At 53.7% G+C, this 115,343-nt stretch carries 76 protein-coding genes and 1 pseudogene (2 of these 77 running past the window's edge); 41 read left to right on the top strand and 36 right to left on the bottom strand.

Annotated elements, in window-relative coordinates:
* The 6 genes from AAC086_RS04960 to AAC086_RS04935 form a co-directional block, all read left to right on the top strand.
* Positions 1-846 carry the end of an LEPR-XLL domain-containing protein gene (locus tag AAC086_RS04960; RefSeq protein WP_339776014.1) on the top strand. 11,577 nt of this gene lie to the left of the window's left edge, so only the last 846 of its 12,423 coding nucleotides appear in the window; its start codon lies off the left edge, out of view; its stop codon occupies positions 844-846.
* A 56-nt stretch (positions 847-902) separates the two neighbouring features.
* On the top strand, positions 903-1,199 hold the full coding sequence (locus AAC086_RS04955) for a DUF3467 domain-containing protein (RefSeq protein ID WP_085585197.1): 297 nt from the start codon (positions 903-905) through the stop codon (positions 1,197-1,199).
* A gap of 78 nt (positions 1,200-1,277) precedes the next feature.
* Complete coding sequence (locus AAC086_RS04950) at positions 1,278-3,146, top strand: HlyD family efflux transporter periplasmic adaptor subunit (RefSeq protein WP_339776011.1); 1,869 nt, start codon at positions 1,278-1,280, stop codon at positions 3,144-3,146.
* Positions 3,143-5,335: a hypothetical protein gene (locus tag AAC086_RS04945; protein WP_339776009.1), complete on the top strand. Its 2,193-nt coding sequence runs from the start codon at positions 3,143-3,145 to the stop codon at positions 5,333-5,335. Before AAC086_RS04950 ends, AAC086_RS04945 begins: the two co-directional genes overlap by 4 nt.
* 32 nt (positions 5,336-5,367) lie before the next feature.
* Positions 5,368-6,255, top strand: coding sequence for an efflux RND transporter periplasmic adaptor subunit (locus tag AAC086_RS04940; RefSeq protein ID WP_339776006.1), 888 nt, complete (start codon positions 5,368-5,370; stop codon positions 6,253-6,255).
* Positions 6,256-6,282: 27 nt separating this feature from the next.
* Complete coding sequence (locus AAC086_RS04935; protein WP_339776004.1) at positions 6,283-7,701, top strand: TolC family protein; 1,419 nt, start codon at positions 6,283-6,285, stop codon at positions 7,699-7,701.
* Positions 7,702-7,774: 73 nt separating this feature from the next.
* Here the strand turns inward: AAC086_RS04935 and AAC086_RS04930 are convergent, their stop codons facing one another.
* The 6 genes from AAC086_RS04930 to AAC086_RS04905 form a co-directional block, all read right to left on the bottom strand.
* Positions 7,775-8,635: a DUF4434 domain-containing protein gene (locus AAC086_RS04930; RefSeq protein WP_339776002.1), complete on the bottom strand. Its 861-nt coding sequence runs from the start codon at positions 8,633-8,635 to the stop codon at positions 7,775-7,777.
* On the bottom strand, positions 8,635-12,861 hold the full coding sequence (locus tag AAC086_RS04925; protein ID WP_339776000.1) for a hypothetical protein: 4,227 nt from the start codon (positions 12,859-12,861) through the stop codon (positions 8,635-8,637). Before AAC086_RS04925 ends, AAC086_RS04930 begins: the two co-directional genes overlap by 1 nt.
* Positions 12,858-15,032, bottom strand: a complete 2,175-nt coding sequence (gene nrfB / locus AAC086_RS04920; protein WP_339775998.1) for a cyclic di-3',5'-guanylate-activated glycosyltransferase NrfB — start codon at positions 15,030-15,032, stop codon at positions 12,858-12,860. The genes AAC086_RS04925 and nrfB overlap by 4 nt, the downstream gene beginning before the upstream one ends.
* Positions 15,029-16,180, bottom strand: a complete 1,152-nt coding sequence (gene wecB / locus AAC086_RS04915) for a UDP-N-acetylglucosamine 2-epimerase (non-hydrolyzing) (protein ID WP_339775997.1) — start codon at positions 16,178-16,180, stop codon at positions 15,029-15,031. Before wecB ends, nrfB begins: the two co-directional genes overlap by 4 nt.
* A 558-nt stretch (positions 16,181-16,738) precedes the next feature.
* Positions 16,739-18,688, bottom strand: a complete 1,950-nt coding sequence (locus AAC086_RS04910; protein ID WP_339775995.1) for a 3-hydroxyacyl-CoA dehydrogenase NAD-binding domain-containing protein — start codon at positions 18,686-18,688, stop codon at positions 16,739-16,741.
* Between the two features lies 1 nt (position 18,689).
* A complete protein-coding gene (locus AAC086_RS04905; protein WP_339775994.1) occupies positions 18,690-19,541 on the bottom strand; it encodes an alpha/beta hydrolase in 852 nt (283 codons plus the stop codon).
* 217 nt (positions 19,542-19,758) lie between these two features.
* On the opposite strand from AAC086_RS04905, the gene AAC086_RS04900 reads away from it, so the two are divergent.
* Genes AAC086_RS04900 through AAC086_RS04855 form a run of 10 tightly spaced genes read left to right on the top strand, consistent with a single transcriptional unit; the run spans position 19,759 to position 29,819 of the window.
* Positions 19,759-22,053, top strand: a complete 2,295-nt coding sequence (locus AAC086_RS04900; protein WP_339775992.1) for a bifunctional salicylyl-CoA 5-hydroxylase/oxidoreductase — start codon at positions 19,759-19,761, stop codon at positions 22,051-22,053.
* A gap of 2 nt (positions 22,054-22,055) precedes the next feature.
* A complete protein-coding gene (locus tag AAC086_RS04895) occupies positions 22,056-22,817 on the top strand; it encodes an SDR family NAD(P)-dependent oxidoreductase (RefSeq protein WP_339775989.1) in 762 nt (253 codons plus the stop codon).
* Between the two features lie 2 nt (positions 22,818-22,819).
* Complete coding sequence (locus tag AAC086_RS04890; RefSeq protein ID WP_339775986.1) at positions 22,820-23,311, top strand: MarR family transcriptional regulator; 492 nt, start codon at positions 22,820-22,822, stop codon at positions 23,309-23,311.
* On the top strand, positions 23,304-24,116 hold the full coding sequence (locus tag AAC086_RS04885; RefSeq protein ID WP_339775983.1) for an enoyl-CoA hydratase family protein: 813 nt from the start codon (positions 23,304-23,306) through the stop codon (positions 24,114-24,116). The genes AAC086_RS04890 and AAC086_RS04885 overlap by 8 nt, the downstream gene beginning before the upstream one ends.
* A 2-nt stretch (positions 24,117-24,118) precedes the next feature.
* The gene (locus tag AAC086_RS04880) at positions 24,119-25,276 is read left to right on the top strand and encodes an acyl-CoA dehydrogenase family protein (protein WP_339775981.1); all 1,158 of its coding nucleotides are present in this window, start codon (positions 24,119-24,121) and stop codon (positions 25,274-25,276) included.
* Between the two features lie 15 nt (positions 25,277-25,291).
* A complete protein-coding gene (locus AAC086_RS04875) occupies positions 25,292-26,917 on the top strand; it encodes an AMP-binding protein (protein WP_339775978.1) in 1,626 nt (541 codons plus the stop codon).
* The gene (gene kynU, locus AAC086_RS04870) at positions 26,914-28,107 is read left to right on the top strand and encodes a kynureninase (protein WP_339775976.1); all 1,194 of its coding nucleotides are present in this window, start codon (positions 26,914-26,916) and stop codon (positions 28,105-28,107) included. Before AAC086_RS04875 ends, kynU begins: the two co-directional genes overlap by 4 nt.
* Positions 28,104-28,949: a tryptophan 2,3-dioxygenase gene (gene kynA / locus AAC086_RS04865; protein WP_339775974.1), complete on the top strand. Its 846-nt coding sequence runs from the start codon at positions 28,104-28,106 to the stop codon at positions 28,947-28,949. The genes kynU and kynA overlap by 4 nt, the downstream gene beginning before the upstream one ends.
* Positions 28,949-29,431, top strand: coding sequence for a thioesterase family protein (locus AAC086_RS04860; RefSeq protein WP_339775971.1), 483 nt, complete (start codon positions 28,949-28,951; stop codon positions 29,429-29,431). Before kynA ends, AAC086_RS04860 begins: the two co-directional genes overlap by 1 nt.
* Positions 29,421-29,819 carry a RidA family protein gene (locus AAC086_RS04855; protein ID WP_339775968.1) on the top strand — a complete coding sequence of 133 codons (399 nt, stop codon included), beginning with the start codon at positions 29,421-29,423 and terminating at the stop codon, positions 29,817-29,819. The genes AAC086_RS04860 and AAC086_RS04855 overlap by 11 nt, the downstream gene beginning before the upstream one ends.
* Positions 29,820-30,296: 477 nt before the next feature.
* Here the strand turns inward: AAC086_RS04855 and AAC086_RS04850 are convergent, their stop codons facing one another.
* A complete protein-coding gene (locus AAC086_RS04850) occupies positions 30,297-31,457 on the bottom strand; it encodes a hypothetical protein (RefSeq protein ID WP_339775967.1) in 1,161 nt (386 codons plus the stop codon).
* Here AAC086_RS04850 and AAC086_RS04845 point away from each other — a divergent pair.
* Positions 31,416-31,880: a hypothetical protein gene (locus AAC086_RS04845; RefSeq protein WP_339775964.1), complete on the top strand. Its 465-nt coding sequence runs from the start codon at positions 31,416-31,418 to the stop codon at positions 31,878-31,880. The two genes, AAC086_RS04850 and AAC086_RS04845, sit on opposite strands and share 42 nt — an antisense overlap.
* A 259-nt stretch (positions 31,881-32,139) precedes the next feature.
* On the opposite strand, the gene ugpC is transcribed toward AAC086_RS04845, so the two are convergent.
* From ugpC to AAC086_RS04805, 8 genes are all read right to left on the bottom strand, one after another.
* Complete coding sequence (ugpC, locus tag AAC086_RS04840) at positions 32,140-33,192, bottom strand: sn-glycerol-3-phosphate ABC transporter ATP-binding protein UgpC (RefSeq protein WP_339775961.1); 1,053 nt, start codon at positions 33,190-33,192, stop codon at positions 32,140-32,142.
* 1 nt (position 33,193) lies between these two features.
* Positions 33,194-34,495, bottom strand: a complete 1,302-nt coding sequence (locus tag AAC086_RS04835; protein ID WP_339775960.1) for a hypothetical protein — start codon at positions 34,493-34,495, stop codon at positions 33,194-33,196.
* A gap of 4 nt (positions 34,496-34,499) precedes the next feature.
* Positions 34,500-35,729 (bottom strand): carbohydrate ABC transporter permease, encoded by a 1,230-nt coding sequence (locus AAC086_RS04830; protein WP_339775956.1) that lies wholly within the window; start codon positions 35,727-35,729, stop codon positions 34,500-34,502.
* Between the two features lies 1 nt (position 35,730).
* Positions 35,731-37,047, bottom strand: coding sequence for a sugar ABC transporter permease (locus tag AAC086_RS04825; RefSeq protein WP_339775955.1), 1,317 nt, complete (start codon positions 37,045-37,047; stop codon positions 35,731-35,733).
* Positions 37,048-37,122: 75 nt separating this feature from the next.
* Positions 37,123-38,469 (bottom strand): extracellular solute-binding protein, encoded by a 1,347-nt coding sequence (locus AAC086_RS04820; protein ID WP_339775953.1) that lies wholly within the window; start codon positions 38,467-38,469, stop codon positions 37,123-37,125.
* 1 nt (position 38,470) lies between these two features.
* Positions 38,471-39,523 (bottom strand): LacI family DNA-binding transcriptional regulator, encoded by a 1,053-nt coding sequence (locus tag AAC086_RS04815; protein ID WP_339775951.1) that lies wholly within the window; start codon positions 39,521-39,523, stop codon positions 38,471-38,473.
* A 282-nt stretch (positions 39,524-39,805) separates the two neighbouring features.
* Positions 39,806-42,964, bottom strand: coding sequence for a multidrug efflux RND transporter permease subunit (locus AAC086_RS04810; RefSeq protein WP_339775948.1), 3,159 nt, complete (start codon positions 42,962-42,964; stop codon positions 39,806-39,808).
* A 13-nt stretch (positions 42,965-42,977) separates the two neighbouring features.
* Positions 42,978-44,138 (bottom strand): efflux RND transporter periplasmic adaptor subunit, encoded by a 1,161-nt coding sequence (locus AAC086_RS04805; protein WP_339775946.1) that lies wholly within the window; start codon positions 44,136-44,138, stop codon positions 42,978-42,980.
* Between the two features lie 444 nt (positions 44,139-44,582).
* Here AAC086_RS04805 and AAC086_RS04800 point away from each other — a divergent pair, with 444 nt between their 5' ends.
* From AAC086_RS04800 to AAC086_RS04790, 3 genes are read left to right on the top strand one after another with little or no spacing between them, the layout of a single operon-like run.
* Positions 44,583-45,770, top strand: a complete 1,188-nt coding sequence (locus AAC086_RS04800; RefSeq protein ID WP_339775944.1) for an efflux RND transporter periplasmic adaptor subunit — start codon at positions 44,583-44,585, stop codon at positions 45,768-45,770.
* Positions 45,767-47,713: a MacB family efflux pump subunit gene (locus tag AAC086_RS04795; protein ID WP_339775942.1), complete on the top strand. Its 1,947-nt coding sequence runs from the start codon at positions 45,767-45,769 to the stop codon at positions 47,711-47,713. The genes AAC086_RS04800 and AAC086_RS04795 overlap by 4 nt, the downstream gene beginning before the upstream one ends.
* 2 nt (positions 47,714-47,715) lie before the next feature.
* Complete coding sequence (locus AAC086_RS04790; RefSeq protein WP_339775939.1) at positions 47,716-49,116, top strand: TolC family protein; 1,401 nt, start codon at positions 47,716-47,718, stop codon at positions 49,114-49,116.
* A 112-nt stretch (positions 49,117-49,228) separates the two neighbouring features.
* On the opposite strand, the gene AAC086_RS04785 is transcribed toward AAC086_RS04790, so the two are convergent.
* Positions 49,229-49,465 (bottom strand): hypothetical protein, encoded by a 237-nt coding sequence (locus AAC086_RS04785; RefSeq protein WP_339775937.1) that lies wholly within the window; start codon positions 49,463-49,465, stop codon positions 49,229-49,231.
* Here AAC086_RS04785 and AAC086_RS04780 point away from each other — a divergent pair.
* Together AAC086_RS04780 and AAC086_RS04775 are read left to right on the top strand one after the other, a co-directional pair.
* Complete coding sequence (locus AAC086_RS04780; RefSeq protein ID WP_339775934.1) at positions 49,458-50,162, top strand: response regulator; 705 nt, start codon at positions 49,458-49,460, stop codon at positions 50,160-50,162. The two genes, AAC086_RS04785 and AAC086_RS04780, sit on opposite strands and share 8 nt — an antisense overlap.
* The gene (locus AAC086_RS04775; protein WP_339775931.1) at positions 50,152-51,219 is read left to right on the top strand and encodes an ATP-binding protein; all 1,068 of its coding nucleotides are present in this window, start codon (positions 50,152-50,154) and stop codon (positions 51,217-51,219) included. The genes AAC086_RS04780 and AAC086_RS04775 overlap by 11 nt, the downstream gene beginning before the upstream one ends.
* A 51-nt stretch (positions 51,220-51,270) precedes the next feature.
* On the opposite strand, the gene AAC086_RS04770 is transcribed toward AAC086_RS04775, so the two are convergent.
* Together AAC086_RS04770 and AAC086_RS04765 are read right to left on the bottom strand one after the other, a co-directional pair.
* Complete coding sequence (locus tag AAC086_RS04770) at positions 51,271-52,578, bottom strand: response regulator (protein ID WP_339775928.1); 1,308 nt, start codon at positions 52,576-52,578, stop codon at positions 51,271-51,273.
* Positions 52,579-52,580: 2 nt separating this feature from the next.
* The gene (locus AAC086_RS04765; RefSeq protein WP_339775925.1) at positions 52,581-53,780 is read right to left on the bottom strand and encodes an EAL domain-containing response regulator; all 1,200 of its coding nucleotides are present in this window, start codon (positions 53,778-53,780) and stop codon (positions 52,581-52,583) included.
* Between the two features lie 379 nt (positions 53,781-54,159).
* Between AAC086_RS04765 and AAC086_RS04760 the strand changes: the two genes are divergently transcribed.
* Both AAC086_RS04760 and AAC086_RS04755 read left to right on the top strand, forming a co-directional pair.
* Complete coding sequence (locus tag AAC086_RS04760) at positions 54,160-55,272, top strand: substrate-binding domain-containing protein (protein ID WP_339775922.1); 1,113 nt, start codon at positions 54,160-54,162, stop codon at positions 55,270-55,272.
* Complete coding sequence (locus AAC086_RS04755; protein ID WP_339775920.1) at positions 55,269-56,879, top strand: ATP-binding protein; 1,611 nt, start codon at positions 55,269-55,271, stop codon at positions 56,877-56,879. The genes AAC086_RS04760 and AAC086_RS04755 overlap by 4 nt, the downstream gene beginning before the upstream one ends.
* A 198-nt stretch (positions 56,880-57,077) precedes the next feature.
* On the opposite strand, the gene AAC086_RS04750 is transcribed toward AAC086_RS04755, so the two are convergent.
* The 5 genes from AAC086_RS04750 to kdpA all read right to left on the bottom strand — a co-directional run bounded on the left by AAC086_RS04750 (position 57,078) and on the right by kdpA (position 65,002).
* On the bottom strand, positions 57,078-57,770 hold the full coding sequence (locus AAC086_RS04750) for a response regulator (protein WP_339775917.1): 693 nt from the start codon (positions 57,768-57,770) through the stop codon (positions 57,078-57,080).
* Positions 57,760-60,498: a sensor histidine kinase KdpD gene (locus AAC086_RS04745; protein WP_339775914.1), complete on the bottom strand. Its 2,739-nt coding sequence runs from the start codon at positions 60,496-60,498 to the stop codon at positions 57,760-57,762. The genes AAC086_RS04750 and AAC086_RS04745 overlap by 11 nt, the downstream gene beginning before the upstream one ends.
* Positions 60,499-60,665: 167 nt before the next feature.
* A complete protein-coding gene (gene kdpC, locus AAC086_RS04740) occupies positions 60,666-61,232 on the bottom strand; it encodes a potassium-transporting ATPase subunit KdpC (RefSeq protein WP_339775911.1) in 567 nt (188 codons plus the stop codon).
* A gap of 13 nt (positions 61,233-61,245) precedes the next feature.
* A complete protein-coding gene (gene kdpB / locus AAC086_RS04735; protein WP_339775908.1) occupies positions 61,246-63,276 on the bottom strand; it encodes a potassium-transporting ATPase subunit KdpB in 2,031 nt (676 codons plus the stop codon).
* 16 nt (positions 63,277-63,292) lie between these two features.
* The gene (kdpA, locus tag AAC086_RS04730) at positions 63,293-65,002 is read right to left on the bottom strand and encodes a potassium-transporting ATPase subunit KdpA (protein ID WP_339775906.1); all 1,710 of its coding nucleotides are present in this window, start codon (positions 65,000-65,002) and stop codon (positions 63,293-63,295) included.
* Positions 65,003-65,765: 763 nt separating this feature from the next.
* On the opposite strand from kdpA, the gene AAC086_RS04725 reads away from it, so the two are divergent.
* The gene (locus tag AAC086_RS04725; protein ID WP_339775904.1) at positions 65,766-84,035 is read left to right on the top strand and encodes an amino acid adenylation domain-containing protein; all 18,270 of its coding nucleotides are present in this window, start codon (positions 65,766-65,768) and stop codon (positions 84,033-84,035) included.
* Positions 84,036-84,047: 12 nt separating this feature from the next.
* Complete coding sequence (locus tag AAC086_RS04720; RefSeq protein WP_339775902.1) at positions 84,048-87,581, top strand: AMP-binding protein; 3,534 nt, start codon at positions 84,048-84,050, stop codon at positions 87,579-87,581.
* On the opposite strand, the gene AAC086_RS04715 is transcribed toward AAC086_RS04720, so the two are convergent.
* The 4 genes from AAC086_RS04715 to AAC086_RS04700 all read right to left on the bottom strand — a co-directional run bounded on the left by AAC086_RS04715 (position 87,553) and on the right by AAC086_RS04700 (position 91,298).
* Positions 87,553-88,323, bottom strand: a complete 771-nt coding sequence (locus AAC086_RS04715) for a hypothetical protein (protein ID WP_339775899.1) — start codon at positions 88,321-88,323, stop codon at positions 87,553-87,555. The genes AAC086_RS04720 and AAC086_RS04715 overlap by 29 nt on opposite strands.
* Before the next feature lie 92 nt (positions 88,324-88,415).
* Positions 88,416-88,985, bottom strand: coding sequence for a DUF697 domain-containing protein (locus AAC086_RS04710; RefSeq protein ID WP_339775897.1), 570 nt, complete (start codon positions 88,983-88,985; stop codon positions 88,416-88,418).
* Positions 88,986-89,168: 183 nt separating this feature from the next.
* Positions 89,169-89,909, bottom strand: coding sequence for an alpha/beta fold hydrolase (locus AAC086_RS04705; RefSeq protein ID WP_339775895.1), 741 nt, complete (start codon positions 89,907-89,909; stop codon positions 89,169-89,171).
* A gap of 90 nt (positions 89,910-89,999) precedes the next feature.
* On the bottom strand, positions 90,000-91,298 hold the full coding sequence (locus AAC086_RS04700) for a prohibitin family protein (protein ID WP_339775892.1): 1,299 nt from the start codon (positions 91,296-91,298) through the stop codon (positions 90,000-90,002).
* Between the two features lie 155 nt (positions 91,299-91,453).
* Between AAC086_RS04700 and AAC086_RS04695 the strand changes: the two genes are divergently transcribed.
* Positions 91,454-91,621 (top strand): hypothetical protein, encoded by a 168-nt coding sequence (locus AAC086_RS04695; protein ID WP_339775891.1) that lies wholly within the window; start codon positions 91,454-91,456, stop codon positions 91,619-91,621.
* Positions 91,622-91,629: 8 nt separating this feature from the next.
* Here the strand turns inward: AAC086_RS04695 and AAC086_RS04690 are convergent, their stop codons facing one another.
* A complete protein-coding gene (locus AAC086_RS04690; RefSeq protein ID WP_339775889.1) occupies positions 91,630-92,139 on the bottom strand; it encodes a DUF697 domain-containing protein in 510 nt (169 codons plus the stop codon).
* Positions 92,140-92,363: 224 nt separating this feature from the next.
* Between AAC086_RS04690 and AAC086_RS04685 the strand changes: the two genes are divergently transcribed.
* The 4 genes from AAC086_RS04685 to AAC086_RS04670 are packed head-to-tail and all read left to right on the top strand — an operon-like array spanning position 92,364 to position 96,847.
* Complete coding sequence (locus AAC086_RS04685) at positions 92,364-93,173, top strand: hypothetical protein (RefSeq protein ID WP_339775886.1); 810 nt, start codon at positions 92,364-92,366, stop codon at positions 93,171-93,173.
* Positions 93,163-95,163: an MFS transporter gene (locus AAC086_RS04680; RefSeq protein ID WP_339775885.1), complete on the top strand. Its 2,001-nt coding sequence runs from the start codon at positions 93,163-93,165 to the stop codon at positions 95,161-95,163. Before AAC086_RS04685 ends, AAC086_RS04680 begins: the two co-directional genes overlap by 11 nt.
* Positions 95,160-96,182: an ABC transporter substrate-binding protein gene (locus tag AAC086_RS04675; protein ID WP_339775883.1), complete on the top strand. Its 1,023-nt coding sequence runs from the start codon at positions 95,160-95,162 to the stop codon at positions 96,180-96,182. Before AAC086_RS04680 ends, AAC086_RS04675 begins: the two co-directional genes overlap by 4 nt.
* The gene (locus tag AAC086_RS04670; protein WP_339775880.1) at positions 96,179-96,847 is read left to right on the top strand and encodes a hypothetical protein; all 669 of its coding nucleotides are present in this window, start codon (positions 96,179-96,181) and stop codon (positions 96,845-96,847) included. Before AAC086_RS04675 ends, AAC086_RS04670 begins: the two co-directional genes overlap by 4 nt.
* Here AAC086_RS04670 and AAC086_RS04665 read toward each other — a convergent pair whose 3' ends face one another.
* Positions 96,848-98,212: a TAXI family TRAP transporter solute-binding subunit gene (locus AAC086_RS04665; RefSeq protein WP_339775877.1), complete on the bottom strand. Its 1,365-nt coding sequence runs from the start codon at positions 98,210-98,212 to the stop codon at positions 96,848-96,850.
* A gap of 191 nt (positions 98,213-98,403) precedes the next feature.
* Here AAC086_RS04665 and AAC086_RS04660 point away from each other — a divergent pair, with 191 nt between their 5' ends.
* The 5 genes from AAC086_RS04660 to AAC086_RS04640 all read left to right on the top strand — a co-directional run bounded on the left by AAC086_RS04660 (position 98,404) and on the right by AAC086_RS04640 (position 103,653).
* Positions 98,404-99,540: a diaminopropionate ammonia-lyase gene (locus AAC086_RS04660; protein ID WP_339775876.1), complete on the top strand. Its 1,137-nt coding sequence runs from the start codon at positions 98,404-98,406 to the stop codon at positions 99,538-99,540.
* Between the two features lie 125 nt (positions 99,541-99,665).
* Positions 99,666-101,384 carry a cyclic peptide export ABC transporter gene (locus AAC086_RS04655; RefSeq protein WP_339775874.1) on the top strand — a complete coding sequence of 573 codons (1,719 nt, stop codon included), beginning with the start codon at positions 99,666-99,668 and terminating at the stop codon, positions 101,382-101,384.
* Positions 101,381-103,027: a cyclic peptide export ABC transporter gene (locus tag AAC086_RS04650; RefSeq protein WP_339775871.1), complete on the top strand. Its 1,647-nt coding sequence runs from the start codon at positions 101,381-101,383 to the stop codon at positions 103,025-103,027. Before AAC086_RS04655 ends, AAC086_RS04650 begins: the two co-directional genes overlap by 4 nt.
* 74 nt (positions 103,028-103,101) lie before the next feature.
* Positions 103,102-103,242, top strand: coding sequence for a DUF2274 domain-containing protein (locus tag AAC086_RS04645; RefSeq protein WP_339776236.1), 141 nt, complete (start codon positions 103,102-103,104; stop codon positions 103,240-103,242).
* A 75-nt stretch (positions 103,243-103,317) separates the two neighbouring features.
* Positions 103,318-103,653, top strand: coding sequence for a hypothetical protein (locus tag AAC086_RS04640; RefSeq protein WP_339775869.1), 336 nt, complete (start codon positions 103,318-103,320; stop codon positions 103,651-103,653).
* Positions 103,654-103,913: 260 nt separating this feature from the next.
* Here AAC086_RS04640 and AAC086_RS04635 read toward each other — a convergent pair whose 3' ends face one another.
* From AAC086_RS04635 to AAC086_RS04605, 7 genes and pseudogenes are all read right to left on the bottom strand, one after another.
* Positions 103,914-104,516, bottom strand: a complete 603-nt coding sequence (locus AAC086_RS04635; protein ID WP_339776233.1) for a zinc-binding dehydrogenase — start codon at positions 104,514-104,516, stop codon at positions 103,914-103,916.
* A gap of 30 nt (positions 104,517-104,546) precedes the next feature.
* Positions 104,547-104,903: pseudogene (locus AAC086_RS04630) on the bottom strand (alcohol dehydrogenase catalytic domain-containing protein); the annotation flags it as partial.
* Between the two features lie 60 nt (positions 104,904-104,963).
* Entirely contained in the window at positions 104,964-105,731 is a 768-nt protein-coding gene (locus tag AAC086_RS04625) for an SDR family oxidoreductase (protein WP_339775867.1), read from the bottom strand.
* Between the two features lie 24 nt (positions 105,732-105,755).
* Positions 105,756-106,955, bottom strand: coding sequence for a mandelate racemase/muconate lactonizing enzyme family protein (locus AAC086_RS04620; protein ID WP_339775865.1), 1,200 nt, complete (start codon positions 106,953-106,955; stop codon positions 105,756-105,758).
* A 20-nt stretch (positions 106,956-106,975) separates the two neighbouring features.
* Complete coding sequence (locus AAC086_RS04615; RefSeq protein ID WP_339775862.1) at positions 106,976-108,280, bottom strand: TRAP transporter large permease subunit; 1,305 nt, start codon at positions 108,278-108,280, stop codon at positions 106,976-106,978.
* The gene (locus AAC086_RS04610; RefSeq protein WP_339775860.1) at positions 108,270-108,797 is read right to left on the bottom strand and encodes a TRAP transporter small permease; all 528 of its coding nucleotides are present in this window, start codon (positions 108,795-108,797) and stop codon (positions 108,270-108,272) included. Before AAC086_RS04610 ends, AAC086_RS04615 begins: the two co-directional genes overlap by 11 nt.
* A gap of 62 nt (positions 108,798-108,859) precedes the next feature.
* Positions 108,860-109,885, bottom strand: a complete 1,026-nt coding sequence (locus AAC086_RS04605; protein ID WP_339775857.1) for a TRAP transporter substrate-binding protein — start codon at positions 109,883-109,885, stop codon at positions 108,860-108,862.
* A 171-nt stretch (positions 109,886-110,056) separates the two neighbouring features.
* On the opposite strand from AAC086_RS04605, the gene AAC086_RS04600 reads away from it, so the two are divergent.
* The 5 genes from AAC086_RS04600 to AAC086_RS04580 all read left to right on the top strand — a co-directional run.
* Positions 110,057-110,818 carry a GntR family transcriptional regulator gene (locus AAC086_RS04600; protein WP_339775855.1) on the top strand — a complete coding sequence of 254 codons (762 nt, stop codon included), beginning with the start codon at positions 110,057-110,059 and terminating at the stop codon, positions 110,816-110,818.
* Positions 110,819-110,931: 113 nt separating this feature from the next.
* Positions 110,932-111,903, top strand: coding sequence for a 2-hydroxyacid dehydrogenase (locus tag AAC086_RS04595; RefSeq protein WP_339775853.1), 972 nt, complete (start codon positions 110,932-110,934; stop codon positions 111,901-111,903).
* A gap of 276 nt (positions 111,904-112,179) precedes the next feature.
* The gene (locus AAC086_RS04590; protein WP_339775852.1) at positions 112,180-112,659 is read left to right on the top strand and encodes a sigma-70 family RNA polymerase sigma factor; all 480 of its coding nucleotides are present in this window, start codon (positions 112,180-112,182) and stop codon (positions 112,657-112,659) included.
* Between the two features lie 139 nt (positions 112,660-112,798).
* Entirely contained in the window at positions 112,799-113,857 is a 1,059-nt protein-coding gene (locus AAC086_RS04585; protein ID WP_339775849.1) for a FecR family protein, read from the top strand.
* A 330-nt stretch (positions 113,858-114,187) separates the two neighbouring features.
* Positions 114,188-115,343: the 5' portion of a TonB-dependent siderophore receptor gene (locus AAC086_RS04580; RefSeq protein WP_339775846.1), read on the top strand. It continues 1,082 nt past the right edge of the window; only the first 1,156 of its 2,238 coding nucleotides appear in the window; it begins with the start codon at positions 114,188-114,190; its stop codon lies beyond the right edge, outside the window.

The following is a 115,343-nucleotide window of genomic DNA, read 5'->3' as shown; positions in this document are numbered from 1 at the left end:
AACTTCATCGTTGCGGACCCGACCCTTGACCTGGTGCAGATTGAAAACGGTGAATTCCGTATTGAAGCAAACCGTAATTCCAAGACCGAATTCCCGGCCTTCCAGGGGGATCCGATCCTTCAGCCGCAGGCGGCCTATTTCAATAACATTGATGACCGTATCCCGACCCAGACCTTTACGACGGGCAATACGTCCTCGTTTGGTTCCGGTGTGTCACAGATTACACCTGTTACCACCGGCATTCCGGTTGGAAACACGGTTTCAAGTTCTATTGGTGGCAGCAACACCGTTCTGGGCGGTGTAGGTTCTGTGCATAAGTCAAATGACGGCAGTGTCGCCAGCTTCATTGAAGCCGCCACGATCCTGTCGACAAATGGCGACAATACCGGGTCGGCATCGTCCCGGACCGGAACAGGCAGCGGAATTGCAACGCCTTCCGTCTCGTTTGGGGCACAGCTTGGCACGCCAACCGGGGCAAATGACCAGCCGGCGGCCGCGGCGCGGCCCGCCAACCCTGCTGCATCGCAGGGTACAACAGGTAATGCCGCGCCGGATGCCACCGGTGCTGATGGTGCGGCCCCTGCCAATGTTCCGTCTCAAGGTGAAGACGGAAACGATACCACCGGGCAGGATGCTGAACCGCAGGATGGTGCTTTCTTGTGGCTTGATGAAAATGGCCGCTATTCGGATTTTGCCGCATTGGCACCGTCTGGCGGCACCAGCCTTGTGTTTGATGCGGACTCCGGTCTGTGGCTGAATGATGCCGTAACGGATCAAGGCCCTGTTTTTGTACCGGAGCTGTCCGATACGGCACCGGTCCTGTCGCTGGTAACCAAGGCCGCATAACTTTGGCCTGATTGCCTCGATACGTTTTTAAAGATGAATGTAAGGATTTACGAAGAATGGCTGAGAATACCAAACCGCAAACCGGTGTGACCACCGATACCGATCAGCGCAAGATCAATTGGGATGATGCCAATATGCGCAGCACTTATGCCAATGTTTCCAACGTTGCCAGCACCCGTGAAGAAGTGATGCTGTTGTTCGGGACCAGCCAGGTATGGAGCAGCTCGCAGGATGACGTGCGTGTGCAATTAAGCGACCGCATCATCATGAGCCCGTTTGCAGCCAAACGTTTGAAGAAAATTCTCGACCATACCTTGGCCGAATATGAACGTGTATATGGCAAACTTGGCTAAGGCCAGGTCTGTCTGACTCTGTTTTGAGGGGAATGGAGATGACTTGCGGGGGACTTGATATCGGGGTTTGGGGGCATTTTGACCAATCTACCCGGTAACCCGTCAGCAGGCGATATTTCGGGGTTTATATCCCCGGAACTGTGGCGGAAACTGTCGTCAGCCCGGTCGTTCGCGGACCTGGCTGATGGCTGGATTGATTTGTGCCGGGCAAACCTGGAACTGGTTCTGGGGGTGGTCCCCGTCGAAATCGTCGTTGCGTTCAACAGTGCTGAAGGTGCCAACCGGCATTTTCGGATCGCTGCCTATCGTGGTGTCGATGGCAAACCCGGTGCGACATTAACCCAGGTTGTTCAGCGCAGTCTGGTCGTGCGCAGCGGTGTCGCCACAACCAACCCCGATTTGGGTGTCGGCTATGTGTCCAATGTCATTTTCGTTGATGACGACCTGAAAGGTGCGGTTGGCGTTGTATTGCCAACCGCCGATACCCAGCGTTTGAATCTTGCGATGCGTGCTCTGCAATGGAATGCGGCCTGGCTGGCCGGGTTCTGGCGGGGGGAGCAATATCGCGATACCGCCGAAACCGTGGCATTGCGCTATGGCCAGCATGCCAGTGCTGCTCTTATGTCGTGCACCGATCTCGAAGCAGGGGCAACAAGCTGTGCCACAGTAATGGCCGACGACCTTGCTGCCAACCGTGTGACGATTGGTTTGGTCAAGGGGCGGCACGTGCGTGTGTTGGGGTCATCTCATACCGCAATGGTTACCCCCAAAAGCGATCGTGTGCATCTGATTGTCGATGCCATGCGCGAAGCGGTCTATCAAAAGGTCCCTGTCCATTTTTCGGGGGCGGGCAGCAGTTCGCAAACAGCCACCGAAAGCCATGCCAAACTGGTCGAAGGGCGAGAAAAGGCGTGGGTGGGTTCGTGGCCGGTTATTTTGCCCGACATTGCCGATGGCGTCATCGTTGTTCAGGTTGAATGCAACCTTGATCAATGTCTGCGGGTTCAGGCCCTTGGCGGCGTCCTCTCTGAACTGATCGCGCCGGCATTCGGGCTGCAAATGGCGGCTTCACGCAGTGGCTTTCACCGGCTTTACCGCCGCGCCAACCGCGCGATGGGCTGGGTCTTTGGCCTTCATCATACACGCATCAAGGCCATCTGCTTGCTGGTGGGGGCGGTTTTTGCTGCCAGCCTGCTAATTGATATTCCCTATCGTGTTACGGCAGAAACCGAGATTGAAGGACTGGTGCAGCGCGCTGTACCTGCGCCGTTCGACGGCTTTATCGCCGAAGGACTGGTCCGGGCGGGTGACGTTGTGCAAAAAGGCGACGTTTTGGGGCGGATGGAAACCCGCGAATTGCAGTTACATCGCTTTGAACTGCAAAGTTCCATCGTTGAAAGCCAGCGCAAAATTGAAGCGGCAACCGGCGAGCGCGATTTATCCGAAGCCCGTATTTTGCGGTCGCGGATGCAGCAGGCGATTTCCGAACTTGAACTGGTAAAAAACAATCTGGCACGAACTGAATTGCAGGCACCGTTTAGCGGGTTTGTGATTGATGGCGATTTGTCTCAGAAAATTGGCTCGCCGGTTAAGGAAGGGGATGTTCTTTTTGAACTTAGCCCGCTTAATCAGTATCGCCTGAAGTTGAAAGTGAACGAAAAAGACATTCGGCATATCGCGGTCGGCCAGAATGGCGTGTTGTTGCTTCATGCGCGGCCCAACAGTTTGAACGAAATAACCGTTGAACGGGTGTCTCCGATTTCCGAGGCCAGCGACGGCGAGAACTATTTCAACGTTGAGGCCCTGCTTGTTGAGTCCGCTCAGGACTTGCAGCCCGGTATGCGCGGTGTCGCCAAGGTTAAAACCGAACCACGTTCGATTTTCTGGATTTACACCCACCCTCTTTGGGATTGGGCCCGGTTATTGCTGTGGCGGGTCTCGCCATGAGCGATATGCTGGCGGGGGACCCCACGCGTGACATGATGCCATCGCCGATGGCGCCAGCCCAGCCTTCGCGCTGGGAAACATTGTCGGGTTTAAAACCGGTGGTGCGGTCGGATATTTCATTCTTTCGTCATGTCTATCATAACGTGGCGGCCTATGTTGCCCATGATCGTCTGTCAAACCGTTATCACCGGCTGACCACCGCCGCCCATGCCCTGCTGCGTCGCATGGATGGGGTCACGCCGCTGGCCGATATTCGTCGCGATCTGGAAAAAAAGGGCGAGATTGAAGGAGACGACACCGATTTTGCCCAGATCGTTGATCAGCTTAAATCACTGGAATTGATCCGCACCGGCGAGGCACCCAACCCGCGTGCGCTGGAACAGCGCATGGTCAAAACCCGTCGGGCCAAGGCCATTGCGCCGTTTAAAAACCCGCTTTATGTTCGTATTCCGTTAGCGGATCTGACCCGCGTGCTGGACTGGCTTGAACCCGCCATGCGCTGGGTCTTTAGCCCGATTACGGCTTTCTTGTTTATTGTTTTGCTGGGCTCGGCAATCACCATGGCGGGCGTCCACTGGGATGAACTGACCGAAGGCGGGGTTGACCGCTTTATCAGTGCTGAAAACCTTATGATCGTGTGGCTGGTGTACCCGGTTTTGAAACTGGTTCACGAGTTTGGTCACGCGGTTGTTGTTCGTCATTATGGCGGTAATGTGCGTGAACTGGGCCTGATGTTTCTGCTGTTTGTTCCGGTTCCCTATGTTGATGCATCATCAAGCATCACGTTTCGCAGCAAATGGCATCGCGCCTTTGTTGACGGGGCTGGCATCCTGGTTGAGCTGACAATGGCGTCGATTGCGATGTTTGTCTGGGTGGAGGCCGAACCGGGAACTGTGCGCGCGGTTGCCCATAACGTCATGCTGATCAGCGGGGTGTCGACCTTGCTGTTTAACGGCAATCCGTTACAGCGATTCGATAGTTATTATCTGCTGTGCGACCTGATTGAAATTCCCAATCTCGCACTTAAATCGACCAAGTATTATAGCTATCTGATCAAGCGATACATCATTGGCCTGGATCGTGAATATGAATTTGATGCGTTGCCGTCTGAACGGCGATGGTTTTTGTTTTATGCGCCATTTTCGTTTGCCTATCGCTCGATGGTGCTGGTCACCATCGCAATTCATTTGGCCGAGCGGTACTTTTTTGTGGGGGCGATGTTGGGGTGCTGGACTGTTTTTAACATGTTTGGCATGCCTGTCGTGAAAGGATCGGCATTTTTGCTGACCAGTCCCGGCCTGTCAGGCAAGCGGGGCCGGTCGATTTTTCGTGGCGTTCTGCTGGCGGCGGTTTTGGGTGCACTGGCCTTTATACCGGTGCCTGACCGTGTTGTGGCGCAGGGCGTTGTCTGGCTGCCAGATGACGCGGCTGTGCGCGCCCGCACCAGCGGGTTTATTTCCGAAATTCATCAGCAAAGCGGTGCACATGTTCGCAAGGGCGATCTTCTGGTCGTCCTTGCCAATGAAAAATTGCGCACCGAACGCCGCAAGGTCGAGGTCGAAATCGAAGCCTTGACCATGCAGCTTGCTGCCGATAATGCGACCGATCCGGTTGCTGCATCCATTACCCGGCAGCGCATGGCCAATGCGCAGGAACGCCTGGCGACAGCGAACCGTGATATCGATGCATTATCCATTCGTGCGTCGCATGACGGTGTTTACGAAGCCGGTATTGAGGGTGACCTGATTGGCCGGTTTTTACCACGTGGCGGCGAAGCCGGATATTTGATTGAACCCGGTATTGCGCCGGTGATCAAGGTTGCCGTCCCTGCTGTTGACGGCGACCTGGTGCGCGAGCGGGTACGCGGTGTTGAACTGCGCTTTGCCGGACATCTCGATGATATCGTGCCCGGCACCATAAAGTCCTGGTCCCCTACGGCTACCCTGCAATTGCCCAGTCCGGTTCTTTCGCTTGAGGGGGGCGGGCCTTTTGCCCTGAAACCTGAAGCCAATTCACGCCCTGAATTGTTGAACCCGGTTTTTATGGCAACTGTTTCGTGCTGCGAAGGGGCCGCCCCCGAAAATTACGGCGATCGTGTTCATGTCCGGTTTGATCTGGGATGGGAACCTGTTGCCGTGCTGGTTTACCGTGTTGTCCGGCGTAATTTCCTTAAGAGGTTCGAGGTTTGACGTTTTCGTATAGACATATTGCACTCTTTGCTATGGCGCTGTGTCTTGTTTGGGGGGCGACAGCCGTTCCCGCACAGGCGCAGGCCGATGCTGCGCCTGCCGATGATGCATTTGCGCAATTGCTGGAAAATGCGCGACAGGGGAACGAGGCGGGCGACCAGCAGGTTGGTGTTGAACAAAACGTCTGTCAGGTCAGTGCCAGTGAACTGGTTGAACTGGCAAGCCCGGTTGATGGTGTTATTCACGCCATGTATGCCAACCGGGGCCAACGGGTTAAAAAAGGCGAGCTTATCGCCGAATTGCAGGCCGAAGTTGAAAAGGCGCAGGTTAATTACGCAAAAGTCCGGTCGCAATCGCAAAGTTCGGTCGATGCGCGTAAACGCCAGCTCGAATTTACCGAACGCCGCATCAAGCGCACAGAAAAGTTGCGGGCGGCAAAGCTGATGACCCAGGAGGAAATCGATACCCTGGAAACCGACCGTGATAGTGCTCGCCTGGACTATGAAGCCGCGCGGGAAAACATCTCGGTTATGAAGGCAGAACTGGCCCTGTCAAAGGCTCAGTTGGCAGACCGTATGATCACAAGCCCGATTGACGGTGTCCTGATTGAAAAGTTGTTGTCGGTCGGAGAACAGGTTGATGGCAAGGCGATTGCCTTGATTGCGCAATTGGACCCGCTTTTTGTCGAAGTGTCCTTACCTGTTGCGCAATTTGGCAAATACCACAAAGGCGAAAAGGTTTCTGTCAATTTCGAAGGCCCGAACCTGCAAGCCCGCGATGCAGTGGTTTCATTGGTCGATCAGATTGTTGAACCCAAAAGCAAAACATTCGGCATGCGAATAGTCTTGCCAAATCCCGATTTGGCCATTCCCGCGGGAATTGGTTGTCATATTCAATTCCTGTCACCGAACAAGAAGTGACCAGGTCCTAATATTCGTCTGGAGAGCATGATGTTGAAAAATAAAATTTTAGTTTCGGCGTTCGTACTTGGGATCTCTGCTTCTGGCTTCTCAGATAAAGCAATCGCAGAAGATCTTTCGACCGTCTACCAAATGGCCATAACCGGGAACCCCAATATTTCGCTTGCGGAAGAACAGGTCAGCGAAGGTGTTGCCCGTCAGACGAATGCTTTTATGGGATATCTTCCCGAAGTTTCGGCGACATTTGATCGTGAATGGGTGAAACAGCGCATTGACCGGTCAGATAACACGGTGTTTGCCCTTGGCAAGGGCAACTTTGACAACCGCCGTCGAACGTTTCAGTTGCAGCAGCATATCTTCAACTTTGAAACGATCATGAATATTGTCAGTTCCGATATGGGGCGGATGCGCCTGAAAGAATCGCTTGAAACGGCAAAACAGGATGTCGGCTATCAGGCGATTGAGGCCTATCTCAGTACTCTGGCCGCAGCGGATGATGCACGGCTTGCCCGGATCGAACATGCATCGATGGCGGAACGTCAGGTTGATGTTTCTGCCCGGCAAAAGCAGGGGCTGGCAACATCATACGAGGCCGATCTGGTTGAAGCCCGCCTGGCCGAAACCGATGCCCGTGTGGTCGCCACGCGCACATCCTATCAGCGTTCTTTTGCCCAATTGCAACGGCGCGTTGGTAACCTGCCTGCATCACTTGCAACATTGGCGCGTGATGTCGCCTTGCCCAAACTTGATGACATCAATGTTGATGATTGGCTGGACGCGGCCCTGAAAACCAGCCCGCGCGTACGCGCTATGGACTATTCCATCGACGAACGCCGGGCGGCACTGGCTGCCGATGTCGGCCAGGCGATGCCGACTTTCGATTTCATCTTTACCGATACCCGACTGGATTCAGGCGGATCGCTTTTTGGGGGCGGCAGCCTGACCCACGAAGGTGTTGCGATGCTGCGCTTGAATGTGCCGCTGTTTAACCCGGGCGGCCGTGGTTACGAAGCATTGGAAACCAGAAGCCAGGTTGATCAGGCCCGGTATCAGCGGGCAATTTATTTACGTGAATTGCGCGAAACGGTTTCTGGCACCATTACCGAACTGGTCAATGGCCCGGACCGTATCAAAGCGCTGGTGAAGGGCGTTCAGACTCATCGCCGCATTGTCGATGCCGTGAAAATCAAGTTCGATGCCGGTCAGTCAACCGTGCTGGATGTCCTTGACGAAGATGAAGACCTGTTTGCCATGGAACGTCAGGCATTGGCAGCTATTTATAGCCATCTTTTGAACTATGCCCTGATCCATCAGGTGACCGGCACGTTGGGTCAGGAACAGGTTACCTCGATCAATCAGTTGTTAGATCCGACGTTGCCGATGATTACAGCAGGCACCGATTTTAGCCAGTATGGCCACGACACCATGCCAATTTCTGTTCAGTAACTGTTTTACCGATCATCTCTAAAGCAACACAGCCCCGTCAGGTTTTCCTGACGGGGCTGTGTTGCTTGGCAGATCAAGGTTGACGCAGCAAAGCGCCCCATGGCAGATAGCGCAGTTCAAACACGGAAACCGGATGGCATTGTGAATAGGACGGGTCCGGTGTTGCAGGGATTGCGCTAAATTTCCGGTTTGGCTTGCTGGTTTGCTTAAATGCCTCTAGCACAATGCCAATGTCGCAGGGCAGGGCTTCAAGATAAGCCTGGCGGGCGATGGGCGGCAGGGTTTGGGTGCCGGTGCCATCTTGGGCCCAAACGTGAATACCGCTTTTTCGCAGCGAGACAAGCCATTTTGCATAAGCATCCGGGGTCAGTTTGCCGCCGCTAAAACTGCTGACATGCAATGGCGCATCAAGGTGGCCCGCCAGATCGCGCAATTGTTGATCAATGATGTCGCGTCTGGTTTTTTGTTGAAAATTCAAGTCATCAAGTTCCAGCGGCAGATACCAGCCCTTGGCATCAAGGTGCCACTTGTTTCTGATAACATCCGCCTGATGCAACGATAGCCCCAACTGATTTTCCAGATAGGGCTGGGTCCCGGCCGTATCGATTTCAGACAGGCGCGCGTAATAATCAGGGTCCATATGCAGGCCGATAATCAGCGCCAGACCATTTTCACGGGCAAGGCGTAATGTTGTTGCCAGCCAGCCGTCTGTTCCGCCAAAATCATTACCGCCATGCGATGTCCATTGCACAATCACGGTTTTAACCCCGTGATCTGCGCTGTTGCGCCATATTTGTTGCCATTGGGACGGGGTGATGCTGCGATCCGTTTCCACGGGCTGGTAAAAAACGGTTTCGGGCATTGCTGCCTTTGCAGGATTTGCCAATGGCAAATTTGTGATCAGCATCAGGATGACGGTGACAAGAAATCGCATCAAAAATTCATCTCCAGCCCGAATAGCATACCGCTCGCACCCTCATACAGGTTACCACCCAATGACTTTTGAACTTCTATTCGTGCGTTAATCCGGGTGCGATAGGCATTGTATTTGTCGTCATCGCTGAATAATTGCCAGCGCACGCCCACCCCGGCGCGCAGATCCTGGCGCCAGGTATTATTCGGGTCTTGTGCGCCTGCTTCGATGAAGCCATAGGGCATGATGGTCTGGGGACTTTCTGTGGGGAGTTTAAAACTGTGTCCCTGCTGGAAACGCGACAAGGCCATGTGATTGCCCGATTTTGTCCACCATGACAGATCGATGCTTAAAAAGCGTTCGTTCCAGTCGTCATCATCAACGCGCCAGTCATTGCGGTATTCGTTCTGATCGAAAAAGGATGCCGTTGCCCGCAATATCAGGTCGTTGTCGCGCTTGTTGTTGTTTGCAGCATCGCTGATGCCATCCATCAATTTCGACAGGTCCAAAATATCGCCGGTTTTGATGCCAGGTGCACCGCTTTTGTCGCGTCGTGTCTGACTGTAAAGTTCGCTATACAGGTTCAGGTTATAATCGCCAAATGGCTTGTAACGCATACCAGCACCGGTTCCAACGGTTTGGCCATAGCGGCTATGGCCATTGCCACCAATCAGAACACGCCCATAAACCGATAAGGTGCTGCCATTGCGCACGGGTTCTTCGCCCAAAGCATGATCCCACATAAGTGTTTGCACGTTTTGCGATGCCGAACGCCGTTCGATGGTATTATTACCAAGTGGAAAGTCCGTTACGCCTGCAGGCGACCATGTGCTGGCCAATGTGACACTGTTGCGGCGTTCCAGCGTTTCGTGGGCGCGCCGTTGACGGTAACGGCGTGCGTCCAGGCTGCCATAATCATCGCCAAAGCTGACAGGATATTGTTCAAGGTCAATCGCCTGTTCGAGTTGCTGCCGTGCCGCAGCACTGTTTTCAACAGCGTTATACCGAGTGGCCAGCGTTTCATGCAGGCGATAGTCATGAGGATAATCGACCACGGCCTTTTCCAAATAGGGAATGGCTGTTTTTTGCATATCCGGTGTATCGAGGCTGGCCAGCCGCATTCCCAAATCGGCGTTGTAACGTGTGTTTTCGGGTTGCAACGCATTCGCCTTGCGCAGCCATGCTGTGCTTTGCGGCATATCGCCTGCTTTTTGCGCTGTTGCCGCCGCCGCATAGTAGTTTTCAGGCGACGGGTTGTTTCGCAGGGCCTGTTTCTGGCGTTGCAGGGCAAGCTGGGGCTGGTTTTTGGCCTCGGCAATGGTGGCACCCAAGGCCCAGTCATTTGCCCGGGTCAATTTTGGCAGCCGCAGCCAATAATCTTCGGCCTGATCGGGTTTTTCTGCCTCAAGGGCGCTGCGGGCTGCGGTTAGCAGGGCATTGTCCGACATTAACGTTGCCGGCACTTTTTGCCAGATTTTCAATGCCTGTTCCGGGCTGCCACCTGCTTCGAGCGCATAAGCCAGGGCAGGCAGGCTGTTGTCATCGCCCAGATCTGCGGCCTTTTGATAATAGATCGAGGCAACACCGGGCATTGTCTTCATGGCACATTGGCCCAGCGCGCCTAGGCCCGCAGGTTCGTTTGGCACATCGTGTGTTGTTTGCGCAACGATGCTGCAATAGTTGCCTTTGGCAAGCTGTGCAAGCAACAGGCCACGGGTTGTACCATCAATTTGCGTCATCAACTGTTTGACGCGTGGCAAATCGCGATCGGTAATGTTTTGGGCGTAAAATGCAGCCAGTCGGTGCAATAATGCGTCGGGAAGTTTGCCTTTACGCTGGTCATAGGCCTGCTCAAGCAGGGTTTTGGCATTTGTGTTGCGGTGGTCTTTTAACGCCAGGAAACTCGCCTGATCGAGTGCGTTAAAGTCGCCCGATTTGCGATATACCGCCAGCCAGTATTTTTCGGCGTCGGTATCGTTATTCTGGCTTTGTAATAATTCGGCCTGCAGTTTCAGGTTGTCCACGGTTTGGGGCTGGCTTTCAAGCCATGAAAGCGCTGCGTCCTGTGCGCCACGATCACGCAAGATACCGACCAGAATATTGCGGCGTTCGTCCTGCCACTTATCCGGTAAGGGTTGCGTTTTTAACAGCTCAATCGCATCAAGTCGCTGTGCAAGGATCAGCCATGTCGCCGGGTTGGTTTGGGCATCGCATTTTGCAAATTGTTGCAAAGCCAACACCTTGTCATTGCGCGATAACCATTCGGTTGTTTCCAGGCAGGGCCGATCCAGATTATTGCTGGTCGTAAGATACAAATGTGCATCCCCGCTTGCCTGTGCCAATTCCCACAGCTTTTGTTGCTGGGCGTGGCCGTTGCGAATGGCGGGGGGAAGAGCCTGCAACCAGTTTTTGGCAAGGGCAACATTGCCAAGGGCAATGGCGCGGCTTGCCATCGCCAGTCTTGCATCAATGGCCGCTTGCATGTCTGGTGCGGTTGCCAACAATGATGTCAGGCCGGGCTCATCTTGCAAATTGACATAGGCAGTTGCCAGTCGATGCCATGTTGTCGGTGACAGGGTATTGGTTTTGGCCATGGGGGCAAGTTCGGCCACAATGGTTTGCCATGCATCAAGTTTTTCCGCCCAGACAGCGCGTTCACGCCGCAAGGCGGTGATGTCGTGTTCGCCCTTAACTGTTTCAAGCCAGGCCAGCGCCTTTTTGTCGCCATCGGGTTGCCGCGACAAGGCCGTCGCATAGGCACGCCACAATTGTTCGCGATTTTTGGGATCAAGGGCGTTGTCCAGCCATTGATTAACCAGCGAAGCATCTGGTGCCGATGCTGCAATCCATTTGATGCGCAGTTCTTGCAGGATGGCTTGCTTTTGTGGGCCATCCCGCAGGTTGTTGGCATTCTCAACTGCCTTTTCAAACTGTCCTTGTCTTAGATACGCCTGTACCAGTGTGCGCCGTGCTTCATTATTATCAGGTGCCAGGCTTAACAAATGCGTCATGACGTCTTCGACGGCGGCATCGTTGTGCTGGTTTTGCAATATTTCCCCGCGCAGATTAAGGGTGCTTGCTGTCTGGGGTTGGCTTTCAAGCCAGGCCAGGGCTGTGTCCTGCTGCCCGCGATTGCGCCACATGCTGACAAGAACATTTTGGCGATCATCTTGAAATTGTTCTGGCAAGGGTTGGGTTTTTAACAAATCAATCGCGTCAAGCCGCTGTGCAAGTATCAGCCATTTGGCCGGATCGGCCCTGGCATCGCATTTTGCAAACTGTTGCAAGGCCAATGCCTTGTCGTTGCGCGACAGCCATTCGGCAATTTCCAGACAGGGGCGATCCAGATTATTGCTGGTCGTAAGATACAAATTTGTATCACCGCTTGCCTGTGCCAGTTCCCACAGGTTTTGCTGTTGGGCTTTATCGTCGCGCATGGCGGGGGGAAGAGCCTGTAACCAGTTTTTGGCAATTGCAACATTGCCAAGGGCAATGGCGCGGTTCGCCATCGCCAGTTTTGTATCAATGGCAGCCTGGGTGTCTGGTGCGGAGGGCAATAATGCCTTCAGGCCAGCTTCATCTTGCAAATTGACATAGGCCGTTGCCAGGCGGTTCCATGTCTTTGGTGAAATTCGATCTTGTTGCGCCAAAGGGGCAAGCTGGGCAATAATGGTGCGCCAGTCGTCAAGTTTTTCTGCCCATACCGCGCGTTCACGCCGCAAGGATGTTATGTCCTGCACGCCCTGAACACTTTCAAGCCATGCCAGCGCTTTTTGGTCGCCGTCTGGTCGTTGCGACAAGGCGTTGGCATAGGCGCGCCATAATTGTTCGCGGTCGCTGATTTTTATCGTGCTATCAAGCCATTCTTTCACCTGCGACGCATCCGGCGGCGATGCCGCAATCCATTTGATGCGCAGATCTTGCAGGGTCGATTGTTTCTGGGTGGCGTCCGTTAGCTGGTTGGCACTTTCAAGGGCTTGCTCATAGTGCCCCTGTTTTAACCGGGCCTGTATTTGCATACGCCGGGCTTCTTCATTTTCGGGGACAAGCCCCAATAAATGCGTCATCAGGCTGTCAACTTCGGGCCAGTTTTCTCTGCGGGCTTCGCGGTAAGCCTTGTCCAGATAGGGGTAACTGCGAAAATCAGCAAATTTGTCAAGCGATGCTGCATGTGACGTTGCAACAGGCCAAGCACTGGCAACAAGCAGTATTGCCAGCAACAGACGGGTTATGCAGCGGCGTATCACGCGGCCTCCGTCGCGAACTTGTATGCTTCGTATTGTTCCCGATGTTGATCTTGCAGGGCTTCTTCCAGCCTTTGTTGGGTAATGATGCCCCGTTTGATCAAATGCTGACCAAGTGAGTCTTTTTCCGGGTCATAATCGATCAAGGCCTGGTTGAACAAGGCTGCCGATACAATCCCTCTGACCTGTAAAAGATCGCCCAACATGACCTGATGCAGGCAAATGCGTTCAATCAGATCGGGATTGTTGTTGTTTGCGTTGGCAAATTCAAGGACATACCGGGTTTCTTTGTTCATGTGCCGGTCGCTATACCAGTTGCGCAGGGCGAGGGTGACGCGTCCTTGCGGTGCAAGCTGGCATTTTACCGGTTTCTTTAACTGGCGGCTGATGGCCCCAAGCGACACCTGACTGATCGGGCGTTCACATGCCAGCACAAGGGTGTCATCTTCCAGTGCTATCGGGACGACGGCATAGCGCAATGCCAGATGAGGCGGAAAATGCGAGATAATGGCCGGGTCAATGGTGAAAGGATTCAGGGTGCCCCACGGCATCGCGGCTTGCTCGGCAAGAACCTCGACCAGTTGCACACTGTTAATCAAACCGCGCATCAAAAGTTCTCGGCCCAGGCGGCGGCGCTCCGGGCTGGTAATGGCTGCTTCAAGCTGCTCGGGCGATAACAGGCCCTTTTGGATCAGGCGTTGGCCAATCGGAACGCGGGTTGCGGCACCGAGTGTTGGAAATTCGTGCGAGGTTTTGTCCCATGCCACACGGCGTGAATCACCGATTGCAACAACCTGGCGCAGGGCGCGTATATTGGCGCAAAAATTGATAATGTTGCTCCAGACCACGCGCGGAATGGAGAGCATCCCCTGATGGATGCCATAAAACCGGGTGACAAAAAAGCACCGCTGGAACAGGCGGTTCAAAAGCAGGATGCCATTGCACAAAAGTACGGTTTGTAAAAGGATATCGTCGCCAAGGATGGAGGGGAAGTGCCACGCATCGGGCACCAGTTTGGTTATCAGCCATGTAACAAGTGTTACAAGCAGCAGGATGTTAACCAGTAAGCCTAAAACGTTGGTCAGCAAACCGCGCCGGTCACGCCACAAAAAGTAATTGATGATGCCCGTTGGGCTCCATCCCAGATTGCTTGTCCCTTGAAACACAATGCCGGTAATCCAGCGCGATTTCTGTCGAACGGCGTGGGTAAATGAACGCGGAAAATGCTCGCGAACACATATGACCTGTGTTGTGACGGGGTCCATGCCCGGCACCCACCGGGTTTTAAGGGCCAGGTCGGGGTCGGACACCGAAAAGCGGGCAAAAATGCACACCATGCCCTTTTGTTTCAGGCGAAAGCCAATGTCGTAATCTTCGGTCAGACTTTGGACGTCAAAGGCAATGCCGTCACCGTCTTCCAGCAGGGCGGCGATGGCGCGGCGACTAAAACAAGTGCCAACACCGGCACTGGGGACCTGGCCGGAAAGGGCCTCGCGTACGATGACGTCCTTGCCGTGCATTTCGGCAAATTCATCGGCATAGTGACCTGCGGTAAAGCCCCACCATTCTGGCGGATAGGGGTAAACCGGAATTTGGATCAGGTCTTTTTTGGGCAGAAGAAAGTTAAACAGACGCAGTTCAAGCGGTGAAATCACATCTTCGGCGTCATGCAGAATAAACCCGGCAAACTGGATGCGGGCGGAGGCCTCGAAATGTAAAATCGCATCAATGATATTGTTCAGGCAGTCGGCCTTGCTGGTCGGGCCGGGACGAACGCATACGACTTTGTGGACATTTGGAAATTGCTGGCACACCGCGTCAACATCGCGCTGGGTATCGGGATCATTCGGGTAGGTGCCCACGAAAATCTGATAGTTTTCGTAATCCAGTGTTGCCGCGGCCAGTCGCGCCATTTCGCCCACGACGCCGACCTCTTTCCAGGCAGGCACCATAATGGCGAGGGGCTTTTCAGGCACACGGTAGAGGACCTTCTGGTCTGCGCGGGGATGTTTGTCATAGATACGGAGTTTTCGGTAGAGGCTTCGGGTCCAATAAACAACATCGATGAACAGATCATCTATGCCCAACAGAAAAATGGTGCCAGCAAGAACGATGACAACAAATTTCAGGGCATAAAATACGTAGATCAGGGCATCAACCAGTTCGAAGCTCATGCGCATTTATCCAGCGTTTGCATATGTTTCCATACGCATAAACGTTCAATAATCCGTTCGCAGGCATGGCCGTCGCCAAACGGGCTATGGGGTTTGCTAAAGCGGCTGTAATAGTCGGGATCATCGATCAGGCGGCTGGCTTGCCGGACAATTTTGTCCTTGTCGGTGCCAACCAGCATCGCCTGGTCATCGGGCTGTCCCGACGGGCGTTCTGTAACGTTGCGAAGAACAAGTACGGGCTTGCCCAGTGCCGGGGCTTCTTCCTGCACACCACCAGAATCGGTCAGGATCAAAAAGGCCCGGTTCATCAACCAGACAAAATGGCGATAGTCCTGGGGGGCAACAAGCAGGATATTGGCCTGCTTGCCCAGCATGTGATGCACGACATCATGAACCTGCGGATTAAGATGAACCGGATAAACAAACAAAATGTCGGGGTAGCGGGCGGCCAGATCGCAAAGGGCCAGACAAATCTGCTCAAACCCGTGCCCCAGGCTTTCACGGCGATGCCCGGTGATCAGCACCACTTTGCGGCCTTGATCTATTTGTGCAAGATCCGACCCTGCGGATGGTGACCAGTTTGTGTGTTTCAGGCTGTCTTTCATCCATAGCAAGGCATCAATGACTGTGTTGCCCGTTACAATAATATGATCGGGGGGTACACCTTCGTTTATCAGGTTCTGATGTGCCGCATCGGTTGGCGGAAAATGCAAATCGGCCAAAACACCCGTTAACCGCCGATTGGCTTCTTCGGGCCAGGGCGATTGCAGGTCGCCGGTGCGCAATCCTGCTTCAATATGGGCAACCGGGATGTGACGATGGAAGGCCGCGAAGCAGGCGATGAAGCTGGTTGTGGTGTCGCCATGAACCAGAACAATGTCGGGATTGTAGCGGGCATAAGCATCATCAAGTTTTTCCAGCAGATGCTGTGAAAGACTGTTCAGGGTCTGGTTTTTGGTCATTACATTCAGGTCTTCATTTACCTGAAGCCCGAAAGCATCGATGACAGAAGCCAGCATTTCGCGATGTTGACCTGTAGAACAAATGTGTAAATCAATATCGGGATGGTTAAGCATCAAGCGCGCCAAAGGGGCCATCTTGATTGCCTCTGGCCGCGTGCCAAAAACCATCATTACTTTTAAATTCATTTGGCTCTCAATTATTAATTGTGTTTTTGCGAAGTTTCGACCCGATCTATCGTCACGAGAAAATTCTCGTTCTTTAGTTAGATATGTCGCAATTACGGATAGTTGCAGATTGGCACTTTAAGTGTTTCAACCTGACGAACCGGAATCCTTTTCCACGGAACGCAAAAAGCGAAACATTTGGCAAAATCACCAAAATTTCTGGAAACATTAAATTTGAGGCATGTGATCGGGAATTATATAGCGCGTCAGAAAATGCGATGTCAAAAAATCAATTCTGACCAATTATTACAATGAGGTCGCGAAAGTTTGAGAATCAAGCATGCTTAAAATGTAAGGTTGGTTGATTGACCTTAAAAAGGGAGGGGATTTTTTCAATTGCTGATTTTGGAGGGTGTTATTTATAATTGCTGTTATTTGTTATTAACAAAACCACCTAAGGTTTAATTAAGATTGTGAAAAAATCCCTATTTGGTTTATTGGGGTGCCGACAGGAAGGTGCGCTATGGCGGACGCTTTTTTGATCGGTGAATAAAGGTGGTGAGGGGGCAATCTGGCGGGTTAACGGGCCATAAACATCGGGCCGCCGCGCCAACGTGGAAAGCCATAGCCATTGACCATGACAACATCAATCGCATCTGGTGTTTGGGCGATCCCTTCATTCACAATTTTTTGACCTTCTTGCTGCATCGTTGTCAGAATAGTGTGAATGATTTCGTCATACGAGAAAGGGCGCCGTGTGATGCCTTTACGTGCTGATTCCTGGTCGATTATGGCAGTAACGACCGGGTCCGGTTTTGGTGCGGCTTTGGCATTTTCATATAAAAACCAGCCCGCACCGGACTTACGGCCAAATCGCCCCTGCTCACACAGATAATCACCAAGGGCGACATAACGTTCATCGGGGTCGCGGGTTGCGGCTTGTCTTTTTCGGGTATTCCACGAAATTTCCAGCCCGGCCATGTCTTGCATGGCAAACAGCCCCATCGGAAAGCCGAAATCAGTCATGGCGGCGTCAATCTGTTCGGGGTAGGCGCCATCCTCGATCATGTATTCGCATTGCTTGCGATAGGCCGACATAATCCGGTTGCCAATAAAACCGTCACAAACCCCGGTGGGAACGGTAATTTTACCGAGATTACGGGCAAATGCCAGGGCGGTTGAAATGTTTTGCGCACTGGTATGGTTTGTACAAACAACTTCAAGCAGCTTCATAATATGGGCAGGCGAGAAAAAATGCAGGCCAACGACCCGTTCTGGCTGGCGCATCGATTCGGCTAGCGCATTAATATTAAGATATGATGTATTTGTTGCAATCAATGTATTTAGGGAGACGACATTTTCAACAGCGGTTAAAACTGCTGTTTTAATCGCGAAATCTTCAAAAACTGCCTCAATAACAAGGTGGCAGTTTGCCAGTGCATGATAATCGGTGCTGCCGGTAAAGGATTCCAGGTGTTGGTTATAAATTGCTTCGGATATTATTTTCCGATCCCGGCTGGTTTGTAGATGGTGGATAACAGTATGCGTGCCGTTTTCAAGGGTTTTGTCATCGCGTTCGATCATGGTGACTTTATAGCCCGCCAGCAGGCAGGCCGTTGCAATGCCGGCCCCCATCAAGCCGCCGCCAATAATGCCAACATGGTTAATGCGGGCAGGTGTTATTTCTTTAAGGCTGGCAAGTTTGCCAACACTGCGTTCTGCCATAAAAATATGGCGCAGGGCTTGGGACTGTTTGCTATCGCGTAATTCTAAAAATTGTTGGCGTTCAAGGGCGAGTGCCGTTGGTGCAGGTAAGGCAAGGCCCGCCCGGATGGTTTCAATCGCCACCACCGGCGCGTTTGCTCCCCGGGCCTTTTGCCGGGTTTTCTGGATCACTTGATCCCAATCGACGGCACCATCAGGAACGGGTCGGTCTGCCAGTGCCGCGGGAAGCGGCAGTTTGGCAACGGACTGTGCAAAGCGCTTGGCGGCCTGTTCGAGGTCCTGATCGGCAATCTTGTCAATCAAACCCCAATCGCGTGCCACGGCGGCCAAAACCGGTTTGCCTTCGGCAATCAATGTGCAGGCATGTTGTGGGCCAATCAGTCGGGGGGCACGCACAGTGCCACCGGCCCCGGGGATCAGGCCCAGATTAACCTCGGGAAAGCCAAGTTTGGCATCGGATGTGGCGATACGGTAATGGCACCCCAGGGCCACTTCCAGTCCGCCGCCCAGAACGGTGCCATGCAAGGCCGCGATGAGGGGAATTTTCAGTGTTTCCAGCCGTAAAATCACATCGGGCAACAAGGGGGCCTGGGGCGGCTGGTTAAATTCGGTAATGTCGGCACCGGCAATAAAGGTTTTGCCCGCACAGATTAAGATGGCTGCCGTAGCGGTCGTATTTTGCGCAATCTGATCAATCGCTTCCATCAGCCCGGCGCGCACAGCGTGGCTGGTGGCATTGATTGGCGGGTTATCAATGCGAATTACGGCAATGGATTGTGAAAATTCTACCGAAACGACAGCCATGTTATTCTCCATCTTCGATAATGCCGGTCAACAGGCAGCGGGTCATGTCTGATTGCGGGTCGCAAAGATCGTCAATCACATTGAAATGGTGTTTCGCGGGGGCGTGGATGCTTTGGGTGGCGGCACCCAGACCGGTCCAGATATTTGCCAGCAAGTCATTTTGGCGGATGAATTCGGGCCGCTCCTTTGCCCCGACCCAGCACGTTACCGATGCGGGTTTTCCATCCGGCATGGCGGGGTTTCGCAGGGCGGGACTTTCGCTTATGGCTTCGTCGGCATCAATATTGAGTGTGTTGTTCATTGTTGTGTTGCGCAACGGACGCAGGTCGTGCAGGCCGCTGATTGACATAACATGCCGGATGCTGGCCAGTGTGGTGGGGGATAGCGGGCTGTCGTCACACACCATGCGGCTGACCAGATGCCCCCCGGCAGAATGGCCGACCAAATGGAGGGGTTGCCCGGGCATTTTGCTCGCCATACGGTCGATGGCAGGCCCCATTTGCCGGGTTATCTCTGCAAGCCGTGCATCAGGTGCCAGGGTATAGTTTGGCATGAAAACAGCCCAGCCTTGTTGGAGCGGGCCCTTTGCCAGATGTGACCAATATGATTTGTCAAATGCCTTCCAGTAGCCACCATGAACAAAAACGACCAGGCCTTTGGCGCTGTCTTGAGGCAAAAACACGTCATATTTTTCACGATCCTTATAGCCATAGGAAACGTCAAATGTAGCTCTGCCATATGGCGGTATGTTATTGCGAAAATCTGCTGCCGCTGCGGCCCAGGTGACGGGGTAACTGGCGGCATTTTCAATATGGTCGCCGTTGGCGTATGCGTCGTCCCAATCCTTAATCATGGCAGGGTTTCCTTTTTCTGTTTTATTCACAAACACATACACTGGATTGATTGCCCAAGGCGTACAAGGAAACAGGCATTTATGAGATGTGTTTGAGCTAGCCTAACCAATCGCGCATTTGTTTTAAACATAAAATATTTATGCTTGAACTAATCGCAAAAAGGCGTACCGTCTTTTCATTCATCCCGACTCATCGCGACAATAAAAGGGGGATCAGGTGAGAATAGCGTGTCTTGGTGGCGGTCCGGCGGGGCTGTATTTTGCCATATCAATGAAACTACGTGATCCCGCGCACGAAATCGTCGTGTTTGAACGCAATCAACCCGACGATACCTTTGGCTGGGGGGTTGTTCTGTCGGACGAAACCCTGACCAATCTGTCGGAAAACGATGCAAAAAGTGCAGCCGCCATTCGGGAAAATTTTTCCTATTGGGATGACGTTGCTGTTCATTTTCGGGATCAGGCCATTGTTTCGACCGGGCACGGGTTTTGTGGTATTGGCCGCAAAAAACTGCTGATTCTGTTACAGCAACGCGCCCGTGATGTGGGGGTTGACCTGCGCTTTGGTGCCGAGGTTGAAAGTGCCCGTGTTCTTGCTGCGGAATATGACCTTGTGGTGGCGTGTGACGGCCTGAATTCGCGTACCCGCACCGAACTGGCCCCGCATTTCCAGCCCGACATTGATACCCGAAAATGCAAGTTTGTCTGGCTTGGCACCCATCAAAAATTCAACGATGCCTTTACCTTTATTTTCGAGCAAACCGATAAAGGCTGGGTGTGGGCGCACGCCTATCAGTTTGACGACGATACAGCGACCTTCATTGTTGAATGTTCCGAGGAAACCTGGGCGGCCTATGGCTTTGCCGGCATGAGCAAGGAACAATCCATTGCCACCTGCGAGGCAATTTTTGCCAAATATCTGGGTGGCAATGCGTTGATATCGAATGCCAACCATATTCGCGGGTCGGCATGGCTGAGTTTCCCGCGTGTTTTGTGCAAAAGCTGGTCGCATGACAATATTGTACTGATGGGCGATGCGGCGGCAACGGCGCATTTTTCCATCGGGTCTGGCACCAAACTGGCGCTGGAAAGTGCGATTGCACTGGCGCAATATGTGCATACAGAGCCTGATTTGCCTGCCGCCTTTGCCAAATATGAAGATGAAAGACGGCTGGAAGTTTTGCGCCTGCAATCGGCGGCCCGCAATTCGATGGAATGGTTCGAGGAAATCGAACGTTATTTCAGCCTTGATCCGGTGCAATTTACCTATTCGCTGCTCACCCGGTCCCAGCGCATCAGTCACGAAAATTTGCGCCTGCGCGACCCGGCATGGCTGGGGCAGGCCGAAAACTGGTTTCAGCATTCAGCAGGTATTGCCACGGTCGAAGCCCCGCGCCATCCGATGTTTGTGCCCTTCAAGCTGCGCGACATGATGCTTAAAAATCGCATTGTTGTCTCGCCCATGGCCCAATACAAGGCGGTCGATGGCACGCCGACCGACTGGCATCTGGTGCATTACGCAGAACGGGCCAAAGGCGGGGCCGGGCTGGTTTATACCGAAATGACCTGTGTATCGCCCGAAGGCCGTATCACACCGGGGTGCCCCGGCCTTTACGACCCCGCCCATGAAACCGCATGGGCCCGCATTGTTGATTTTGTTCACGCAGAAACCGATGCAAAGATATGCGCGCAAATCGGCCATTCCGGTGCCAAGGGGTCAACCCAACTGGGGTGGGAAGAAATGGACGCGCCGCTTTTAAGCGATAACTGGCCGATTATGGCCGCATCCGGCGTTGCGTGGTCGGCGCGTAATCAAACCCCGCGCGCCATGACCCGCGATGATATGGACCAGGTGCGTGATCAGTTTGTGGCATCGGCGCAAATGGCGGATCGCGCCGGGTTTGACATGATCGAAATTCATGCCGCCCATGGCTATTTACTGTCATCCTTTATAACGCCCGTCAGCAATCATCGTGATGATGCCTATGGCGGCAGCCTTGAAAACCGGATGCGCTATCCGCTGGAGGTTATCTTGGCGGTGCGGGCGGTCTGGCCCGATCATAAGCCGCTGGCAGTGCGCATTTCGGCTAATGACTGGGTGGGTGATGCCGGTATTACGCCTGAAGACGCGGTTGAAATTGCCAAAATTCTGAAAGCAAACGGCGTTGATATTTGCGATGTTTCCGCCGGGCAAACCACCACCGATGCCCGCCCGGTTTATGGCCGCATGTTCCAAACCCCGTTTTCCGACCGTATCCGCAATGAAGCCGACATTGCGACAATGGCGGTGGGGAATATTTATGAACCGGACCATGCCAATTCGATATTGATGGCCGGTCGTGCCGACCTTGTATGCCTTGCGCGCCCGCACCTTGCCGACCCGTATTGGACCTTGCACGCGGCCGCACAACTGGGCAACCGCACCGAAGAATGGCCCAAACCCTATCATCCGGGGCGCGACCAGATGTGGCGGCTGGCGGAACGCACCGATCAGATGACAGGGAAGGTTTAGCCATGCCCGAATTGGCCGTGAAAACAGCCCTGATAACAGGCGGTGGCAGTGGTGTGGGGGCTGAAATGGCCCAAATCCTGGCCGCACAGGGCATGCAGGTGGTGATTGCTGGGCGCAATAAAGATGCGCTTGGCAAAATTGCCGCCTTACATGATGCCATTATTCCGATGGTGGCCGATGTGACTGACCCGGCATCAATGGTAAACCTGTTTGAGGGCATGGTAAAACAGGTCGGCGCGCCCGATATGGTGGTTGCCAATGCCGGCATGGCGAAAAGTGCGCCTTTTGGCAAAACCACGCTTGAGAGCTGGCAGGAAACCATCGACGTTAACCTGACGGGAACGTTCCATAGCTTTCAGCAAGGCCTGCGGGTGATGGACAAAGCCAAACCGGGCCGGTTGATTGCCATTGCGTCAACAGCCGGGCTTAAGGGATATGGTTATGTTGCGCCCTATTGTGCCGCCAAGCATGGCGTTGTGGGGTTGGTGAAGGCATTGGCGGCCGAACTTGCGGGCAGTGCGATTACGGTTAACGCTGTTTGCCCCGGTTTTACCGATACGCCGATGTTGGCGCAATCGATTGCCAATATCGCGCAAAAAACCGGCATGAGCATCGACGACGCCCGTGCCAACCTGGCAAAAATCAACCCGCAGAACCGTTTTATTACCCCCCGCGAAATTGCCGAAACCGTGCTGTGGCTGTGCCAGCAGGGGGCCGGGGCGATCACCGGGCAGGCGATTTCGGTTTCGGGGGGGGAAATATGAAAATGGACGATCCGAACCTTTCGCGCCCGGAAACAGGTGAAGAAACCAGCGACCTTTCAAAGGCGCGCCTGCGGGCCTGGCTGCAGATATTGCGGGTTTCGCGTCAAACCGAAGGCGAACTGCGCGAAAAAATGCGGGTGGAATATGACAGCACCCTGCCGAGGTTTGATGTCATGGCCGCTCTTTACCGCGCCAAAGACGGCCTGCGCATGAGTGCGCTGTCAAAATCGCTGATGGTGTCGAACGGTAATGTCACGGGCATTGTCGAACGGCTGGTCAATGAAGGCATGGTGATGCGTGTGGCGGTGGAAAACGACCGTCGTGCCCTGATTGTGAAGCTGACCGACGAAGGCCGTGCCGATTTTGCCCGCCGCGCCCTGGTGCATGAAGGCTGGGTCAGTGATTTGTTTGACGGTATGAATGCCAAGGATGCCAGCGATTTGATTGCTATTTTACGGCGTGTACAAAGCCGAAAGGGACAGACCCATGACTGATATGACCCATTTTCAGCCCCTTCATTTTAAATGGCGGATGGAAGGTGATGTTGCGGTGGTATCGCTGGATCGGCCGGATCGTAAAAACCCGCTGACATTCGAAAGCTATGCCGAACTTCGCGACATGTTTCGCATGTTGCCGGAATGCGATGACATCAAAGCCGTTGTTTTTGCCTCGAACGGGGGCAATTTTTGTTCGGGTGGTGATGTTCACGATATTATCGGCCCGCTGATCGACAAGGATATGAAGGGTCTTTTGGCCTTTACCCGGCTCACCGGTGATCTGGTTAAATCGATGGTGGCGTGTGGCAAGCCGGTGATTGCGGCGGTGGACGGCGTGTGTGTGGGGGCGGGTGCCATTATCGCGATGGCGTCGGATCTGCGGCTGGCCACGGTCAATGCCAAAACCGCGTTTTTGTTTACCCGTGTCGGGCTGGCGGGCTGTGACATGGGTGCGTGCGCCATATTGCCGCGCATTGTCGGCCAGGGGCGGGCGGCGGAACTGCTGTATACCGGGCGATCCATGAGTGCCGAAGAAGGCGAAAAATGGGGCTTTTATAACCGGATTGTTGATGCCGACACGTTGGAAAGCGACGCCATTGCACTGGCACAGCGCATTGCCGCAGGCCCCAATTTTGGCCACATGATGACCAAAACCATGCTGGCACAGGAATGGAATATGGGCATTGAACAGGCAATAGAGGCCGAAGCCCAGGCGCAAGCCCTGTGTATGCAAACCGCCGATTTCAAACGTGCTTATGATGCCTTTGTCGCCCGCGAAAAGCCGGTTTTCAAGGGGGATTGATCATGGGCGACAGATCATGGCGCGACTGGCCGTTTTTTAACGATACCCACCGGGAACTGGCCGAAAGGCTGGATGACTGGGCAATTGAAAATCTGCAAGCGGTTGATCATGGCAATGTCGATGACAGTTGCCGCGCCCTTGTTGCCAAATTGGCCCAGGGCGGCTGGTTAACCTACGCCACAATAAACCCCGACGATGCACAATCGCGCCTTGATGTGCGCAGCCTGTGTATCATCCGCGAAACATTGGCCCGCCATGATGGTTTGGCCGATTTCGCCTTTGCCATGCAGGGATTGGGCAGCGGCGCGATTTCGCTGTTTGGCACAGATGCGCAAAAGGCCGAATGGCTGCCACAGGTGCGCAATGGCACGGCATTGGCGGCCTTCGCCCTGACCGAACCGCAATCGGGGTCGGACGTTGCAAATATAACCTTATCGGCCACCCGCGATGGCGACAGCTTTGTGTTGAATGGTGAAAAAACCTGGATTTCCAATGGCGGCATCGCCGGTTTTTATGTTGTTTTTGCCCGTACGGGCGAAGGGGACGGGGCCAAAGGGCTGTCGGCCTTTATCGTGCCGGGTGATACCCCGGGGCTTGAAATTGCCGAGCGACTGGAAACCATTGCCCCGCATCCGCTGGCGCGGTTGAAATTTACCGATTGCCGCATTCCGGCCAGCAACCGCATTGGCTCGGGCGGGCAGGGCTTTAAAATTGCCATGTCGGTGCTGGATGTTTTTCGCGCTACCGTGGCGGCGGCCGCCCTTGGCTTTGCGCGGCGTGCGCTGGATGAAACCATTGATCGTGTTCAAAATCGGCATTTGTTTGGTGCGCCCTTGTTTGATTTGCAAATGGTACAGGGGCACGTGGCCGATATGGCACTGGATGTCGATAGCAGCGCGCTTTTGGTGTATCGCGCCGCATGGTTAAAAGACAGCGGGGCTGCGCGCGTCAGCCGCGAAGCCGCGATGGCGAAACTTTTTTCAACCGATCATGCTCAAACCGTCATCGACAAGGCGGTGCAAATTCATGGGGGCGATGGTGTGCGATCAGGGCACATCATTGAACGCCTGTACCGGGAGATCCGTGCCCTTCGGATTTATGAAGGTGCATCTGACGTCCAAAGAATAATCATCGCACGGCAAACGCTGGCACAGACATAATTCAGGGGCTTCATCATGCTGGGACCAACCGCACATACAGATACCTTCACCCGCGATAATTTACCGCCAGAAAATACCTGGCCGGAATTTCTGCTGGATGGATTTGACTATCCTGACCATATCAATGTCGGGGTCGAATTGACAGACCGCATGGTGGATCGGGGATTTGGCGATAACACCGCCCTGATTGGCAATGGCCGCCAGCGCACCTATAAGGAATTATCGGACTGGACCAACCGTATTGCCCACGCCCTGGCCGAGGATTACGGGGTTGCGCCGGGGAACCGGGTGTTGATCCGCTCGGCCAATAATCCGGCGATGGTGGCGTGCTGGCTCGCGGCGACAAAAATTGGCGCGGTGGTGGTTAATACCATGCCGATGTTACGTGCAGGCGAACTTGGCAAAATTGTTGATAAGGCAGAAATTGCCTTTGCCCTGTGCGACACAAGGCTGATGGATGAAATGGTTGCCTGTGCCAAGGATAGCCGGTTTTTGCACAAGGTGATCGGCTTTGACGGCACCGCCAACCATGATGCCGAGCTTGACCGCGTTGCCCTGACCAAATCGGTGAAATTTAGCGCCGTGAAAACCGGGCGCGATGACGTGGCCCTGCTCGGGTTTACATCGGGCACTACGGGCGAGCCCAAGGCCACCATGCATTTTCATCGCGATCTTTTGATCATTGCCGATGCCTATGCCAAAGAAGTTTTGGCAGTAACGCCTGATGATGTGTTTGTCGGGTCGCCGCCCCTGGCCTTTACCTTTGGCTTGGGCGGGCTGGCGGTGTTTCCGTTGCGTTTTGGGGCAACCGCAACGCTTTTGGAAAAGGCATCGCCGCCCAACATGATCGAAATTATCGAAACTTATAAGGCAACCATTTGTTTTACAGCGCCTACGGCCTATCGGGCGATGTTGGCTGCGATGGAAGACGGGGCCGATTTATCGTCCTTGCGTGCCGCCGTTTCGGCGGGCGAAACCTTGCCCGCCCCGGTTTACAAGGCATGGATGGAAAAAACCGGTAAACCGATGCTCGACGGCATTGGGTCGACCGAGATGTTGCATATTTTTATTTCCAACCGGTTTGGCGATAGCCACCCGGCTTGCACCGGGCGACCGGTGACGGGTTTTCAGGCCCGCATTGTTGATGAGAATATGAACGATGTTGCGCTCGGGGCGGTGGGCCGCCTTGCGGTGCGGGGGCCAACCGGGTGTCGCTATTTGGCCGATGACCGGCAGGGCGATTATGTGCGCGATGGCTGGAATGTGACCGGGGATTCATTTCATTGTGATGAAGACGGTTATTTTCATTTTGCCGCGCGCAGCGACGATATGATTATTTCGGCGGGGTATAACATTGCCGGGCCAGAGGTTGAGGCCGCTTTGCTGGCCCATCCCGATGTGGCCGAATGTGCCGTTATTTCCGCTGCCGATACCGACCGCGGCCAAATTGTGCAGGCCCATGTGGTGTTAAATGCCGGGGCCAATCCGTCGCCGGAAATGGCAAAGCTGTTGCAGGATTATGTGAAGGCGACGATTGCGCCCTATAAATATCCCCGATCCATAATTTTCACCGATGCCCTGCCCAAAACGGCAACCGGCAAAATACAACGTTTCAGATTAAAACAGGAGCCCGCAGCATGACGGACTTTGCTGCCAGTAAGGCACTTTTTCATATGCCATCCGATGTGATTTATCTTGATGGCAATTCTCTTGGCCCGATGCCAAAGGCCGCGATTGAACGGGCGCGCGCCACCATTGCCGATCAGTGGGGCGAAATGCTTATTCGTGGCTGGAACGATGCCAACTGGATGGCTCTGCCGGGCCGGGTGGGCAACCGTATTGCCCGCCTGATTGGCGCACCCGATGGCAGTGTTGTTATGGGTGATACCCTGTCGATCAAGGTCTATCAGGCGCTGGCAAGTGCGCTGGAGCTTAACCCTGACCGCAAAGTGGTTTTATCTGACAATGGCAACTTCCCGACCGATCTTTATATGGCCCAGGGCCTGATCGACAGCTTAGAACAGGGCCATGTGTTAAAAACCGTCAATCCTGAAGATGTGCTAGCAACCTTAAGCAGCGATATTGCTGTTTTGATGCTCACCCAGGTCGATTATCGTACCGGGCGTATGCATGACATGGCGGCAATGACCCAAAAAGCCCATGAACTCGGCATTGTCGTGATCTGGGATCTGGCCCATTCCGCCGGGGCGGTGCCGGTGGATTTAACCGGTTGCAACGCCGAATTTGCCGTTGGCTGCACCTATAAATATTTCAATGGCGGCCCCGGTGCGCCTGCCTTTATTTATGTTCGGCCCGATCTGGTTGATCAGGTGCGCCCGGCCCTTTCGGGCTGGTTGGGGCACGCCGCCCCCTTTGCCTTTGACCGCAATTATAAACCGGCCCCGGGTATTGAACGGATGCGTGTGGGCACGCCGCCGGTTATACAACTGGCCATTCTCGATGCCGCACTGGATGTTTGGGACGATGTGGACATGGCCGACATTCGGGCCAAATCCATTGAATTATGCGAACAGTTTATTGCCGGTGTTGAAAGAAGCTGCCCGATGCTCGACCTGGTTAGTCCGCGAAATGCCGAATGTCGCGGGTCGCAGGTATCCTTCCGGTGTGATGATGGCTATGCGGTAATGCAGGCCCTGATCGCGCGGGGTGTGATTGGCGATTTTCGCGCGCCCGATGTGATACGTTTCGGGTTCACACCGCTTTATCTTGATGAAGCGGATGTGGAAGCCGGGATTAATATTTTGGCCGATATTATGGAAAACCGCCTGTGGGATGTTGCAGAATACAAAAAACGTCAGGCTGTGACATGAAAACCAAAAACACACCCTATGATCCGTCTTCCGAAGGGGCGGAAACCGAATTTGCCAGCAAAATGTCCTATGGCGATTATTTGTCGCTGGATGCGATTTTAACCGCGCAGCACCCCAAAAGTGACGCCCATGATGAAATGCTGTTTATTATTCAGCATCAGACGTCTGAATTGTGGATGAAACTGGCCATTCGCGAAATTGATGCCGCACGCACCGCCATGCGGGCCGGGCAATTACAACCGGCCTTTAAAATGCTGGCCCGGATATCGCGCATTTTTGAACAGCTTAATAACGCCTGGGATGTTTTGCGCACCATGACACCCAGCGATTACACCACCTTTCGCGATGCCCTGGGGCCGTCATCCGGGTTTCAGTCGTGGCAATACCGCATGGTTGAATTCATGCTGGGTAATCGCAACAAGGCGATGCTAAAACCCCATGCTCACCGGCCCGATATTTTGGCGATACTGGAAACTGAGCTGGCAAAACCCAGCCTGTATGACGAGGCATTGTGGCTGCTAGACCAGTCTGGCGTTGCGGTGCCCGAGCCTGTTTTGAAACGTGATGTGTCCGATGCTTATCAGCCTTCCGATGACGTGATTACGGCCTGGCAAAAGGTGTATCAGTCGCCGCAAGATCATTGGCAGCTATACGAACTGGCCGAAAAGCTGGTCGATTTCGAAGATTATTTTCGCCGCTGGCGGTTTAACCATGTCACCACGGTCGAAAGGGTGATTGGCTTTAAACGCGGCACCGGGGGGACTGGCGGGGTTAGTTATCTTAAACGCATGTTAGAGGTGGAATTGTTTCCCGAATTGTGGCGTGTTCGGACGGTGCTGTGATGGGGCGCAAAATAGAACCCGCATCCGCGCTGTTGTTACGGCCTGCCTTTTCCTGTCGCCACAAGGTAGGATTTGCGCATTGTGACCCGGCGGGAATTGTTTTTTATCCGCGTTATTTTGAAATGGTCAATGCCACGGTCGAAGAATGGTTTGAGACGGCATTGGGGTTCAGCTTTGCCAAAATCCATGGTGACATGGCCGCCGCAGTGCCAACAGTTGCTATCAATATCGATTTTCGGCATCCCAGCCGATTGGGCGACGTGCTGGAATTTCGGCTTTATGTGAAACGGGTGGGGCGCAGCAGCATTGATTTGCGCATCATGGCAATACCGGCCGATGACCCGGACGGAACGGATCGTTTTACCATGACATCGACGCTGGTTTTTACCCGCAAGGACATTGCCGGGTCTGTACCGTGGCCAGCCGACTTGCGCGCAGCGTTGCAACATCAAATCAACAAGCAGGACCATCATGATACATAAAATCGTGCAGCCCGAAGGCTGGACCGCGCCAAAAGGCTATGCCAATGGCGTGCTGGCAAGCGGCAAAACCCTGTTTGTCGGCGGGCAGATCGGCTGGAACGAAAATCAGGTGTTTGAAGCCCGTGATTTTGTCGGCCAAATGGAACAGGCGTTACGCAATATTCTGGCCGTGGTATTTGCCGCAGGCGGACAGGCCGAACATATTTGCCGTCTGACCTGGTATGTTACCGAAAAGCAGGATTATCTAAACCACCAGCGCGAAGTCGGCGAAGCCTATCGCCGGGTTCTGGGCAAGCATTTCCCGTCCATGACAATGGTCGTGGTGCGCGCTTTGGTTGAGGATGAAGCCCTGGTCGAGATTGAAGCAACGGCGGTTATCCCCGACTAACGCGTATGATATTGCGAAAACGCAAAGTGATACCGGCAACCGCAATACATGCTTTTGCCGGTATTTTTGTAATATTCTTGGGGTGGATATGAGAGTGGCAAATATGTTTGTTAGAATTTTATGAACGTCCTTAAATTAACATAAATCAGGGTGTTATCGATGAATAATTTTTATTAGGATGTTTTGAAACTATCTAAAAAGATCTTTTTCTCTTCAGGCTGTTGCGGCAAAACTAAACAACGTCATTTGTTGTTTTTTCATTTCGGAATTAAAATGAAAAGCGGTGTTTCACGATAGACTGCATTTGCGTCAATGCGTTTTCGTTGTGGAAAACAACGTTATACTTGTTGAGAATTGGGGACTGTTTCGATACCGATTTTATACGAAGTGCGGGTGCCAACCATTTTTCGCACACAGGCACCCCATTGACCGGGGCTGATTTTTTACGCCTGTGAAGATTGCGCACCAAAGCCCGGTTCAGGAGCCATCCGGCTTCGGGATCGTTATTGTAAACGTCGCCGATTTTCCGGTTGTATCGACCAGCATAAACGTTTGGGTTGTTTCTTCGCCGGTGCCCGCTTGGTTTAGTTTCAGGGTGATTGGCTGGTCAGGTATGGCGGTGCCATATGTGTAGTCAGGAAAAGTATTGTCCTGTTTTCTTTTCAAGCCAAAACCGGTTTTATCACCCTGATAAAAAAGGTAAAATGGCGGTGTGCCGCCGTTGTTGATGGTCAGTTTAAATTCATCGCCGTTTTTTTGGGTAAATTCTGTTTTAGCCAAGGCAAGGCCGGGTGATAACTTTAGCAACAGCACATTTCCCGCGCCATGATCATCAATGAACCGGATTTGATAGTCGCCATACTGGTTGCCTGATCCGTTCCAGCCAATGGCAAATTCTGTGTCGCCGTCGTCATTGAAACTGCGATCCAGGCTTAACCCGGCCGGGCGGCGTGCCATGGTCGCGCGAATGGGGCGTTGACCGCCAATGATGCTGACATGCGCGACAGTGCCAGCTTGTAGTGAAATTTCGCTTTCCGTGAGGATCAACTGCGTTTCAATGCCAAGATTATTGCAGTTGGCGAAATTAAAACTGTATGGCGTCAGCAGGGCTGTTTGCAGTTTCTTGTGCAGTTCTTCCATCTCGGCTTTTAAGGCATTAACTTCCACATGCAGATTGATAATTTTTTCCACTGTATTTAGATCGAGAGCGTCGTCCGGCATTGATTTTTCGCCGCCAGGTTGAGAGCTTAATGGTATAACGTTGGGCAACACTGTTTGCGGCAAATTTCCAACTCCCGGCAGCGAGACAGCGCGGGAGAGATAATTTGTGGTACTCCCCTGAACAGTTTCAAAGATCGTTGCCGGGTTGGGAAGAGTCTGGTCAAGAAGTTCGCGCAGTTTGTCATCAAGCTCGATCAGTGATTGGCTGATTTCCATGGCCGCTTTAGTGCCTTGGACACTGTGTTCATCAATCGCAATTTTATCTTGAACGATGGTTGTTTCAAGACTGGTCAGTTTCTGGTTAAGCGCGGCAAGCCTTGCGAGTAATTCTGAGTTTGAGGTGATGATGTCTGCGGCTTTGTTTTTAAGCTTGCTATGTTTGGTGACAATATCGGCCAGTTGTTGTTGATATTGCACAACCGGGTCCGCCAGCAACCCGTTCGCACGGCGCATGATGCAGGCGGCGGCTTTGGCCCCGGTGCGGTAAATTTCGCGTTTTTGTTCGGGGGCCAGGATACTGGAGCCGGAATACAGCACCGCCGTACCTATGCCCAGTCCGGCAATCAGATTGTTGGAGTTATCATCAATCGCTGCCCAGATGGTGCCTGCCGCAAGTCCGAGAATGCCCATATTAAGGATGGTTTCACTGGTCGTGATGTCGTCGGCAGCATCGCGATAGCGTTTCCAGGTGATCAGCGCGGAAGCAAAGGCAAGGCAGCCTTGCTGCGGGTACAGATCAGCAAGAATAATATTCCTGGCTTTGGTTGGTTGCTCGGCCCTTACACCGCACAATTTGCGTTCCCACAAAGTTTCTTTTTTGCCAATGCCAACATTATCTGAAATGGGGGTATCGACGTTGGAAATCATTGCGCAGCCCGAAACAAATAAAACTGCCAATGTAAAAGCACTGCTGCGCATAAGCCATGATCGCTGCATGACATCCCCCTGCAAGCCCCTCAACCATGAGGCGTATTGTTTCAGACTTTAATCCTTAAATAAACAAAAAATGGTTTGAAATATGTGTAAAATTCGAACCAATCAGGATCGGGACTGTTCGTGCAAATGGGCCTGAATCCATTATCCTGCCATGTGCAGTCCACTACAGGATGGCACGGGCATTGCTGTCAAACAGATGCAGATTGCCGGTGTCGAATGTCAGGCCGACGCAGGCCCCGGCTTGTAATTCCGAATGCCCAACAACCCGTACGGTGAACAGGCCCATATCGTTGATCTGAACATAGGCGAAGCTGTCGGAACCCAGATGTTCCATCACGTCGATCTGGCCGCGCAATATGCCTTTTTCCGGCTTGGTCAGGGTGATGTGTTCGGGGCGGATACCAAATTGGGTGGCGTTATCGGCAGTGCGGCCCGTGGCAACGCTATTGCCGTCGGAAAATGTAATAGCATCGCCTTTGCCCTGGCACCCCGCGACATTCATTTTAGGCGAGCCGATAAACTGCGCCACAAACAGGTTGGCCGGTTTGCGATAGAGGTCTAACGGGGTTCCCACCTGTTCGATCCGGCCTGCCTGCAACACCACAATCTTGCTGGCAAGGGTCATGGCTTCGACCTGATCATGGGTGACATAAACCATGGTCGCGGCCAGTTTCTTGTGCAGACGGGCAATTTCCAGCCGCATTTCAACGCGCAAGGCGGCATCAAGGTTTGAAAGCGGTTCATCAAACAAAAATGCCTTGGGTTCGCGCACGATGGCCCGGCCAATGGCAACGCGCTGGCGCTGCCCGCCCGAAAGTTCCTTTGGTTTGCGATCCAGCAACTGGTCAAGTTGCAAGGTGGCGGCGGCTTCGTCGACCTTGGCTTTGATGTCGGCCTTGGCCATATGGGATACTTCCAGGGCAAAGCCGACATTTTCGCGCACGGTTTTATGCGGATAAAGCGCATAAGACTGAAACACCATCGATAGTTCACGTTCTGCGGGCGGCTTGCCGGTCACATCGTCGCCGTCGATCATGATTTGCCCGTCGCTGGCTTCGATCAGACCGGCTATCAGGCGCAGCAGGGTTGATTTGCCGCAGCCCGACGGGCCAACAAAAATCATCAGTTCGCCTTCTTCAATTGTCAGGTCGATCCCCTTGATCACCTCAATATCGCGAAAGGATTTACGCACATTGCGAAGTTCAATCTGGCCCATGTTATTGTGTCTCCGTTTTTTGGCGGGCGCTCGGCGATGCCCAGTAAAGCCACATCGCGGCTGTCCATGAAAAATCCTTACCGCCGCCTCCCTTGCCGGTGACAGGGCTGAAATATTCGCGAAAGGCGGATTGGTCGATCAGGGCGGCGGTATCATCGGCCAGTTGGTCAGCCATGTCGGGGTGGCCATGTTCGGCAAGGCCGGTGGCGATCATCCAGTTGATCATGGCCCATACCGGGCCGCGCCAATAACGAATATCGTCAAAGGCCGGGTCGCCGGGGTCAAAGCTGGGCAGGGCAAAGCGAATTTGTTGCCGCCACCGGTCTAAGGTAGAAAAGTGTATTTCGGCCCGTTCTTCGTTTTCCGGCCCTCCGTATAGGGATAACCAACTCCCTGATGATAAACGATGTTCAAGTTTATTGTTTCGCAAATCAAGCGTGGTGTAGCCTTTCGCAATGTCGGACCATAACTGGTTAAAGCCGTGGTCAAGCCGGGCGAGGCGGTCGGTGGCGCAGGTGGCAATGTTGGGCAGGTTAAACTGCAATGCCAGGGCAACCAGATCGCGCTCTGCCCGGCGCAAAATGGCATTCATGCCCGGTTCTGCCACCCAGAACGGGCATTTTTCGGCAATGGTTTTAACATGCCATTGGCAGTTCCGGCCAAATTGCACCAGCGCCATATAGTGATCGTAATCGTGGTTACGCGGGCGTTCGGCCGCGTTTACCAATTGGGTGTCGCGGCGCAGGAAGGCACCCACATGTGACGTATCAATATGGGCCAGCGGTGCGTCCCAGTCTGGCAGGTTGTCGCGCCCGCTTTCCCACGGGTGCATAATGGCAACCACACCCTGCCCGTCGGGGTCGCGGGCATCGGCAAACCATTGATGCCAGCGGTCCAGTGCGTGCAGCATCGGTGTGACCCGTGCGCCATGATCACCGGGTAAAAAGTTTGCCAACTGGCGCACAATTGTGGCCGCCACGGGGGGCTGGGTAATGCCCGATGTGGGCGGGGTGCGCCCGCTTTGCCATTCGCCGGGGCCAGGGAAATAGCCTTCTTGGTGCTGCCAAAACACAATATGGGGGATCATGCCATTATCCCACTGCGCGAATAACAGCGTTTCAATTTCCTGCCATGCACGATCCGCATCAAAACAGGCAATGCCCAGCGCGGTAAGGGCTGAATCCCAGTTCCATTGAAAGGGATAAAGCCCCTTGGTGGGCACCGTATAGCCGCCCTTGTCGTTGGCGCGTAAAATCTGTTGTGCTTTGGTATCCAGCCTTGCCGTCGTTTCGGGATTGATCACGACATTATCCTTTCACGCTGCCAGATGTCAGGCCCTGAACCAGAAACCGTTCAAACCACAAAAAGATTACCAGAATCGGGATCGTGGCGACGACGGCCCCCGCCATCAGATGCTGGCGGGGGACTTCGGATGAATTAAGCGACACCACCCCGCGGGACAGGGTGAAAATGTTGGGATCGTCAAGGAACATGAAGGCAAACAGAAATTCGTTCCAGGCGATCATGAACACATAAAGCGACACCGACGCCAAAGCGGGCAGGGCCAGCGGCAGGGTAATTTTCCAGATCACGCCCAGTCGGCCCAAACCATCCATCAACCCGGCTTCTTCAAGCTCCACCGGAAGACCCCGGAAATAGCCCTGCAACATATAAAGGGCCACCGGCACCGTGGTGGCAGGATAAACAATCAGCAGGCCAACAATGGAATTGCGCAGGCCAAGCTGGCTGAAAACCGAATAAAGCGGAATGACCAGCACGATCATGGGGACCAGATAAATCAGCAACACCGATTTTGACAGCAGGTTTTGACCGGGAAAGCGCAAACGGGCAACGGCGTAGGCCCCGGGAATGGAAAATGCCAGCGTGATCAGAACGGTACAGACAGAAACAATGCTTGAAACCAGCAAAAACCGGCCAAAATTGAACTTGGTAAACAGTTCAACATAACTGTTAAACAGGCTGCCAGCGCCTTGCGACAGATCGACCGATAAATCCAGCGGGTTTTGAAACAGGCTTTGCTGGCTTTTCAGGCTGGTCATGACCATGACGTAAAATGGCAGAACGACAATGACGGTAAAAAAGACAAAGCCGAACCCGCGCAAAATGCGCACAATGACAACATCAAGGGTATAGCGTTTAAGCATGCCACTTTCGATGCCCTCCAGACAGGCGCGGTTGGTCAATGTGATGGCACCTGCAATAACGGCAATGCCAATCGCCTGTCCCACCGGGGCATGTGCGAATGGTTCGGTAAAAGGGGCGGCAAAAGATGCGGCCAGCATGGCAATGATCGCCCCGATAAAGGCCGCCAGATAAAGCCCGCTTGTGCGCAATTTGGGCGCACGCAGCATGATAATGGCGGCACTGACCGCGCCTGCAATCGCCCCGGCCGACAGCACGGGTGCCGATGGCAAGCCGGAAATGAGGGTTAGCGAGATGCCCGCAATGGCAATGGCGATCATTCCCCACAGCACCCCGGAAAGAATGGCCAGTAGAAAACCGGTTCCGATACGCATGTCAGGAATCCTCGCGGTGGACGAAACGGAAATAAACGATGGCAAAAACCAGCAGCATGAAGAAAATCACCACGGCCACAGCCGCCCCCGCACCCAGATTGGACAATGCAAAGCCCTGTTCATAGACATCGACCGTGAGGGTTCGTGTGCCTGCGGCCCCACCGGTCAGCAGGAAAATGTCGTCGAATTTATTAAACGTCCAGATAAAGCGCAGCAGGAACAGGGTCGATAAAATGCCAATCAGTTGCGGCATGGAAATGTGCCAGAATTGCTGAAGCGGCGTTGCCCCGTCGACCTCGGCGGCTTCGTACATGTCTGATGAAATGGACTGCATTCGCGCCAGAATGAATAGAAAGGACAGCGGGAAATAGCGCCATGCCTCGAACGCAATGACGGTCGCAAGGGCAAGGGGGAATTCAAAGGTCACGCCAAAAAACGTTATCGGAACCGACCGACTGCCAAAAAAGTTAATGCCTTCGTTGGTGATGTTCATTTTTTGCAGAACGGCATTAAACGTGCCGGAAAACGGATCTAGCAGGATCAGCCAGGTAAAGGCCACAGCAATGACAGGGGCAACATAGGGGAATAGAAACAACCCGCGCAAAATGGATCGCCCGGGGAATTTCTGATGAAGCAACTGTGCGGCAAACAGGCCCAGTATTAAAGCCCCGCCGGTGCCAAAAACGGTATAGGCAATGGTGACCCAGAAAACCGGCCAGAATTCGCGTGAATTGAACACGCCAATGAAATTGTCAAAGGTGAATTCAAAATTGGTCAGGATATTATCGGCGGTGCCGGTCAGCACAGGTTCGTTGTCTCGTGGTTTGACGGGATTGTCGATATAGGCCTGTTGCGCGGTGACCCCGATTGAAAAACGTTCGCGGCTGCCGCCTTCCCAATCGCCCAGCTCGCACATAATTTCGCGGCCTGTAACCCGGCAACGGGAATCCGGTTTGGTCAGGCTTAGCCCGGCGGGCAGGGTGTCGCTTAGGGTTACATTGCGGATTTCCTGGCTTTGTGACGAGTTACGAACCCGGTATTCGATCTGGGCTTCGTCGCCCGCCTTTTCCAGATCCCCGCGAAGCCGCTCGGAGGCAATGATGCGTGGTGGACGCAAATCCCCCAATGTGACCGGCTTTGCCGAGATCCAGAAATTGGCGATCAGTGGAAACAAAACGATGCCCAGCACAATGGCAAAGGTGGGCATCAGCAGGCTGTAAGCCAGCCGTGCTTCGCGGCGCTCCATCGGGCCGATGCCGCGCTTTTTTCGCTGTGGGGCGGGGGTTTGTGATGTGGTATCGGGTGTTGCCGTGGTCATGTTGGCCTGCCTGGTCAGACCGGCCAGGTGCATTTCCTGGCCGGTTGGTTGGCGCAAAACGGATCGGGGGATCGGCTACTGGATCTTGGCGATTTCTTCGTTGATCATGTCTGCGGTGGCGTCTGCATCGCGTTCGCCATCGATGAATTCACGCGTCAGGCGGTTGATCACTTGCGAATTGATAATGCGCGATGCCTCGGCCAGTTTGCCTTCCTTCACACCCCAACGATCCGCGTTATCCAAACCTTCCATAATGTTATTGATCACTTCTTTTGAATAGATGTCGGCCAGCGGTTTTTTCCGATCCACCCCGGCAGGCAGGGTCATCCATGCCGTGCGGAATTTTTCGGGGTCATCTTTGGTGCCGGGGCGCACGGGAAACTTGCCTTCGGGCGCAATCGACAGGGTTTGGGTATATCCCTTGTCGAGCGAGAATTTGACAAATTCCATTGCCGGGTCGGTGTCGGCATCGGCCGTTACCCCGAAATAGCGCACATCGCCCCACGCGGCCCCGGCTTTGTTCGACGGGCCAGACAGGCGGGTGATAATACCGGTTTTTTCAGCCAGTTCGGTTGATGTCGGGTCATCATTGATGGTGGGCGGGTTGCTGTTTCGCAGGCCTGCCAGTTCATCCAGGATAAACGGCGACCAAATGATCATGGCGGCTTTGCCGGCAAAATAAACCTGGCGGGATTGCTGCCAGTACAGGTCGCCAGGAGGGGATGCCTTGGCGAGGGTTTTGTAGAAATTAAGCGATTCAACCAGTTTCTTTTTATCAAAACCAATGCTGCCATCGGGTTTGATCGGGGTCGCACCATTGGCAAGGAAAACTTCTTCAAGCACCTGGCTCATGAAGTTTTCATCAACCTTGGTTGCGGCAACAAAGCCATACATATCGGGCGGGTTGTTCAGGGCCTTGATCGCAGCTTCGATATTGGCATAACTGTCGGGCGGAGCCAGGCCCTTTTCTTCAAACAGGTCCTTGCGATATAGCACCATCTGGGTCCAGCCATCCGATGGAACGGCGGCTGTTTCACCGTCAAAATCGGCCATTTCCAGGGCTTTGGCGGTGAAGGTTTCGGTGCCCAGTTCCTTGACGATTTCATCATTGGCCACGGTATCAAGGATGCCTGCTTCTGACCACGGCAACACATATTGCAATGTCAGGTAAATTACGTCGGGTAAATCACCGGCGGCAAAGGCCGCTGTGGCGCGTTTGCCAAGGTCGGTTTCTGTAACGGGAATAACCTCGACCGATGTTCCGGTTTCTTTTTCAAATTCCTTGGCCATATCCTGCTGTTTTGCCAGCCGGTCCGGTTGTTCTTCGGTGGTCCAGAACCGAAGCTGGGCGCTGGCGATGCTGGTCGTGGCCATCAGGCCGATGGCAGCAACCGCCAGAATGCGGGGAAATTTCAATGTCATTTTAGCCTCCCTGGTTTTGTTGGGCCGGGCTTGTGCCCGGCGGATTGACTGACGCACGCGGCGTCAGTTTGGCTTGCCATAAGGTTTGGAGGGGGGACGGGTTTGGCGTTGTGCTGGTACACAGGCCCAAAACCATTCGCCCGGCCTCACGGCCAATTTCGTAACTGTCCTGATGAAGGGTGGTCAGGGCGGGCTGCACTGCAAGCCCGATGGGCAAGCCGTCAAACCCCATGACCGACATATCCTGCCCTACCTTCAGGCCCGCAGCATTCAGGGCCTGCATTGCGCCAATGGCGACGGCATCGGTAACGCATAAAAGGGCGGTGGGACGGTCATTTCTGGTGATGGAAAGCAGGCGGTTTGTTGCGTCTATGGCGGAAACGGCGTCGGTGATGCCATCAATCAGATATCCCACACCAATATGGCCGTCTTGTTGCGCCATGGCGTGCACATAACCGTTGCGGCGCTGCCAGGCAAAATTCATGGTGGGGTCGCCGCCCAGACAGGCGATTTTTACGTGTCCCAAATGGCGCAAATAACTCACAGCATCGACAAACGCTTGTTCGTTATCAATATCAAGCCAGGAATAGTCCGATGGATCGTCGGTGCGTCCTTGCACCACAAAGGGCACGCCACTGTTGCGTAAATAATCAATTCTGGCATCGGATCGATGGGTGCGGGCAATGACAAACCCGCCCACCTTGCCCGATCCGACCAGCCGGTCAATGACATCAACTTCGTCATGTCCGTCTGGTACGGCTGTCACCAGAAGGTCCCAGTCATGCAGGGCCAGTTCGGTGGCAAGCCCGTTCAGGAGTTCGGCCAGAAACGGGTCGGAATGCTGGGTGCGGCAGGTGGGTAAAACAAAACCGATGGTTTCGATCACCCCGCGTGCCAGGCGACGTGCACTTGACGACGGGCGATATCCCAGTTCCCGGGCCGCCTTTTGCACGCGTTCGCGGGTTTTGTCAGCAATGTCGGGGTAATTGTTTAACGCACGTGAAATGGTTCCTTCCGACAGGCCCAGGTGGCGGGCCAGTCGGGCGATGGACATGGTTTCATTCCGGGGCGTTGAACGCGGCACGCAACCTCCTGATCGGAAGAAAGGCAATCGACATCTAAACGCGTATGAAATTTACGCTTGTTTCTAATAACGCGTATCACGCTACCGAAAGCGCTTTCGGAAGTCAAATAACGGTATTCTGCAAACAAGGCCCGGAAGGGGGTACCGGGATCGTTTGTTGCTTCTGCCTGACGCAGGATTGAAAGGATTTGTGCTTCGCCAAATCTGCTCATCTTCATCAAAATCTTTCCGTTTATTAGGTTCGAGAAAATTCTACTCTTGAAGCCCGTTATTTTCCGGGGGGATGACCCTCTGGTCAGATGGGATTATGTTTTTCTTCAAATTTTTCTCCCATGATTTCCGCGTGGCCAAGCGACTGACGGTCACGTAAAGCACCGGTACAAAGAAAACCGCCAACACTGTTGCGAATAACATCCCGCCAAACACGCCGGTTCCAATCGCATTCTGGATTTCAGAGCCTGCACCGCGTGCGATCATCAGCGGGACGACACCCAGAATGAAGGCCAGCGAGGTCATCAGGATAGGCCGAAGCCGTAACCGGGACGCCCGCAGCACCGCCCGATAGAGACTCATTCCGTCATGCCGCAAGTGTCGGGCGTACTCGACCAAGAGAATGGCGTTCTTGGCGGAAAGCCCGATTATGGTGATGAGGCCTACCTTGAAGAACACGTCATTCTCCATCCCGCGCGCCAGCACCGCCAGAACGGCGCCGAGCACACCCAGTGGCACGACCAACATGACCGCCAGCGGGATTGACCAGCTTTCGTAGAGAGCCGCGAGCACGAGGAATACAACCAGCATTGAGGCGGCCAGGAGCATCGGAGCCTGCGTCGCGGATTGTCTTTCCTGCAGGGATTGACCGGTCCATTCCAGTGCAAAGCCCTTTGGCAACTGTTGTGTCAAGCGCTCTATTTCGTCCATCGCCGCACCGCTAGATACTCCCGGTGCTGCCGAGCCCGAGATGCGTGCGGCTGGATAGCCGTTGTAACGTGCCAGTTGCAGAGGCGTGGTTTCCCATACAGGTTGGACGACTTCGGACAACTGAACCATCCCGCCGTTAATGTTGCGCACCTGGAGACGCAGTACATCTTCGATATGCATCCGGGCGGGTGCATCGGCCTGTACCACAACCTGCTGAAGTCGGCCTTCGTTAGGAAAATCGTTAACGTAGCTCGATCCGATTGCTGTCGAAATCATGTCGCTTATCGCCGAGAAGGAGACTCCAAGCGCCAGCGCCTTCTGACGGTCGATCCTGAGCGCGATGCTCTGCCCGTCGGGCAGGCCCTCTGTCATCACTCCGGTAAGCAACTTGCTTTCAGATGCCAGCGCAATCAGCTGGTTTTCGGCCACCTTCAGCGCAGCCGGACCGGCATTACCTCTGTCCTCAAGCCGTAGCGCAAAGCCTGACGTGGTGCCGAGCGATTCAATGGCGGGGGGCTTCATGATCATTGCGGTGCCTTCGGGGATGTCCGCCATCGCAGCCTCGGCTGCCGCGATCTCTTCGTTTACCGTCGTCTCGCGTTCGCTCCAGTCTTTCAGACTGGTGAATGCCTGCGCAGCATTGGGACCAGAGCCGGAAAACCCGAACCCCAGAATGACGATATTCTCGACAATATCGGGACGAGAAGCGGTATGTGCTTCATATGTTGCGACGATCTCGCGGGTCCGTTCGGCAGTGGCACCTGCCGGTAGCTCGAACATGGCCATGAAATTCCCCTGATCCTCTTCTGGTACGAACGACGTTGCAATCTGTGAATACCCAACGCCGAGGGCCACCAGCAGCAAGGTATAGATGACCAACATTCGCCCGCCGCGCCGCAGCACCCCGCCAACGACACCGGTGTAGCGAGCGGTTAGGGCATCGAACTTTTTGTTGAACCACGCAAAGAACCCGCTTTTGGCATGACCGCTCGCGGGCTTTAGGATCGTAGCACAGAGTGCAGGTGTGAGCGTCAGTGCGAGGAAGGCGGAAAACAGGATAGAAACTGACATCGATATGGTGAACTGGCGATAGATCGCGCCGACGGAACCGCCAGCCATGCCCATTGGAATGAAGACAGCAGCCAGAACCAGCGTGATACCGACGATGGCGCCTGAAATTTCGCGCATAGCCTGACGGGTGGCGTCCCTTGGCGACAGGCCCTGCCGGGTCATGATCCGTTCGACATTTTCGACAACGACAATCGCATCGTCAACGATGATGCCAATGGCCAGTACCATGCCGAACATGGTCAGCATGTTGATCGAATACCCCACGGCCATCATTACCGCGAAAGTACCCAGAAGCGCGATCGGCGCAACAATCGTCGGGATCAGCGTATAGCGTATATTCTGCAAGAACAGCAGAATTACCAGAAAGACCAGTACCATAGCCTCGATCAGCGTCTGGATGACCTTGGTGATCGACACCTTCACGAATGGCGCGGTGTTATAGGAGATTGAGACCGCCATATCCTTGGGCATCGCGGTTTGCAACTCGGCCAGGCGTTTTTCGATTGCGGCTGCGGTGCTTACGGCGTTGGCGCCGGGCGTCATCTGGATCGCGGCTGCTGCTGCGGGCTTGCCATTGCTGCTGACACTGAAAGCAAGTGTCTGCGCGCCGAGTTCCACCCGTGCCACATCCGATAAGAGAAGACGCGAGCCATCTGTCTGCGCCCGCAACGGTATTGCGGCAAACTCCTCTGGCGTATTTAACTGGCCATGAACAGTCAGCGGCGTCGAGATTTTCGTCCCTGGAACTGTTGGCTCATCTCCGACCCTGCCCGGCGAAACCTGAGCATTTTCACGTGTGATGGCACCAGTTACGTCGGCCATAGTGAGGTTGTAGGCAGCCAGTTTCGCCGGGTCCACCCAGACACGCATAGCGCGTTCGGAACCGAACTGCTGGACACGACCGACGCCCGGCACGCGCTTTAATTCTTCGCTGATGTTACGAGTCAGATAATCACCAAGGGCCAGTTCTTCGGTCTCGCCACGGCGCGACTTCAGTGTAATGACCATCAGAAAACCCGATTCAGCAGCTTCGACATTAACACCACTGCGCCGGACGACCTCGGGAAGGCGCGGTTCGGCGTTCTTGAGGCGATTTTGCACATCCATCTGTGCCAATTCCGGGTTGGTGCCGGGTTTGAATGTCACCATGATGTTGGCACTACCGGTTGAGTCGACAGTGGATTCGTAATAGAGCACGTTCTTGACGCTCGAGAGTTCCTTCTCAATCGGTGTAACCACACTGTCATTGACGGTTTGTACCGCCGCGCCGGTATATGTTGCAAAGATGCCGATGCTTGGTGGCGCAATGACAGGAAAACGCGCCACCGGAAGCTGCGGAATGGCTATAATGCCAGCCAAGGCGATGAAGATCGCAATGACCCAGGCAAAGACCGGGCGATCGATGAAGAATTGTGGCATGATAATCTGACCTTTAAAATTTGTCGGTCGCAAGCGCAGTATCTTGCGGGGCGGTAACCGGGTTCACGGATATCCCGTCCTGCACGCGGTCCTGTCCGCGAATAACGATGACCTCGCCTGCCTTTAGCCCCGACGTCACAACAAGGCGTCTCCCGATGGCGTCGCCCAGGATCACGTCACGCCGTTCTGCCCGCCCGTCTTTGGCCACGACCACGATCTGTGCTCCGCCAGTCCCGTTGCGAATGACGGCATCTTCCGGAACCAGCAGGGCATCGGGAAGAAGGCCACGTGGCAGTCTTGCACGAACGTACATTCCGGGCAGAAGCCGCAATCCGGGGTTCTCCACCTCAATCCGGACGGTCGCATTGCCGGTTTCTGTATCCACCGTCACGTCCGACAGCACCAGTGTGCCCGGGCGCGGGTGTGGTTTGCCCTCTGCGTCCAGTATCTCGACCGGCCCTAATCCTTGCGCGGCAGCAGACTGTAATCCATTGAGCTTTGTCGCCGGCAAGCGCAGATCCACATACACGCGATCCAGTTCCTGCACGACAGCAAGCTCTGTCTGACTTGAAATTGAGGCAAGAGCGCCTTCGTCGGCCAGTTTGCGTCCGACATAGCCTTTGATTGGTGATCTTATGGTGGCAAAATCAAGATCGAGTTGGCGGCGATGAAAAACCGCCCGGGCCTCGGCCAGATTAGCCTGTGCTGTGGCCAGTTCATTGCGGGCGTCTTCGTAATGCTTGCGGCTCATCGTGTTGCTGGCAACGAGGGCTTCTGCCCGTTTTAACCCTTGTTGCGCATGCGCCATCGCCCCTTCGGCCCGGGCCATCCCTGCCTTCGCAGTTTCGAGATCGACCAGAAGCAAGGCCGGATCGATTTTGAACAGGATTGCCCCGGCCTCAACCTGTGTCCCACCTTCCGCGAACCGCTTTTTAATTATACCGCCAACCTGAGGCCGTATCTCTACCCTTCGATAGGCAACAACGCGTCCAGGAAGCTCATCGATTAAAATGACGCGTTCGGGTGCAAGTGTGGCGGTGGTAACCTGCGTGGGATTGTGCCCATCAGAGGAACCAATGTCTGACTCCGAAGCCGCATCGCCTCCAAAAATCAGCAACACTGAAAGGATAGAGACGCAAACGAAAACGGCGAAGATCGAAACGCGATGTGACATAAGATGTGTCCAGATTGAGGAATTTATCTGCTTATTGACATGCGCCCTTTGATACCCAGTCGAGAAATGGTGGAGATTTGGTGGAGACGCCAACTGATTTTGGTGACCGCAATCAAAGTCGATAACAGGCCGTTGACGCGATCCGTATGGTCGCAGCGCAACCGGAAACCCATGTCCACACAACATCCACACAACCTGCACTCAATTTTCATTGCGGCGTGAAATGGTGCTTGAAGAAAGCAATCATGTTCGTGGGGAAATCTTCGGCTGTCGGTATCAACAACCTTTGTTTTCCTTCCTTTTTGAAAGCGCGCAAACGCTGATCATGGCTAATCATCTGGTCGGCGTCGCGGATATTTATCGTGATCAGTCGTCTCACAGCTAGTGCGAGGCGGTTAATGGCCGCGATCTCTCGGGAATAAACTTCGATTGGTAACCATCAGAATGAAACTGTCGAATAGCATTGTCCGGACTTTGATCATCGGAGGGATCATCGCCGTGGCGCTGGTCGCAATTGCGTCGGCCAGCGGTGTTCTCGAAGCAGAAACGCGGGCATCTGAGCTTACCGAGTTTGTTTCGCTTGGAGCAATCGAAGAAACGGTTCTTGCCAATGGCGAACTTGAACCCGTTCGTATCGTCAGTGTCGGTGCGCAGGTTTCTGGTCAATTGAAGGCTTTGCATGTCGAACTTGGCCAGAAAATCAGGGCCGGTGACCTGATTGCCGAGATCGATCCGACGGCACAAGAATATGCTGTTCGCATCGCCGAGGCAGCTCTGGCCAATGTCAAGGCACAACGTAAGGCACGCGGCTTCGAGCTTAGACGCGCTGAGAAAGCGTATAACAGACAGAAGAATATGGCCCGCCAGCGTGCGACGTCAGTTGCCGAACTTGAGGCGGCGGAGGCGGCTTTCAGAGCACTGGCGGCGGACGTCGAGGCGTTGGAAGCGCAGATCGCCCAAGCCGTCGTCGAGGCTGAGAACGCGAAAGCGAACCTTGGTTACACGAAGGTTCGCGCACCGATGGACGGCGTTGTGGTTGCGGTGGTGATCAAGGCCGGGCAAACACTGAACTCCAATCTGGCTGTACCGACGATCATTGTGCTGGCCCAGCTCGACGTTATGCAGGTTAAGGTGCGGATATCGGAGGCCGATATTACCCGTGTAAAACCTGGTCAGATCGTACGTTTCATGATCATGGGTGAAACCCGTGTGCCGACTGTTGGCAGATTGGAACAGATTGCGCCTGCGCCCGCATCGATCGCGGCGGAAGCGACGACGTCCTCCACAACGGGAGGGCAGGCCGCGCAGGCTGTTTATTTCAATGGAATATTTACGACGCCAAATCCCGATGGCCGATTGCGACCTATGATGACCGCTGTTGTGACCATTGTCGTGGGGCACGCCGAAGACGTACCGCTTATGCCCTGGTCTGCGTTGACCGAGCGCGATCAGAACGGTCGTTATCGGGTCGCTGTTCGCTCTCCTTCGGGCGAAATTTCAAAGCGCCTTGTCACAATAGGACTGACTGACCGGATCAAGGCGCAAGTGATTGACGGTCTGCAGGTCGGCGAGGAAGTCGTCATTCCGACCGATGGTCAAGCCTCGGACTCTAATGCTACGGAGATGATGTGACCGCTTTACTTGACATAGAGAACGTCTCACGGCTTTTTCAAACGGGCGAAGAGACGATCGCCGCACTCGCGGGGATCAATCTTCAGATCAACAGCGGTGAATTCGTCGCGATTGTGGGCGCAAGCGGATCGGGTAAGTCGACGCTCATGAATATTCTTGGCTGCCTTGATCAACCGACTGCAGGCGATTATCGTGTCGGAGGGCGCAGTGTTGCCGGTTTGAGTGCTGACGAACTGGCCGCGCTGCGAAGGGAGCATTTCGGGTTCATCTTCCAACGGTATCATTTGCTCGGTACGCTCAACTCGGTTGACAATGTGGCGATGCCCGCCGTTTATGCAGGTCTTGATGCCGCATCCCGGCGCGAGCGCGCAAGATCGCTTCTGGAGCGGCTCGGCCTTGGCGAGCGCTTCGATCATCGTCCTGGTCAGCTTTCCGGCGGTCAGCAGCAGCGGGTGTCCATTGCCCGGGCGCTTATGAATGGCGGGCGTATCATCCTTGCCGATGAGCCGACCGGCGCGCTTGACAGCAAAAGCGGTGAAACCGTCCTTGATATCCTTAAGGAGCTTCATCGGGACGGCCATACAGTCATTATCGTCACCCACGATATGGAGGTCGCCGCCCACGCCGACCGCATCATTGAAATCCGTGACGGTCTTGTTTTGTCAGACAGACTTTGCCGCGAACCTGTAGGTGTGGCTCCCTTTCGTTTTTTTGCAAACCCGGGGTCAGTTGGCGCGCTGGCAGGTTTCCAGCGACGGTTTTCCGAGGCCTTTCCGATGGCGTTGCGTTCAATGGCTGCTCATCGGGTCCGCACATTCCTTACCATGCTCGGGATCATCATTGGCATCGCTGCCGTTGTTGCCGTCGTCGGTCTGGGTGAGGGGATGCGCCAGAAGGTACTCGCCGAAATCAGCGAACTTGGTGCCAGTACACTCTCCATTTATCCTGGCCGGGGTTGGGACGACGAGCGCGCCGCCAGCATCACGACGCTGGTTGTTTCCGACGCCGAGGCTTTATCAGCGCAAAACTATATCGACAGCGTTACGCCGCTGGTGTCGGCGAGTGCGCGCATTCGGTTTGGTCACACCGCCATGTCCGCCAACGTTGATGGTGTCGGTCAGGAGTATTTCCGGGTAAACGGCCTTCATATCGTGCGAGGCACCGGCTTTTCGGCGGACAGCGTCGACGAGCGTCGCCAGCAGGCAGTGATAGATGACAGGGCGGCATCTGCGCTTTTTCCGGGCGGGGATTCACCGATTGGCAAGATCATTATGATCAACCGGCTTCCGGTGGTGATCATTGGCACGGTGACCCATCGTTCCGGCATGTCGGGTAAAACCCTGCAAATATATCTTCCCCATACTACTGTGGCCGGCAGGTTGCTTGGTGTGGCAACCAGCCTTGCCGGGCTGACCGTTCGCATCTCTGATAATGTTGACACGACTGTTGCCGAAAGCGCGATTGTCGGCCTGATGACCCGCCGTCATGGGACGCAGGACTTTTTTGTTTTCAACAGTGACCAGTTGCGCCGGATTATGGAGAAGACGTCTCGGAGGATGACGCTACTGATCTCTTCCGTCGCGGTTATTTCGCTGATCGTCGGCGGCATCGGCGTCATGAATATCATGCTGGTTTCTGTCACGGAGCGTACCCGCGAGATCGGCCTGCGCATGGCGGTTGGCGCCCGTCGCATAGACATTATGCTTCAGTTCCTGATCGAAGCCGTCACCATCTGCATTGGCGGTTCTTTCCTCGGCGTTGGGCTGGCTCTTGGCGCTGCTTCTGTGTTCGGCGGACAAAGCAGCCAGTTTCCGATGATCATTTCAATCGACGCCATCCTTTCAGCCTGTCTGGTAGCGCTTCTTATTGGCCTTGCCTTCGGTTTTCTGCCCGCCCGCAATGCCTCGCGCCTCGATCCGGTCGATGCGCTTTCCAGAGAGTAGTCATGGTTCTTGTCAGATTGATTGTCCCTTTCCTGTTTATTTTTCTTGCCGGTTGCACCAGCCAGTCAACATCCTATCGGCGCCCGGATCTACCGATGGGACCGACATGGGTTGCTTCTGTTTTAGCAGATACAGACCAGCTGAGCGCCGATCAGTGGTGGATTGCTTTCGGAGATCCGGGCCTCACCACGCTGATTAGGGAAGTCGTCGCCCGTAACAATGACATTTTCGCCGCTACCCTTCGTGCGCGCAGAGCGCACTTGCAAGCGGACCTTGCCGAGAATGCTCTGTTCCCAAAGTTGAGCGGGACTCTTAACAGTTCGCGGACCAGGCCTCTCGAAGGAAACACCAGTTCGACATTATCTTCGTCTTCGTCCGCATCAATCGGCCTTTCCTATGACGTCGATTTGTGGGGCAAACTGGCAGCACAGCGCGACAGCGCAAGCTTTGAGGCCGAGGCAACCGCCGAGGATTATGAGGCGGCGCGCCTGGCAATCATCGGCATGACGATAGAAACCTATTTCCGCATCGCCCATGCCAATGAGTCGATTGCATCGGCTGAAAACAGCCTTGATTATGTACAGCAAATACAGGACCTCATCCGAAAGCAGGCGGAAATCGGCGATGTTTCCGATCTTGAATTTCGAGAAAGCGAACAGGCCGTCGAGACACAGGCTGCGCGCTTATACCAGTTGCAGCAGGCACGCCTTGTTCTGCGCAATGTGCTTACGGTTCTTTTGAACGGCGCGCCCAACCCGGTTTCCGAACCTCATAGATTGCCGCGACGGAAGTTACCGGCAATCGCAGCAGGTTTGCCCGCCGATCTTCTTGCCCGTCGCCCCGATCTTCGCGCGGCGGAAGCACAGTTGCAGGGCACGTTGAAGGGCGTTGACGCGACGCGCACCAGCTTCTATCCGGGGATATCGCTTACAGGGGGGCTAGGGACCAGCAGCGATCAGCTCATATCTTTTATCTCCAACCCGGTCGCGACACTGGGCGGGGGCGCTGTTCTCTCATTCCTCAATCTGAAGGATATGGATCTGGCGGTCGCGGTTTCGCAGACACAATATGAAGAGGCCGTTGCTGCATTTCGCACCACTTTGCTCAACGCGTTTGCCGACGTCGCCAACGCGCTGGCGGCACGTGCCAATTATGCCGGGCAATCACGTCGGCTGTACAATGCCTATAAGGCCGCGCAGGACGTAGAGAAACTGACCGAGACACGTTATCGGGCTGGTGCCACCACCTTGCGCATCTGGCTCGATGCACAGGAACGCCGTCGTTCCGCCGAAGTGGCCCTTGCCGATGTTCGGCTCGCGCAATATGTCAACGCCTCAAATCTGTATCGGGCGCTCGGTGGCAGTACCTCAATTGCCGACGAGGGGGCTGCGGCAGCTCCATGAAGAAGTACAGTCCCGGATGCTGAAAAACTATCGAACCGACTATCGAACATCTCCACACAATCTTGACGAATTCTCAATCCGTCCTCCACGATGGCGTGCTAATCATGGACTGTTATCTTCGATCTGGACATGAACCAAATCGTGCTGCTGATGCTTGCATGCGGTTGACATCCAGAATGTTATCGGATTTGGCGTGTTTGGCGGGATATTGACCGCGACATTGCTGGCGGCTGCCTTCGTGATCGTACATGATGGCACTCTTAATCGATTGCCAATAACCTGAGGTGCAATAGGCCTCAATCAAATCAATTCTTGTCGGTGGCAAGTCAAAGATCGAAAACATGGTCATTAACAATGCTTTGATCCTTATTATAGAAGACGAACCCGAGATTGCTGAAATTATCGGGACCTATCTGTCGCGCGAGGGTTTCCGGGTTATCACCGCAGGTGATGGAACCGTCGGGCTTGCCCATCACCTGCGCTTGCGGCCCGACCTGGTGATACTGGACATAAAGCTACCGGGGCGGGACGGTTATGAGGTGTTGGCGGCGATCCGTCGCCGGGGCGATACGCCTGTTATTATGGTCACTGCGCTGGCAGAGGACCTCGACAAATTGCAGGCTTTGCGCATTGGTGCCGACGATTATGTCGTCAAGCCGTTTAACCCGCTTGAAATTGCGGCCCGCGCCAAGGCCGTCCTGCGCCGAACCTTGGGACGCGGTAGCGAGAAGATGCTGCGCGTTGGGTCGCTGACGATAGATCCGCAGGCTTACAGGGCGGAGGTCGAAAGCGCGGCAGGGCCGGTAATGGTCGACCTGACGCGGACCGAGTTTCGCATTCTGTCTCATATGGCTGCGGGGATAGGCAGAGTGTTCGAGCGTTCGGAACTGGTCGATGCGTGCCTGCCAGAGGGTGAGGCACTTAATCGGACAGTCGATAGCCATGTCAGCAATCTGCGCCGCAAACTTGCCGCAGCCGGAGCTGATGGATTGCTCGTCGGGGTCCGTGGTGTTGGCTACCGACTGGATAACATACATGGCCAGTAATCTGAATTCCCGCATCGTTCGCGCGATGATTGCGCTTACCCTGCTTGCTTTCGCCGTCGTTTACTTCGGGTTACTGGCATATTTCTTCTTCATTTATGAATGGCTCTATCCGGAATTCACCGACGACGATTTCTTGCGTACTGGCGATGTGGTAACGTTGGGCCTTCTGCTGGGGATTGGCATATCAACCGCCTCATTGTTGGGCTGGATGCTTGCACGGCGGATTGTGGATCCGTTGAAATCTGTTGCTGCGGCGGCGCGTAAGGTTGCGCAGGGAGATTTTTCGGCGCGCGCTTCTTTGAGCCGGGGCAATTTCGGTGAAGCGCGGGATCTCGTCGATGACTTTAACCAGATGGCACAGCGATTGCAGCGCGCAGAGGCCGAGTTAAAATACTCGAATTCCGCAGTTGCACATGAACTGCGAACGCCTCTGACCATTTTGCGCGGGCGTCTGCAGGGGCTGCTCGATGGCGCCTTCGCGCCCAGCCCCGAAATGTATGGTCGGCTGATTAACCATGTGGAGGACCTGTCGGCCATCGTAGAAGAGCTGCGTACGTTGGCGCTGAGCAACGCAGGTCAACTGGATTTGCAATATTCACGTTTTGATCTCGCGATGGAGGCAGAGGCGGCACTGACCTCGCTTGAGGATCATTTTGGCACGGCCGGGATGACGATAACGCGACAGTTGTCCAGCGCCGTCATAAGTGCTGACCGCTCGCGACTGAGACAGGCTTTCGTCGCGGTCCTTGAAAATTGCTGTCGTTACGCGCCGCAAAGTACGGTGCATGTCGAGACCGGTGTGGCAGAACACTATGTCTTCTTTCGATGCAGTGACACAGGCCCCGGCCTTCTCGAAGAAAGCCGCAAGCGTGCCTTCGAGCGGTTCTGGCGTGCGGACGACTCACGGGGACGTAGCGGTGGCGGCTCCGGCCTCGGCTTGTCGATTGTCAAGGCAATCGCCCAGGCCCATGGCGGCGATGCGCTGATATTCCCTTCCGAGAACCCCGGTCTTGCCATCGAAATCCGGCTGCCGCGCCGGGTGTTACCTGCCGTCTGATCGTATCAATGCGGCGTATATTGATGCTGATGGTACGCGATGCGGGCGCAATCACAGAATCTCTGCGTCATGGCGATCAGTTTTTTCCGAACGGGCAAGAACCGTCGCAACGATTTTTCGCCAGGCGGCGACCTTGTCAGATTTACCAATACTTTCCATATATGCCATATCCAGTGTTGTTGGCAGGTCATCCTCTCCCCCTTCGGCACCACTATCGTGCAGGGCAATTTCCCGGGCAAGATGCTGGGCAGCATAAAGTGCACTTAGCAGGGTCATAGAGCTAACTGGAAGAACTGGCGGCTGATGGTGCAAGGCAACCGTTTGCACGATCAACTCGGAAAATCCCCATAATCCCAGCAAATAAGCCCCTATTTCAGGATGTGCAGCACCAAACTGATCCTGTTCAGCCTCTATGATCGATATATTCTCTTGCTCAACACGTTGAATGACCTGAGCCATCTCCTTGTAATGATGCAAATACAAAACAAGGCTGCCGATATGACTAAGCATGCCGATGGATGGCAATTGCGCACATGTATTGCGATCAAACCCTTCATGTTCGGCAATCAGGGCGGCTGCTATGCCAATTTGCTGGGAACGCTGGCACAAAGTGATAATTTGCCGCCTGACAGATGCCGGACCATCGAAACTTTTAAACAAGCCAACAAAAAGCGTCAGCGATTTTAGCGTTTCTGTTCCAATCATGCGCACAGCATGGGAGATTGAGGTTACCTTGGCAGGCAAGGAAAAATAGGCTGAATTGGTCAGCTTCAATATTTCCGCCGTCAGCGCTATATCCGATGATACGATGGCGACAATTCGATCATTACCAGCTTTTGGGTCGTCTAACGCATCGACCAGGCGCGAATAGGTGTCGGGTGGCGACGATAAGGAATCGACATTCCCGATCAGGGTGTAAATTTCCGGCTTGGCAAGCAATTGCCGCATAGCAAGGATACGGTGGATTGTTTCGATCAGAATTTCATCATCACAGGGTTTGGCAAGATATTGATGCGCTGGCCCCACAGTGCGCAAAACCGCTTCTTTCTCGGAAAAACCCGACAGAATGATGCGAGCGGTATTCGGGCTGATCTTCTTGATTTTTTCCAGAAGCTCTGCACCATCCATCCCCGGCATTCTCATATTGGTAACAACGACGTCAAAGATCTTTTCGTCGCAAAAAGAAAGGGCTTCCCGTCCACTCGAGGCAAAACTAGTCTGCCAATCCGGGCGTGCAGAGCGCAAACGACGGCGCAAACCATTTAAAATATTTTTCTCATCATCCACAAATAAAATGCTGTTCATTATATTGTCTCTCTTATTTTTTGAATGGAATAGTATCTCCGCTGCAAAAAACAATGTTATCGGGAAAATGTTGTTCCAGGGTCCTTCTGGATATCAGACCCTTCAAGCAAAAGGGCACCGGGACGGCCAAAATAATAGCCCTGCAATTGATCAACACCGATATGCTGAAGAAATGTCGCAGAATCAAGAGTTTCAACCCCTTCGGCAATAACGGACATACCCAGTTGATGGGCAGCCTGGGTCACCCATTCAACAAACGAACTATCGATGGTATTATGATCGTCTAACCGCGCGATTAGCGATTTATCAAGCTTTAAACCTGAAAAATGCCCGCGACGTAACAAAGCTATCGAATTGTTTCCGGCCCCGAAATCATCAAGAAACACCTTGTATCCTGCGCTCAGAAGGCGAGGGAGATTATCCTGAAACTCGGCGGTAAACGCCATATTGCTTTGTTCTGTCACCTCAAATTCAAGCAAGGGAAGGCCTGGATGGGCACGCAGAAAATCAATCAGGGCATTTACAAAATTGATATCCGATATCGAATTGGGGGAGAGATTGACAGAAATCGGATGATTGCCATACTGCTTTGCGATGACGTCACGATGCTGATCAATAAATCCCAGCACCTTGAATGTCAGATCACCAATAACCGGGTGGTCCTCCGCGCCTGAAATAATTTCCTCCACGGTGAAGGTTTGCTGAAGCCCCGGAAAGCGGCTTAGCGCTTCCTGCCCTGCCACCGCGAAATCGTCGGCATTAACGCGCGGCTGAAAAAAAACCGTATGATTGGTCTTAAGGGCATCCTGCACGCGAAGGGCCATTTGCCGGGAAGGGCGAGATGCATCGCCTTGTCCCGTCGTCAGCCCTTGTACGGTTGATAGCATTACTTCTGGCGGCACCGGTTTGACGATCACGCGAGAAATTCCGGCTTTATTGATTGCCTCTTTTAATGCATTTTCCGACAAACTGCCCGATAACAACACCCGGGGAACGTCTGGCGCAATCTCTCGTGCGATTGTCAAAAATTCTACCCCGTCAATGCCGGGCATTCTCAAATCAGATATGATGATGTCGAAGCTGTCAGGGGATTGTCGTAAAAGCCGGATGGCTTCATGGGGGTCGCTACAGGTTTTCAGACTGCATTGTTTGCGCAATATCCGCCGGACCGAGGCCAACAATGCATCTTCGTCATCTACCAGCAAAACATTGGGATAACTTGATGTCGGTTGAAATTGCCCTTCTTGGAATTTCATCAGATACCCTCCCCTGTTCATGGCTTGTACATTTTATCCGTGCAGTGGATGTAATCTATGTCTGTGCCAGCTCCGTATTTCGTACGAGCTGACTGTACGCCACATGCATATTCAGTGCGACTTCGAATTATGTAATTCTTTATAAACAGACAAAGACATCGTCTACACTCCCTGTTTGGGGATGTTCATAACGGCGGGAAAAAAGAAAAATACATATGAAAACGAAGGGTCTGCTTTGCCAGACAGAAGGTCGGAGGGAAAGTCTGCCAGGGGATATACAAATCTGTTAACCCCCGGCGGCGTAAAATCATGATCCGATATTGGAGCAACCTTCTAGTACCTTCCTGCTCTGAAATACTCAAACTCGGAGGGTCGACATATGGATAAGTCTTACTTGCTCTTTTGTCAGGGACTGGTTGCTTTTTGCATTATTTTCGCGCCGATGGCGGCCTTCGCAAACACCTCTTTATCCTTCACCGACATGAAAGAGGCCGTCGCTACGGCAAGTCAGCCAAATCCTCCATGGAGCGGACCGACAACCGGTCCTGCCGCTCAAAAAGACAAACAGATTGCAATAATTGCCGAAGATCTTAAAAATGGCGGCATTCTTGGCGTTGCCCAGGGCGTGGCCGAAGCTGCCAGAATTCTGGACTGGCATCTTAAGGTCTTTGATGCCGGCGGTACCCAATCGGGTCGCGAAGATGCATTTCGCAAAATATCATCAGGTACTTTTGACGGTCTTGTTGTTATTGGATCTGACGCCGACGCCTCCAAATCCCGGTTACAAACAATAGCATCCCGAAATATTCCTATCGTCGGCTGGCATGTTAGCGCCACACCCGGCAAACTAACCAATTCGCCCTTGGCCGTTAATGTTTCCACTGATCCGCTAAAGGTTGCTCAAATTACAGCAATGTCTGCCGTTACCCAATCAACCGGGACGGCAGGGTTCGTAATTTTTACCGATTCCAATTTTAATATTGCCATATCCAAAAGCAATGCCATGGCCGATGTCATCCGGGCTTGCGCCCAATGTACATTGCTTGAAATTAAAGATGTCCCAATTTCGCAAAGCGGCGACCGGATTGGCGACATAACCCGGGAATTGCTGTTGAAATACGGCCCGCGCTGGACTTACGCGCTCGCTATTAACGATGTTTATTTTGACGATATGATGCCGGAACTGATCAAGGCTGGTCCGCAAGGTGCACATGTCAAACTGTTATCAGCTGGCGACGGCAGCGCAGCAGCGTTTCAGCGTATTATCACGCATAGTTTTCAATATGGCACAGTCGCCGAACCCTTGAATCTTCATGGCTGGCAATTGGCTGATGAGCTTAACCGCCTGCTCGCCGGGCAACCGGTGAACGGATTTGTTTTCCCTGTACATCTTGTAACACCTGACAATGTGTTTCTTGATGGGGGGCTGCGTTTTATCTTTGATCCGCAGAACAACTACCGGGAAATTTACAAGGGGATTTGGGCACCTTGAAACTGTTTCGCTTTTTGAAACCTAGCAGCCTGCGAGGCCAATTTAACCTTGCCCTGGCGTTGCTGACTTTCCTTTTTGTCACGAGCAGCGTCGTTGCTATCCAGTCTCTTGACGAAACAGCACGTGCGTCCAGCAAGCTTAGCAATGATCGATTGAAGCTGCTTGAAGACGCACAGGCGCTTGAACGTATCTCCGTTCAAATTGAAAAAGAAACCGGTGTGATGCAACATTCGCTATCGGGTCATGAAATGCTGCAAAGCTATAACCGGATCGTCAGCTATCTGCGCAAACAGGACGCGATTGTCAGCAATCTTGGTCAGGCGGGTAATACAGTCTCCGTTCTGACGTTTCAGCAAACCGCCCAACTTTTTCGCGGCACCATACATGTGCTCGCCAAATTGCATGAGCAGGTCCTGGAAGGCGATAGCGACGCAGCAGAAAGTTCGGTTTTAACGAGCAATCTTCAATTATTCAGCGCAAGCCTTGCCCTTCAGGGCGAAAAACTGTCGCTTGCCTCCGAGGAGCTTTCTAACGATTTCAATGCGACTTACCGCGAAGCCGTTCGCCAGCTAAGCCGCAAAGCGGAATTGCGACGCGTCGAAGTTTTGACATTTCTGGCCGTCGCGATGCTTTTTGCCTGGCTTGTTTCCAGTCGTTTTCTGGGGAAAGTCGTTATTTCTCGTTTACAGCGTGTTAGCGAATATTTGCGCAATTGCAACGAAGTAACCCCCACAGAACCTCATGTTCCGGTAACCGGAAATGACGAGATCGGCCAGATGGCACGTGCGGTCGAACATTATATGCGCGAACATCAACAGTTTTCAAAGATACGAGAACAAGCCGCCCAGAATGCCCGATTTATCGCTGTCGGACAATTGGCCGCCGGGATCGCTCACGAAATCAATACGCCAGCACAATATATTGGCAATAACCTCCATTTTATCGGCACAATCGCCGATCAGATGATCCAGGACACAACATGTGCTGCCTGGCGAGAAGACCTTTCAGAAGTTGTAGATGCTGTTGCCGAGTCTCGCGAAGGGATCAAGCATGTTTCTGCTATTGTCTTGTCCATGAAGGAATTTTCGCACCCGGGCACATCAGAACATGCCGAAGCCAATATAAATCGTGCGTTGGAAAATGCCCTGTCGGTAACCCAAAGCCAATGGAAACATGTTGCCACAATCAACCGGAATTTTGATCCTGATCTCCCGCTCGTTTCCTGCGACATCGGCAAGATAAACCAGGTTTTCCTTAATCTGATCGTAAATGCCGCCCAAGCCATCGAAGATTCCGATAAAGCTGTACCAGGCGAAATCAAGATTTCAACCAGCCAAACAGGCAGCCATGTTGAAATACGGATTTGCGACACAGGCATCGGCATTAACCAGGACATTCGCGAACGTATTTTCGACCCCTTTTTCACCACCAAAGATCCCGGTAAGGGAACCGGCCAGGGTCTTGCTATTTGCCACGACATCATCGTCCAGAAACATGGCGGTTCCATTGAAGTATCGGGCAATGAAGGCGCCGAATTCACTATCCGGCTGCCTCTTGGACGAGATGAAAACGAGGATGATTCTGGTGTTGACTTAAACTTAAACTAAATCATTCCAAATGGATCTAAATCGAAAAGACATGCCGCGCCGCCAAGTTCCAGTGTTCTGCACCGTAAAAACCGGATTGCTTATATTCGGAGGTTTCGTGCCAGGTTTTCTGGTTGTAAATAGAAGTGAAAGATATGAAAGCATCAAATTTTCCGAACTCTTTTAAAGACCGGAACGATCCATATGATATGGGTGCTTTTAGCAAATCATTTTAAATCTGTACCCTACCCCCGGTTCATTCTCGATGAATCGCGGGTTTAGCGGATCGTCGCCGAGTTTCTGACGCAAATGGCCGATATAAATGCGTAAATAGTGGGTTTCGTGAAGTTGTGCCGGCCCCCACACTTCCCCGAGGATTTGCTGATGGGTAACAATGCGGCCCGCATTGCGGGCAAGCAGGGATAACAGGGCAAATTCCTTTTTGGTCAGTTTAATCAACTGTCCCGCCAGCGACACACGATGAACCGCGAGATCAATATGCAGATCCCCGGCCACGATCTCGCTGGGCGAGGTTTCGCGGTCGGTGCGGTTACGCAGCATAACCCGGATTCGGGCCACCAGTTCCGCAATACCAAAGGGTTTGGTCACATAGTCGTTCGCACCGTTATCCAGCGCGGTTACTTTATCTTCCTCGTTGCGGCGTACTGACAGCACAATCACCGGAACATCGCTCCAGTCCCGAATGCGCCGGAGCACTTCCTGTCCATCCATATCGGGAAGACCAAGATCAAGAATGACAATATCGGGCGTATCAAGGGCACATTTTTCAATCCCTTCTTTCCCCGTTTCCGCTTCTTCAAGCTGATAGCCTTGCGCACCAAGGCTGATCCGCAGGAAGCGGCGAATTTGCGGTTCATCGTCAATGACCAGAATTTTTGCGCTACAGGTCATTTTTACCCCCAAAATCCTCGTCATCGTCGGTTTCATGTTTGGGTAAAGCGGGAATCTCGGCAATCGGCAAGGTAATTTCGATTCTGGCACCCAGTCCCTTTGGCCCGGCAAGTGCCTTGATTTGCCCTCCGTGCGCCTCGACAAATCCACGGCAGATCGATAATCCCAGCCCCGTTCCGGCTGTTTGACGATCACCGGCCTTAACCCGGTAAAACACATCGAAAACAGCTTCGCGGTCCTGTCCGGGAATACCGGGGCCATCATCGATGATGGCGATATTGACCTTGTGATCAAGCAGCTTTGCCACAATCGAAATATGTCCGTTTGCAGCAGTATGCTTTACTGCATTGTCCAACACATTAAAAACAACCTGTTCAAGCAAAACCGGATCAACAAAAAGGGGCTGGATCACCGGATCAATCTGCACGGAAATATCACGGTCTTGCGCATATTTGCACGCTTGCTGGACGGCTCTGCCAATGATTTCACGCACATCAGACCATTCTTTTTTGGGCTGTAACGCGCCATAGCCCAAACGGGTCATATCAAGAAGATTTTGCACGAACCGGTTCAGACGTTCGCTTTCTTCAAGAACGGTCTGTGTCAGTTGATGCCGATCATCGGGCGACATCATTTCGCCATAGCTGGCAAGGCTGGTGGCCGATCCGATAATCGAGACCAGCGGTGTGCGCAGATCATGTGAAACCGAAGAAAGCAAAGCAGAACGGAGTTGTTCCGTCTCGGTCAGCAAGCGGGCTTCCTCGATATCGGTGGCAAGATTGGTGCGTTCAACCGCGATTGCCACCTGGTCGACCAATGCTTCAAGCAACCGTCTTTGCGATGGGCCAAGGCTCCGTTGATCGGCCTTAAAGTGAACCCCCAGAACCCCGACAATCCCTTGCGGCGTTTTCATGGGCATAAACAGCCATTCCGCCGCAGGCAGGGTTTCTGATCGCCATCCGGCTGGTTTGCCGTTTTCCCCGCACCATTTCGCGGCACCCCAGTCTTTAAGGCCAAGCTGATCATCCGGGGGATAAGCTGCCGAAATTTGAAGATTGCCCTGATCGACAGGCAACAATACCATCGACTGGCAATCAAGCGTTGCCGCCACATGATGCACCGCTGCCCATAACACATCGTCAAGCGATGCCGCCGCGGCAATCTTGCGACTGAAATCATACAGGTTCGAGGTCCGTTTTGCGCTGGTGCGCATCGCCTCGACCTGAAGGCGCAATCGACCGGCAAGATTGCTGACGATGACCGAAACAATCAGGAAAAAAATAATCGTAATCAGTTGTTCGCGATGAAAAACCGAGAAGGAATAATAAGGAACGGTGAAAAAGAAATTATAGGACAGGAACGACAATACGCTGGCAAATATCGACGGCCACAAGCCGCAGCGAATGGCGCTAAGCAGGACAGCCAACAAATAAATCAGAGACAGGTTTGGCAGCGGCAGATATTTCCCGGTCAGCACGGCCAGTCCCGTCGCCGCAGTGACACTGCCGACAGTCCAGCAGATATTGTGCCAGGTCCAGCCATCAAAGCGCAGCACATCCGACGAGATCATCGATGATGTGGCACGGTCATCGTCCGGTGCAATAACAGTGACATCAAAATCGACCGACTTTTCCAGCAAGGTACGTGCAACATTTTCGCGAAAAAAGCCGGACCATCGACGGCGGCGCGGACGACCGATCAATAACCGGGTTACATTGCGTTTGGCCGCAAGCTGCATGATCTCGCGCGCAAGATGGGCTTCGGCTTGCAGGGTGACAACCTCGGCCCCCAATTGTTCTGCCAGCCGGACGGCTTGGGAAATATTGTCTTTTTCGCGGTCCGAAAGCCGGTCGTCCCGTGGCGTTTCGATATGAACGGCAATCCACGGCAGACGTTGCCGTTCGGCCATGCGCTTGGCCGAACGGATCAGTTTTTTGGCAACCGGGCTTTCATTGATACAGACAAGCAACCGTTCCTGCGTTGGCCACGGCCCGCTAACCGCATGGGTTCGCATATAATCAAGAACCTGCGCATCAATGCGTTCGGCCGCAATGCGCATGGCAAGTTCGCGAAGTGCTGTCAGGTTGCCTTTGCTAAAGAAATGTCGCAAGGCACGGCCAACCTGATCGATTATGTAAACCTTGCCATCGCGCAATCGCTGCAACAGATCGTCGGGCGGCAGGTCGATCAGTTCAATTTCGTGGGCTTTTTCCAGAAAACTGTCGGGCAGTGTTTCTCGGACCCGAACCCGCGAAATCCGGGCTACAATATCGTTCAGGCTTTCAAGATGCTGGATATTCAAGGTAGTATAGACATTTATGCCTGCATCAAGCAGTTCATCAATGTCCTGATACCGTTTGTCGTGGCGGCTGCCGGTAACATTGGTATGAGCCAGTTCATCAATGATCGCGATATCGGGTTTGCGCCACAGCAGGGCATCGATATCCATTTCGCCAAACACACGACCACGATGTAACAGGCGTTTGCGCGGTAAAACCTCCAGCCCGCGCAACAGGTTTTCCGTCTCGATGCGGCCATGTGTCTCAACAACACCAACAACCACGTCCCGGCCTTCTTTGCGCCGTTCCTGGGCCGCCTGCAACATGGCATAGGTTTTTCCCACACCGGGATAGGCGCCAAGAAAGATTTTCAGCTTGCCGCGTGCATCCTGCCTTGTTTGTTCGAGCAAGGCATCGGGTGACGGTCTTTTGTCATCTTGATTCGTCATTTCACGTCGATCAAAGCCTTTCATATTGATCCTGTTATGTCAAAAAATCGACGTATCCGGCGCACAAATCGACCCATGAACTGCCGGGTTTCCAACCAGGCATCAGGGCCGGACCCGAGCCGCCCAAGCGACCCGGACCCGGTATCAGACAAGAATTGTGCCTTGTATCAGGATGACAGTTGATCGAGTGCCAGATTCAAAAGCAACACATTCACCCTTGGTTCCCCGATAAAACCCAATACCGGTTTTTTGATTTGTTGACGGACAAGGGCGCGAATTTTGTCTTCGGGAAGATCGCGCGCCCGGGCCACCCGCGAAACCTGAAACAGCGCCCCCGACGGGGAAATATCAGGATCAAGGCCGCTGGCAGACGCCGTAACCAGATCTATTGGCACGGTATTGCCACCATTTTGCATCAACAATACTGACGCACGATGTTTAATCTCGTCAACCAGTTGCCGGTTGGTTGGACCAAGGTTCGATCCGCTTGAATTATCAGCGTCATAGCCATCACCGGCATAGGACGGGCGACCGTGAAAATATCGTTCTCCGGCAAAGTTCTGCCCGATCAGTTTTGACCCGATGACAGTCCCGTTCTTTTCAATCAGGCTGCCATTGGCCTGATCGGCAAACAGGGTTTGCGCAAGACCGGTCATGCCCAGCGGATAAGCGATACCGGTAATGACCGTCATGACAGCGGCCATGCCAATCGCGGGGCGTAATAAATGCAACATTACGATTTCTCCGTTACACAAGACCAAGAGAGGTAATGACCATGTCGATCAATTTGATGCCGACAAAAGGAACGATCAGTCCGCCAAGGCCGTAAATCAAAAGATTGCGACGCAACAGGGCTGCCGCACTGCCCGGCACAAACCGCACCCCGCGCAACGCCAGGGGAATGAGCGCAATAATGATCAGGGCATTAAATATCACCGCCGACAGGATAGCACTTTGCGGGCTTTGCAGCCCCATGATGTTAAGGGCGCCAAGCTGCGGATAGGTTGCGACAAACAAGGCGGGCAGAATGGCAAAATATTTTGCCACATCATTGGCAATCGAAAATGTGGTCAAAGAACCGCGACTGATCAGCAATTGTTTACCAACCCGGACAATCTCGATCAGTTTGGTCGGATCGCTATCAAGATCGACAAGGTTGGCGGCTTCACGTGCGGCCTGTGTGCCGTCATTCATCGCCACACCAACATCGGCCTGGGCCAGTGCCGGCGCGTCATTCGATCCATCGCCACACATCGCCACCAGACGTCCGCCTTCCTGTTCCTGACGGATCAGTTCCAGCTTCTTTTCCGGTGTTGCTTCGGCAAGGAAGTCATCTACCCCGGCTTCGGCGGCAATTGCCGCCGCTGTCAACGGGTTATCCCCGGTGACCATTACAGTACGGATGCCCATGGTGCGCAATTCGGCAAATCGTTCGCGAATACCGGGTTTGATGATGTCTTTTAGGTGTACAACACCCAGTATCTTGCGGTCCGCGGTCACGACCAGGGGTGTTCCGCCCGATTTGGCAATTCCTTCGACAATACGGGAAAGTTCCGGGGTTTGCCCGTTATTGCCGACATGGGCATACACCGCATCCGCCGCACCTTTGCGATATTCATGGCCGTCAATGTCGGCCCCGCTCATGCGGGTTTCGGCACTAAAGGCAATGAATTTGCTCAGATGTGATTTGTCGCCATGAATGTCAAACAGCCGGGTTGCCAGATCGACAATTGATTTGCCTTCGGGCGTTTCATCGGCAAGCGAGGCAATGGCGGCAGCCTCGGCCAGTTCGCGTTCGGAAACGCCTTTGACCGGGGCAAACGCATCGGCCATGCGGTTGCCAAAGGTAATGGTGCCGGTTTTATCAAGAAGCAAGGTATCGACGTCGCCCGATGCCTCGACCGCACGGCCCGATTTGGCAATAACGTTGGCTTTTACCAGCCGATCCATGCCCGCAATGCCGATTGCTGATAATAATCCGCCGATCGTTGTCGGGATCAGGGTAACCAAAAGCGCGATCAGAAACGCTATTGGAATGGATGTGCCCGAAAACAGCGCAAAGGGTTCCAGCGTAACGACGACAATCAGAAAGATAATCGACATTCCGATCAGAAGAATATTCAAAGCAATTTCATTCGGGGTTTTCTGACGTTGTGCCCCTTCCACCATTGCAATCATGCGGTCAAGAAAGCTTTCGCCCGGTTTGGCTGTAATCTTGATTTTCAGCCAATCGGAAACCACCCGCGTCCCGCCGGTAACACCGGACCGATCCCCGCCACTTTCGCGAATGACCGGTGCTGATTCCCCGGTGATTGCGGCTTCATCAACCGAGGCAATACCTTCGATCACATCACCATCAGCCGGAATAATCTCGCCTGTCGCAACCAGAACAACGTCGCCTGGCATCAGATGGCTGCTTGCGACCATTTCGATGTCCAAAATATCATCGCTGCGCAGTTTCTTTGCCTCGGTTTCCTTGTTGGTTGACCGCAGGCTGTCCGCCCGTGCCTTGCCGCGCCCTTCGGCAACGGCTTCGGCGAAATTGGCAAACAGCACAGTAAACCACAGCCACAGGGAAATCTGAGCAAGGGTGGCGATTTCGCCAGCGCCGACAAACAACGCATCAAAGGTAATCACGGACGCCACAACGGCACCGACTTCAACCATGAACATGACCGGGTTTCGGATCATAAAACGCGGATCAAGCTTGCGGAAGGCTTCGCCACTTGCGTGACGGATCAAAGCCCCGTCAAGCAAACGGGATGTATCTTTTTTCATTTTTCAGGTCCTCCGGTCAGTAGACGGTACCGGCCAGCATTGCGAAATGTTCCGCAATCGGGCCCAGTGCCAGTGCCGGGAAGAAGGTGAGACCGCCAACAATCAGAATGACGGCAATCAGAAGCGTAATGAAAAGCGGGCCGTGGGTCGGAAAGGTGCCACCCGAAACCGGCACCGTGTTTTTGGCCCCCAAAGACCCGGCAATTGCCAGAACCGGCACGATGAAGCCATACCGCCCCAGCAACATGGCTATCCCCTGCAGCGTGGTGTGAAACGGTGCAGACGCCCCGAACCCGGCAAAGGCCGATCCGTTATTGCCCGTGGCGGAACTATAGGCATACAGGATTTCCGACAGACCATGCGGGCCGGGGTCCTGCACGGCGGCCACGGCGGCCGGGATGGTTGCGGCAACAGCACCGAAAACCAGAATACCGATTGGCATGGTCAGGATCGCCAAAACTGCCAGCTTGATTTCGCGTGATTCAATTTTCTTGCCCAGATATTCCGGGGTACGACCCACCATCAATCCGGCAATAAAGACGGTCAGAACCACAAATAACAACATGCCGTAAAACCCGGCACCCACACCGCCGAAAACGATTTCGCCAAGTTGCATGTTCAACATTTCGATCATGCCGCCCAGCGGGGTAAAGCTGTCATGCATGGCATTGACCGACCCGTTTGACGCCACCGTTGTGGCATTGGCCCACAGGCTGGAATTGAGGATGCCAAACCGGACTTCCTTGCCCTCCATATTGCCCGAATGCGTGGCAATTGCGATATTGTGGTCAAGCAACGGGTTGCCTGCCTTTTCCGCGCTGTAAATACCGGCAAACCCGGCAACAAACAGAATCGCCATGACGGCAAAAATGGCATAACCCTGCTTTTTATCGCGCACCATCTGGCCAAACAGAAAGCAGAATGCCGCCGGAATCAGCAGGATATAAACCATCTCGACAAGATTGCTCAGCGCTGTCGGATTTTCGTAAGGATGGGCAGAATTGACATTGAAAAAGCCGCCCCCGTTCGTGCCCAGTTGTTTGATCGCAATCTGGGACGCGGCAGGGCCTTGTGCGATGACTTGCTTTGCCCCCTCAAGTGTATGGGCATCGACATAACCATGCAGGTTTTGTGGAACCCCCTGCCAGATCAGGAAGACCGCGGCTATGATTGACAGAGGCAGCAGGATGTAAAGCACCCCGCGGGTCATATCGACATAGAAATTGCCAATATCGCGCACCCGGCGCCCGGCAAACCCGCGAATGACAGCAACGGCAACAGCCATACCGGTGGCCGCACTGACAAAATTCTGCACGGTCAGACCGACCATCTGGCTGAAATATGACAGCGAGGTTTCGCCGCCATAGGCCTGCCAGTTGGTATTGGTAACAAAGCTGACGGCTGTATTGAATGCCATGGCCGATGTCATCGGTGGTAACCCGGCCGGGTTCCACGGCAGCAGGTTCTGAAGCCGCAGAATGGCAAACAGAATTACCCAACCCACGGCATTGAATGCCAATAAGGCGATGGCATAACGTGACCAGTGCTGGGACTGGTTGCTATCGACGCCGCAAATGCGATAAATCACAGTTTCGACCGGCGATAAAACGGGAGAGAACAACGTTTTCCGGCCATCGTAAACCCGGTGCATATAGGCACCCAAAAGTGGCGCACACGCCAGCAGGATCGCGCAATACAGCGCGAACTGGCCCATATCGGTTGTCATTGGAAACTCCGTTAGAATTTTTCGGCCCGGATCAGGGCCCATAACAGATAGATAAACAGTGCCGCTGCAATCGCGGCACCCAAGGCATAACCAATCATTGAATGCTCCTAGAGGCGTTCACAGCCGCGAACGGCAAGGGCAAACAAGCCGAACGCGCCAAGCGCCAATCCGGTGTAAATCAGGTCGAGCATGGAAATACTCCTGCAATGTTCATCGTAAACACGCAGAGCCTAAAGTTTATGGGCGTAAAAAAACGATGCTGAATACATGTGATCGGCATAAAAAAAGCGTAAAAAATGCATTTATACTCCGTCTGTCCTCAAACCTGAAAATTCTGGTATGGGACGATACGGAAGGCATCGGAGACCAGACTCCGCCACCGCGATGCATATGGCGCGCATGGTGATGGGCACGAAGGCCGCGAAGAGGACGATGACGGCTGATCTTGAGCGTCACAAAATTTCGATGCCATCATGGTTTATTTTGCTTTTTCATACCCCATATGAACAAGCTCTGACTCTCAAGGTCGAAGAAATGAAATATATATTTCAACAATATTTTTTCTACCCTCACTTGAAGATATGGCTAAAACAACGGCATACTATATTTTATGGGTTGGGTTTTCATCGAAAGACTTCAATGAAAAAATAACAAGTAATCCAAAGCGCTTGGGGTGAGCGGTTGGTAACGACGACAATGTTTGAGGGGGCCTACACTGAAAGATAAGCGGGTAAATTCGGGGTCGGGGAACGATCACTATCCTTTGACATCGCCACAGGCCGCAATCTGGCTGGATCAGGACAGGGGAAATGATCCTGCCAGATACAATATTTGCAATGTCATAAGGTTTGAAGGCAACCTTGATATTGCTGTGTTGCATCAGGCGATAATCCGGACGGAGCAGGAAAACGACGTTCTGCGTCTGCGGTTTGCCAGTAACGGGGGTGAAATTTCGCAATCGTTTGCGCAGGTCTGTTTGCCGACAGACTTCAGCGTGGTCGATTTGCGTTTTGCCGACGATATTGAGGCATCCGCAAATGAAGAAGTCACCTTCGCCCGTACCCGTCTGATTGGCCCGACAGCAGATACAAACTGCCGTCACCGGTTGTTGCGACTGGGCGATGACTATTACTGGTGGGTCCGGGTTTATCATCATCTGGTTTGCGACGGGTTTAGCGGCAATGTGATGGCGGACCGGGTTGCTGAAATATATCGTGCGGTGCAATCCGGTGTTGCCGTGCCCCAAACGGCCTTTGAATCCTATCTTGGCTTTATTTCGTCAGAGATGGCCTATCCTGCCAGCCCGTCTTATCAACGCGATATTGCTTATTGGACGGAACGGTTGGCGCTGGACAAACCGGCGACACGTTTTTCGTCACGTGCGGATCGTTATTCCCCCCGTCAGTTGCAGCTTGTGGAAAGGATGAGCCGGGAAAAGTTGGCGGTTCTTGAAGATGTTGCCAAACAATGTCGGACCTCGTCAACGGCGGTGATGATGGCGACCTTTATGATCCTGCTGGCCGAGGTCAGCGCAGATCGTCATCCCGTTATGACGGTGCCGCTGTTGAACCGGTTGGGCCGCAAGGAACGAAACATGCCCGGCACGTTTTCCTGTGTCGTGCCGTTTGACGTTAATCTTGATGAACATGCCAGTTTTGCCGAACTGGCCCAAAGCATCTTTGCACGTGTTCGCCGTGATGTCCGTCATATCCGGTTAAGCCCGGTGCGTATGCGGGCGGCCAATTTGGGGGGCAAAAGCCTTTCGGGCAGTGGTGCGTATTTTAACAGTCTTGGTTTATTGCCCCCGCTGGATTTTGGCGATGTTACAGCACGGCACAAGAATGTTTATAATGGCCCGGTTACAGATATTGGCCTGGTCTATCTGATCGAGACCGTGGGCGGTGATGATCAGGAAGCGGAACTGGTTTGGCAATATAATGCTGCGCGGATTGATCACGAAACGGTTGGACTGATTTCAAAGCGGTTTCATGAGCTGCTAGATGCCATTTTGGCAGATACCGGCAAACAACCGGTGGCATTCATGACAAAAATCGGCCGCGATGCTTATCGGGGTTTGTGTGATGACGTTACGGAAGCTGCCCGGGAAGACGTCGGGGTGGGGGATGCTCTCCCAACCGAAGATCTGGAACTGGTTACAGAAATTGGCCGTATCTGGCAGGGCCTGATCCAGATCGACGAGATCGCGCCAGATGATAATCTGTTTGAAATTGGCGCGCATTCGTTGCTGGTGCCCCGTGCACAATATGCGCTGTCAAAACTTGCCGGGCGACAGATTGCGTCGGTCGAGATTTTTGAACATCCAACCGTTCGCTCATTTGCGCGACATATTGGTGCCGGGCAACGGGCAAACGGACCCGTTGTTAACGGGGATGAACACGTGGCGGCGCAACCGCATCAAACCCGGTCGTCGCAACAAGTACAGGCAGTTTCGTCTGTTGCGTCTGCGATGCCCTTTGTCCTGAAACTGTCGGCGAAGACACCGGCCGCACTGGACGATGAAATTGCCAGTTTGCGCAACCGGGTTGCCGATATTGCGGGTGCCGGGAACCTGATAAATCTGCATGATCTGACGGCGCATCTTTCACACAAGCGCCCCTGTTCTGTGCGAACCGCCATTATTGCGACAGACCGTGAGGCTGTCATTTCGGCATTGGCCGATGAAAAATCACCGGCCCGCATTTCGGGAAGGGTGCCCGATGTGCCACCATCCGTTATTTTGCTGTTTCCGGGGCAGGGGTCGCAGCGACCTGGCATGGCCCGCACCTTGTATGATGCCGATACGACGTCGGCGGAACTGATTGACCGGGCCTGTGCCATGGTGTCCCGTCTTTCCGGCCCCGATGATTTGCGGGACCTGTTATTGTCCGCTAGCCAAAACGCCGATGACAGTGAACGCCTTGCCAGGACCGGGCGGACCCAGCCCGCCCTGTTCATTTTTGAATATGCCCTGGCCGATTATTTGGTCCGAAGGGGTGTGTCGCCTGCGGCGCTGGCCGGGCACAGCATTGGCGAATATGTTGCGGCCTGTCTTGCCGGTGTGATGTCGTTTGATGACGCCTTGCGGTTGGTTGTTCTGCGCGGACGGCTGATGGCATCAACCGAACCTGGCGCGATGTATGGCGTTTCGATGGTCGCGGCCGATATGGCTGATTTACAGGCGGTGTTTGGGCCTGAATTGTCTATTGCATCGGTAAACGGCCCGCGCCAGTATGTTGTTGCCGGATCAATCGACTGTATTGACAGGCTTGAGATATATCTGCGTGCGAAGGGAAAACCCGGGCAGAGATTGGCTGTTTCCCAGGCGTTTCATTCCTCAATGATGGATCCGATCCTTGATGAATTTCGCCAAATCGTTGCCTTAGTCGAACTTTCGGCACCAAAAATTCCCATCCAGTCGAACCTGACGGGGCAGTGGTTGTCCGATGCTGATGCGATGGACCCTGATTATTGGGTAAGCCATTTGCGCAATACGGTCCGCTTTGCCGATAACATAAAGGGGCTGGCGGCGGCGTTGCCCGATGCGTTCATGGTTGACTGCGGGTTTGGCAATACAGCCAGCAGGCTGGCGGCGGTTAATGGCGTTAACACCAAGCAGTGCATTCCCCTGCAACCGGCATCAAAACCCGAAACGGGCATAGACCCTGACGACGCGGGTTTACTGGCTTTGACACGCGCCCTGGCAAAAATGTGGGTACTGGGTGTTGCGGTTGATTTTGATGTCACAAAGCATGTGTCTGAAAACGGGCATTATCCGGTTGTGGCATCGTTTAGCGCGCATCCGGCGATAGAGGGCCAATGGCTTGCCCGGCGCGACCTGCCGCCGGATGACAGCTATCACATTATCACCAGCTTGCGTTTGCCCGATGGAACCGAATTTTCGCAATTGCAGTCGGTGCTGGAACGGATCATTGCCCGGCACGAAACGTTGCGTTCAACCTTTGTCGAGAATGAAGGTGAACTGGTTCAGCGGGTTCATGCCCATATGTCGATCCCCTGTGTGCGCCTTGATCAGTTCGAGGATATTCGCACCGGCCTGTTTGATCTGGAAAAAGGGCCGCTTGCCCGTTTTGGATATTTGGACCAAACACAGGCGCGGCCACCCCTGCTGGCGATTGCGATTGACCATTTGTGTTTTGACGGCCAGTCGCTGGCATTGCTTCAGGCCGACATATCGGCCGAGCTATTGGGCGGTGTGCCTGTGCCATCCTGCCCGGCACAGATCCTTGCCGAACGGGCCAGACAGGGCCTGACAGGCGCACGTGGCCAAAATGCGCGGGCATTCTGGCGGACGCGGGCCGAAACTCTGCTGGCAGAGCGGTTACCGGCTGATCCATTAACGGGGCAGGGCACGGATGACGGGGGTAGTGGGAAACGCCTGTTTATTCGGCTGTCACCGCAGCAAACAGTCGCGCTTGAAACCTTGTCGCGGCATGTCAGCAGGTCGACCCGAACGGCCCTTTGGTCCGCCCTTGTGATAGCTGTTCTTGCGCGTCACAAAGAAAGCGGATCAGCGGTTCTGGGGCTTCCCTTTGCCGGGCGGGTGGACCAGGATAGCCGACAGGCACTGGGTTGTTTTGCCAATGTTTTACCGATTGCCATTGCGCCTGATATGACGCGGGGACTGGCGGATCTTGTTCAACAGGTTGGTCGCGAAATCCTGTTAATGATGGATGTGCAGGATTATCCGCTGTCGCGCTTGAGCATGGATCTTTCTGCAATGGCGCACGGCCCTGTCGGCCTTCCGTTTGACGCGGTAAGTGTCATTGAAATCAATGAAGATATTGACGATATTGACGACATTGATTTTGGTGCGGGAAAATTCCCCCTGATGGTTGCCCTGGTCAAATGCGGGTCAGGCACCCATTTGGCGATTGAATATCAAACATCAATTTATGGCACCCGCTGGGCCGAACGATTTGCCGATCATTTTTTGACATTTGTCTGTTCCTGCGCTGTAAACCCCTTGCATCCGTTAGGCGGGGTCGGGTTATTGCCCGCGCATGACAAACAGCTTCTTTTAACGGCCTGGAATGATACCGGGTCGGATTATCCGCGCAATTGTGGTTTGGGCGAATTGCTTGCCAGGCGTATTGGCGACCCGGCATGTGCGGGCCGAATTGCCATTGATGATGGCAAAAACACAATGACCTATCGCGACATGGGGCCAAGGCTTGCGGCGATTTCGTCTGCATTGGATGATATTGGCGTTCTGCCGGGCGATATTGTTGGCCTGGCCGCGGCACGCGGTTTTGAAAGCATCCTGACCCTTTTGGGTATTGCCTGGCATGGCGCGGCCTATTTGCCAATTGACAAGGCACTGCCGCCCCGGGCCGTGGGTGACCTTATGTCTGAATGTGGCGCAAGGACGCTGCTGTGTGATGCGGGCGAATATCAACGCCTGTCAGACCTGCAACAGAAATTCCAGTTGGCAGGGTTGCCCGACGGGGTCGGGCAAAATGGCTTTTTGGGTAAGCCTTTCGGTGAAAGAACCGGTAATGACCTTGCCTATGTCATGTTTACATCGGGGTCCACGGGAACACCAAAAGGGGTATTGGTACCAAACCGCGCTGTTGCCCGGCTGGTTCTCCACAATAAAAGTTTGTCCTTTGATGAAAATGACGTGATCGCACAGGCCGCCCCGTTGGGTTTTGATGCGTCAACACTGGAAATTTGGGCCGCCCTTTTAAATGGCGGACGCCTGTGCATTATTGAAGATGACGCCCTGTTTGACCCCGATACGCTTCGCGATGCCCTTGGGCGCGGTGCGGTGTCAACCATGTGGTTGACCGCCAGCCTGTTTAACCGCATCGCCGATGAGGCACCAGCGACTTTCGCGGCGTTAAAACGCTTGCTAAGCGGGGGCGAAGTCTTAAGCCCGGCGCATGTTGCGATGGTCAGGGCGGCCTGCCCGGATCTGATCCTGATCAATGGTTATGGGCCGACTGAAAATACAACATTTACCTGTACGCACGTCATTGGCGATGACGATATTTTATCGGGCAACATCCCTGTTGGGACGCCGGTTGGCAACAGCCGGGTTTATATTCTTGATGCACACGGGGAGGTTGCCCCGATCAATGTTTGGGGTGAATTATATGCGGCGGGGGATGGGTTGGCACTGGGTTATAGTGGTGCCCCGGAGCGGACCAGCAAGGCATTTGTTCAGCTAAAGTGTCTGGGGGACGAGCGGTTATATAAAACCGGTGATCGCGCCCGGTGGCGTGCCGATGGTGTGATCGAATTTGGCGGGCGCAACGATGGCCAGGTTAAAATTCGCGGGCACCGGATTGAGCTTGGCGCCGTCGAAAGAAAGCTGTCCATCCTTGACGGCATTCGTACGGCCTGCGTGATGCCAATTGGCAGCGGTGCCGACGCCGTTTTGGGTGCTGCGATCGCGGCGGATAATGATATGCGTGATGTTTGGACGGGCGCGCTTGCCAGGGATCTGCCGGGCTATATGGTTCCCGAACGCATCGTTGTTCTTAAACATTTACCAGTTACGGCAAATGGCAAGGTGGATCGTAACAAACTGCACAAGATCCTGTTGGCACAAGACGCACCCGTTGCGATGCAATCAACGGTAAATGGCGATGACGCACAACTTGTTATCGACCAGTTTGGCGTGTTATTTGCCGGGCAGGAAATTACACCCGCATCGGATTTTTTCGCACTTGGCGGGCATAGCTTAACGGCCATGCGCCTCGCCGGCATGATCGAAAAACAGACCGGTTTTCGGCCCAGGTTACAGGACATTTTTAGCGCGCGAACGGTCGCCAGTCTGGCGCAACTGATTGCACGCAATCAGCAGGTTGCGGTTAAAAACACATTGCCCCGGGCGCAGGGCGACAGTTTTCCGTTATCAAGCGGTCAGGCACGGTTGTGGGTTTTGCAACGCTTGCAGCCCGACCTGGCGGTTTATTCTGTTCCGGCAACGTTGGAGATTGCGGGGGCCATTGATGTGGCCGCATTGCAACGCGCCCTTTATGCGCTGCAAGAACGCCAGCACGTCTTGCGATTGCGTTTCCGAACCGATATGGGGCACCCCGATGGGGTAAGCCAGTATCTGGCACCCGGTGGCGACTGGACCTTGCGCCATCATCACATGGATGAAGAAACGGCGCGCCGTTTCATTGAACAGGAAATAGCCCGCCCCTTTATTCTTGATGATGCGCCAATGGCACGCGCAGACTTGCTGACACTTGATCCCGACCGTCACTGGTTGATGATTTCGTTGCATCACGCCATTTGCGATGGCTGGTCAATGCCCATCCTTTTGCGCGAACTTTCGGCATTTTACGGGGCCGAAACCGGCGGAGCTGCGCCTTGTTTGCCAAATATTGAACGGCATTATGAAGATTTCGCAAGCTGGCAACATGACTTTTTGAAAAACAGCGCGGGCAAGGCCGCCATCGGGCGCTGGAAAGAACGGTTGTTGCCGCTTTGCGAGCCGCTGGCCCTGCCGACGGACCATCCACGCCCGGCAGAGCGGCGCTTTTGTGGCGATTTTCTTGATTTTGACATCGATGCCGACAATCAAGGTTTAATTGACGCGGCCGCAACGCGGTATGGCACCACAGCCTTTAACATTCTGACGGCTCTGGTGCAGGTTCTGCTTTATCGCCACTGTGGTCAAACCGATATTCCCCTGGGGATGCTGGTGGCCGGGCGAGAGCACGCAACCCTTGATGATACCATTGGATTTTTCGTCAATACCGTGCCCTTGCGCCAAAATATCGACCCGGAAGCCCGGTTTGCGCAACATCTTGCCCAAACCGGCAAAACCATCTCGGATGCACTCTTTGATCAGGCGGTGCCGTTTGAAGGCATCGTGAATGCGGTAAATGCACCACGTGATCTGTCGCGCAATCCGTTATTTGATGTTCTTGTGGCCTGGCAGGATGCCATGCCCGAGATGGGCCATTTGGGCGATGCAAGGCTTTCATTGGTCGAGACCAGGTTTCCCTATGCCAAATTTGATTTAGGCTTTTATTTCTGGCGTGCAAATGGTGCTGTGCGGGGGCAGGTTGAATTTGACACCGATCTGTTTGATCCTGCCACGATCAACGGCTTTGTCACCCGCCTGAACATCCTGTGCCGGGCGGCATTGAGCGCGGGCGAAACCACGCCCATTGCGCATCTTGCCATGATGCCAGCGGGCGAACGGGCGCTGATTGATCAGTTTAATGCCACGGCGTACGATATGCCGGTTGAACGCTGTATTTCAGCCCCCTTCCTTGATCAGGTTACGGATACACCCGATGCGATTGCCGTTATGGATGAGGACGGCGCGCTGACCTATGCACAGTTTGCGCGCCGCGCGGCGGGCATTGCGGCCAGATTGCGTGCGGCATCTGTTGGCTCTGGCGATGTGGTGGGCATTGCGGTTCGGCGGTCGATCAATATGCTGGCCGCGGTTCATGGCACCTTGCTTGCCGGGGCGGCGTATAGTCCGCTCGACCCGGACCATCCTGCGCAACGCCGCTGCGATATGCTTGAAGATCTTGGCGCGGCATCGGTGGTGGTAACAACGGCAGACTGTGCCGGTTTGTTTGACGGCACCAAAACCATCCTGATTGACGGGGACGAAGACGGGGATATTCCCGCCCTTGCAAGCAGGGCCGATGATCTGGCCTATGTGCTGTTTACCTCGGGTTCTACGGGGCGACCCAAAGGGGTTGAAATTGTTCATCGTGGCGTTCTGAACCGTATCTTATGGATGCAGGATGCGTTTCCGATTGGGCCGGGCGATGTGATTTTGCAAAAAACGCCGATCACGTTCGATGTGTCCGTGTGGGAGCTTTTCTGGTGGTCATGGACCGGGGCAAAGGTTGTTTTGCCTGCTCCCGGTGCCGAAAAAGACCCGCAGAAGATCGCGACCGAGATTGACCGCCATCAGGTTACAACGATTCATTTCGTGCCGTCGATGCTGTCAACTTTTCTGTTCGCGATTGAAAGCGGCATGGTTGATATTGCCAAATTGTCCAGTCTGCGTCGGGTATTTGCCAGTGGCGAGGCACTTGATGGGGCGACGGTGCGGCGATTTAACGATATTTTGTATCAATCGTTTGGGACCGAACTGCACAATCTTTATGGCCCGACCGAGGCCACCGTCGATGTAACCTGGCAATCCTGTTCGCCCCATAAAACCGGTTCGATTGTTCCCATTGGGAAACCTATTGCCAATACCACGGTGCAGATCCTTGGCCGCGAAATGGATGTGCTGCCCATTGGTGTTATCGGCGAAATCGTTCTGGGTGGGTCACAAATTGCGTTGGGCTATCGCAATCGACCGGACCTGAGCGCCGAGAAATTCCCTCAAGACCCGCAAAACCCCGGCGGGCGGCTGTATCGCACAGGGGATCTTGGCCGTTGGCGTCGTGATGGATCGGTGGAATATCTGGGGCGCATTGATCATCAGGTTAAAATTCGCGGGTTCCGAATTGAATGCGGCGAGGTCGAAACCGCCCTTGAAAGCCATCCGGCGATTGAGCGCGCCCCGGTCAAGGCCGTCAAGGTTGGCGAGCTTGATGAACTTCATGCGTTTGTTCTGGGTTCGGATGATCTGACGGTTGCGGAGGTGCGCGAACATTTGCGCCATCACCTGCCCGAATACATGATCCCGGCGCGGTTCTTTGCGATTGACCATTTACCCCAAACCAGCAGCGGCAAGGTGGATCGCAACGCTCTTTCCGGTCGATTGATGCGTACGGTTAAAAGTGGTGATGGCCTTTCTGTGACCCCGCAGGAAACGGCTGCCAAAACCGATATGCAGGTTTCGGCGCTGGAAGAAAAACTGCGTCGTGTGTGGCAGGACGTTTTGCCCGGTGTTGAGCCAACGCGCGATGACGGATTTTTTGAAATCGGCGGCAATTCGTTGTTGCTGTTACGCTTGTTTGAAAAAATAAACGGTATCTGGCCGGGCAAGATCGGCATTGCCGATTTGTTTGCCAACCCGTCAATCGCGCGTCAGGCCGAATATCTGTCGGGGCAGGATGCACATTTTGTAACCGGGCCGCAGTCGATGATTGCCGGGAACAGGTTTACCAGCAACGAACCCATCGCCGTTATCGGCATCGGTATTCGGGTTGCCGATGCCGAGGATCTGGAGCGTTTCTGGCAGAATATTGCGTCGGGCCGGGATCATGTTCGTGCCTTGCCCATATCGCGGGATGAGGAAACCCGCGATCTTCTGGCCGTTATGGGCCGGGCTGTTCCGATAAAGTTTCGTGAAGCCGCCTATCTTGACAACATTTTTGATTTTGATGCGGCCCGGTTTCGCATGGCCCCTGTTGATGCCGGGTTGCTGGACCCTGAACAACGTTTGTTTATCGAAACAGCGTTAAGGGCGATGGAAGATGCCGGATATGGCGGCAATGCATTGCGCGGCCAGAAAGTGGGCGTTTTTGCGGGCGGCGGTGCCAACCCGGTATGGCGGGTTGCCATGGACCATGTGGCACAAAGCAAGGCGGAACAGGTTTTCGCCCTGAATGTACCCTCCAATATTGTTACGCGGCTGTCATTTTTGAAAGACTGGCGTGGTCCGGCCCAGGTGGTCGATACCGCATGTTCATCGTCGCTGGTGGCCGTACATCAGGCTTGTCAGAACCTGCGCGACGGCACATGTACGATTGCCGTTGCCGGTGGGGCAAAAGTATTGCCCAGCCCGCCCGATGCCGCCAGCGGATTTAGCATTGATTCCTCTACCGCCCGCACACGGGCCTTTGATGCAAATGCCGATGGCACTGGCATGGGCGAAGGCAGTGTTATTTTTGTTTTAAAGCCGTTAAGTGCGGCCTTGCAGGATGGCGATAACATTCATGCCGTTATTCGCGGCAGCGCGGTTAATCAGGATGGATCATCAAGCGGGGCAGCCGCCCCCAACCCGGTAATGCAGGCCGAGGTTGTTCGCCAGGCCGCGCAGGCGGGCGATATTGATTTGGCAAGCATATCGTATTTCGAAGCCCACGGGACGGGAACGGCGCTGGGCGACCCGATTGAAATTGACGGCCTGACGCGGGCCTTTGCCGATGTTGCACCAAATGCCGATCGGGCCTTTATCGGATCGGGCAAGGGCAATTACGGCCATCTTGATGGTGCCGCCGGGGCACTGGGCCTTGCACGTGCCATTATGGCATTGCGTCATGATCAGGTGCCACCACAGCCGTTTTACGAAAGGCCAAACCCCAAAATCGATTTTGCCCGTGCCCCGGTCCGGGTTGCCGCCCGGCTTGAAAAACTTCCTGATCGTGGTGTTCCACGCCTGGCGGGGATTAGTTCGTTCGGGTTAAGCGGCATTAACGCCCATATCGTGATCGAGGCTGCTCCGGTTCGCTCGCCAATTACACGCATTGGCGATGATGATGAAGGTTACTTTGTTGTTGCATTGTCGGCCAGCAACCCCGATGCGCTGCGCGATTATGGCAAGAACCTGTTACGCAGGTTGCAAAATGACCCGGACCTGAAGGTCCGCGATATTGCGTTTACGCTTGCAACCGGGCGCGATAGCCTGAAGTATCGGTTTGCGGTTGCCGTTCGCGACAGCGATGCGTTGCAAAATTATTTGCAACAGCTTGCTGCCGGAACGGGCGATTTCAGCGCCACGGCAAATGCCGACCAAAATCGCAAGGTAAATGCTGTTGCCCGCGACAAAGCCGCCGCGCAAGTGCAAATTGCCGCCTATCTTGACGGTGCGGTTCTGGTCTGGCCTGAAAAATCAAAGGCGCGGCGGGTTTCCTTGCCGCCGTCGCCCTATGTTCGAAAAACCTGCAAACCGGTATTCGAGGTTAAAACAAGCGGTGCTGTGTCGCTGCTTCAGGGGCCGATTGAAACGGCAGCAGGGCGCAGTTTTGCCATTGCGGTTAATGATCCTGCATTTTGGCCGACAAACGAACACAGATTGAACGGCCAGCCAACCCTTGTTGGCATGGCGGTTCCGGCCTTAATGGCACAAGCTATTCGGCAATTGGGGGATGGGGCGCAACCGGCAACGGTTTCCGATCTGGTTTGGCATCAGGCATTGGTTGCCAGCGCCCTACCGAACGGTAACGTAACCCTGACATTTGCCAATGATGGCCAGGTGGAACTGGGCGGACGGCTGAAAAATGGTCAATGGCGCGTTTTTGCCAGCGCGCATTGGGACCAGAACGTCGTACCCGCATACGATAGCCCAATGTCGTTGGATGCAGTGCGGGCCAAAGCGAATATTTTTGTGCCAATTGCGACCTTTAACGAGAATTTCGGTTCAATATCGACCAGCCCGCGCTGGGATTGTGTCGTGTCGTTGCATTGTGATGAGCAAAAGACGACCGCGATTAAACATCTGCGTTTGCGGTCTGATTATCATGCCGATCTTCAAAATTGGCTGTATCATCCGGCCCTTGCCGATGCCGCTTGTAGCATGGCGTTAAATGATGCTGACAGGGGATCGGTGCCCGTTGGCATTGATCAGGTTATCGTCTATGGCGTGCCAAGTGCCGAGGTTTTTGCCTGTGGCGAAATGCAACCCTCGGGCCGTCTCAACGTAACGTTGTTTGATGTAATAAGCGGTGATCCCGTCCTGGCTGTAAACGGTATCCGCTTTGCCAAGGCGGGGCAAAATAGCCAAAACGGGCATCCTGAATTACTTAAAACATACTGGAAACCGGCAAATCTGAAACCACAGGCCGTTGTTGCGGGCTGTTTGTTTATTACGGATGGCGATTTTTGGCCGGTATCGGGCGATCATCGTTCTGTTCATCCCCAAACGCTGGATAAAGCAACTTTTGTTGATATTTCCAACGTGGTTGTGGCCCTGCAATCCGGGCCGGATGCGGCCTTTCGAACGGCAAGTGTCCTTCGGAATGTTTTGCGCAATATGGCCGGAAAGTTGCGGTTGGTTGTGGTTGGGTGTGGGGCGTTCGAGGTGGGCAATGATGTTGCCATCGACCCCGATCAGTCCGCTGCAGCAGGTGTTGTTATTGGCGTTGCGCATGAAGAACCCAAATTGGTCCTTAGCTATGCCGATATAACGCCCGATGCGGTTTTGGAACATATTGGATCAGAACTGGCCTTTATGCCCTTGCGTGATCCGGTTGCCCTTTATCGCGATGGTCAACGGTTTGTGCGCGATTTGCGCGGCCTTGCAGCCGCAGATACCGCTAAAAAATCAATCTGGCCCGATGATGGGGTCTGTGTGGTTACAGGCGGGGCCGGTGGATTTGGCTTGGTACTGGCCGAAGAAATGGCGCTTAACGGCAAGGTGCGCCTGGCATTTGTCGGCCGCCGTGCCGAAGATGATCTTGATGCGGACACGCAAAAACAGGTTGCCGTTTTGCGTGGCAAAGGCATCGATATTTCATTGTTTTCCTGTGATGTGTCGGACCGCAAATCTCTTGATGAAACGCTGGGACATATCAGAACCGCTTTAGGCCCGATTACGGCGGTGGCCCATGCCGCAGGCATTGCCGATGGCGGTTTTCTGGCCTTGCGCGATATGGATAAATTTGACGGTATTTTATCGGCAAAAATTGACGGCGCGCGCAACCTCGATCAATTGACGATAAACGACCCGGTTCAGGCCTTTGTCATGTTTGGCAGCCTGACGGCGATTACAGGCGCGGCCGGCCAATCGGCTTATTGTGCCGCCAATGCCTTTTTGGATGGGTTTGCATTTTATCGCCGCTCCAAGGGCCTTCCGGCAATGGTGATAGACTGGTGTACGCTGTCTGATCAGGGCATGGCAGCGCGCAATAACGTTGTTCTTCACGCTGGCGCGTGGATGACGCCCGCACAGGCGGTCTCGATATGGTGCAATGCCCTGTGCTGCAATCTTGCACAGGTTACCATCCTTGATCCCGCTGTTCTGGAAAGCCAGAATGTGCCTGAACTTGTCGCAAATACAAATAGTGCGGCCAGCATTGTGCCTGTCATATCGCCGCAAAACGGAACGTCACGCATTGCAGCGATCTGGGCGGAAACGCTTGGGTATGACAATGTTGATACGGGCGAAGATTTCTTTGCCCTTGGCGGAGATTCGATTACCGGGATGCAAATTGTTGACCGGATGAATGCCGAACTATCGCTATCACTGACAATTTCCGATTTGTTTTCAGCATCGACAGTATCGGCGATCGCAGAACTGGCTGGGGTCAACACGCCTGAACCGGCTGTTATGGCATCGCCTGTGAATGCTGAATTGCAAAAGGCAGACCCGTTAAGCGCAATCAGTAAAATCTGGGCCGAGACGCTGGGTTATGATGCGGTTGATCCGGCGGAAGACTTTTATGCGCTGGGCGGGGATTCCATCACCGGTATGCAGATCGTTGATCGCATCAATGGTGAACTTGGTTCTTCGATTAATCTGGTTGATCTGTTTGAGCATTCGACGGTTGTTGCCCTGGGCAGGAAACTGTTTGATCTGTGGCCGGAGCCGCGCCGGGCCGATGATGGCGAATTGGTGATCAATGGATTTAGCGATGCGCCAGCGGCTTATCTGGCGTCGCCAAACCACGATAGCGCGGGTCATTCGGCCCCGCATCGGCATGATGTGGCGAAATATCCGGTCGCGCCCGAACAATTGTCGGTGTTGAATGCCGGGCAAAAGGGAAATATGGGAACGGCGTTTAATTTGCCCCATGCCTTTTTGCTAGACGATAGCATTAACCTTGCTCAATTGTGTGACGCCATCGGGCAACTGGTTGCCCGTCATGAAATTCTTCGTACCCGCATATCCCAGCAGGATGATGTGTGGCAGATGGAGGTTCTGGACTCGGTTGACGCACGACCCGACCTGACACCTGTTCTGATCGAAGATCAACTCGAAGACGCCTGTGCCGGGTTGGTAACATCGTTTGATCTTGACCGGGAAATACCGGTTCGCTGGAAAATTCTTGCCGATCCGTCCGGGCGAAATGCGTTGTTTTTCGATATTCACCATGTGCTGGCAGACGGATTTACCACCGAACTTTTGTTTGCCGATTTGTTTGACTTATATCGCGGCACTACACTGCCGCCCCTTAAACGTCAGTTGCATGATTACGCGGTGTGGAGCCAGTCGGCGGAAAATCAGGCGCGATTGGACGATGCCAAAAATTATTGGCAATCACTTTATCGCGGTGCGTTGCCAAAATTCGATCTGCCCTCAGATCGGCGCAGGCCTGCTTTTCATACATTTACCGGGGACATTACTTCGTTCGAGGTTGATGCTTCGTTGCTGGCCGATGCCCGTAAATTCGCCGCCGGGCAGCGCGTTACAATGTTTACCCTGATCCTGTCGACATGGTTTACCGTTTTGTCGCGATTGGCCGAAACCGACGATATGGTGATCAGTGTTCCTGTCGATTCCCGTGATGCAAGCGGGTTCAGGGGCGTGCCGGGCATGATGGTGTCGCTGTTGCCGTTACGCATGCAGATCAATGACGGCGACACAGTCAAAGCCTTTGTGGAGAAAATGCAAAGGCATCATGTTGATGCCATGCGTCATCGCGCCTATTTTCTTGATCGGTTGCTAGATGACCTGTGCCCCCCGGCGGCACCGGACCGGACGCTGTTATCCGAAGTGACGCTTTCTTATATGAACTATCAGGCTGCGCCGAATGATGCGAATACGCATATTCCGCCGATCGGCTTGATGCGCCATCATTGCAAGAACGATCTTGCAATTTTTGTCCGCGATGTTCCGGGACGAATGACGATTTCCTTTGATTATTACGTCGACCTGTTTGACCGGGCGCGGATGGAGGATTTGGGACGCATTTTCGTAACAACATTGCGCCAGTTGATTACAAACGACAGTCAGCATCTTGACGCGATCAGTTTGTTGCCAGGCGATCAGGCGGCACAGCTTGCCGATTGGGAAAATGGTCCTGATGTTGCGATACCTGCACAGGATGGGCTGTTTGCGCAGTTTGCCAAACAGGCGGCCTTGTCGCCAGATCATTGCGCGGTGCGGGATGCAACCGGTGCCTGGAGCTATGCCCGGCTTATGGCACGGGCAGGGGGCATTGCCCGTTACCTTGAAAACAGCGGAATCGGGCAGGGCGATCTTGTCGCGCTGCATATTGACCGGGGTCGCGACGCGGTGGCGGCGATGCTGGGGATTGTCGCCCTTGGCGCGGGTTATGTGCCGCTTGATTCCGCCTATCCGGCAGAACGCAATCATTTCATTCTGGGCGACAGCGCCGCACGATTGGTTCTGGTTGATGATGCGGGCAAGGCATCGCTGGGCGATCTTTCATCCCAGGGTGTTGACATGTGCCATGTTGGCAATATTCCCGATGCCGGAAGTGATTTTGTGCTCCCCGTGCTTGAGACCCCGCAAGGTGCCCCGGCTTATCTGATGTATACCTCGGGTTCGACCGGAACGCCCAAAGGTGTGTTGATTGAACAGGGTGCTGTGCTGCGTTTGGCCCTGGGGGCGGACTATGCCGGGCTTTTTGCCGGTGCGGTTATGGCACAGGCGGGACCGCTGGCATTTGACGCGGCGACTTTGGAAATTTGGGCACCTTTGCTCCATGGCGCTGAAATTGCCGTGATCGGGCGCGATACCGTGCTGGACCCGGTGCAGTTTGGTGCTGCACTTGACGGGTTCGGTGTGACCACGATGTATCTAAGCGTCGGGCTGTTTAATCGACAGGTTGATGTCGATGCCGAAAGTCTTGCCCGCCTTTCTGTTCTTATGATCGGCGGGGAAAGCATTAGCAAATCGCATGTTCGCAAATTTATGGAAAAATGCCCTGATACCCGGCTGTTTAACGGCTATGGGCCGACGGAAAGCACCACATTTGCCGCGATAACCGCCATTCTTGCATCCGATGTGTGCAACGATAGCGATTTTACAATCATCGGGCGGCCGATTGCCCATACAAGAACGCTGATCCAAGATGCCAACGGGTTGCGGGTGCCGGTGGGTGCCTGGGGCGAATTAATGATTGGCGGCGACCGGTTGGCCCGCGAATATTGGCAACGCCCCGACCTGACCGCCGAGAAATTTATCGCCGACCCGGATCGTCCGGCAGGGCGCCTTTATCGTACCGGCGATATTGCCCGGTGGACCCGCGACGGGCGGATCGAGTTTGGCGGACGGCGCGATAACCAGATCAAACTGCGCGGTTTTCGCATTGAACTTGATGAAATAGAGCACCAGTTACAGCAAGCGCCATTCCTTCAGAATGCGGTGGTTCTGTTTAATCAGGACGGTGTCAATGGCGGCGAGATTATAGCCTGCATTCAGGCATCGGCAGCGCAAGAGCCAGTATCGTCCGATACCCGCATTGCCGAGTTGCAGGCCTGGCTGGGCAAGCGCCTGCCAGGATACATGATCCCGGCTAAGTGGTATTGGGTGGATGATATTCCGGTTACCGCCAATGGCAAGGTTGATCGTGCCGAACTGCTGGATCAGGTCCGCACGCAATCACCCGCCGGAACACAAGCTGGCATTGTTGATACTGTTTTGTTGCCCGAAGAACAGGTCATTGCCGATATTTTCAGCGATGTTTTCCAGGTGCCGGTTCAAGACCGAAATACCGGGTTTGCCGCACTTGGCGGCCATAGCTTGATGGCGATCCGGATTGTTAATCGCATTGCAGATCGTACTGGCAACCGTATTAGCATGGCCGATTTCTTTGCCAGCCCCACGATTGCGGCCTTGGCCCGTCATATTCATGACATTGGCGTGTCCGACGGTAACCTGCGGGCAGGCGGCATTTTGCCTGCCCCGGAAATGGCGCATTACCCGGCCAGCCACGCGCAAAAGCGGCTTTATCTTCTTTCCCGGATGGATCGCACCGGCAGCGCCTATGGGATGGTGTTTGTCTTGCGTTGCAATGGGGCGTTGCGTGTCGACATTTTACAAGAAGCCTTACGGTTGCTGATCGAACGCCACGAAACCTTGCGCACATGTTTTCAGGAATATGATGGCGTCATCACCCAACAGATCAGTCCGGTGTCGGCCCCGGACGTGGTTGTTAATGACGTTTCCGACCATGTTGATCCGGCGCGTGAAGCCCTGCGCCTGACCCGGCAAGAGGCCGCAACACCGGTTGAACTTGATAAACCGCCCTTGATCCGTGGGCGTGTCATCACGGTTGGTACAGACGAATGCCTTGTGGTTCTGACCACGCATCATATTGTCGGCGATGGCTGGTCGTCGAAAATTCTGGTACAGGAACTAGGCATTTTGTATCAGGCGGTGCTGGGTAAAACCGCGTCGGCCTTGGCGCCGCTTCCGATTACCTACAAGGATTATGCCTGGTGGCAGGCGGGGCAGGACTGGTCGGATGCCGCAGCCTATTGGCAGGAAAAACTAAAAGGTGCCCCGGGCCAGATCGCCCTGCCGACAGACCGCGCGGCACCCGATATGCAGTCCTATCGCGGGGCACATCGGCATCTGGAAATTGAAGCCGGGGTTCTTGCTGGTTTGCACAAACTGGCGCGGGCTCATAACACCACCTTGTCGGCGGTTGGTTTGGCCCTGTTTTCGGCCATGCTTTATCGTTTGACGCGCCAGCAAGACATGGTGATTGGTATGGGGGTTGCCGGGCGGGAACGTACCGAAACCGAAGGTCTGATCGGTTTCTTTGTAAATGTGTTGCCGATCCGGGTGCAGCTTGACGATGAAACAAATCTTGGCACCCTGATTGATGATTTGCATGGCAACATCACGGCAGCACTGGATCGGCAGGATTATCCGTTTGACGAACTGGTGCGCGCGGTGGCACCGAAACGTAATGCCAACCGCCAGCCGCTTGTGAATGTGGTTTTTGAATATCAACGGTTTGGGGATATTTCCAATCAGGATGAAAAAGGCGGCTTGCCGCTGGCAAGGCAGGGGCAGGCAGGAATCTTGCCCGATAATCTGGATGCGTTTGTCGACAATATGACGGCAAAGCATGACGTTATTCTTTTCCTGGTCGAAGAAGCCGGTCAGGCCCGTTTCACACTGGAATATGATACCGACCTGTTCGACGCGGAAACCATGCAGCGCTGGCTTGCCTTTTTGGGGAAATTTGCCCGTGCTGCCGTGCAGGATATCTAAGGGGACAAATACATGAAAATCGCCGATTTTGATTTTGACACGATAGAAACGTCCCACAACGCGGAAACCGACAAACCCGGCGCAACAACCGGCAGTATTGTCGAACGGTTTGAAACGATGGCCCGGTCCTGCCCCGAGCGTATTGCCATTCAGGACGAAGATGGCTGTTTGACTTACGGCGCGCTTGATCGCAATAGTAACCGTATCGCGCGGTTTATTGATGGTCTTGGCCTGGCTAAAACAGCCCCGATCGGGGTGATGACCGGGCGAAACCACCATTACGTGACAGCGATTTTGGGTGTTTTGAAAGCAGGGCATGCGTTTGTGCCGCTTGATCCTGCGATCCCGCTGATCCGGCGTGTTACCATGGTGGAAATGGCTGATATTGCGCTGGTGATGGCCGATCAGGCCCATGTCGGTGATTTGCACCAGTTGCAATGGCGATGCCGTGGATTAAGGCATGTTTTGTGTCTGGATCATGCTGAAATTGATGTTCTTTCGGAAATGCCCGGGTCCTTGATGTCGGTTGAATTGTGGGATCATCTGGCGGGGGATGATGCCGATAATATTCTTGCCGGGGGCTGGAAAAGTGCCTTTACCGGGATGCCCATTGCCCAAAGTGCGATGGATGCATTCGGGGCCAATGCGCGCAACAAAATCCGTGATCTTGTTTCCAAAGATGCACAGGTTCTGGAAATTGGTTGTGCGTCGGGCTTTACCATGCAGCATGTGGCCCCGCTTGTCGGGCGCTATGTTGCCACCGATCTGTCGCGGCGCAATGTCGAAAGAACCGAGGCACTGGCGATACAATCGGGAATGTCCCACGTTAGGGGGCGTCAACTGGGCGCGCATGATATTGATGTTTACGAACCCGGATCGTTTGATTTGATCATTCTTAACAGTGTGATCGAAAACTTTCCCGGCTTTGGGTATCTGCGTCAGGTGCTTGCCAAGGCCGCCCGACTTCTTACCCCCAATGGGGCGATCTATCTGGGCAATGTGTGGGATGCCGACCGGCGCGCGGATTACCTTGCCGATCTGGCGACATTTGCCCGCGATAATGTCGGCCAGGGTTACGATACGCGCCTTGATTTTCTCGAAGACCTGTTTGTTCCCGAAGGTTTTCTTAAAGACTGGATTACAGAACAGGGCGGGTTCAAGGCAACGCGAACCGCAATTAATGCCCCCGGCTTTGATCCTGCCCCTTATACCTTTGATTGCGTTATAACACGTGATCATTTGGCAAAACCTGCCTTGGGGCAGAAACAGCGTTACGACAGCCGGCAATTGGCCGTTTTGGCCGATGACGCGGTTTTTGCGGCAACGGATGCGAACGATCTTGCCTATATTCTGTTTACCAGTGGCACAACAGGCGCGCCCAAAGGGGTGATGGTTGAACATGGGTCGGTGGTTAATCTGGCCCAATCGGTGTTTGATACCCAGCTTAACCTGATTGGCAACGATAACCCGCAACGCCCCCTTAACCTAAGCTGCGTTGCGCCATTCGCCTTTGATGGATCCATCGTGCAGATATTTGCCGCCATTCTGAATGGGCAAAGCTTGCATGTGCCGGGCCTGGACACGCGGACCAACCCCGAAGCTCTGCATCGTTTTATCATTGATCATTCGATTGATCAGTTTGATGCAACGCCAAGCCTGTTTTGCCTGTTGCTGGATTATTGGCAGGAAAATCAGTTACGATGTGCGGCCCGGATGGTTGTTTTGGGGGGCGAGGTTGTTTCGACGGATCTGGTTGAACGGTTTTTTGCCTTTGCCGAACATGGCGGTTGCAAGCTGATCAATGCCTATGGCCCGACTGAATGTTGCGTGTGTGCGGCGCAATATGTGATGACGGCACATGATTACCGCCAAATCCTGCCACCGCCAATTGGCCAGGCCATTTCGGGCGTTATCATTGATATTTGTGACGATCACGGGCGGTCCTTGCCTGCTGGTGTGCCTGGTGAAATTCGCATTGGCGGGGCAGGTGTCGCACGCGGTTATTTGAATGATGCCGCGCAGACACAGCAAAAATTCATCGCCATCGCAGATGGCAGCCGTTGGTATTGCAGTGGTGATATCGGTCGGCGTCGCAGTGATGGCCAAATCATCTTTGCCGGACGCGAAGATGGTCAGGTCAAGATAAGGGGTAATCGTCTTGAACTGGGTGAAGTTGAAAATGCCCTGTGTCGCCATCCGTTGGTGCGTCGGGCAAAGGTTGTTTTGCGGGGTGGCTTAAATGGGCAAGGTGCGGATATTGTTGCCTATCTGGTCGTTGATCGCGGCTTTGAAACTGTATCTTGCCGCGCCCAGCTTGAACAAAGCCTGCCTGCTTATATGGTGCCGGGGCACTTGATTTGTGTTGATGACATTCCGCTGACCATAAATGGCAAAGCCGATCTTTCCAAATTGCCCGCCCCCGAAACTGTGTCAGAAACCCGACCTGCCGGACCGGTAAAACCGTTGGCGACACATTTGGAACGCACTGTGGCCGATTTGATGTCTGGTATTCTCGATTGCACAATTGAGGATGCCGGGGCTGATTTTTTCGAATTGGGCGGGCACAGCGTTTTGGCGGTGCAGTTTTTGTCAAAAATCAACCATGTGACCGATGTCAAAATACCGCTAAGCGATTTGTTTAGTTGCTCCAGTGTCGCAAAACTTGCGGCCCGAATTGTCGAACGGCAAAAGGCACAATACGCAAAAAGCCCGGTTGTTGCCGTCAATGCCGAGGGATTAGCCGTGCCGATGGTTTGTTTCCATCCGGTCGGGGGTAATATTTTATGTTATCAAAACCTTGCCCGGGAACTTGGCCCGCAACAGCCGATTTATATGGTCGAAGCGCAAGGCCTGGAAGAAGGGCAGAACCTGTATCCCTCGGTTGAAGAAATGGTCGCCGCCTATTTGCCACATATTCGCAAGGTGCTGCCGCAAGGACCGGTTTTTATTGCAGGATGGAGTTTTGGTGGCTTGCTTGCCTTTGAGGCCGCCTATCGGCTGCAACAGGCCGGGATTGATGTTCGGGGTGTTTCTTTGCTTGATGCTGTTGCCATACCGGACTCGGTACGGGCAATTCTGCGTAAGGATGAAGCAGAATATCTTGCTGATATGTTTTCAGAACTGGGCATTCTTGATGCGGATCAGCTTCGTGTCATGACACCCGAGCAACGAATTGATTATCTGCTGGCGCAAGGTAAAAGTTCAGACCTTTTGCCACAAAATGCTGATCGGAGTGTCATCCGTCGCTTGTTGGCGGTGTTTCAAAACAATGCGTTGGCGGCCATCCACTATGTTCCGCCCAGACTCGATGATGTGGATGTGTTGCTGGTGCGCCCCACAACGGCCAGTCGGGCGGCACCCGGTATTGATGGCGACCCGTATAGTGGCTGGGAAAAGTTTGTTGGCGGGACTATTAGCCTGCAGTGGGTGCCAGGAACCCACGGATCGATGATGATGGCCCCGGACATTGTGGGCGTTGCCAATTGTATTCGCCAGCAAATTGGTTGCAGGGGGCTGTTTAGTCCCAGTGAAAACTTAACGGGTTAAAGGTTGTCTCTCTTGGCAGGGTAAGGCCGAGCCAGCCTTTGGCACCGGGCCACAGAAGTGTTTGATATTGTGAAAAATTTTCATAATGCACGACAAAGAAACCATTCTGCATTTTGATGGCGGACGGGGCATAGATGGACAAGGGTGTCATCATTCCGGTGGTCAGGGTTTTACCCAGGCTTTCGCGTGCGACCCACATCAATGAAGCCGCCGCCTGGTCTGCCAGCGCCAGGTCAGCAAGCATATCTGCGACGGCAGGGGTTAAGTCGGGCAAAAGCAATTTTGCATCGTCCAAAGAAGGTCGGTCGACGTCAATTCCCATCGGGTGGCCCCGGTGGAATACCAATGCAACGGCATAATGTTCGGAATGTGAAACCGAGATGCCGAGGTCGTTCATCCCCCCGGTTTTTGCGCTGACAAGCGGCTGATCAAACACACCATTTTCAATCCGTGCCTGTCGCGGGTCAAAACTGTTGCAATGGGTTTGCAGTGCCAGCTTGGCTGCCAGTCTGCCGCCGGTGAAACTTTGCTGGCGCTTGACATGTTTGAACATATTGATGCGGGTAATTTCGGTTTCGTCTAACAGGGTCGAAATTAATTCATTTCTGCACAAAGGTGTCAGATGATCAAGGTCGATAATCGCCAGAGTAGCCCGTAAGGCGTCTTTGGCCAGAAAACTGCCGGTTCCTTTGGTCCGCGTTAAAGCCAGCGCATGAATTTTTACGGCATCGAAATCAGCCAATTTACGATCCTGCCTTGCCATTAGTCAAAAAGAATGCCCAAAGCAATATACTTTGGGCATTCAGAAGATTATTCATCGATGAAGGCTGAAAATCAAGCCTTGGCGGTTGCTGCGGCACCGGTTGGTTTGGCAGACGTTGTTTTGCTGCCACCCTTGACGAAATCGGTTGCTTTGCGTTTGCCTTCGGCGAACTCGCTTTGGAAACGGTCTTTCATTTCTTCGGCGTCAAAATCGTTAACCGTGCCGCCTTTGGCAAAGTGCCAGGAAAATACCCGGCCCAGCGCATAGGTGCATGCCGCGGCAAAGGTTGGCATGGCGACAAGACCAAAGAACGTCCCGGCTACCGGAATACGGCGCATAAAGGTTGCTGCCGCATAGCTAACGCCGGAAACCGGCAGGACCGTTGCAACAAGGGTGGCAACCGAACTTTTAATAGCGTTTTCCGAGAAGGGCACGCCGTAAATATCACACAGCTTTGCGATCATCCGTAACTGGATGGTGCTGCTTGTTGCCATTTCAAGGAAAGGAATTGGAACCAGACCACCCACCGCAGCATAAGCGCTGTGGCGATGGATGCAGTCCCGGGACTGAGCGCGGAGCTCGTCAGCTTCTGCTACGGCAACTTCTTCTTCAGTCTCGTCGATAGTTTCTGCTTCACTCATGATCGCCTCTTTGTAAATATTTGCTGGTCGGTGGATAGCCCGGATAATCAGTGAAAATATTTCCTTGTTACTCTACCTCAACTTGCTCCCAATCGCAACGCGCAGAAGTAATGATCGTTCCAGGAACGTTTCATCACAGGTTGGGCAGCCTTTTTCCCCCGATAGATGTGCCATACAGGGTGTTTATTGCGCCAGAGCCGATGCAATGACGCGCAGCAACGCGTTTTCATGGGCCTTTACAAAAAAATGCCCGCCTTGATAGGTGTTTATTTCCACTGGCCGATTCGTTGCATGGCGCCAACCGTCAAGTTCTTCTGGCCGTGGGCTGGTGTCTGTTGTGCCCCCGAAAACAGTAATTGGACAATCGAGTGGTTTCAGATGCCCCGATAACGTTGTTTCCGCCAAACGAAAATCCGCCCGCAATGAGGGTTCCAGCAGGGATCGAAATTCGTCGCTTTCCAGTATTTCCTGCGGGGTGCCACCATATTTGGCAATTTCCTGCCATAATTTGTCGGACGGCAGAGAATGAAAAGGGGACCGGCATAATGGCAGGTCCGGGCTGCGCAGGGCTGCAATAAACACATGTGCAGGTGACGGGCTTCCGTCATGGGCAAGCTGGCATGCCAGATGATGGGCAATAATCGCCCCCATGGAATAGCCAAAAAATGCATAGGGAATGTCGAGCAAGGGCAGGATCGCATTTTTCAGGGTCGTAATCATGTGTTCGATCGTGTCGATTGCGGGTTCTCCCAGCCGCTGTTCACGGCCGGGAAGGCAGACTGGTACCACCTCGATTTCCGAGGACAGCGTCGATTGCCAGGTCCGATAAAAAGACGCCCCGCCACCCGCGCATGGCAGGCAGAACAGACGTATGCGTGCGGTTTGTGGTCGTATCGACTTTATGAACCAGGGATTATTTGCCATGTATAGATATTCTCGAATGCAAAAGGTGCCACGAAGATTTTGATGTGTTTGCGCTTACACGCCAATCGATACGCAACATTTATGACGTGGCTACTTTCCGGTGTCGCTATTTGTACCAGCTGTTTCGGGCGTGCCTGCCTGTTCAGCCTGGACCGTGGGCAGGGCCTCGCCGTCTGGTCCGGTTGCGTCGGTTGGCGGGTCGCCCGGGTTGTCTTTTAGTATGCCACCGGCAGCGGCGGCGGCAGGGGCGTTGGTGGCGGCCATGCCGGGCGAAATGGCATTTTGTGGTGCAACATCGGGTATGCGGGCGTTAAACTGTTGTCCCGATGGCAGCGAGCCCATTGTATCGCCGGTTCGTTCGGCGGTGGCGTCATCGTTTTCGGCTGCACCTCCGCTGCTCCTATCGCTGGAGATGTTGGAATCAGCCGTATTGAGGATGACCGGCAGGCCATCCCGGCCACCGATGATAATCGTTTTGCTGTTTTTCGAGGTCGCCAGAGCCATGGTTGCCTCGATCCCGCGCAGGCGCAGATATTCGGGCGTGATCGTTTTGGCGACGATATCCTGAAATTCACGAATACCTTCGGCTTCAATTTTTTTGCGCTGCTTTTCCTTTTCCTCCCGCGCAATGCGGAAGTCGTATTCCAGCATCGCCTGGTATTGTTCGGCCTTGCGTTCAATTGCGGCAGCAATGCTTTGCGGCAATGTTACCGAACGGATCAGGACGTCCTCGACGATCACCAGTTTCCCCTGGAAACTTTGATTGACCAGCGACGATCCTAACTGATTGACCATGCGTTCAAGGATTTCGGCCTGAATGAACGCGCGGGTTTCGGTGTAAAGTTGTTCCGGGGTATAGCGCGAAATCAGTTCGCGGGCGTGTGAGCCGATTTCAGGATAAACCAGCACCTCGGGATAACGCGGGCCAACAAGTTTGTGAAGTGTTCCGGCATTGTCGCGGTTAATACGATAACGCACCGCAATGTCGACCTTCATCGCCAGGCCGTTTGACGAGATCGTATCATAAACGCGGGACTGGTTTTGCAGGCGGGCATCATATAAATACATTTCGTCCCAGGGGAAGATCATGTGAATGCCTTCCCCATAGGTATGATCGGTCACCGTGCCACCAAAGAAACGATACCACAGCACCCCGACATGACCCGATGGAACGGTAATGAATATCTGTGGTGCGAGCGCAATCATCCCGATTACGAAAAACAGCAACATAACCAGAATTGACGTGCGGTATCTGTTAAGCCATGCGGCTAACCGGTCAAGATATCTGTTGATCACGGCACGAAGTCCGCGTTTGTGGTGCGCGCTGCTTTTTGGTGTGCCCATGTCGATATCGGGGGATGCAGGTGCCGTATCGGCGCTATCAACCATTCAATGTCTCGTTCAAACCAGGAAATGCCAGAAACAGCATCTGCATGCTATTCGATGTCATATTCTTTCATTCTCCTGCGCATCTCGCGCGATGGGCGCGCCACGATTTGTACAAGAAAATCGCCAATCGGGGTGATTATAAGCGCAAGGATGAAATGTCCCAGGAACCCGAACGCTGTGCGTTTTCCAAGCATCCCGCATATCACGGCTGCAATGATGTAAAGAACGAGAACGACAAACGGCATTTTTCCCCCTATGGACCCGGTATCCTGCCCCAATATTCTGATACCACATTTTTCGATCATATCGTGATCGTCGTTTGACTTATAGATCAGGCGGCGGCTTTTTGGCGCGCCACAAATTCTTTGCCTTCTTCAAATTTTTCGCGGAAATGCCGTTCTGTCTTTTTCGGATCAAAGGTCAGAAAGGTTCCCCCGGCAGAAAAATGTTGTTGAAAAATCTTGCCTAACGCATAGGTCGCCGCCCCGTTAAAACCGGGCATGGTCAGAACCGTAAGTCCATAGCCGACCACGGGCATCGATTTTACCATCGTTCCGAATATGCCGGTCGCAAGCAGGGATTTCCCCAATGTGCCACTGCTTAAACTGCAAATCAGGGCCGAAATCGTCGCCTTCCCGCTATTGCGGTCAAACGGTATGTCGTAAACGTTACTCAGTTCCGCCAGCATTTTAAGCTGCACGGCCACAATTGCGGCGGTATCAACCACCGGTATCGGAATGAAACTACCGCCAATCGCCCACATCGTGTTCCTGCGAACGGCGGCACCCGCCTCGCGATGTTGCTTTAACTGTTTCAATTCCGCACGTTTTTGGTCATTCATCACGGACAAACCTTTGATCGCGGCGGGAAGGCAGATCATACCGGCTAACGACAGCGACTGCAAACCTAATCAAGTTACGATAGAACAGCAGCGCATTTTTGTGCTGCGTGCTTGACGTTGGGTCGTGCAAGGGCAAAATGCATCTGTGGGGGAACATATTTTATGCATTTTAATGTCACGGTCCAGGACGACGCCAACAGCGCCAGTAATGCTGGAGCACGATTATGAGTTTGGGTCTTAAGATCGGACTTGCGTTGTTTTTTGTTTTTGGCGCGGCAATTGCCATGACCACAGGGTTGAATTATTTACGCTTTGATCAGACCCTGCAGCATCTTTTGTCACAGCGTCTCACGGTGGTGCTTTCGGAAACCCGGCGCGATATTGTATCAGGCCTTGATCTTGGCCTGCGTATCGAGAACATGGAAAATCTTGAGGCGGTGCTTGGCAGGCGCATGGGTATGTCAGACGGCATTCGAAACATTCAGGTATTTGCCTGTGATGGATCGCTGGTTGAATCTCAAACCGCTGCTGCCGATACCGATCAGGGCAATGCCCCGCCGTTTGCCCTGCCGCAAACGGATCAGTGGCAAAGTTTTCAATATAATCGGGCGATTACCGGAACAGTGTTGCACGACAGTGTCGGGCAGTGTGCAGGATATGTTCGCATCATCGCCGATATTTCAGATGCAAAAGCCGAACTGGCACAGGTTTTTAACCGGATGTGGCAGGCTGCTGTGCTGGGCATGACGGCAATCATCCCGGTTTTGCTTGTTTTGATTGTCCTGATGCGCCGTCGCCATCGTGTTTTCGTCGAATTGAACGATGATTTGCAATGTGCATTGGATGGGCAGGCACCGCGCGTTCCCGCCCATGATGGCGATGTGTTAACCAGCGGGGAAATGCGCATGATTTCGCTGTATCGGCAATTGCGCGATCAGTTACCAATGGCCGACACGAACGACAGTAAAAAGCGAAACAAGCGTTCGTCTGTTTGCAACGAACCGGCCAGGGACGGGGAAAAGCATGATGCATGAACGTGCCCGCCCGCGCACAGGCCTTATTCCCAAAGGGACCATCTGGGTGTTGTTGCTTGTCAGTGTGGTGGCATTGGGTATCGCACTGGTTGGTATTTCGTGGCGTGCCGCCAACCTGGCGCAAGACGATTTGCGCGGTGAAACGATAAAAAAGGCAACAATCGAGGCCCAGGTTGTGGCCGAGAAAATCGAACGTGCGATTAATCTGGGCATTCCGCTAGATCAAATCGTCGGGTTTGGCGATCTGATTGTCGGCATGCAGGATGGCGACCCCGATTTGATGTTTGGTGCTATCCTGTCACCCGATGGCAAGGTTCTTTTCAGCGGCGGACTGGCGGAAACGGCGTTTCGCCAAAGCCTGTCATTGTCCCCGAAGGAGGAACAAAACAGCCGGTTTATTCTGACGCGCTTGCCGCTTGAATTGGCAAATACGGCACGGGGCAACCCGGCAATGTCCCCCAGCCTTGTGATCGGACATGATCGCAGGGCATTGATGCGCCCCTTGATCGATAATCTTTTTGATATTGGGGTTATTTTATTGATCGCGCTTGCACTGTCATTCGAGCTGATGTTGCTGGTTCTGACCGTCAATGTCGCCATGCCGGTTAAAGTGGCGTGTCGGGTGCTGGCCAATATTCGCGCGCGCAAATTTACGCTGTTATACGGGCAAAGCATACGCGACGATATCGGCCAGTTTATGGGGCCGATGAATGCCCTTGTGGCTCATCGCGCCCAAAAGACCGGGGCCGCCCCACATTCGACCCGGGAAGTTCGGCTGGTTGGGGTGCGGTTGCTGGCTTTTATGTTCGTTTTGGCCGAAGAACTGGCCCGGCCGATTATGCCGACCTATTTTAGCGAACTGGCGGCACCCACCATGGGCGGGCAACTGGGTGCCGGCATCGTTATGGCTGTGCATTTGTTAATGGTGGCGATTGCCATGCCCTTATGCAGCCTTTTACAAGGCAAAACCGGGTCGTTACGGATGTACCTGATGGGGGCGTTTTTGGCGACGGTGGGGCTTTTGGGGGCTGCCAGTGCGGTTGGTTTCTGGGACCTTGTGGTATGGCGCGCTTTGTCCGGGCTGGGTTATGCAACAACCTTTGTTGCCTGCCAAAGCTATGTTCTTGATGCCACCAACGAGCGCAACCGGACACAAGGCACTGCGATGATGGTGAGCGGCATTATGCTGGCCGATATTTGCGGGCCTGCGATTGGCGGGATCATTGCAGGGTATTTTGGGGCATCCCTGACCTTCTTTATGGGCGGTTGTGTTGCTGTGGCGGCGGTTGGTCTTGCCTTTTTCCTGATGGACAGCAAGGTCACGCTTCGGGGCGAAAAAGTGCTGCCGCTGCCGACCTGGGCGGCGTTTCGCGCTTTGTTAAAAAATCGCCGTTTGCAGGTGCTGATGGTGTTTGCCGCCATTCCTGCCAAGCTGATTTTAAGTGCTTTTTTATATTATCTTGTCCCGGTTTTGCTGTTGCAGGGCGACGCCACGATTGCCGAAATTGGCCGGGTTATCATGTTGTATGGTGTGGTTGCCTTGCTGTCGGGCTGGGGCGCTGCGCGCTGGACTGATCGCAAGAAAAAGGAAATACGGGCTGTGGGTATCGGCGGCGCGCTGACGGCCATTGGCCTTGTCATTGCAGGATTTTTTCCCGTTATGCTGGTCGTGGCGATTGCTGTTGGTATGCTGGGGTTGGCCCAGGCAACGTCAATCCCGGCGCAGGTTTCGTTAAGTCTTAAGCTGAGCCGCACTTTTACCGAAAAGCATGGCACCGGCCCTGTTCTGGCTGTTTTGCGGATGGCAGAGCGATTTGGCGGTGCTACTGGCCCATTGGTTGCCGCAACACTGGTGCATTTTTTCGGGCCGGGAAACGCGATCCTTTATCTTGGCGGGGGGGCGGTTGTTTGCATTTTATGCTTTGAAATTCTGATCGGAAGGATGCCGGTTGAACAAAATGTAGCGGGCCAGCCGGGGGCACAAAAATGATCCGTATTCTTGCTCTGATCCTGTTTCTGTGCACTTCGTTGCCGGTTGCGGGGGCTGGCAGTGCCGTTGCGCAAACCCCGGACGGGGGGGCAACGCCCGGTAAACCTTTTCAGATCGCCATGATCCTGTGGCGGGGTGAAACCAAGGTCGAGGAAGGCTTTCGCGCCTATTTTGTCAGCCGTAATATTGCGGTTGATTTTCAGGTCTATAATATCAATCGCAATATCGACGCCATTCCCGGTGTCATCGACAAAATTCGTAAAAACCCGCCCGACCTCGTTTATACATGGGGAACGGGCGTAACAATGGCGGTCGCCGGGCGATATGACGCTGTTGATCCCGGGCGCAACATTACGGACTTGCCTGTTGTGTTTGTGATGGTTTCGGCCCCCTGGAAAACCGGCATAGCAGCCCCGAAAGGGCAGACCCGCCGCAACGTTACCGGGGCCAGCCATATTGCGCCACTGGCAGCACAGATCAATGCCATTCGGGCGTATCGCCCGATGAAAAGCCTTGGTGTGGTTTACAATGTTCAGGAAAGCAATTCGGTATCAAACATTGCCGATCTTCGGGCGTTGGGCAAAGAAATGTCGTTTGATGTGCTTGTTGAACCGCTAGGGGAAAAGGGTGATCCCGACCCGGCGCGTATTCCTGGTGCCGTAGCGGATCTGGCGAAAAAGGGCGCGGATTTTTTATATATTGGCCCGGATAATTTCATCGGAACCTATCGGGATGCCCTGACCAATGCCGGGTTCGCCAATGGACTTGGAACTTTTAGTGCCACAGAACTTGAAGTGCGCGAAGGGCACGCACTGTTCGGGTTGGTCAGCCGGTATGAACTGGTTGGGCGACTGGCCGCAAGCAAGGCTGCTGCCATTTTGGTTGAGGGCGTCCTTCCTGGCGATTTGCCCATCGAGACGTTGAACCGTTTTTCCTATTTGATCCGGTTATCGGCGGCAAAAAAGTTGCAACTTTATCCACCGTTGCCGCTGCTTGATTATGCGGAAATCGTGCAATGATGCCCATCATTCAGCTTGGCCCCGAACATTTGCCCGCCGTGATCGCCCTTCATCACAAGGTTCTAAAGCTGTTGCCAGCAAACCTTGCGGCACATGAAAGCGATATGTTCTTTGCCGATCATATGGCGAATTGCGGGCATATTTACGGTGTGTTTCAACGTGGCGAACTGATGGTTTATAGCGTGTTGGGGTTGCCACGCCCGAATGATCCGAATTTTGGTTGCGATCATAACCTGTCAGCGCAGGAATTGGCGGATGTTGCCCATATTGATGGTGTGGCCGTTACCCCTGTCTTGCGCGGGCAAGGATGGCAGCGTAAAATGATTGATCACCGGTTGGCTGCCGCATTGGCGGCAGGCCGCCCTATTGCGCTTTCGACCGTGGCGCCGGGTAATTTGGCCAGCTTGCGCAGTTTGCTGTCGTGCGGCCTGACCATACGCGGAATTGCCGAAAAATTTGGTGGCGTTCGGTATCTGGTTCGGCGTGACCTGTTGGCGGGCGCGATTTCGCGACCGGCTATTTCGGATTATGAAACAACAAGCGGGGTTTGGTGGATTGACCTTGTTGATCTGGCCACGCAAAGCACGGTTCTGTCGCGTGGTTATATCGGGGCGGGGTGGCGCGTGCGCGGCGGAGAAATCCAGATCGGTTATATTGCCGAATAATCAGTTGGTGTCCTGATATTTGGGGTCTTTCCGGTTTGTCGGTTTAACCAGTCCCGGGGCCTCTGCGTTCTCTGCATTTTCTGCATTATGGGCGACATAGGTGTTCTGCCAGTCGCAGGCATGAGGATCTGTTTCCCAGTAACAGGCGGCACCTTTGTGAAACGGCAAAAAGTTTCCTTTTTCGTACATGTCATCGGCGTTAACGCCGCGAAATACCGGCAGCATTTCGCGCAACTGGTCAAGATGTTGATGTACGATGCGGGTCAGCCAATAAATGACATAGGGATTGGCCGGTTCATACGCGATCAGGGATGCCTTGAAGCCAAAAGATTTAATCTGTTTGTCCTGCCCTTCATAGGTATTGGCAGGCAGGGTCTGGTTGAAAAAATAGTTGTTGTCATGCACCAGTTCTTCGGTTGGTCCCCCGCCCATACCGACCACAGTTGCGTCGCAGCCTAATGTATCTTGTATTGGCTCCGCCGGGTGCCCGATCCAAAGGCCGTAGGCATCGATATAATTGTCACAAATACCGATCCTGCTGTAATCCTGTGCAACACCATAAACCTTGGCCAGATCCTTTAGCTCGATATCGTATTTTTTCAGAAGTTGTATCCACAAGGCCCGCGATGCGGAATCTTCCGGGCCGACATTAAGCCGTTTGTTTCGCAAATCATTGATCGAATGAATATTGGCATCCTTGCGGACCACCAAAAGTCCCATTTCATCATGCAATGACATTACTGATCGCGCACCCGGGATCGGTCGAATGCCGTTTTGGGCTTCCCAATTTGTGTTCGACTGGACGATAGCAACCTGAACGCGGCCTTCTTTCATCAGTTCAACATTGCTGCCCACCCCTTGCGAGCGCAGCGGAACGCAATGTACCCGATGTTCGGCATAGGTTTTACGGATCAGTTCACAAATTTTCGAGGCGACCTTAAAATAGACACCGTTCGTGCTCCCGCTATAGATCGCAAGGTAATAGGACGGGCGTTTGTCACCGGTTTCGGAAATTTGCTGGGTAAGGCCACCCATACCTTTATAATCATGACGATATTGCGTAAGGGGGATGGCATCTGGCTTGTAGATCAGCCCGTCAATCATTTCCGGGCTTTTGGGTGTTTGTTTGGAAAGCTGATTGTCGAACTGGTCGATATTGGTTCTCACACCCTCTTTGGGGACAAGCCGCATTGATGTGTCGGCTGCCTTTTGCAACGGCGTAACGATATCTGACGTTGTGCCATTTTGTCGCGGGCCGGGCAGGTCATTGCCTTGTGCGGATGCTGCGGAAAATGGGCCGACACATACCAATACAATCAGGCTGGCGACAAGGCTGATTTTTAAAGGCCAGAACATATTTTCCATTGCTACCCGTTGCATTGGTCGACTTGAAAGCCCCCGATTGCAGGGGAACCGGCATGGATCGCGACATACCTTGATCACGAACGAAGATGCGCTATTGCTGTTCGCCTGTCAATTTCGCGACTTGTCATCCCAGGATAACCTTTCATTTTCACTGTATCGCCCAATATACCAACAATGATATCAGAAGTTGAATGGCAGAACATTTCTGTTTTTGGAGCATAATGCAATTGGTGGAGCTATCGTTGCCAGGGTGTGATTTTCTTACACCCGGGCGTGAAGAAATTTATCGTGCACTGAATCTTATGTCGGACTGGGCGGAATATCACCCGAGTCCGCTGTTGTTCGCACCAGGTCTGGCACGGCTTCTCGATGTCGGGTCGGTATGGATCAAGGATGAAAGCAAACGCTTTGGCCTGGGCGGTGTCAAGGCGCTCGGCGCGCCCTATGGCTTAAAGCAGCAATTGCGAGATCATGGTTTTATACCTGGCAGTGATGATTGTGCCCGCTTTACCGCCGTTGCGGCCACGGATGGCAATCACGGCCTTGCGCTTGCATGGGCGGCGGCAAAATTTGGCTGCCATGCGCGGATATTTGTAGGCGAAGACGTGAATACCGGCAGGGTGCAGCGTATGCGCGACATCGGGGCCGAAATCGTTATGATTGGGGGCACCTATGACGATGCCGTTCTTGCCGCAGAGGGTGCAGCCCGGGACCCCGACATACTTTTGATTACCGATACCGACTATCACGGGGGCCTTAAGGTAACCCGTGACATCATGGCGGGATATGCCGTGATGGGCATTGAATGTGCCACTCAACTGGCGCAAGCCCGCCAGTCGCCCAGCCATGTTTTTTTGCAGTGCGGCGTTGGGGGTATGGCGGCAGGTTGTGCGCTGGGTTTGTGGCATGAAAGCGGCCAACAGCCGCATGTCATAACCGTTGAAGCGCAGAACGCGGCCTGCGTGAAAGAAAGCCTGGCACGCGGCACCCCGGTTTCGGTTGCGGGGCGGTTGCGCACGCGGATGGTCGGGTTGTCGTGCGGGCGGCCAAGTCTTCCGGCTTTTGATGTATTGCGCAGGGTTGCGCGGGGAAGCATCGCAATTGACGATGCAATCGCCCTTCATGTCCAAACGGAACTGGGACGCGGGGTCGGCGGGGATGCGCCACTTGATTGCTGGGATACGGGCATTGCCGGCATTGCCGGGCTTTGGCATGTTGCACAGGATCCTGTCTTGCGTGCGCAGTTTAACCTTGATCAGCACAGTACGGTTCTGGTTGTGAATAGCGAAGGGGCGATGCCGCCCCTTTATGCAAAATCAGAATATTGAAACTGCCGGGGCTGTTTCAACCCGCACGATCACTGGACAGCAACAGGAGCGGTCGTTACACTGCGGGCGATTATCCGGCCCAAGACACAACATCTTAATGGTCGGACCAGGGGGACTGCAAACCAATGAAGTTGCTTGATCTGTTGTCGTCCGGGGATAACAGGCTATTGACCCGTCTGACAGTTGCTGGCGGTATAGCGGGCGGCGGCAGCGCACTGTTGCTTGTGATCGTCAATGCCGCTGCCGAGCAGATTGAAGAAAACGCGGTTGACGAGGTCAACTGGTTTCTGGCCGGCGCTTTCATCGCCATGTCGGTGGTCTATTTTTTGTCGGAAATTTATCTGGTTGCGCATATTGGTGCCCAGATTGAAAGTGGCATTCACCGCGTGCGTGCCCGGCTGCTTGATGGCCTGGTCAATGCCGATTTCGCCCGGATCGAACGTTTTGGGCGCACGCGCCTTTATGAAAGCATCACCCAAAGCAGCCAGATCATTTCGCAAAATTCACAACTACTGGCGCATGCGTTTCGATCTTTGCTGCTGATTGTGGCGGTGATGTTGTATGTTTTGTGGCTGTCACCTTTGGCTTTTTTCCTGATTGTTGTTGTGATCGGGGCGGGCACAATGATTTATTTGCGCATGGGGCGCGAATTATCGGCCTGTTATCATCGTTTGGCCGGGGTCGAAAATAGCCTGTTTGAACGTGTTGCCGACCTGTTTTACGGGATCAAGGAAGTGCGGATGTCGTCGACGCGCAGTGATGCGTTAAACGCCGCATTTATTGAAACCTCTGCCCATAAGGAGGAAACCGCCGTTCAGGCTCTCGACCTTACGTTTCGCCAGCATGTCGCGGGTCTGACGGCGTTTTATATCCTGCTTGCTGTGATCGTGTTTATTGTCCCGGTTTATTCCCCCGGTTTTTCGGGCACCGTGATGAAGGTCAGCACGGCTGTATTGTTTATGATCGGACCGATCAGTGCCGTGGTACAAAGCTGGACGGTGCTGGGGGCGGCTGAACATGCCGCAAGCCGTATGATTGCACTTGATGCCGATCTGGCCGCGATGGCCGAACCCCTGGCCGAGGGCAGCGATGCGGTTGTTGCTCGCGATTTTGCCCGCATCGGGTTTCATAACGCCACATTTCGCTATGCCCATCGCGATCAGAACCACGGTTTTCAATTGGGACCGGTCACGCTTGATATTGCGCGCGGCGAACTGATTTTTATTACCGGCGGTAATGGATCGGGAAAATCAACCCTGATCAAGTTGCTTACAGCACTTTATTATCCGACCGACGGGCATATCGAAATTGATGGCATCCGCCTTGGCCCGCAAAGCATCGGGTCCTATCGCAATTTGATTTCAACGGTGTTTTCCGATTTTCATTTGTTTTCGCGCCTCTATGGCCAGGGCGGGATTGACCGCGAGGAAGCAGCTTTTTGGCTGCATCTTTTTGAACTTGATCATATTACCGGCATTCACATTCCCGATATCGAAGAGACATTCGAAGACGGCGCGGTGGTGCCGGTTGAACAACCCCGATTTGTGCGTCAGGACTTGTCACAGGGGCAACGCAAACGCCTGGCCTTGATTTCGGCGATCCTTGAACATCGGCCGATCCTGGTGCTTGACGAATGGGCGGCGGACCAGGACCCGCATTTTCGCAAGAAATTCTATCGCGAGATATTGCCCGAATTGCGAAAACGCGGCCTGACGGTTGTCGCCGTGACCCATGATGATCATTATTTCGATGCCGCCGATCGCTGTATGCATCTTGAAGAGGGGCAATTGCGCGATGTGGTGGTCGAAAAAGTTGCCCATCACGACGGAGGGGCCAAAACATGATTTTGGTCAACCTGATCCGTCAAAGAACAAGGGTTAGCCTGCGCGGGGTTGCCATGTTAACTGCCCTGTCGGGCATTGCCACTACCATGATTTTGATGGTGGTGAATATGGCGGCTGAACAGGCGTCACAAGGGCAGGTCAGTTTGCGGCTGCTTGCATTGATGGGGGTGTCGCTTTTGGCATTTGGCTGGTCGCAACGGCAGTCCGATGTCATTGTTGCCCGCGAAGCTGAACATATATTGCATGATATGCGGCTGCGGTTGTTTGACAATGTGCGAAAGGCCGGTCCCGACACCCTTAATGATATAGGCCAGGGGCCGCTGCAAACTGCCCTGACCCAGGAAATGCAAACGATTTCCTCTACCTTGCCCATGATGCTGACCGGGATGCAGCAAATGGTCTTGCTGGTGTTTGTCAGTCTCTATATGGCGTGGCTGTCGATCCCGGCTTTTATTATGGTCATGGGGTTTAGCGTGATTGCCGCGGCTGTGCATTTGCACCGTGCCCGCAAGGTCATGGACGCGACCCGCAAGGCCATTGCCGAAGAAAACAAATTGTTCGACGGTCTGACAGACCTTTTGCAAGGTTTTAAGGAAGTCCGCATGAACCGGGCACGTCGCGATGCCCTGATGGTGCAATTATATGATCTTTCGGATCGCACGCGCCTGGGCAAGACGGCGATCAAACGCCAATGGGGGCGCGAATTTGCGTTAATCCAGATGGCGTTTTACGTGATGATGGGCCTGATGGTGTTTGTGGTGCCCATATTCACCACCGACTATCACGAGGTCGCAACCCAGACCACAACCGCTGCATTGTTTATGATCGGGCCGATTGGATCGTTGCTGTTTGCCATTCCGTCCTTTGGTAATGCCGAGGCCTCGCTCACCCTGATTTCCCGTTTGGATCAGGCACTGATTGAGGCGGCTTCGGGGTCGGCTGTGCGTGGCGATTTGTCAGAAAAGCCGGAACCTGTCGATCATGGATTGGATGAGGCTGTTTACGAAGTTGCACTTCGTGATTTAAGTTTTGCCTATCGCGACGGGATGGAAGGGCGCGGTTTTGCGCTGGGGCCGTTGAATGCCACCTTCAAACGGGGCGAAATCAGCTTTATCACCGGGGGCAACGGGGCCGGGAAATCAACCATGATTTCCCTTTTAACCGGCCTGCGCGTTGCCGATAGCGGTGATATTCTGGTTAATGGTGAACCATTGGTACGCGAACAATTGCAGACCTATCGGGATAAATTCGCCACCGTTTTTACCGATTACCATCTGTTTCGGGAACTGTTCGGGATTGATCCGGTTGACCCGGCGCGCGCCAAGGCCCTGCTTGAGAAGATGGAAATCGATGACAAGGTTGAACTGATCGGCAACAGTTTTTCCACAACCGACCTGTCCCAGGGGCAGCGCAAGCGCCTGATGCTGGTAACGGCAATGCTGGAAGACAAGCCGATCCTGGTGCTTGATGAATGGGCCGCTGACCAGGACCCCTATTTCCGGAAGGTCTTTTATGAAAAACTGCTGCCTGAATTGCGCGATCAGGGCAAGATCATTATCTGTGTTACCCACGATGATCGCTGGTTCAACGTCGCCGACCGGATCTATTATCTTAGAGATGGCTGTTTAATTTCGGTTGTTTAGTCACGTATTTCCGTGCCGTCTGTCTTTGCTAAACAGGGTTGAACTGCCCGCACAGTTCGACCGCCTATGTAGAGATGCTGTGCGCGAGACCGGCCAGCCCGCCGCCGATCCCGGCCGATCCCGTCAGGTTCATCGTGGCGATGCTGGAACCCTTCATCGCCACGGATCTCGGGTTCGCAAAGGCGCGGCGGAAAGGAAATGCATTTCCTGGCTGAGGGGCAGCCATGCGGACGATGTTGAATTTCACCTCAATATGTTTCAGACTGCTTCAAGATGTAAGGAGAGAGCGCATGGAAATCGTGCCGGGAAACAACATCGCGATCAAAGTCCCCATGCACAAATGGGAGGATACGGTGACCTTCTATCGTGAAAAGGTGGGACTAACCGTTGTGAAGGAACTTGCCAACAGCATCGGTTTTTCCTTTGGCAATATGACGCTATGGGTGGATCGGGTTGAGAGGCAAAGCCAGGTTGACGTGTGGCTGGAGCTTTTCACTGACGAACCGGATCGTGCACTCGACCATTTGGAAAGTCCGCGACGCGATGAGTTGGAACCACTGGACGATGTGAACGGGCATTGGACATCGGATCCGGCGGGTGTGGTGCTTCTGCTCAGGAACAGATGACATCAACGGGCTCTTTGCGTCATCACCATATCAACGGGGTGCCGACAGCGCACAGGCGCGAGCGAATGCGGCATGCTATACAGGGCCGCCCCATCACGGTTCGAGAGAACCGGCAAAGGAAACCGGCCATCGCTTACGGTTATCACGAATAATGCTGCGTTTTGTTCTGTGTGGAAAACGCGGCAAGGAAATGAGATATGCCGGAGATACCAAGAATATTCAGGGGAACTCCGGCACCGGTTTCATGGCGACGATCATGCTTAACTGAAATCCAGTTGCACTTTCATGGACTGGCTTCGATCTGAGGCGAGATCAAAGGCTTTTTGGGCATCGTGAAACGGCAATACTGCGCTGATCAGCGGGGAAACGTCGATCATACCCCGGTCAATGAGTTCAGCTGCTTGCCTGAATTCCGGATCAAAGCGAAAGCTTCCGATCATTTTAACTTCTTTCGTCACGGCAAGACTTAAAGGAAGCTCGCCATTTCCGCCCAGACCAACGGTGACAATCGTGCCACCGGGTTTGACAACTTCAAATGCACCGGCCAAGGCCCGGGGGCTTCCTGAACATTCGAAAATGACATCTTGCGTCCCTTTGTTTTTAGCAAGTTGTTGAAACTCACCGGTGTTGCGTGCGACATCGATGACGGTGTTGGCCCCGGCCTGAACAGCAATATCCAGAGGCGGCTGCGACAGGTCTGACGCGGTGATCCAGTGGGCGCCGGAATGAGCGGCGGCCATGATCGTCAAACAACCAATTGGACCGCACCCCGACACCATAACGTTTTTCCCGGAAAGCGGCCCAGCCTGACGCACGGCATGCAGGCAAACCGCAAGCGGCTCGCTACAGGCGGCATGTTCCATGCTGGTTTGCGCACTTAACCGAACCAGTTGCTCTGCCGGAAGATTAATTTTCTGGCGAAATAGCCCCTGTTGATGGGGGAAACGCATGGCGCTGCCAAAGAACCGCATATCCGTGCATTGGTTACGCATATTAGCCCGGCAATATGCACACTGATTACACGGCATTGACGGATTGACCGCGACTTTGTCATTTATCGCAAATCCTTCGACAGTCTTGCCCGTGGCAATAACCGTCCCGGCGACCTCGTGCCCCAGCACCATTGGTTCGCGAATTTTCACCGCGCCAAATCCACCATGATGGTAATAATGCAGGTCCGAACCGCAAATACCGCCTTTGTCTATCTGGACGGTGACCGCGTTGTCATCAGGGGCACCGGGTGTGTCCATATGATCAACGCGCAGGTCGTGAGGGGCGTGTATGACAACACAATACAAGCCTGTTTCTCCTTACAAAACGGAGATCATGCCGCCATCGGCATAGATGATTTGGCCATTCACATAGTTCGAGGCGTCAGAACAAAGATATATCGCCGTTCCGATCAGTTCCTCGGGTTTTCCCCAACGGCGTGCCGGTGTCCGTCCCTTGACCCAGGCATCAAATTCCGGGTTCGAGGTCAAAGCAGCGTTCATATCGGTCAGCATATAGCCAGGACCAATGGCATTGGCCTGAAGGCCATGCTCGGCCCATTCCGCCGCCATTGCCTTGGTCAGCATTTTAATACCGCCCTTGGCAACGGTATAGGGTGCGACGGTTGCGCGGGCCAACTCGCTGGTCAACGAACCGATATTGACGATTTTGCCATATCCGCGTGTCACCATGCGCCTTGCCGCTTCCCGGCCGATTATGAAGGCGGATGTCAGGTTTGTATCAATCACCCGCTGCCAGTCGGCTGTTTCAAGATCAAGCATCGGTTTGCGGAACTGGATACCGGCATTATTGATCAGAATATCAATTTTGATACCTGCTGCGTCAAAGCCTGAGAAAGCAGACTTGATTGCGGCTTCGTCGGTCACATCAAACAGGGATGTATCAACCGACATGCCTTTTTCAGACATTTCCGCCCTGGCCTGTTCAAGACGTTCGGCGTTGGTTCCATTAAGGATGACGGATGCCCCGGCAGCGGCCAGGCCTTCGGCAAAGGCCCGGCCAAGCCCGCGCGAAGATCCGGTGATCAAGGCGGTTTTGCCGGTAAGGGAAAAGAGTTCCAAAGACATGGTTCCTCCGATTGTCGTGTTGTTTCAGATTTTGCTTTCGCGGACCGTTAAATCGCGACGCTCAAAGAAAGTTTTTTGCAATTCCACCCCAAGCCCCGGGCCTTCCATCGGATAAACGAAGCCATTTTCAATTCTGGGAACGGCGGTTACCAATTCGTTGTACCAGCCTTTATAAAAGGCACGGACACTTTCCTGGATCAGGGTGTTGGGCTGACTAAAGGACATGTGGATGGCGGCGGCAAAACCAACCGGGCCGATACAGTCATGTGGGGCAAACGGACGATGCCAGGTTTCGGCCAGTGCCGCAATTTTTCTGCCTTCGGTCAGGCCGCCCGTCCAGCACAAATCAACCATGACAACATGGGTGGCATCGCGGTCGAGCATTTCTTTGTAAGGCCAGCGCGACCCCAGTGTTTCACTGGCACATGTCCAGACATCCGTAGAGGCTGCGAACTCGGCCAAAGCCTGGGGAGAGTTCATGCGGATCGGGTCTTCATACCAGGTTGGCTTGAATTGTTCGAGTTCGCGGGCAATTTTTTTGGCTGTGGGCAGGTTCCATTGAGAATGGAACTCGACCATAATTTCCATCTTGTCGCCCACCGCTTTGCGGATTTCTTCAAACGGGCGAATGGCTGTTTTCATTTGCTCGGTCGTAATATATTGCCCGCGAGTTTCTGCTGCCATCGGGTCGAACGGCCAGATTTTCATGGCCGTAATGCCCGATTCCAGAAGGTTTTCGGCCAGCTGTGCCGGGCGATGCATAAAGCCTTCGAGATCTTCATACGGTCCTTCGGCATCACCAAGGTTCCAGTTTGAAACCGGTTTGATGTTATTGGTCCGCACATAGCGATAACCGGCACATGTGTTGTAAATCCGGATTTTATCCCAGCATAAACCGCCCAGCATCTGGTGAACGGGCTGGTTGCAAACCTTGCCAAAAATATCCCACAGGGCAATGTCGATGGCCGATGCCGCACGGTATTCGGCACCGGTGGATGACTGTGCCATCGGCAGATTGACCATTTCCTTGTGCAGGGCTTCGATATGAAGCGGGTTTTGCCCAATCAGGCGGCCTGCCAGCGTATCATGGATGTGGGCTTCAACAGCGCCAGCCCCGTAAAAGGTTTCGCCAAGGCCGGTGACACCCGCGTCTGTTTCGACATGAACCCAAAGGACATTGGCGAATTCGGCGACGCGATAGGTTTTAATTGCGGTGATCTTCATTGTTTTTACCCGAATGGAGACTAGTTGAGTATTTCTGGCAGCCAGAGTGCGATGGATGGAAATGCAAGCATCAGAGCCAGAAAGGCGATCTGAATGAGCATGAAGGGCCAGAGAGATGCGAAAATTGTTTGCAACGTGATTTCAGGCGGCGCGACACTTTTGAGATAAAAAGCCGCAGGACCAAACGGAGGGGAGAGAAACGCAACCTGCATCGTTAACGAGAACAGAACGCCAAACCATACCGGGTCATAGCCAAGCTGTATGACGATCGGCACAAAGATGGGAATGGTCAAAAGCAGAATGCCGATCCAGTCCATAAACAGGCCCAGAACAATGAAAATCGACATCATCAGCAGGATTGTCACAACCGGGGCAATATCCAGCCCGGTAATCATCCCGGTAACAAAACGTTGCCCACCGGACAGATTGTAAACCGCGATCAATGACGCGGCACCAAACGTTACCCAAAGAATGATTCCGCAAGATTGCAAGGTTCGGGTCAATGCCTGCCAGAGCATGGTGACATTAAGTTCTGCGCGCAGAAAGATAATCAGAAGCGATATGCCAACGGCGATACCGGCGGCCTCGGTGATCGATGTGACGCCACCATAAATGCAGCCGAATACGATGCCGATCAGGACGAACAGCGGCAGAATGCCGCGCAGAAAGTCCTTCCTGGTGAAGGGCTCGGTCTTTTCGGTTACTTTTGGCGTCAGGGCCGGATTAAGGGTGCAGCGAACATAGATATAGGCGAAATAGGCAAAGGCCAGCAAAAAGCCCGGCACAAACGATGCAAGGAAAAGCTTTTGAACGGAAACATCGGCCGTCAACCCATAAATGATCAGCACAATCGACGGCGGCACCATGGTCCCAAGGGAACCACCGGCACAGATGATACCAATCGACAGTTTCCGGTCATATTGCAGGCGCATCATTTGCGGCAGCGCGATAAGCCCCAGCAAAACGATTTCACCACCGATAATGCCGCTGATCGCCGCCATAAAAACCGAAATGATCAGAGTAACGGTTGCGACACCGCCTTTAAGATGGCCGCAAATTTTAAACAGCGCATCATAAAGGTCTTGTGCCAGGCGCGAGCGCTCCAGCAGGGTTGCCATAAGGATGAAAAGCGGCACCGAAAGCAGCGAATATTCGGTCGCAAGTCCATATACTGTTTTGTGCGCCAGGGCGATAACCGCCGGTCCGAATTTCAAATAGCTGACCAGAACAGCAAGGGAACCTGCGGCAAATGCAAGCGGAACGCCAAGCGCCATCAGGGCAAATACGCCGCCAACCAGCACAATGGAAATAAGCTCAATCGACACGGTTTTCCTCCGCGGATTCTTCTGCTGTTTCTGACGGAATGCCCTGGAACTTTTTGACGCAATTGATGATGGCATAAACGCCCATCAGTGCGGTTGTCACCACAATGGCGGGTTTTACAGTTGCCGGAATAGGCGGGTTCCATGCGGTTCCAAAGGGTTCCCAGTTCACCAGCGATTGCCAGGAGCTCGGCGCGCCAAACCAGGCAATGCCAAAGCAAAAAATCAGGCAGCACGCCAGAGTTACCAGATCAAGGATGCGTTGCAGCCAAGGTGGGCTGACATCGTAAAGGACAGTAATTCGAAGGTGCTGATCGCGCTGCATGGCATAAAGGCCGGCGGCTAAAAACAGGATCGCCGAAAGCCACAGGGCAAGCTCGTTGGCCCAGATCGTGGGGGATTTAAAGATATAACGGGCAACAACTTCGTAAAAAGTGACGCCGACAATGGCCAGAAGAAGTAGGGAAAAAAGTGCGACGACGAATTGAAAACTGCGCACGTGTTTCGGGGTAACCTGCATCGCGGACCTCCATAAAGACCCCGGGGCAGAGCGCCCCGAGGATGACAAGTCTGACTTGTGGGTTAGTCGAGGATGCCGGTTTTGCGCATATAGGCGATGTGGGAATCATAGGCCGCTTTTGCTTCGGGGCTACGTGTTGCCCATTCAGCCCAAACTTTTTGCGCGGCCTGGCGGAATGCCTGGCGGTCTTCGCTGCTCCAGTCCTCCAGGGTCACGCCTTCTTTTGTCAGTTCTGCGGCCGCTTCGGTATCGGCTTTTCGGGAATCTGCAATGACTTCAGGAACAATCGTTGCGACGGCCTTTTCCATTGCGGCCTGTTGGGATGCACTCAGCGCATTCCATTTATCAAGATTAAGGGCAATATGTTCGATCGGCATGGAATGGAAGCCGGGATAGGTCGCGTATTTGGCAATGTCGTAAAGGCCGAGCTTTTTGTTCACAGCAAGGGTCGACGCATCGGCACCCGATACCGTGCCGGTGGACATCGCTGTAAAGACTTCACCAAACGGCATGACAACCGGGCCTGCACCAAGGTTGGTGAAAATCTCGGATTCCATGCCCGGCGGTGAACGGAATTTCCATCCCTTCAAATCAGCGATGCCAGCAAGCGGGGTGGTGGAGCTTAACGCCTCGGGTGTTGCGATGAAAACGCCGACAAGATGCATGTTGAATTTGCCATACAGCTTGTTTGCAAGCTCAAGCCCGCCCTCTTTATACCAGCCAAGAAGCTGTTCGGGTTTGCTGTAGCCGCCCATGATGTCGCCGTAAAACTGGAAGGCGGGGTTTTTGCCGGTCACATAACCAGCACCCGTTGCATCGCCATCAATGATGCCCATGCTGGACGCTTCAAAGGCTTCATTGGCATTAACGACTGACGAACTGGTGTGCATTTCAATTTGCACAGTGTTGTTCGAATATTCTTTGGTAAGTTCAGCAAACCGCAGCAGTGCTTTTCCCTGCAAGGAAGACGCGTTGTGGTGTGTTTGAAACTGCAATTGCACCGTTTCGTCGGCAGCGGCCTGGCTTGCCGTAAAGGCCAACATGGTTGTTGTTGCCAGTGCCGCGAGCGTTTTTTTCCAACGTTTCATTTTTCTGGTTCCTCCCTTATGTGATGTTTTGTGATATTTCACAAAACATCACTAACACACAGGGTTGATGGATTTCAACAGGTTTTGGTTTCAAATATATGGTAATATCGCTATATGGTGTTGAACGAAAACAGATATATCAAGAAGTATTTGGAAATATAGCGAGAAATAATGACGTTGAAACGGTCGGGAAAATCAGTTGAAAACAGCCCTTTAGGCAATGAGAAACCAGGCACGGGTGCGGGCAGGAATTTAAACGAACTTGCCCATAACAAGCTTGAAGAATTAATTGTGACCTGCGCGTTGAAGCCGGGCAGCTATTTGCGTATTCAGGATTTACAGACGTTAACGGGGATCAATCGAACCCCTGTTCACCAGGCCGTGACGCGCTTGTCTTCGGATACGCTTATGATCATTCAGCCTCGGCAGGGCATCCAGATTGCGCCGATAGATCTAACCCGGTCACATCTGTTGTTGCAGCTTCGTCGTGACATGGAACGATTTGTTGTTGCGCTGGCAAGTGAACGCGCCAGCAGTTCATCGCGACGTCAGATGCGGCATTTGATCGGGCTTTTGTCTGCGCATCGCAACGAAATGACCATCGTTGAGTTTAACGAATTTGATCGACGCATCGACCAAATGATGTTGGCGGCCTGCGGCGAGCCCTTTCTTGAATATACGCTTCGCCCGCTACACACAATTTTCCGCCGCCTGGGCTGGATTTATCACACCCAGACCGGTCACGGCGCGAACCTTGACAAGACAATCGACAGTCACCTCGATGTGTTGAATGCCGTTGTGGCAGGAAAAAAGGATGAGGCACTGGTTGCATCGGACAAACTTATCGAATTTGTCGATGCTATGTTCCCGGTTCTTGAAAGCGAAGTCGCCCCGATCGTGTTTGATGCAACACAGGATTTTGATCCGTTTTGACAAACCAGCAGAACACGTGTCGACACCGAAGCTGTTATTTTTCATTTGATATTTTCTGAAATATCAGGAAATATCAATTCAGAAAAAAGTAACAACAATGCATGGGAGGATTCGTGAAAATCGTATTTCATGGCGAGAACGCCGCAACTTTTCATCCGGGCTTTGCAGAAGCACTTGATCGGCAGCATGATCTTGTTCTGTTGCCAGACAATCTTGAAAGTGATGCCGCGCGTGATGACTATTGCACCGCCGATGTTATTATCGGGATCAAGTTTGACCGCGACACCCCCAAACCCAGGAACCTGAAGCTTTATCAGGTACCGGGTGCTGGTTATGACGGCATCGACGTTCTCGAGCTTCCCGCAGGGGCCTTTTTATGCAACTGTTTTGGACATGAAAACGCCATAACCGAATATGTTATGGCAGCTTTGCTTTCGCGCCATGTTCCGCTGGTCGATGCTGACCGGCGCTTGCGCCAGGGCGATTGGAAATATTGGGCCGGTGGACCGGGCGGTGTCAGGACCGAGTTGGGCAATACCGTCATCGGCATCCTTGGATACGGCCATATTGGCAGTATGATCGCACAACGGGCAAAAGCATTTGGCCTGACGGTGCATGTTGCCAATCGTTCACATGTTGATGATCGCACCAACATTGACGTATTTTACACAATTGACGATTTCAAAAACATGCTGCCAAAGGTCGATGCCGTCGTTAACACGTTGCCGCTGACCACAACGACAACAGGTCTTGTTGATCAGACGGCATTTGCAAGCATGAAGAAAAACGCGGTCTTTCTGAATGTTGGACGGGGCGGCGTTGTTGACGAAGATGCCTTGTATTTTGCGCTAAAAAACGGCCAAATCGACCACGCTTTTATCGACACCTGGTACCAATACCCCAATCGGGAAAATCCCTCGCCATTGCCCTCGCGCCAGCCCTTTCAAGAACTCGCCAATGTTACAATGACACCGCATATGTCGGGTTGGACGCATGGTACCATCAATCGCCGCCGTAACACGATGGCCGAAAACATCAATCGCGTTAATCTGGGACATGAGCCCTTTAATCTCGTCGTAAAATAGCGTCGTTTTGTGTTTTTAGAACCAGGATCTCGGGATCATATCGACGAGGATAGCGGAGCTTGCGCAACATTGGCTGTATTGTCTGTACAAAAAAGGACGCAGATTGAGGCACGCAACAAAAGTGTGATGTGAATGCAATGCCAACAATGTAATTGATAATCAGTATCATTTTCTATAAATGTCTTGCACAGAAGCGGAGTTTTGGGCAGCAGCACCATTCTTGTGTGGCAGGGAATATACGGTTTGTCTGGTAAATCAACATCCTTGGCGCTTTTCATGCGGCAGCGTCCCGCGCTGATAAGTTATGCGCGTCGGATTACCGGGCACGGTATTCATGCTGAAGATCTGGTGCAGGAGGCGTGGCTGCGCTTTGACGAAGTTTCAAGCCACCGGTTGCTTGATGATGCAACCGGGTATTTGTACCGGATTGTGCGCAATCTTGCGCTTGATAGCAAGCGAGACCAGGCCCGCGAGTTTCGGGTAACCAATGCGGGGGATTATGACGAGGCGGTTCGTTCATTGCCTTCTGATCTTCCGGACCCGGAAGCCATTGCCCTTTATAATGACCAGTTTGCGCGCGTAAAAGACGCCTTGTCCGAACTTCCCGAACGCACACGCATTGCCTGCGAAATGCATCGCTTTGGGGGTGCAAAACTTCGCGAGATTGCAGCCTTCCTTGATATTTCTGTTCCTCTGGCCCACAAGCTGGTCGCTGAAGGGGTTGAACATTGCAAGGAGCGCCTGGAATGGCCATAACGACGAGCCCTTGCGCGGGAGATGGCAGTTTTGTTCCTGAAAATTATTATAGAAAAACAGTGTGCGCAAACGTCTATAAATTACCGAGCGTTTTTCAGTCAGAAGCGAATACTCGTCGAGTTGCGATTGGGGCCGGAAGATGAGCAGGAAAGATGATGCGCTCGCCGGAGAACCACGATACGAGCAGATATCGCGGGAGGCCACAGACTGGCTGATCTTTTTGCAAGATGACCCGGAAGATCCGGAATTGGCTGCCCGGTTTGATGTCTGGTTAAGCCAAAGTCCGCACCACGCGCAGGCTTGGGCAAAGACCTGGATGACCGCGAACCTGATGGCGCATGTCGAACCATTTCAGGCCAGGAACCCGCCGGTATTTGAGGCGAAAATGCAGGCACAAAAGGCCGCTTTCAGCCAAAATCCGACGCCTTTGGGCACCATTATTGCGAACCGTTCTGCGACTAAAAGACGCCCGGTTTGGAAAAGGTTCGTCGTTGCTGGTATGGCGATTGCCGCGATGCTGGTTGCCGCTGTTATCGGGCCAGATGTTGTAACCGGAATTCGGGCTGATTACACTACCGGAACAGGTGAAACACGAACCGTGACGCTGGCTGATGGCAGTCGGGTTGTTCTGGCGCCGGAAACGGCTATTCGGGTACATTATACACCCGGTGCGCGCCACGTCGAGTTGCTGGATGGCGAAGCATATTTTGAAGTGATCCATCATCGTGATCAACCTTTTCGCGTACGTTCTGATGCGGTGAACGTTACTGTGCTTGGCACTGGCTTTGACGTGTCCGACGAGGTTGGTAGCACCTTTGTTGCCGTGGCACATGGCAGTGTTCGGGTTGAAAATGAATCCTCGGTGCCCGCCATATCCGAGGTCCTGACCCCCGGCCAAAGCACACGTATCGGCTGGAGCGGCGGCGTTGATCGCCAGAATATCGATACAGGTGCCATTGCGATGTGGCGCCATAATCAGTTAATCGCCCAGGACCAGCCACTTGGCGACGTGGTTCATCAATTGCGCCGCTATTATTCAGGCAGGATTTTTGTCACAGATCGCGGGCTGGCCAAGCGCACGGTAACGGGTGTGTATAATTTGCATGACCCGGTTGCTGCCCTTCGTGGTATTGCGCGGGCGCAAAATGCGGTGGTTCGTCAAATTACGCCCTGGCTGTTAATCGTTTCACCTTCATAAAGACATATCTTCAACAAGGGATTTTAAAAAGCGGAAAACTTTTTTTGAAAAAAAGCAGCCGGGTTCCGTTTGTATTATATATGGAAATGCGACGCATTTTCATTTGCATTTTCGATTTGCACAAGATCACAAACGGAGACTGAAATGGTAAATGGGGGAGCCGTGGCGACGTATCGTCGTGGCCGCGCGAGAATAATCGTTAGCGCGCTTTTAATAACAACCGCATTGGTGCCTGCAACAGGTGTGGCGCCTGTCTTTGCCCAGACCGCGGCCAGGCAGGGGCGCACAGACCTGGCAAGTAAGCATGTGTTTGCCATTAAGGCCCAGCCAATGACCCGTGCACTAACTCAGTTTGGCGTGCAGTCAGGGTTACAGGTTACGGTAAATGGGGCTTTGATAAGGGGGGTCAACGCCCCTGCCGCGAACGGGGAAATGAGTGCAGAACGGGCGCTTGGGATACTGTTGACGGGAAGTGGTCTGACATATGACATTGCGAATGACGGGACCATAGTAATTATATCGGTAATCGGCACGACCCTTAACGAAGGCGCTGTGCTTGATCCAGTGCGGGTTGTTGCCGATGGCGAAAAAGACAGCCATCCCGAAAATGCGATCACTGATAGCTTTGTCGCGCCGCGCAGTTTGACGGGCTCGAAAACCGACACACCGGTTCTTGATGACTCAGTGGCTGTTTCCGTGATTACGCAAAAAGAAATGCAAACGCGCAATGTGCAGGATGTGCAGCAGGTTGTGGCATATACAGCCGGGGTGCAGTCTGGCGAATATGGATCGGATGTGCGTTATGATTACGTGCGCCTCAGGGGATTTTATTCTTCTTTGTCAACCTATCGAGACGGGTTGTCGTCGCGCAATTATAATTTCACGACAGCCCGTCAAGAGCCATACGGGCTTCAACAGGTTGATGTTCTGAAAGGATCGACATCAAGCCTTTTTGGCATGAACGGGCCGGGTGGTTTGGTAAACTTGGTGACCAAGCGCCCGCAGGATGAGGCTGGCGGCGAGGTTTTTACCACATTTGGTGAAAATCATCTTACGGTTGGCGAGGATGTAACCGGGCCGGTCGCAAAAGACAGTCACTGGACTTATCGCCTTACAGGCATGAGGCAGAACGCAGAACGTCATCAGGACTATTCGCAAGATGACCGGCTATATATTGCGCCTGCCTTTACCTACAAGCCGAAGGCCGGGACGGAACTTACAATTCTCACCAGCTATAGCGAGCGTGAAAGCAACCTGGGTTACGGTTTTCCGACGGGTATCGAAACCAGCCGCGATGCCTTTTTTGGCGAACCGGACTTTAATAATTTCGACACCAAGGAAACTGATCTTGGCTACGAATTTTCTCATCAGATCACGGACAAACTGCTGTTTCGGCAGAATGCGCGCTATACCCACGTCGATCTCGATTACGAGACGGTTTATCTTAACGATACAGCACCCCTTGGCAACCGCACTGCATTTGCGA

The organism is uncultured Thalassospira sp., assembly GCF_963976115.1.
In the GTDB taxonomy this organism is placed as follows: Bacteria; Pseudomonadota; Alphaproteobacteria; order Rhodospirillales; family Thalassospiraceae; genus Thalassospira.
Note: the sequence above shows the minus strand (reverse complement) of the source record. Positions and strands in the feature narration are given on the sequence as shown.

Excerpts from the sequence above, each read along its gene's own strand:
- AAC086_RS04955 (WP_085585197.1), top strand. The coding sequence starts at position 903 with ATGGCTGAGAATACCAAACCGCAAACCGGTGTGACCACCGATACCGAT.
- AAC086_RS04945 (WP_339776009.1), top strand. The coding sequence starts at position 3,143 with ATGAGCGATATGCTGGCGGGGGACCCCACGCGTGACATGATGCCATCG.
- AAC086_RS04940 (WP_339776006.1), top strand. The coding sequence starts at position 5,368 with ATGGCGCTGTGTCTTGTTTGGGGGGCGACAGCCGTTCCCGCACAGGCG.
- AAC086_RS04935 (WP_339776004.1), top strand. The coding sequence starts at position 6,283 with ATGATGTTGAAAAATAAAATTTTAGTTTCGGCGTTCGTACTTGGGATC.
- AAC086_RS04930 (WP_339776002.1), bottom strand. The coding sequence starts at position 8,635 with ATGCGATTTCTTGTCACCGTCATCCTGATGCTGATCACAAATTTGCCA.
- nrfB (WP_339775998.1), bottom strand. The coding sequence starts at position 15,032 with ATGAGCTTCGAACTGGTTGATGCCCTGATCTACGTATTTTATGCCCTG.
- wecB (WP_339775997.1), bottom strand. The coding sequence starts at position 16,180 with ATGAATTTAAAAGTAATGATGGTTTTTGGCACGCGGCCAGAGGCAATC.
- AAC086_RS04910 (WP_339775995.1), bottom strand. The coding sequence starts at position 18,688 with ATGGCTGTCGTTTCGGTAGAATTTTCACAATCCATTGCCGTAATTCGC.
- AAC086_RS04905 (WP_339775994.1), bottom strand. The coding sequence starts at position 19,541 with ATGATTAAGGATTGGGACGACGCATACGCCAACGGCGACCATATTGAA.
- AAC086_RS04895 (WP_339775989.1), top strand. The coding sequence starts at position 22,056 with ATGCCCGAATTGGCCGTGAAAACAGCCCTGATAACAGGCGGTGGCAGT.
- AAC086_RS04890 (WP_339775986.1), top strand. The coding sequence starts at position 22,820 with ATGGACGATCCGAACCTTTCGCGCCCGGAAACAGGTGAAGAAACCAGC.
- AAC086_RS04885 (WP_339775983.1), top strand. The coding sequence starts at position 23,304 with ATGACTGATATGACCCATTTTCAGCCCCTTCATTTTAAATGGCGGATG.
- AAC086_RS04880 (WP_339775981.1), top strand. The coding sequence starts at position 24,119 with ATGGGCGACAGATCATGGCGCGACTGGCCGTTTTTTAACGATACCCAC.
- AAC086_RS04875 (WP_339775978.1), top strand. The coding sequence starts at position 25,292 with ATGCTGGGACCAACCGCACATACAGATACCTTCACCCGCGATAATTTA.
- kynU (WP_339775976.1), top strand. The coding sequence starts at position 26,914 with ATGACGGACTTTGCTGCCAGTAAGGCACTTTTTCATATGCCATCCGAT.
- kynA (WP_339775974.1), top strand. The coding sequence starts at position 28,104 with ATGAAAACCAAAAACACACCCTATGATCCGTCTTCCGAAGGGGCGGAA.
- AAC086_RS04860 (WP_339775971.1), top strand. The coding sequence starts at position 28,949 with ATGGGGCGCAAAATAGAACCCGCATCCGCGCTGTTGTTACGGCCTGCC.
- AAC086_RS04855 (WP_339775968.1), top strand. The coding sequence starts at position 29,421 with ATGATACATAAAATCGTGCAGCCCGAAGGCTGGACCGCGCCAAAAGGC.
- AAC086_RS04845 (WP_339775964.1), top strand. The coding sequence starts at position 31,416 with ATGTTTGGTGACAATATCGGCCAGTTGTTGTTGATATTGCACAACCGG.
- ugpC (WP_339775961.1), bottom strand. The coding sequence starts at position 33,192 with ATGGGCCAGATTGAACTTCGCAATGTGCGTAAATCCTTTCGCGATATT.
- AAC086_RS04830 (WP_339775956.1), bottom strand. The coding sequence starts at position 35,729 with ATGCGTATCGGAACCGGTTTTCTACTGGCCATTCTTTCCGGGGTGCTG.
- AAC086_RS04825 (WP_339775955.1), bottom strand. The coding sequence starts at position 37,047 with ATGACCACGGCAACACCCGATACCACATCACAAACCCCCGCCCCACAG.
- AAC086_RS04820 (WP_339775953.1), bottom strand. The coding sequence starts at position 38,469 with ATGACATTGAAATTTCCCCGCATTCTGGCGGTTGCTGCCATCGGCCTG.
- AAC086_RS04815 (WP_339775951.1), bottom strand. The coding sequence starts at position 39,523 with ATGTCCATCGCCCGACTGGCCCGCCACCTGGGCCTGTCGGAAGGAACC.
- AAC086_RS04810 (WP_339775948.1), bottom strand. The coding sequence starts at position 42,964 with ATGCCACAATTCTTCATCGATCGCCCGGTCTTTGCCTGGGTCATTGCG.
- AAC086_RS04805 (WP_339775946.1), bottom strand. The coding sequence starts at position 44,138 with ATGTCACATCGCGTTTCGATCTTCGCCGTTTTCGTTTGCGTCTCTATC.
- AAC086_RS04800 (WP_339775944.1), top strand. The coding sequence starts at position 44,583 with ATGAAACTGTCGAATAGCATTGTCCGGACTTTGATCATCGGAGGGATC.
- AAC086_RS04790 (WP_339775939.1), top strand. The coding sequence starts at position 47,716 with ATGGTTCTTGTCAGATTGATTGTCCCTTTCCTGTTTATTTTTCTTGCC.
- AAC086_RS04780 (WP_339775934.1), top strand. The coding sequence starts at position 49,458 with ATGGTCATTAACAATGCTTTGATCCTTATTATAGAAGACGAACCCGAG.
- AAC086_RS04785 (WP_339775937.1), bottom strand. The coding sequence starts at position 49,465 with ATGACCATGTTTTCGATCTTTGACTTGCCACCGACAAGAATTGATTTG.
- AAC086_RS04775 (WP_339775931.1), top strand. The coding sequence starts at position 50,152 with ATGGCCAGTAATCTGAATTCCCGCATCGTTCGCGCGATGATTGCGCTT.
- AAC086_RS04765 (WP_339775925.1), bottom strand. The coding sequence starts at position 53,780 with ATGAAATTCCAAGAAGGGCAATTTCAACCGACATCAAGTTATCCCAAT.
- AAC086_RS04760 (WP_339775922.1), top strand. The coding sequence starts at position 54,160 with ATGGATAAGTCTTACTTGCTCTTTTGTCAGGGACTGGTTGCTTTTTGC.
- AAC086_RS04750 (WP_339775917.1), bottom strand. The coding sequence starts at position 57,770 with ATGACCTGTAGCGCAAAAATTCTGGTCATTGACGATGAACCGCAAATT.
- AAC086_RS04745 (WP_339775914.1), bottom strand. The coding sequence starts at position 60,498 with ATGACGAATCAAGATGACAAAAGACCGTCACCCGATGCCTTGCTCGAA.
- kdpC (WP_339775911.1), bottom strand. The coding sequence starts at position 61,232 with ATGTTGCATTTATTACGCCCCGCGATTGGCATGGCCGCTGTCATGACG.
- kdpB (WP_339775908.1), bottom strand. The coding sequence starts at position 63,276 with ATGAAAAAAGATACATCCCGTTTGCTTGACGGGGCTTTGATCCGTCAC.
- kdpA (WP_339775906.1), bottom strand. The coding sequence starts at position 65,002 with ATGACAACCGATATGGGCCAGTTCGCGCTGTATTGCGCGATCCTGCTG.
- AAC086_RS04720 (WP_339775902.1), top strand. The coding sequence starts at position 84,048 with ATGAAAATCGCCGATTTTGATTTTGACACGATAGAAACGTCCCACAAC.
- AAC086_RS04710 (WP_339775897.1), bottom strand. The coding sequence starts at position 88,985 with ATGAGTGAAGCAGAAACTATCGACGAGACTGAAGAAGAAGTTGCCGTA.
- AAC086_RS04705 (WP_339775895.1), bottom strand. The coding sequence starts at position 89,909 with ATGGCAAATAATCCCTGGTTCATAAAGTCGATACGACCACAAACCGCA.
- AAC086_RS04700 (WP_339775892.1), bottom strand. The coding sequence starts at position 91,298 with ATGGTTGATAGCGCCGATACGGCACCTGCATCCCCCGATATCGACATG.
- AAC086_RS04695 (WP_339775891.1), top strand. The coding sequence starts at position 91,454 with ATGTCCCAGGAACCCGAACGCTGTGCGTTTTCCAAGCATCCCGCATAT.
- AAC086_RS04690 (WP_339775889.1), bottom strand. The coding sequence starts at position 92,139 with ATGAATGACCAAAAACGTGCGGAATTGAAACAGTTAAAGCAACATCGC.
- AAC086_RS04685 (WP_339775886.1), top strand. The coding sequence starts at position 92,364 with ATGAGTTTGGGTCTTAAGATCGGACTTGCGTTGTTTTTTGTTTTTGGC.
- AAC086_RS04680 (WP_339775885.1), top strand. The coding sequence starts at position 93,163 with ATGATGCATGAACGTGCCCGCCCGCGCACAGGCCTTATTCCCAAAGGG.
- AAC086_RS04675 (WP_339775883.1), top strand. The coding sequence starts at position 95,160 with ATGATCCGTATTCTTGCTCTGATCCTGTTTCTGTGCACTTCGTTGCCG.
- AAC086_RS04670 (WP_339775880.1), top strand. The coding sequence starts at position 96,179 with ATGATGCCCATCATTCAGCTTGGCCCCGAACATTTGCCCGCCGTGATC.
- AAC086_RS04665 (WP_339775877.1), bottom strand. The coding sequence starts at position 98,212 with ATGGAAAATATGTTCTGGCCTTTAAAAATCAGCCTTGTCGCCAGCCTG.
- AAC086_RS04660 (WP_339775876.1), top strand. The coding sequence starts at position 98,404 with ATGGCAGAACATTTCTGTTTTTGGAGCATAATGCAATTGGTGGAGCTA.
- AAC086_RS04655 (WP_339775874.1), top strand. The coding sequence starts at position 99,666 with ATGAAGTTGCTTGATCTGTTGTCGTCCGGGGATAACAGGCTATTGACC.
- AAC086_RS04650 (WP_339775871.1), top strand. The coding sequence starts at position 101,381 with ATGATTTTGGTCAACCTGATCCGTCAAAGAACAAGGGTTAGCCTGCGC.
- AAC086_RS04645 (WP_339776236.1), top strand. The coding sequence starts at position 103,102 with ATGCTGTGCGCGAGACCGGCCAGCCCGCCGCCGATCCCGGCCGATCCC.
- AAC086_RS04640 (WP_339775869.1), top strand. The coding sequence starts at position 103,318 with ATGGAAATCGTGCCGGGAAACAACATCGCGATCAAAGTCCCCATGCAC.
- AAC086_RS04635 (WP_339776233.1), bottom strand. The coding sequence starts at position 104,516 with ATGGAACATGCCGCCTGTAGCGAGCCGCTTGCGGTTTGCCTGCATGCC.
- AAC086_RS04625 (WP_339775867.1), bottom strand. The coding sequence starts at position 105,731 with ATGTCTTTGGAACTCTTTTCCCTTACCGGCAAAACCGCCTTGATCACC.
- AAC086_RS04620 (WP_339775865.1), bottom strand. The coding sequence starts at position 106,955 with ATGAAGATCACCGCAATTAAAACCTATCGCGTCGCCGAATTCGCCAAT.
- AAC086_RS04610 (WP_339775860.1), bottom strand. The coding sequence starts at position 108,797 with ATGCAGGTTACCCCGAAACACGTGCGCAGTTTTCAATTCGTCGTCGCA.
- AAC086_RS04605 (WP_339775857.1), bottom strand. The coding sequence starts at position 109,885 with ATGAAACGTTGGAAAAAAACGCTCGCGGCACTGGCAACAACAACCATG.
- AAC086_RS04600 (WP_339775855.1), top strand. The coding sequence starts at position 110,057 with ATGACGTTGAAACGGTCGGGAAAATCAGTTGAAAACAGCCCTTTAGGC.
- AAC086_RS04590 (WP_339775852.1), top strand. The coding sequence starts at position 112,180 with ATGCGGCAGCGTCCCGCGCTGATAAGTTATGCGCGTCGGATTACCGGG.
- AAC086_RS04585 (WP_339775849.1), top strand. The coding sequence starts at position 112,799 with ATGAGCAGGAAAGATGATGCGCTCGCCGGAGAACCACGATACGAGCAG.